At 43.9% G+C, this 115,343-nt stretch carries 106 protein-coding genes, 1 other RNA gene and 1 riboswitch (2 of these 108 running past the window's edge); of the genes, 41 read left to right on the top strand and 66 right to left on the bottom strand.

The genetic code is table 11. The features are described from left to right. The 7 genes in view from hisD to hisIE are tightly spaced (at most 39 nt apart) and all read left to right on the top strand, a layout consistent with a single transcriptional unit that may run on beyond the window. Positions 1–621, top strand: the end of a protein-coding gene (hisD, locus tag L4C35_RS04675; RefSeq protein WP_428461778.1) for a histidinol dehydrogenase. The gene continues 705 nt to the left of window position 1, outside the view; only the last 621 of its 1,326 coding nucleotides appear in the window; its start codon lies off the left edge, out of view; its stop codon occupies positions 619–621. 2 nt (positions 622–623) lie between these two features. Continuing rightward, positions 624–1,673, top strand: a complete 1,050-nt coding sequence (gene hisC / locus L4C35_RS04670; RefSeq protein ID WP_428461955.1) for a histidinol-phosphate transaminase — start codon at positions 624–626, stop codon at positions 1,671–1,673. A gap of 14 nt (positions 1,674–1,687) precedes the next feature. Beyond that, positions 1,688–2,773, top strand: coding sequence for a bifunctional histidinol-phosphatase/imidazoleglycerol-phosphate dehydratase HisB (gene hisB / locus L4C35_RS04665; RefSeq protein ID WP_428461777.1), 1,086 nt, complete (start codon positions 1,688–1,690; stop codon positions 2,771–2,773). Next, complete coding sequence (gene hisH, locus L4C35_RS04660; protein ID WP_428461776.1) at positions 2,773–3,405, top strand: imidazole glycerol phosphate synthase subunit HisH; 633 nt, start codon at positions 2,773–2,775, stop codon at positions 3,403–3,405. The genes hisB and hisH overlap by 1 nt, the downstream gene beginning before the upstream one ends. Positions 3,406–3,444: 39 nt before the next feature. After that, positions 3,445–4,179: a 1-(5-phosphoribosyl)-5-[(5-phosphoribosylamino)methylideneamino]imidazole-4-carboxamide isomerase gene (gene hisA, locus L4C35_RS04655; protein ID WP_428461775.1), complete on the top strand. Its 735-nt coding sequence runs from the start codon at positions 3,445–3,447 to the stop codon at positions 4,177–4,179. Between the two features lie 16 nt (positions 4,180–4,195). Next, positions 4,196–4,969, top strand: a complete 774-nt coding sequence (hisF, locus tag L4C35_RS04650) for an imidazole glycerol phosphate synthase subunit HisF (RefSeq protein WP_428461774.1) — start codon at positions 4,196–4,198, stop codon at positions 4,967–4,969. After that, positions 4,966–5,607 carry a bifunctional phosphoribosyl-AMP cyclohydrolase/phosphoribosyl-ATP diphosphatase HisIE gene (gene hisIE / locus L4C35_RS04645; protein ID WP_428461773.1) on the top strand — a complete coding sequence of 214 codons (642 nt, stop codon included), beginning with the start codon at positions 4,966–4,968 and terminating at the stop codon, positions 5,605–5,607. Before hisF ends, hisIE begins: the two co-directional genes overlap by 4 nt. Positions 5,608–5,725: 118 nt before the next feature. On the opposite strand, the gene L4C35_RS04640 is transcribed toward hisIE, so the two are convergent. Both L4C35_RS04640 and L4C35_RS04635 read right to left on the bottom strand, forming a co-directional pair. Next, positions 5,726–6,304 carry a thymidine kinase gene (locus L4C35_RS04640; protein WP_428461772.1) on the bottom strand — a complete coding sequence of 193 codons (579 nt, stop codon included), beginning with the start codon at positions 6,302–6,304 and terminating at the stop codon, positions 5,726–5,728. A 239-nt stretch (positions 6,305–6,543) separates the two neighbouring features. Next, positions 6,544–8,139 carry a Na+/H+ antiporter NhaC family protein gene (locus L4C35_RS04635; protein WP_428461771.1) on the bottom strand — a complete coding sequence of 532 codons (1,596 nt, stop codon included), beginning with the start codon at positions 8,137–8,139 and terminating at the stop codon, positions 6,544–6,546. A 93-nt stretch (positions 8,140–8,232) separates the two neighbouring features. Further along, positions 8,233–8,415: riboswitch (Lysine riboswitch) on the bottom strand. Between the two features lie 369 nt (positions 8,416–8,784). Between L4C35_RS04635 and L4C35_RS04630 the strand changes: the two genes are divergently transcribed. Beyond that, on the top strand, positions 8,785–9,186 hold the full coding sequence (locus L4C35_RS04630) for an H-NS family histone-like protein (protein ID WP_428461770.1): 402 nt from the start codon (positions 8,785–8,787) through the stop codon (positions 9,184–9,186). 388 nt (positions 9,187–9,574) lie between these two features. Here L4C35_RS04630 and L4C35_RS04625 read toward each other — a convergent pair whose 3' ends face one another. Together L4C35_RS04625 and L4C35_RS04620 are read right to left on the bottom strand one after the other, a co-directional pair. Beyond that, positions 9,575–10,540, bottom strand: coding sequence for a lytic murein transglycosylase (locus L4C35_RS04625; RefSeq protein ID WP_428461769.1), 966 nt, complete (start codon positions 10,538–10,540; stop codon positions 9,575–9,577). Between the two features lie 7 nt (positions 10,541–10,547). Beyond that, complete coding sequence (locus tag L4C35_RS04620; RefSeq protein ID WP_428461768.1) at positions 10,548–10,829, bottom strand: YcgL domain-containing protein; 282 nt, start codon at positions 10,827–10,829, stop codon at positions 10,548–10,550. Between the two features lie 223 nt (positions 10,830–11,052). Here L4C35_RS04620 and minC point away from each other — a divergent pair, with 223 nt between their 5' ends. From minC to minE, 3 genes are read left to right on the top strand one after another with little or no spacing between them, the layout of a single operon-like run. Beyond that, the gene (gene minC / locus L4C35_RS04615; protein ID WP_428461767.1) at positions 11,053–11,715 is read left to right on the top strand and encodes a septum site-determining protein MinC; all 663 of its coding nucleotides are present in this window, start codon (positions 11,053–11,055) and stop codon (positions 11,713–11,715) included. A 21-nt stretch (positions 11,716–11,736) separates the two neighbouring features. Further along, positions 11,737–12,549, top strand: coding sequence for a septum site-determining protein MinD (gene minD / locus L4C35_RS04610; protein ID WP_428461766.1), 813 nt, complete (start codon positions 11,737–11,739; stop codon positions 12,547–12,549). Positions 12,550–12,551: 2 nt separating this feature from the next. Next, on the top strand, positions 12,552–12,812 hold the full coding sequence (minE, locus tag L4C35_RS04605) for a cell division topological specificity factor MinE (protein WP_428461765.1): 261 nt from the start codon (positions 12,552–12,554) through the stop codon (positions 12,810–12,812). 68 nt (positions 12,813–12,880) lie between these two features. Here the strand turns inward: minE and rnd are convergent, their stop codons facing one another. The 7 genes from rnd to yoaA form a co-directional block, all read right to left on the bottom strand. Further along, entirely contained in the window at positions 12,881–14,002 is a 1,122-nt protein-coding gene (gene rnd / locus L4C35_RS04600; RefSeq protein WP_428461764.1) for a ribonuclease D, read from the bottom strand. Positions 14,003–14,284: 282 nt separating this feature from the next. After that, the gene (fadD, locus tag L4C35_RS04595; protein WP_428461763.1) at positions 14,285–15,973 is read right to left on the bottom strand and encodes a long-chain-fatty-acid--CoA ligase FadD; all 1,689 of its coding nucleotides are present in this window, start codon (positions 15,971–15,973) and stop codon (positions 14,285–14,287) included. A 271-nt stretch (positions 15,974–16,244) separates the two neighbouring features. Beyond that, on the bottom strand, positions 16,245–17,117 hold the full coding sequence (locus L4C35_RS04590; RefSeq protein ID WP_428461762.1) for an alpha/beta fold hydrolase: 873 nt from the start codon (positions 17,115–17,117) through the stop codon (positions 16,245–16,247). Between the two features lie 40 nt (positions 17,118–17,157). After that, positions 17,158–17,706, bottom strand: coding sequence for a Slp family lipoprotein (locus tag L4C35_RS04585; protein WP_428461761.1), 549 nt, complete (start codon positions 17,704–17,706; stop codon positions 17,158–17,160). Between the two features lie 95 nt (positions 17,707–17,801). Then, on the bottom strand, positions 17,802–18,104 hold the full coding sequence (locus tag L4C35_RS04580; protein WP_428461760.1) for a hypothetical protein: 303 nt from the start codon (positions 18,102–18,104) through the stop codon (positions 17,802–17,804). Between the two features lie 34 nt (positions 18,105–18,138). Further along, the gene (tsaB, locus tag L4C35_RS04575; protein WP_428461759.1) at positions 18,139–18,840 is read right to left on the bottom strand and encodes a tRNA (adenosine(37)-N6)-threonylcarbamoyltransferase complex dimerization subunit type 1 TsaB; all 702 of its coding nucleotides are present in this window, start codon (positions 18,838–18,840) and stop codon (positions 18,139–18,141) included. Positions 18,841–18,860: 20 nt separating this feature from the next. Next, a complete protein-coding gene (yoaA, locus tag L4C35_RS04570) occupies positions 18,861–20,798 on the bottom strand; it encodes a DNA repair helicase YoaA (protein WP_428461758.1) in 1,938 nt (645 codons plus the stop codon). 182 nt (positions 20,799–20,980) lie between these two features. Here yoaA and purU point away from each other — a divergent pair, with 182 nt between their 5' ends. Next, a complete protein-coding gene (gene purU / locus L4C35_RS04565) occupies positions 20,981–21,814 on the top strand; it encodes a formyltetrahydrofolate deformylase (protein ID WP_428461757.1) in 834 nt (277 codons plus the stop codon). Positions 21,815–21,908: 94 nt separating this feature from the next. On the opposite strand, the gene L4C35_RS04560 is transcribed toward purU, so the two are convergent. Then, complete coding sequence (locus L4C35_RS04560) at positions 21,909–22,493, bottom strand: VOC family protein (protein ID WP_428461756.1); 585 nt, start codon at positions 22,491–22,493, stop codon at positions 21,909–21,911. A gap of 417 nt (positions 22,494–22,910) precedes the next feature. On the opposite strand from L4C35_RS04560, the gene argS reads away from it, so the two are divergent. Next, complete coding sequence (gene argS / locus L4C35_RS04555; RefSeq protein ID WP_428461755.1) at positions 22,911–24,641, top strand: arginine--tRNA ligase; 1,731 nt, start codon at positions 22,911–22,913, stop codon at positions 24,639–24,641. Positions 24,642–24,885: 244 nt separating this feature from the next. After that, positions 24,886–25,905, top strand: coding sequence for a GGDEF domain-containing protein (locus tag L4C35_RS04550; RefSeq protein ID WP_428461754.1), 1,020 nt, complete (start codon positions 24,886–24,888; stop codon positions 25,903–25,905). Positions 25,906–26,021: 116 nt separating this feature from the next. Here the strand turns inward: L4C35_RS04550 and L4C35_RS04545 are convergent, their stop codons facing one another. Then, on the bottom strand, positions 26,022–26,627 hold the full coding sequence (locus L4C35_RS04545; RefSeq protein ID WP_428461753.1) for a DUF924 family protein: 606 nt from the start codon (positions 26,625–26,627) through the stop codon (positions 26,022–26,024). 271 nt (positions 26,628–26,898) lie between these two features. Between L4C35_RS04545 and L4C35_RS04540 the strand changes: the two genes are divergently transcribed. Next, positions 26,899–27,327 carry an HIT domain-containing protein gene (locus L4C35_RS04540; protein WP_428461752.1) on the top strand — a complete coding sequence of 143 codons (429 nt, stop codon included), beginning with the start codon at positions 26,899–26,901 and terminating at the stop codon, positions 27,325–27,327. A gap of 78 nt (positions 27,328–27,405) precedes the next feature. Here the strand turns inward: L4C35_RS04540 and L4C35_RS04535 are convergent, their stop codons facing one another. The 5 genes from L4C35_RS04535 to znuA form a co-directional block, all read right to left on the bottom strand. Further along, positions 27,406–27,648 carry a FeoC-like transcriptional regulator gene (locus L4C35_RS04535; protein WP_428461751.1) on the bottom strand — a complete coding sequence of 81 codons (243 nt, stop codon included), beginning with the start codon at positions 27,646–27,648 and terminating at the stop codon, positions 27,406–27,408. Next, complete coding sequence (feoB, locus tag L4C35_RS04530) at positions 27,645–29,921, bottom strand: Fe(2+) transporter permease subunit FeoB (protein ID WP_428461750.1); 2,277 nt, start codon at positions 29,919–29,921, stop codon at positions 27,645–27,647. Before feoB ends, L4C35_RS04535 begins: the two co-directional genes overlap by 4 nt. Continuing rightward, entirely contained in the window at positions 29,921–30,148 is a 228-nt protein-coding gene (locus L4C35_RS04525; protein ID WP_428461749.1) for a FeoA family protein, read from the bottom strand. Before L4C35_RS04525 ends, feoB begins: the two co-directional genes overlap by 1 nt. Positions 30,149–30,355: 207 nt before the next feature. Beyond that, entirely contained in the window at positions 30,356–31,705 is a 1,350-nt protein-coding gene (gene mepM, locus L4C35_RS04520) for a murein DD-endopeptidase MepM (protein WP_428461748.1), read from the bottom strand. A 2-nt stretch (positions 31,706–31,707) separates the two neighbouring features. Next, complete coding sequence (znuA, locus tag L4C35_RS04515; protein ID WP_428461747.1) at positions 31,708–32,601, bottom strand: zinc ABC transporter substrate-binding protein ZnuA; 894 nt, start codon at positions 32,599–32,601, stop codon at positions 31,708–31,710. A gap of 94 nt (positions 32,602–32,695) precedes the next feature. Here znuA and znuC point away from each other — a divergent pair, with 94 nt between their 5' ends. Both znuC and znuB read left to right on the top strand, forming a co-directional pair. Continuing rightward, a complete protein-coding gene (gene znuC / locus L4C35_RS04510) occupies positions 32,696–33,484 on the top strand; it encodes a zinc ABC transporter ATP-binding protein ZnuC (protein WP_428461746.1) in 789 nt (262 codons plus the stop codon). Next, positions 33,477–34,265: a zinc ABC transporter permease subunit ZnuB gene (gene znuB, locus L4C35_RS04505; RefSeq protein WP_428461745.1), complete on the top strand. Its 789-nt coding sequence runs from the start codon at positions 33,477–33,479 to the stop codon at positions 34,263–34,265. The genes znuC and znuB overlap by 8 nt, the downstream gene beginning before the upstream one ends. A gap of 43 nt (positions 34,266–34,308) precedes the next feature. On the opposite strand, the gene L4C35_RS04500 is transcribed toward znuB, so the two are convergent. The 9 genes from L4C35_RS04500 to sdhC form a co-directional block, all read right to left on the bottom strand. Beyond that, positions 34,309–34,614, bottom strand: a complete 306-nt coding sequence (locus tag L4C35_RS04500; protein ID WP_048898709.1) for a VF_A0006 family four-cysteine protein — start codon at positions 34,612–34,614, stop codon at positions 34,309–34,311. Between the two features lie 122 nt (positions 34,615–34,736). Next, positions 34,737–35,609: a succinate--CoA ligase subunit alpha gene (sucD, locus tag L4C35_RS04495; RefSeq protein ID WP_428461744.1), complete on the bottom strand. Its 873-nt coding sequence runs from the start codon at positions 35,607–35,609 to the stop codon at positions 34,737–34,739. Then, entirely contained in the window at positions 35,609–36,775 is a 1,167-nt protein-coding gene (gene sucC / locus L4C35_RS04490) for an ADP-forming succinate--CoA ligase subunit beta (protein WP_428461743.1), read from the bottom strand. The genes sucD and sucC overlap by 1 nt, the downstream gene beginning before the upstream one ends. A 159-nt stretch (positions 36,776–36,934) precedes the next feature. After that, complete coding sequence (odhB, locus tag L4C35_RS04485; protein WP_428461742.1) at positions 36,935–38,146, bottom strand: 2-oxoglutarate dehydrogenase complex dihydrolipoyllysine-residue succinyltransferase; 1,212 nt, start codon at positions 38,144–38,146, stop codon at positions 36,935–36,937. Positions 38,147–38,198: 52 nt separating this feature from the next. Beyond that, entirely contained in the window at positions 38,199–41,009 is a 2,811-nt protein-coding gene (sucA, locus tag L4C35_RS04480) for a 2-oxoglutarate dehydrogenase E1 component (RefSeq protein ID WP_428461741.1), read from the bottom strand. 106 nt (positions 41,010–41,115) lie between these two features. After that, positions 41,116–41,829 (bottom strand): succinate dehydrogenase iron-sulfur subunit, encoded by a 714-nt coding sequence (locus L4C35_RS04475; RefSeq protein WP_428461954.1) that lies wholly within the window; start codon positions 41,827–41,829, stop codon positions 41,116–41,118. A gap of 14 nt (positions 41,830–41,843) precedes the next feature. Next, the gene (gene sdhA / locus L4C35_RS04470) at positions 41,844–43,610 is read right to left on the bottom strand and encodes a succinate dehydrogenase flavoprotein subunit (RefSeq protein ID WP_428461740.1); all 1,767 of its coding nucleotides are present in this window, start codon (positions 43,608–43,610) and stop codon (positions 41,844–41,846) included. Beyond that, positions 43,611–43,958 carry a succinate dehydrogenase, hydrophobic membrane anchor protein gene (gene sdhD, locus L4C35_RS04465; protein ID WP_371704535.1) on the bottom strand — a complete coding sequence of 116 codons (348 nt, stop codon included), beginning with the start codon at positions 43,956–43,958 and terminating at the stop codon, positions 43,611–43,613. Next, a complete protein-coding gene (gene sdhC / locus L4C35_RS04460) occupies positions 43,952–44,338 on the bottom strand; it encodes a succinate dehydrogenase cytochrome b556 subunit (protein WP_048898704.1) in 387 nt (128 codons plus the stop codon). The genes sdhD and sdhC overlap by 7 nt, the downstream gene beginning before the upstream one ends. Positions 44,339–44,749: 411 nt before the next feature. On the opposite strand from sdhC, the gene L4C35_RS04455 reads away from it, so the two are divergent. After that, positions 44,750–46,039: a citrate synthase gene (locus L4C35_RS04455; protein ID WP_428461739.1), complete on the top strand. Its 1,290-nt coding sequence runs from the start codon at positions 44,750–44,752 to the stop codon at positions 46,037–46,039. A gap of 94 nt (positions 46,040–46,133) precedes the next feature. Here L4C35_RS04455 and L4C35_RS04450 read toward each other — a convergent pair whose 3' ends face one another. Beyond that, entirely contained in the window at positions 46,134–46,892 is a 759-nt protein-coding gene (locus tag L4C35_RS04450; protein WP_428461738.1) for a Nif3-like dinuclear metal center hexameric protein, read from the bottom strand. 182 nt (positions 46,893–47,074) lie between these two features. On the opposite strand from L4C35_RS04450, the gene L4C35_RS04445 reads away from it, so the two are divergent. Continuing rightward, entirely contained in the window at positions 47,075–47,896 is an 822-nt protein-coding gene (locus L4C35_RS04445; RefSeq protein ID WP_428461737.1) for a DUF1853 family protein, read from the top strand. A gap of 119 nt (positions 47,897–48,015) precedes the next feature. Here the strand turns inward: L4C35_RS04445 and pgm are convergent, their stop codons facing one another. Next, positions 48,016–49,662, bottom strand: a complete 1,647-nt coding sequence (gene pgm, locus L4C35_RS04440; RefSeq protein WP_428461736.1) for a phosphoglucomutase (alpha-D-glucose-1,6-bisphosphate-dependent) — start codon at positions 49,660–49,662, stop codon at positions 48,016–48,018. Between the two features lie 39 nt (positions 49,663–49,701). Beyond that, complete coding sequence (gene seqA, locus L4C35_RS04435) at positions 49,702–50,253, bottom strand: replication initiation negative regulator SeqA (RefSeq protein ID WP_428461953.1); 552 nt, start codon at positions 50,251–50,253, stop codon at positions 49,702–49,704. 103 nt (positions 50,254–50,356) lie between these two features. Between seqA and L4C35_RS04430 the strand changes: the two genes are divergently transcribed. The 3 genes from L4C35_RS04430 to fldA all read left to right on the top strand — a co-directional run bounded on the left by L4C35_RS04430 (position 50,357) and on the right by fldA (position 52,216). Continuing rightward, positions 50,357–51,118 carry an alpha/beta fold hydrolase gene (locus tag L4C35_RS04430; RefSeq protein ID WP_428461735.1) on the top strand — a complete coding sequence of 254 codons (762 nt, stop codon included), beginning with the start codon at positions 50,357–50,359 and terminating at the stop codon, positions 51,116–51,118. A 143-nt stretch (positions 51,119–51,261) separates the two neighbouring features. Further along, complete coding sequence (locus tag L4C35_RS04425) at positions 51,262–51,483, top strand: DUF2788 domain-containing protein (protein WP_048898698.1); 222 nt, start codon at positions 51,262–51,264, stop codon at positions 51,481–51,483. Positions 51,484–51,688: 205 nt separating this feature from the next. After that, the gene (gene fldA, locus L4C35_RS04420) at positions 51,689–52,216 is read left to right on the top strand and encodes a flavodoxin FldA (RefSeq protein ID WP_428461734.1); all 528 of its coding nucleotides are present in this window, start codon (positions 51,689–51,691) and stop codon (positions 52,214–52,216) included. Between the two features lie 79 nt (positions 52,217–52,295). On the opposite strand, the gene L4C35_RS04415 is transcribed toward fldA, so the two are convergent. Further along, entirely contained in the window at positions 52,296–52,811 is a 516-nt protein-coding gene (locus L4C35_RS04415) for a DUF4442 domain-containing protein (RefSeq protein ID WP_428461733.1), read from the bottom strand. A 278-nt stretch (positions 52,812–53,089) separates the two neighbouring features. Between L4C35_RS04415 and fur the strand changes: the two genes are divergently transcribed. After that, on the top strand, positions 53,090–53,536 hold the full coding sequence (gene fur, locus L4C35_RS04410; protein ID WP_428461732.1) for a ferric iron uptake transcriptional regulator: 447 nt from the start codon (positions 53,090–53,092) through the stop codon (positions 53,534–53,536). 113 nt (positions 53,537–53,649) lie between these two features. Here fur and glnS read toward each other — a convergent pair whose 3' ends face one another. Together glnS and nagE are read right to left on the bottom strand one after the other, a co-directional pair. Further along, positions 53,650–55,311 (bottom strand): glutamine--tRNA ligase, encoded by a 1,662-nt coding sequence (gene glnS / locus L4C35_RS04405; protein WP_428461731.1) that lies wholly within the window; start codon positions 55,309–55,311, stop codon positions 53,650–53,652. Positions 55,312–55,710: 399 nt separating this feature from the next. Next, positions 55,711–57,201, bottom strand: a complete 1,491-nt coding sequence (gene nagE / locus L4C35_RS04400) for an N-acetylglucosamine-specific PTS transporter subunit IIBC (RefSeq protein WP_428461730.1) — start codon at positions 57,199–57,201, stop codon at positions 55,711–55,713. Between the two features lie 255 nt (positions 57,202–57,456). Between nagE and nagB the strand changes: the two genes are divergently transcribed. The 6 genes from nagB (at position 57,457) to L4C35_RS04370 (ending at position 65,662) form a co-directional block, all read left to right on the top strand. Next, positions 57,457–58,257: a glucosamine-6-phosphate deaminase gene (nagB, locus tag L4C35_RS04395; RefSeq protein ID WP_048898692.1), complete on the top strand. Its 801-nt coding sequence runs from the start codon at positions 57,457–57,459 to the stop codon at positions 58,255–58,257. 12 nt (positions 58,258–58,269) lie between these two features. Further along, positions 58,270–59,406 (top strand): N-acetylglucosamine-6-phosphate deacetylase, encoded by a 1,137-nt coding sequence (gene nagA / locus L4C35_RS04390; RefSeq protein WP_428461729.1) that lies wholly within the window; start codon positions 58,270–58,272, stop codon positions 59,404–59,406. A gap of 3 nt (positions 59,407–59,409) precedes the next feature. Further along, the gene (gene nagC / locus L4C35_RS04385) at positions 59,410–60,624 is read left to right on the top strand and encodes a DNA-binding transcriptional regulator NagC (protein WP_428461728.1); all 1,215 of its coding nucleotides are present in this window, start codon (positions 59,410–59,412) and stop codon (positions 60,622–60,624) included. A gap of 177 nt (positions 60,625–60,801) precedes the next feature. Then, positions 60,802–62,391 (top strand): cation:proton antiporter domain-containing protein, encoded by a 1,590-nt coding sequence (locus L4C35_RS04380; RefSeq protein ID WP_428461727.1) that lies wholly within the window; start codon positions 60,802–60,804, stop codon positions 62,389–62,391. A gap of 304 nt (positions 62,392–62,695) precedes the next feature. Next, positions 62,696–64,366 carry an asparagine synthase B gene (gene asnB, locus L4C35_RS04375; protein WP_428461726.1) on the top strand — a complete coding sequence of 557 codons (1,671 nt, stop codon included), beginning with the start codon at positions 62,696–62,698 and terminating at the stop codon, positions 64,364–64,366. Positions 64,367–64,756: 390 nt separating this feature from the next. Next, a complete protein-coding gene (locus L4C35_RS04370) occupies positions 64,757–65,662 on the top strand; it encodes an aldo/keto reductase (RefSeq protein WP_428461725.1) in 906 nt (301 codons plus the stop codon). Positions 65,663–65,745: 83 nt separating this feature from the next. Here the strand turns inward: L4C35_RS04370 and L4C35_RS04365 are convergent, their stop codons facing one another. The 4 genes from L4C35_RS04365 to htpG form a co-directional block, all read right to left on the bottom strand. After that, positions 65,746–67,050, bottom strand: a complete 1,305-nt coding sequence (locus L4C35_RS04365) for an inosine/guanosine kinase (RefSeq protein ID WP_428461724.1) — start codon at positions 67,048–67,050, stop codon at positions 65,746–65,748. Positions 67,051–67,260: 210 nt separating this feature from the next. Next, positions 67,261–68,232 carry a ferrochelatase gene (gene hemH, locus L4C35_RS04360; protein WP_428461723.1) on the bottom strand — a complete coding sequence of 324 codons (972 nt, stop codon included), beginning with the start codon at positions 68,230–68,232 and terminating at the stop codon, positions 67,261–67,263. 201 nt (positions 68,233–68,433) lie between these two features. Further along, entirely contained in the window at positions 68,434–69,078 is a 645-nt protein-coding gene (adk, locus tag L4C35_RS04355; RefSeq protein ID WP_048898686.1) for an adenylate kinase, read from the bottom strand. A gap of 176 nt (positions 69,079–69,254) precedes the next feature. Beyond that, the gene (gene htpG, locus L4C35_RS04350) at positions 69,255–71,159 is read right to left on the bottom strand and encodes a molecular chaperone HtpG (protein WP_428461722.1); all 1,905 of its coding nucleotides are present in this window, start codon (positions 71,157–71,159) and stop codon (positions 69,255–69,257) included. A gap of 255 nt (positions 71,160–71,414) precedes the next feature. Here htpG and L4C35_RS04345 point away from each other — a divergent pair, with 255 nt between their 5' ends. Both L4C35_RS04345 and L4C35_RS04340 read left to right on the top strand, forming a co-directional pair. Further along, positions 71,415–72,266: a winged helix-turn-helix domain-containing protein gene (locus L4C35_RS04345; RefSeq protein WP_428461721.1), complete on the top strand. Its 852-nt coding sequence runs from the start codon at positions 71,415–71,417 to the stop codon at positions 72,264–72,266. After that, entirely contained in the window at positions 72,257–72,802 is a 546-nt protein-coding gene (locus L4C35_RS04340; protein WP_428461720.1) for a regulatory protein ToxS, read from the top strand. The genes L4C35_RS04345 and L4C35_RS04340 overlap by 10 nt, the downstream gene beginning before the upstream one ends. Positions 72,803–72,866: 64 nt before the next feature. Here L4C35_RS04340 and recR read toward each other — a convergent pair whose 3' ends face one another. The 5 genes from recR to L4C35_RS04315 all read right to left on the bottom strand — a co-directional run bounded on the left by recR (position 72,867) and on the right by L4C35_RS04315 (position 77,219). Beyond that, the gene (gene recR / locus L4C35_RS04335) at positions 72,867–73,469 is read right to left on the bottom strand and encodes a recombination mediator RecR (RefSeq protein ID WP_048898682.1); all 603 of its coding nucleotides are present in this window, start codon (positions 73,467–73,469) and stop codon (positions 72,867–72,869) included. A gap of 3 nt (positions 73,470–73,472) precedes the next feature. Next, entirely contained in the window at positions 73,473–73,802 is a 330-nt protein-coding gene (locus L4C35_RS04330) for a YbaB/EbfC family nucleoid-associated protein (protein WP_048898681.1), read from the bottom strand. A 59-nt stretch (positions 73,803–73,861) separates the two neighbouring features. Further along, positions 73,862–76,042, bottom strand: coding sequence for a DNA polymerase III subunit gamma/tau (gene dnaX / locus L4C35_RS04325; protein WP_428461719.1), 2,181 nt, complete (start codon positions 76,040–76,042; stop codon positions 73,862–73,864). A gap of 147 nt (positions 76,043–76,189) precedes the next feature. Continuing rightward, on the bottom strand, positions 76,190–76,735 hold the full coding sequence (apt, locus tag L4C35_RS04320; RefSeq protein WP_428461718.1) for an adenine phosphoribosyltransferase: 546 nt from the start codon (positions 76,733–76,735) through the stop codon (positions 76,190–76,192). A 94-nt stretch (positions 76,736–76,829) separates the two neighbouring features. Further along, entirely contained in the window at positions 76,830–77,219 is a 390-nt protein-coding gene (locus tag L4C35_RS04315; protein ID WP_428461717.1) for a YbaN family protein, read from the bottom strand. A gap of 290 nt (positions 77,220–77,509) precedes the next feature. Between L4C35_RS04315 and L4C35_RS04310 the strand changes: the two genes are divergently transcribed. Further along, positions 77,510–77,875, top strand: a complete 366-nt coding sequence (locus tag L4C35_RS04310) for a TraR/DksA C4-type zinc finger protein (protein WP_428461716.1) — start codon at positions 77,510–77,512, stop codon at positions 77,873–77,875. Positions 77,876–78,077: 202 nt separating this feature from the next. On the opposite strand, the gene L4C35_RS04305 is transcribed toward L4C35_RS04310, so the two are convergent. Then, positions 78,078–78,725 carry a YccT family protein gene (locus tag L4C35_RS04305; RefSeq protein ID WP_428461715.1) on the bottom strand — a complete coding sequence of 216 codons (648 nt, stop codon included), beginning with the start codon at positions 78,723–78,725 and terminating at the stop codon, positions 78,078–78,080. A gap of 187 nt (positions 78,726–78,912) precedes the next feature. Further along, positions 78,913–79,908: a porin gene (locus L4C35_RS04300; protein ID WP_428461714.1), complete on the bottom strand. Its 996-nt coding sequence runs from the start codon at positions 79,906–79,908 to the stop codon at positions 78,913–78,915. Between the two features lie 535 nt (positions 79,909–80,443). On the opposite strand from L4C35_RS04300, the gene dinG reads away from it, so the two are divergent. From dinG to L4C35_RS04270, 6 genes are all read left to right on the top strand, one after another. Then, on the top strand, positions 80,444–82,522 hold the full coding sequence (gene dinG / locus L4C35_RS04295; protein WP_428461713.1) for an ATP-dependent DNA helicase DinG: 2,079 nt from the start codon (positions 80,444–80,446) through the stop codon (positions 82,520–82,522). A gap of 14 nt (positions 82,523–82,536) precedes the next feature. Next, a complete protein-coding gene (locus L4C35_RS04290) occupies positions 82,537–83,310 on the top strand; it encodes a sulfite exporter TauE/SafE family protein (RefSeq protein WP_428461712.1) in 774 nt (257 codons plus the stop codon). A 19-nt stretch (positions 83,311–83,329) separates the two neighbouring features. Continuing rightward, entirely contained in the window at positions 83,330–83,881 is a 552-nt protein-coding gene (locus L4C35_RS04285) for a primosomal replication protein (protein ID WP_428461711.1), read from the top strand. Positions 83,882–83,959: 78 nt separating this feature from the next. Then, on the top strand, positions 83,960–84,133 hold the full coding sequence (gene rsmS / locus L4C35_RS04280) for a pleiotropic regulatory protein RsmS (protein WP_428461710.1): 174 nt from the start codon (positions 83,960–83,962) through the stop codon (positions 84,131–84,133). 218 nt (positions 84,134–84,351) lie between these two features. After that, complete coding sequence (locus tag L4C35_RS04275) at positions 84,352–85,647, top strand: phosphatase PAP2 family protein (RefSeq protein ID WP_428461709.1); 1,296 nt, start codon at positions 84,352–84,354, stop codon at positions 85,645–85,647. Between the two features lie 124 nt (positions 85,648–85,771). After that, a complete protein-coding gene (locus L4C35_RS04270; RefSeq protein WP_428461708.1) occupies positions 85,772–86,689 on the top strand; it encodes a cation efflux transmembrane domain-containing protein in 918 nt (305 codons plus the stop codon). Between the two features lie 98 nt (positions 86,690–86,787). On the opposite strand, the gene L4C35_RS04265 is transcribed toward L4C35_RS04270, so the two are convergent. The 10 genes from L4C35_RS04265 to L4C35_RS04220 all read right to left on the bottom strand — a co-directional run bounded on the left by L4C35_RS04265 (position 86,788) and on the right by L4C35_RS04220 (position 99,094). Continuing rightward, a complete protein-coding gene (locus L4C35_RS04265) occupies positions 86,788–89,580 on the bottom strand; it encodes a M16 family metallopeptidase (RefSeq protein WP_428461707.1) in 2,793 nt (930 codons plus the stop codon). Between the two features lie 385 nt (positions 89,581–89,965). Then, positions 89,966–90,418: an RNA-binding S4 domain-containing protein gene (locus tag L4C35_RS04260; protein WP_428461706.1), complete on the bottom strand. Its 453-nt coding sequence runs from the start codon at positions 90,416–90,418 to the stop codon at positions 89,966–89,968. 222 nt (positions 90,419–90,640) lie between these two features. Next, positions 90,641–91,036 (bottom strand): type 2 periplasmic-binding domain-containing protein, encoded by a 396-nt coding sequence (locus tag L4C35_RS04255; protein ID WP_048898663.1) that lies wholly within the window; start codon positions 91,034–91,036, stop codon positions 90,641–90,643. Between the two features lie 10 nt (positions 91,037–91,046). Further along, on the bottom strand, positions 91,047–92,324 hold the full coding sequence (locus L4C35_RS04250) for a hypothetical protein (RefSeq protein WP_428461705.1): 1,278 nt from the start codon (positions 92,322–92,324) through the stop codon (positions 91,047–91,049). A 112-nt stretch (positions 92,325–92,436) separates the two neighbouring features. Continuing rightward, a complete protein-coding gene (locus L4C35_RS04245) occupies positions 92,437–94,056 on the bottom strand; it encodes a methyl-accepting chemotaxis protein (protein ID WP_428461704.1) in 1,620 nt (539 codons plus the stop codon). 404 nt (positions 94,057–94,460) lie between these two features. Beyond that, positions 94,461–95,027 carry a TetR/AcrR family transcriptional regulator gene (locus L4C35_RS04240; protein ID WP_428461703.1) on the bottom strand — a complete coding sequence of 189 codons (567 nt, stop codon included), beginning with the start codon at positions 95,025–95,027 and terminating at the stop codon, positions 94,461–94,463. Between the two features lie 299 nt (positions 95,028–95,326). Then, on the bottom strand, positions 95,327–96,469 hold the full coding sequence (locus L4C35_RS04235) for a mandelate racemase/muconate lactonizing enzyme family protein (RefSeq protein WP_428461702.1): 1,143 nt from the start codon (positions 96,467–96,469) through the stop codon (positions 95,327–95,329). Between the two features lie 113 nt (positions 96,470–96,582). Beyond that, on the bottom strand, positions 96,583–97,539 hold the full coding sequence (locus L4C35_RS04230; protein ID WP_428461701.1) for a DMT family transporter: 957 nt from the start codon (positions 97,537–97,539) through the stop codon (positions 96,583–96,585). A 50-nt stretch (positions 97,540–97,589) separates the two neighbouring features. Continuing rightward, on the bottom strand, positions 97,590–98,765 hold the full coding sequence (locus L4C35_RS04225) for a UxaA family hydrolase (protein WP_428461700.1): 1,176 nt from the start codon (positions 98,763–98,765) through the stop codon (positions 97,590–97,592). Then, positions 98,765–99,094 carry a UxaA family hydrolase gene (locus tag L4C35_RS04220; protein ID WP_428461699.1) on the bottom strand — a complete coding sequence of 110 codons (330 nt, stop codon included), beginning with the start codon at positions 99,092–99,094 and terminating at the stop codon, positions 98,765–98,767. The genes L4C35_RS04225 and L4C35_RS04220 overlap by 1 nt, the downstream gene beginning before the upstream one ends. A 147-nt stretch (positions 99,095–99,241) precedes the next feature. Here L4C35_RS04220 and L4C35_RS04215 point away from each other — a divergent pair, with 147 nt between their 5' ends. After that, complete coding sequence (locus L4C35_RS04215; protein ID WP_428461698.1) at positions 99,242–99,904, top strand: GntR family transcriptional regulator; 663 nt, start codon at positions 99,242–99,244, stop codon at positions 99,902–99,904. A gap of 89 nt (positions 99,905–99,993) precedes the next feature. On the opposite strand, the gene L4C35_RS04210 is transcribed toward L4C35_RS04215, so the two are convergent. From L4C35_RS04210 to L4C35_RS04160, 11 genes are all read right to left on the bottom strand, one after another. After that, positions 99,994–100,395, bottom strand: coding sequence for a cytochrome c3 family protein (locus tag L4C35_RS04210; protein WP_428461697.1), 402 nt, complete (start codon positions 100,393–100,395; stop codon positions 99,994–99,996). A 9-nt stretch (positions 100,396–100,404) separates the two neighbouring features. Then, positions 100,405–101,022, bottom strand: a complete 618-nt coding sequence (locus L4C35_RS04205) for a cytochrome C (RefSeq protein WP_428461696.1) — start codon at positions 101,020–101,022, stop codon at positions 100,405–100,407. 17 nt (positions 101,023–101,039) lie between these two features. Then, complete coding sequence (locus L4C35_RS04200) at positions 101,040–102,080, bottom strand: ethylbenzene dehydrogenase-related protein (protein WP_428461695.1); 1,041 nt, start codon at positions 102,078–102,080, stop codon at positions 101,040–101,042. Between the two features lie 296 nt (positions 102,081–102,376). Further along, entirely contained in the window at positions 102,377–104,296 is a 1,920-nt protein-coding gene (locus L4C35_RS04195; RefSeq protein WP_428461694.1) for a DUF262 domain-containing protein, read from the bottom strand. Then, a complete protein-coding gene (locus tag L4C35_RS04190; protein ID WP_428461693.1) occupies positions 104,289–105,635 on the bottom strand; it encodes a DUF262 domain-containing protein in 1,347 nt (448 codons plus the stop codon). Before L4C35_RS04190 ends, L4C35_RS04195 begins: the two co-directional genes overlap by 8 nt. Positions 105,636–105,637: 2 nt before the next feature. Further along, positions 105,638–107,332 (bottom strand): restriction endonuclease subunit S, encoded by a 1,695-nt coding sequence (locus L4C35_RS04185; protein ID WP_428461952.1) that lies wholly within the window; start codon positions 107,330–107,332, stop codon positions 105,638–105,640. Continuing rightward, complete coding sequence (locus tag L4C35_RS04180; RefSeq protein ID WP_428461692.1) at positions 107,332–108,825, bottom strand: N-6 DNA methylase; 1,494 nt, start codon at positions 108,823–108,825, stop codon at positions 107,332–107,334. The genes L4C35_RS04185 and L4C35_RS04180 overlap by 1 nt, the downstream gene beginning before the upstream one ends. 93 nt (positions 108,826–108,918) lie before the next feature. Next, a complete protein-coding gene (locus tag L4C35_RS04175; protein ID WP_428461691.1) occupies positions 108,919–109,908 on the bottom strand; it encodes an Abi family protein in 990 nt (329 codons plus the stop codon). Between the two features lie 280 nt (positions 109,909–110,188). After that, entirely contained in the window at positions 110,189–112,630 is a 2,442-nt protein-coding gene (gene hsdR, locus L4C35_RS04170) for an EcoAI/FtnUII family type I restriction enzme subunit R (RefSeq protein WP_428461690.1), read from the bottom strand. Positions 112,631–113,028: 398 nt separating this feature from the next. Next, an RNA gene (ffs, locus tag L4C35_RS04165) (signal recognition particle sRNA small type) lies at positions 113,029–113,125 on the bottom strand. Positions 113,126–113,271: 146 nt separating this feature from the next. Further along, positions 113,272–114,003 (bottom strand): VP0952 family biofilm-associated protein, encoded by a 732-nt coding sequence (locus L4C35_RS04160; RefSeq protein WP_428461689.1) that lies wholly within the window; start codon positions 114,001–114,003, stop codon positions 113,272–113,274. 73 nt (positions 114,004–114,076) lie between these two features. On the opposite strand from L4C35_RS04160, the gene L4C35_RS04155 reads away from it, so the two are divergent. Next, complete coding sequence (locus L4C35_RS04155) at positions 114,077–114,385, top strand: MGMT family protein (protein ID WP_428461688.1); 309 nt, start codon at positions 114,077–114,079, stop codon at positions 114,383–114,385. Positions 114,386–114,457: 72 nt separating this feature from the next. Here L4C35_RS04155 and L4C35_RS04150 read toward each other — a convergent pair whose 3' ends face one another. Next, positions 114,458–114,877: a YbaY family lipoprotein gene (locus L4C35_RS04150; RefSeq protein ID WP_428461687.1), complete on the bottom strand. Its 420-nt coding sequence runs from the start codon at positions 114,875–114,877 to the stop codon at positions 114,458–114,460. A 233-nt stretch (positions 114,878–115,110) separates the two neighbouring features. On the opposite strand from L4C35_RS04150, the gene tesB reads away from it, so the two are divergent. Next, on the top strand, positions 115,111–115,343 hold the start of the coding sequence (gene tesB / locus L4C35_RS04145) for an acyl-CoA thioesterase II (protein WP_428461686.1). The gene runs 628 nt beyond the window's last position; 233 of the gene's 861 nt are visible here — the first part of the coding sequence; the start codon lies at positions 115,111–115,113; its stop codon lies off the right edge, out of view.

Here is a 115,343-nt window from a genome sequence, read left to right as displayed (position 1 = left end):
GTCTTAGTGATTGCCGATGAAACGGCCGATCCTGATTTCATTGCTGCAGATTTATTAAGCCAAGCCGAGCACGGGCCTGATTCACAAGTCATCTTAGTCACCCCAGACCCAAGCTTGGCTGATCGCACTGCCGATGCGATTCAACAACAATTAGCCAAGCTATCCCGTGCGGATATTGCGCGCCAAGCACTCGGTTCAAGCTTACTCATAGTGGCGGAAACATTAACCCAGTGCATTGCTATCTCAAACCACTACGGACCTGAACACTTAATTGTTCAAACCCGTAACCCACGCGATTTAGTGCCACTGCTTGATAATGCAGGTTCTATTTTCTTAGGGGATTGGTCGCCAGAGTCTGTCGGTGACTATGCTTCTGGTACTAACCACGTCTTACCGACCTACGGCTATACCCGTACCTATTCAAGCTTGGGTTTAGCCGATTTTAGTAAACGTATGACAGTACAAGAACTCAGTGCACAAGGGTTACAGCAATTAGCTCCAACAGTAACGATGATTGCCGAAGCCGAAGGCCTTGATGCCCATAAACGTGCTGTTACTATCCGAATCGACAAGTTAAATGCAGCATTTAAAGCCGCAGAAACAACGAAGGAAGTATCATGACTATCACCAAACTGGCCCGTCAAACGGTGCAAAATCTCACACCTTACCAGTCAGCACGTCGACTGGGAGGAAGCGGTGATATCTGGCTTAATGCTAACGAATCACCCTTCGCTAACGAATACAACATCAGTTGTGATCGCCTTAATCGTTACAGCAGCTGTCAGCCTGAAGCACTAATCCAAGCGTATGCTGATTATGCGGGCGTGAAAAAAGAACAAGTACTGACATCACGCGGCGCTGATGAAGGTATTGAACTTTTGATCCGCACCTTTTGCGAGCCAAACAAAGACAGCATTCTCTACTGCCCACCAACTTATGGCATGTACGGCATCAGCGCTGAAACCTTTGATATAGCGAGTAAAGTCGTACCGCTAACTTCAGAGTGGCAATTAGATCTGCCGACCATAGAAGCGAATTTAGATAGCGTTAAAGTGGTGTTTGTTTGTAGCCCCAATAACCCAACAGGCAACCTGATTGATCGGACTGATATCGAACGCTTACTCGCGATGACAGCCAATCGCGCCATTGTGGTGATGGACGAGGCGTACATCGACTTTTGCCCAGAAGCATCGACGGTTGATCTACTGGCGGATTACCCGAATTTAGTGATTCTACGTACCTTGTCAAAAGCCTTTGCGCTAGCGGGTTTACGTTGTGGCTTTACGCTTGCTAGCCCAGAAATTATCGCGCTACTTCTTAAAGTGATTGCTCCTTATCCTGTGCCTATCCCTGTAGCCGATATCGCAATCCAAGCTCTATCACCCGGTGGTCTTGCTAAAACAAAATTCCAAGTATTAGATCTCAGTGCCAACCGCGCCTACCTTCAAGCAGGCCTAGGTATGCTTGAAGGCGTCAAAGTGTACGACGGCTACGGCAACTACCTCTTAGTGGAGTTTCCAAACGCCGATCAACTCTTTCAAGCCCTGTGGGAGAGCGGCATTATCCTGCGCCGCTCACCAGTGCCAAACTGCATTCGGATCAGTGTCGGTAACCGTGACGAATGCGAAAAAACACTCGCCTTCATTCGTGAACAAGTCGTACAAACTAAATAATTAAGGACAGCATTGTGAGCAAGGAAAAGATTTTATTTATTGACCGTGATGGCACCTTAATTGTTGAGCCACCTGTAGATTTTCAAGTCGATCGCTTAGATAAACTCAAGCTAGAACCCTATGTCATTCCAGCACTATTAAAGCTACAAGATGCAGGTTACACCTTAGTTATGGTTACCAACCAAGACGGCTTAGGCACAGATGCCTACCCACAAGCCGACTTTGATGCGCCACACGATATGATGATGGAAATCTTTGCATCGCAAGGGGTGAAATTTGCCGATGTCCTGATTTGCCCTCACTTTGATGACGCAAATTGTAGCTGCCGCAAGCCGAAATTAGGGTTAGTCAAAGACTATCTGCAGCAAGGTCGCGTTGATTTTGCAACGTCGGCGGTGATCGGTGATCGTCAAACGGATCTTCAACTCGCGGAAAACATGGCAATCCGCGGCATTCAATACAATCCCGCCCCATCTGATAGCAGCACCCTAAATTGGCAACAGATCGTTAAAGATCTCACGACTCGCCCACGGATCGCCGAAGTTGTTCGCACCACCAAAGAAACTGATATTCGCGTGCGCGTTAACCTCGATGAGACTGGCGGTAACAGCATCAATACTGGCTTAGGCTTTTTTGACCACATGCTGGATCAAATCGCCACTCACGGGGGCTTTCAAATGCAACTCAATGTTGAAGGTGATCTACACATTGATGATCACCACAGTGTTGAAGATGCCGCCCTAGCCCTTGGCCAAGCATTAAAAGATGCGCTTGGGGATAAGCGTGGTATTGGCCGCTTTGGTTTTAGTCTGCCGATGGATGAATGTTTAGCGCAATGTGCACTCGATTTGTCTGGTCGTCCTTACCTTAAATTCGACGCAGAATTTAGCCGTGAGCAGGTGGGCGATCTTTCTACTGAAATGGTCCCCCACTTCTTCCGCTCATTAACTGACACCTTGGCATGCACCTTACACTTATCATCAACAGGCGCTAACGATCACCACATTGTCGAGAGCCTATTTAAGGCTTTTGGTCGTACCCTACGCCAAGCTATCGCCGTCAATGGTAGCGAGTTACCAAGTAGTAAAGGAGTGCTGTGATGGCGTATACCAATCAAAAGATCGTCATTATAGATACTGGTTGTGCCAATGTATCTTCAGTACGTTTTGCCATTGAACGACTCGGTTACAGCGTTACCGTGAGTAAAGATCGCGATGTCGTACTTGGGGCAGATAAGTTATTTCTACCCGGCGTGGGTACAGCCAGTGAAGCGATGAAAAACTTACAAGAGCGCGGTTTAATCTCGTTGGTTAAGCAAGTCGATAAACCATTACTTGGCATCTGTTTAGGCATGCAATTGTTGGGCGTCCTCTCAGAAGAACAAGGGCAAAGCGGTACATCGTTAGTTAACTGCCTGGGTTTGTGTGATGCGACCATTAAAAAGTTAAAAACAGGCGACTTACCGTTACCCCACATGGGGTGGAATACGATTACCCCAACAAAGGGACATCCTCTTTTTAAAGGTATCCCAGCAGGCAGCTACTTTTATTTTGTTCATAGCTACGCCATACCTGTTAATGACGATAGTTACACCATAGCACAGTGCGAATATGGCCAAGCTTTCAGTGCCGCGATTCAAAGCGGGAATTACTACGGGGTCCAGTTCCACCCAGAACGTTCGAGTAACGCTGGTGCGCAACTCATAAAGAACTTCTTAGAAATGTCAGCGTAAAAACAAATCGCTGATAATTAAGTAATAAAAGGATTTAGGATGATAATTCCCGCTCTCGATTTAATTAATGGCCAAGTAGTCCGCCTCTTTCAGGGGGATTATGGCCAAGTTACAGAATACAAAGTCGATCCTGTTGAACAATTTGACCTTTACCACCAAGCGGGCGCAAATTGGCTTCACCTGGTTGATTTAACAGGGGCAAAGGACACGTCTGCCCGTCAGTTGGGTTTAATTAGCCGCTTATTAGCCAGTACCCCAGCCAAAGTGCAAATCGGTGGTGGTGTCCGTACCGAGCAAGATGTTGCCGATTTACTTAACGCTGGTGCCGAACGGGTCGTTATTGGTTCTACCGCCGTTAAACAGCCCGAACGGGTTAAAAGCTGGATTGAAAAGTACGGGGCGGAACACATAGTACTCGCACTGGACGTCAACATAGATAAGGCAGGTAACCGTCATGTGGCAGTTTCTGGCTGGCAGGAAGATTCAGGGGTGAGTATCGAAGCGCTGATTGAGGACTTTTTAACGGTCGGCTTACAACATGTACTGTGCACCGATATTTCCCGAGATGGCACGCTTGTAGGCTCGAATGTCGACCTCTATGTCGATTTATGCGCGCAATACCCACAAATCCAATTTCAGTCATCAGGCGGCATTGGCAGCCTGAATGATATTGCGGCTTTAAAAGGCAGTGGCGTGGCAGGTGTCATTGTCGGCCGTGCACTGCTCGATGGTAAATTCACCGCCGATGATGCCTTCCAATGTTGGGCAAACTAAACAAGGAGTAAGCAACATGCTAGCAAAACGTATCGTACCTTGTTTAGATGTACGTGATGGCCAAGTGGTGAAAGGGGTGCAGTTTCGTAATCACGAAATCATTGGCGACATAGTGCCCCTCGCCAAACGCTATGCTGAAGAAGGCGCCGATGAGTTGGTCTTTTATGATATTACCGCATCTAGCGATGGTCGAGTGGTCGATAAAAGCTGGGTGGCACGCGTGGCCGAAGTCATTGATATTCCATTCTGTGTCGCTGGTGGGATCAAATCAGCTGATGATGCCAGCCGTATATTACAATTCGGTGCCGATAAAGTATCGATTAACTCCCCCGCACTCGCTAAACCTGAATTGATCACTGAACTTGCCGATAAATTTGGGGTGCAATGTATCGTGGTCGGGATTGATTCTTACTTTGATGCCGAAACCGATAAATACCAGGTGTACCAATTTACTGGTGATGAAAAACGTACCAAAGCCACCCAGTGGGAAACCCGTGACTGGGTACAAGAGGTGCAACGCCGCGGCGCGGGTGAAATCGTGTTGAACATGATGAACCAAGATGGCGTTCGTAATGGCTATGATCTTACACAACTCAACATGGTGCGTGAGGTTTGTAAAGTGCCATTAATCGCCTCTGGCGGCGCGGGTGAAATGGTGCACTTTGCCGATGCTTTCAAGCAAGCCAACGTAGATGGCGCACTTGCCGCTTCAGTCTTTCACAAACAAATCATCAATATTGGCGAGCTGAAGCAGTACCTTAAAGAACAAGCAGTGGAGATCCGACTATGAATGCAGCCTCGACGTTAGATTTAAATAACGCAATTAATTGGGAAAAAGTCGACGGATTAATTCCGGCTATCGTACAAGATAACACCAGCGGCCAAGTGCTCATGCTGGGGTACATGAATACTGAAGCCCTCGCTAAAACACTAGAAACAAGCCAAGTTACCTTCTGGTCTCGCACTAAATCACGCTTATGGACTAAAGGGGAAACATCAGGCAACGTACTTGAGCTCAAGAGCATCGATCTCGATTGCGACCAAGATACCCTATTGGTAAAAGTGAATCCTGTGGGCCCAACCTGCCACTTAGGAACACAAACGTGCTTTGATAATAAAAATGGCATACCCGCAGAGCAGCCTGCTTTGGTGTTTCTTCATCAACTTGAGCAGGTCTTGGCAAGTCGTAAAGATAGTGATCCCGAGTCGTCTTACACTGCCAGTTTATACGCCCGTGGCACCAAACGTATTTCGCAAAAAGTGGGCGAAGAAGGCGTTGAAGTCGCGCTTGCGGCAACGTCGGGTGACAAAGCGGAGTTAGTCAATGAATCTGCTGATTTGCTTTATCACTTAATTGTATTGTTGCAAGACCAAGGTTTATCACTGGCAGACATTACTAAACGTTTAGAAGAGCGCCACAATAAGTAACAAAAATGAAGATAAACGCACCTTTGAATATTAAATAGCAAAAAGCCCGCAACTAAATGACGTCCAACGATTGGGAGTCTGTTGCGGGCTTTTTATTAAATCATGTCATCTGAAGTGATTAACGGCCTAACGCTTCTTTATAGTGTCTACGGCATACAGATACATAGCGATCATTGCCACCAATAACCACTTGATCGCCATCGGCAATTGCACGACCGGTTTCATCTTGGCGAATCACCATATTGGCTTTACGGCCACAGTGGCAAATTGTTTTTAACTCAACCAATTTATCAGCCCAAGATAATAAGTAGCGACTACCTTCAAATAACTCACCACGAAAATCACTACGCAAACCATAGCATAATACAGGTATATGTAATTTATCGACGACTTCGGTTAATTGATATACTTGTTCTTTACTCAAAAATTGGCATTCATCAATCAATACACAGTCGATACGCTGACCATCATGAATCGTCGCAATGCGATCAAATAAGTTATCATCGCTGGTAAAAAGCTCAGCTTCTTCTTGCAAACCAATACGCGATGTTACTTTTCCTTTACCAAAACGATCATCAATTGCCGCAGTGAAAATAACGGGGGTCATACCACGTTCGCGATAATTAAATGAAGATTGAAGTAACGTGGTCGATTTACCTGCGTTCATCGCAGAGTAATAAAAGTACATCTGGGCCATGAGGCTTCCCTAGTCATCTGGGTAAAGAAAGTGCGGGCGAGATGCTACATAAAATATGATCACAATTAAAGTAACACTCGCCGATAGACATAAGTTTTTGCGACTTTAGGCCAATGCCATTCATTAGCTAAGCAAAATATTGTGCAAAAAAAAACAGCACATCACTGTGCTGGTTTTTAATTAATCAAACTGTTAGCTGTACTTAATGACAACTGACACCTTATCACTGAAATCTAATACTACACATTCACTGGCGATGATAAACGGCGGCGAGATAGCCAACCTAACACTGCACAAACCACAATGAAGGCTAATGTAGCAGCAAGGAAAGAAACCGCTAGAGAATCAGTAAAGCCAAGAACAAGGAAACCAACTGCGGCAACCAGAGCAACTGAAAGTGAATATGGTAACTGAGTTTGTACGTGATCAATGTGGTGACAACGCGCCCCCGTTGAAGACAAGATCGTTGTATCTGAAATTGGAGAACAGTGATCACCAAATACAGACCCCGCTAATACAGCGGCTAACATTGGTAGCATAAGCGCAATATCTGTTGCTCCAGCCAAATCACCTGCAATTGGCAGCATAATGCCAAACGTCCCCCAAGAGGTCCCCGTCGAGAATGCCATCACACCAGCAAGCGCAAATAAGATAACAGGCAGTAGCATTGGGTTTACATTACCTTGAACCAATGTAGAAAGGTATTTACCTGTCTCCATATCGCCGATTACGCTACCAATACTCCAAGCGAATAACAGAATAAGAATTGCACCAAACATAGATTTAGCACCAATCCATAAAGTGCTCGCGACATCTGAGGCTGGAATACGTTGACGGATAACAGGAATTAACGCAAAAATCAGACCGATAGCACCACCGTAGCATAACGATGCGCCCACATCGGTATTTTCAAATGCACCTAATAAGTTAAATGCAATACCGTCTGCTGCAAGTGCTTGGTAGCCTGTAAAGATCAAAAAGAAGAAGGTTGCCACAATCAGTGCAATAATAGGCAGTACCAAATCCGAAACACGGCCATTGGTACTTTCTTCAATTTCTAATTCATCATTAAGGTCTTTCGCTTTCTTATCGTCATCACCCTCATCAAAACCATGACCACGGCTCGCTTCTAATTCATGTTTAAGCATTGGACCCACATCAATTTGGAACCAAGACACAACAAACACCATCAGCAAAGCAAAGACAGCATAAAAATTCATTGGTGCTAATTGCATAAATGCGCTTAATGCTGAATATTCAGTAACACCGTGTGAAACTAAAATACCACCGATAATCGTAATAATGTATGCCCCCCAGCTTGATGCTGGCATAAGAACACACATAGGCGCTGCTGTAGAATCAAGGATATAAGCCAGCTTCGCACGTGAAACATAGTAACGATCAGTGACAGGACGAGCAATTGCCCCCACAGCTAGGCTATTAAAATAGTCGTCTACAAAAATGAATACGCCTAAAAATGCAGCAAGAAGCTTAGAACCACGTTTAGTCTTAATGCGTGTTTGCGCCCATTCGGCAAAAGCACGCGTACCGCCCGACAAGGTTAACAATGCGGTTGTCATTCCTAATAAGATAAGGAAAGCAACAATGCTCATATTCCAGCTATTTATTGCACCATCATCGATGAATAAACCTTTAACCGTTGTTCCAATGTAACTTGCTGAATGTGTGAATGAAAAGTCTGTTAGTAATAGTGCACCTAGGGCAACACCCATACCAAGCGAAAGTAAAACGCGACGCGTTAAAATCGCTAAACCTAATGCCACCAATGGGGGCAATAACGAAATGGAGGAATTTGAAAAATCTACAATATTCATGATCTCTACTACAACCGATCCTGGTTGGAGATCTACTGCTGACACAAGTGTGCCATGATGAGATGCCTATATAGAGAGTAGAAAACTCCCTGACCCCACAGTAGCGCTCCATAGTTAATGTAATTATATACTATGGCAGTGTTGACCCTATTCGATGACAACCCCAGCAAGAAGGTTTGACAGCCCTTTCTCACTTCGGCATTGGCTCCTTTCATTTGCTATCAACGGAATCACCTCCAGCAAATTACTTATAGACAATGCACCTCTACCCTTTAGAAGGTACAAACCATTCTACGGAATCAAACCAAAGATGCAATAAGTTAGCGTGCATTTTTTAACATAAACAGTGAATAATTTTACCATCAAGCTCAAAAAACGAACAACCCCATGGCGTGTTTTGTAAGTAATAGTGCCATGTTTGGAATTTCCTCTATTATTCATTCAATTTTATAGCTGGGTCACATTTACTTTAAAACAACATAAAACTAATTACTAAAAAGCGTAAAAAACCTAAAATTAATAATTATTAATAACTTTAATTAATAATTTGTTTGGCAAATTAGAGATGAAGTATTACTATTGCATTTATTAACACTTGACTGCTATTCTTATTTCAAGCCAGTTTAAATGAACAGGAAATAAAAAATGTCTGACGCATTAAAAGCACTATTAAACCTACGTAGCCTTCGCGCTCTTGCTCGTGAATATACTCTAGAGCAACTTCAAGAAGGTCTTGAGAAACTTCAAACAGTCGTTGCTGAGCGTGAAGAATCTGAAGCTGAAGAAATTGCAAAAGAAAAAGAACGCACAGAGAAACTAAACCAATACCGTGAAATGCTTCTAGCAGACGGTATCGACCCAGAAGAACTATTGGGTTCTCTAGCTGGTGCTAAAGCGCCAAAAGCAAAACGTGCTGCACGTCCTGCTAAATATAAATTCGTTGACGAAAACGGCGAAGAAAAAACATGGACAGGTCAAGGCCGTACACCTTCAGCACTTAAAACTGCACTAGACCAAGGTCGCTCTCTAGAAGAATTCGAAATTTAATTTCTTATTCTTGATAAAAGCCCAGCATTGTCTGGGTTTTTTTATGTCTGAGGATCCAATATGTTCGCTTTCTCTCAAGTCCTCCCCCTCTATCACCTAATTCCCCACCACCGCCAAGCTCAAAAGAATTGCAATTAGCTGCTCGGCTCGTTAAAAATGTAGGGGGAAAGTATTGTTAACTCGATTATTAATGCAATAACCCATCCAAGATGAATGTTCTACCGATACAAGTTTCAATTCGAATTGATGATAATCATCTTAAAAGCTATCCCTAATACGTATTTTTTCGAAATGAACTTCAACTTAGTGAACCCGCTCACGCTATTGATAAACATAACAAAAAAGCCAGAGCAACGGGCTCTGGCTTTCAAGTATATACACAATATTCTTAACGAATGCGGTCAGCTAAATGGCTTACAGCAAGCGCGAAATAATGAGAACGATTCCATTTAAGCAAGGTTTGATAATTACCATAAATGAGATAAGCACGGCCATGTTGATCATCTGGCTGTATCAACCAAGCATCAATATCAACATTTGGTAAAGCACTACCATCTAACTTACGTACACCTAAATCTTGCCACTCAGATAATGTTTTCGCTTTGTCTAATTGCACGCCTTTTAGGCTTTCAGGTACGTTCGGTATGCTAACCTGTCGCCCCCAAGTATAGGCATCATCCCAACCAGACTTACTCAGATAATTAGCGGCAGACGCAAAGACATCGGCTTGGGTATTCCAAATATCTACTCGTCCGTCATTATTGCCATCAACGGCAAAAGTTAAAAAAGACGTCGGCATAAACTGAGGTTGCCCCATAGCACCAGCCCACGAACCTTTCATATCTTTAGCTGTGATATGACCTTCATCTAAAATTTGTAAAGCCGCCATCACTTGTTTGCGGAAAAATGCTTCACGACGTCCTTCATAAGCCAAGGTTGAAAGTGCTTCGACCACATTATAATTACCCATTAAACGGCCGAAATTACTTTCCACCCCCCAAAGTGCAACAATAAAACGCGGCTGAACACCATATTTTGCCCCTATAGCTTCAAGCGTTTTTCTATGCTTTTGGTAAAGCTGATTCGCTTGCTTAACTTTCCAATCTGGCACAGCACGTGGAATATACTCATCCAGGGTGAGTTTTTTCTCTGGCTGATTCTTATCGGCTTTAACAGCGCGTTCGGTAAAAGTGATTCCGTCAAAAGCAGCGGCAATAGTGTTGTCGCTAATCCCCGACTCTTTTGCCTCCGTTTTTAAGCTTTCAACGTATCTATCAAATCCTTCATCTGCAAAAGCTGCGGTGGATGTTCCTATTCCAATGGCCACTAAGACCGAAATCAAACGCTTATACATATAAACCTTAAGACTTTATAGCCGCCTTGGCTGCTTTGTATTCATCTAATAAATTAGTCACTGGAGGTGGTAATTGTAAATAAAAACCGACAGTGGCTAAATCTGATTTCACTTTTTCGATATCCGCGCCCGCTAATTTGCGATCACCCGCTAACTTCACCACCATAACCAGTTGTGGTGTACCAAATGTTGCGAGTAACGTTTCAGGTACCGCTGAGAAGTCGTCCTTCTTAATAACATATAGATACGTATTTTCTTTCTTTGGACTTTTATAGATTGAACAAAACATTTTGCTACCTGTTAGTTACGCTCTTAATAACATCTGACCTTATAAGTTAGATTTCATTCCCCACCAGAAGGAATCTTTTTACTGACCAGATGAGAGCTTTGTCTGAATTTACAACGCTAGAGCAAGGATAGCTTGCCGATAAACAGTTTGGAATATAACATGCATATACCTATGTGATAACGTATCTGAACGGCTAATTTCGCTTCAGTCAGTAAAAAAGACTATGACCAAACAGGCAGAACTAAAAGGGAGCTCATTCACGCTCTCAGCGCTTCATCTGAGTAATGAAGACATCCAGCAGGCAACTGACCACCTCAAAGAAAAAGTTGATCAGGCGCCGAATTTTTTTGCTGCCGCCCCTATTGTGATAGATATTTCAAATGCGGGTACTAATATAGACTTCAAACAGCTGAAAGCAGGCATCACTGAAGCTGGAATGATTCCTGTCGGTATCAGTGGCTGTAAAGACGAAAAAATGCAAAGCCTTGCTAAAGAAGCAGGATTAGCGGTTATGAATGCCGCCAAGCAAGTAAAAACTAACAAGCCTGTTATGGAGCCAACACGGATTGTTCGCACGCCAGTACGCTCTGGCCAACAAATTTACGCAAAAAATTGTGATTTGGTGGTTATGAGTAATGTAAGTGCAGGCGCAGAAATTATTGCTGACGGCTGTATCCATGTGTATGGCGTTTTACGCGGTCGCGCTATTGCTGGTGCTAATGGGCAAAAACAAGCTCGTATTTTCTGTCAAAACCTTCAGCCTGAACTTGTGTCTATCGACGGCAACTTTTGGCTAAGTGACAAAATAAAAGATGAGTTCTGGGGTAAGGGTGTCGTTATCTCACTAGCTGAAAATAATTTAAACATAGAGCCTCTCGCTCTATAACGTTTTATAAGGAATTAATGAATGGCTCGTATTATCGTTGTTACCTCTGGTAAAGGTGGCGTTGGTAAAACAACATCAAGCGCAGCAATTGCATCAGGTTTAGCTGTAAGCGGCAAAAAAACAGCGGTTATCGATTTTGATATTGGCTTACGTAATCTAGACTTGATTATGGGTTGCGAGCGTCGTGTTGTTTATGATTTTGTCAATGTGATCAATGGCGAAGCAAACTTAAACCAAGCACTAATTAAAGATAAGCGTGTAGATAATTTATATGTTCTGCCCGCCTCTCAAACGCGTGATAAAGATGCGCTAAGCCGTGAAGGCGTTGAGCGCGTGTTTAACGACATGGCTGAAATGGGTTTCGAATTTATTATTTGTGACTCGCCTGCTGGCATTGAAACTGGCGCGCTCATGGCATTGTACTTTGCAGATGAAGCCATTGTAACAACCAACCCTGAAGTATCGTCTGTGCGCGATTCAGACCGTATTCTGGGCATTCTAGATTCAAAGTCTCGTCGAGCAGAGAAAGCAGAAGAGCCAGTAAAGACACACTTACTGCTAACGCGTTACAACCCAGCACGCGTTGTTCAAGGTGAAATGCTGAGTGTTGAAGATGTAGAAGAAATTCTACACATCCCACTACTTGGTGTTATCCCTGAGTCACAAGCTGTACTTAACGCATCAAATAAAGGTGAACCTGTCATCTTTGATAAAGAATCTGATGCAGGACAAGCTTACGCTGATACCGTCGCTCGTCTAATGGGCGAGGAACGCCCATTCCGTTTCTTAGAGGAAGAGAAAAAAGGCTTCCTTAAACGTCTATTTGGAGGCTGATAATGGCATTGCTAGAGTTTTTCCGCCCAAAGAAAACTAAAACAGCGAATGTAGCGAAAGAGCGTCTACAAATCATCGTTGCTGAACGTCGCTCTGCCAGCCAATCTACGCCCAGCTACATTCCACAGCTGAAGCAAGATATTCTGGAAGTGATCCGTAAATATGTGCAGATCAGCCCTGAGCAGGTCAGCGTTAATCTAGATCAGAAAGAAGAAGATCTTTCAGTTTTAGAGCTCAACGTGACACTGCCAGAAGACAAATAAGTCTGCGATTAAAAAAGCCACTGCTTAAAAACAGTGGCTTTTTTTGTATCTCGCTAACTATAAGAACGTTAACGATCTAACAAAGGTAATACCCGCGCTTCAAATAAAGGCTGACGCCATGTTTTTAGCATTTCAGGCTTTTTGTCTTGCGGGCGTTCATTTTTCCATGCCCACGAAATAAGCTGATTAATTTGTTTTTTAGATGCTAAGAACTCAGAAGCAAGGCCAGTTTCAGCTTCAACTTTAGTGACTTCATCTTTGATTTTCTTAACTAGCTGTTTATAGCCACTTAAGTCGACCAGACGAACGATTTTTTCTGGGTAGTCGGCTGGGTTCATATCTTCAGCGTCAAACACCATTTTCACTAAACGCCCAGCATGACGCTGTACTTCACGCTCATCAAACTCTTCACGTAGCATCATAGCTTTTGATTTAATGCTATAGCGCGCAACCTTCCAAAGACTCAATTCTTTCACCACAAAATTAAGAGCAAGGTCGCGTTTACGCGCTTCAAGCACCCGCCACTTCGCTAGCTTTTGTAGCACAGCCAGCTGCTGAGGGTTCAGCTGCCACGCATTCTTAATATCAAGATAGGCTTTATCAGGATCTGTCTGCTTAGTACGCTTTAGCATTAGGCTCGCGCACTCATCTTCCAACGCCTCGACTCTTCCCTTCTCTTGCACTTTGGCTAATAGGGTTTCAAACAAGGGTTGTAAGTAGTAAACATCCGCCGCCGCGTAGTCGAGCTGCTTGTCAGTTAATGGGCGGGCCATCCAGTTAGTACGTGCTTCACCTTTTTCAAGATCAACGCCAACGTATTCACTAACTAATGCACCAAAACCCGTTGATATTCCATGCCCCAAGAACGCAGCCATTAACTGAGTATCTAACATAGGCACAGGTAAGCAGCCCGCATAATGTTGAAATACTTCTAAATCTTCGCCACAAGCATGTAGGACTTTCGTTACCGATTGGTCCCGTAACAGTGCCCATAGCGGCTCCATATCTTCGATAGCAATGGGATCGATAAGCGACAGAGTCGTGCCATCAAAAAGCTGTACTAAACCCAATTTAGGATAAAGTGTACGCGTACGGACAAACTCAGTATCTAGCATGACATATTGCTGAGTCGCGGCCTGTTCACATACTGTTGTTAACCGCTCTGTTGTCGTTATGATTTCAAATTTCACAGCAAACCTTTTTGGCACTATTTATGACAAGTGCACTATGTAGTTATGGTTATAAATAAAGAGATGCCGCACGAAAATACCGAATTGAAAAATCATCTCACCGCCTCTTTACCAAGCCACTAAGTGCGACTCAAGCTCGGTGTGAGAGCATTCTTCAATTGGTATTCACCACAGCAGTAAAAAGCAAAAGTGCCAGCCAAAGCCAGCACTTTAATACTTTCAGATATTGTAACCCATTATCCCCCTCGAAGGCGAAGGCCATCGAAGTAGCTGAGGGCTAGTTTACGCTTCTTGCTTCGCCGCTGCATCTTGCTCTTCACGCAGTGCGCGGCGCAAGATTTTACCCACATTGGTCTTTGGCAGCTCATCGCGGAATTCAACAATTTTCGGAATTTTATACCCTGTTAAATGTTCGCGACAGTGTGCCAACAAATCATCACGCGTTAGCGTTGAATCGCGCTTAACTACACAGACTTTTACCACTTCACCTGAGACTTCGTGCGGCATACCAATGGCGGCAACTTCTAATACCTTACCGTGAAGTGCGACAACATCTTCGATCTCATTCGGGTAAACATTAAAACCAGAGACTAAGATCATGTCTTTCTTACGGTCGACAATATGCAAAAAGCCGTCTTCATCGAAACGCACGATATCGCCCGTTGATAGCCAACCGTCTTCAGATAAAATATCACTCGTGTCTTCAGGACGCTGCCAGTAACCTTTCATCACCTGTGGGCCACGCACTTGTAGTTCACCCACTTGATCGTTACCTACAACATTGCCTTCGTCATCAATAAGACGGACTTCTGTTGATGGTACAGGCAGACCAATAGAACCGTTGTAATCAACCAGATCGTATGGATATGCAGCCACCAGTGGAGAACACTCGGTAAGGCCGTAACCTTCAAGTAAGTAATTACCTGTCGTTGCTTTCCACTTCTCTGCAACAGCACGCTGTACAGCCATGCCACCGCCAACCGAAAGACGCAGGTTGCTGAAATCCAGTTTGCTGAAATCAGCATGGTTAAGTAGCGCATTGAAAAGTGTGTTTACACCAGTAATGGCAGTAAATGAATAGCGCTGTAGCTCTTTAACAAAAGTCGGAATATCACGCGGGTTAGTGATCAACAAACTTTGACCGCCCATCTCGATAAACAACAAGCAGTTAACCGTTAAAGCAAACACATGGTACAGCGGTAAAGCCGTAACAATTAGCTCACGTCCTTCGGTTAATACTGGGCCATAGGCAGCTTTTGCCTGCATCACATTCGCAAGCATATTACGGTGCGTTAGCATGGCACCTTTAGCGACACCTGTCGTACCACCCGTGTACTGCAGGAAGGCAATATCATCACCCGCCATAAATGGCTTCACATACTGCATACGACGACCTTTGCTTAACGCAGATCGTAAAGAGATCGCATGTGGTAGATCGTATTTTGGCACCATCTTTTTGATGTATTTAACAACAAAGTTAACCAAAGTGCCTTTAGGGCGTGAAAGCTGATCACCTAGACGGGTTAAAATAACGTGTTTAACACCCGTATTCTTCACGACACTTTCAAGCGTATGAGCGAAGTTAGACACAATAACGATGCTTTTCGCACCTGAGTCATTCAACTGGTGCTCAAGTTCACGTGGAGTATAAAGTGGGTTTACATTCACCACTACACAACCTGCACGTAAAATACCAAACAGAGCAATAGGATATTGCAACAAGTTCGGCATCATCACAGCGACGCGATCGCCTTTTTTAAGTTTTAGCTCATTTTGTAAATATGCGGCAAACGCACGGCTACGTTCTTCCAATTTACGGAAGGTCATCACCTGACCCATGTTGATGAACGCTGTTTGATCAGCATATTTTTGAACCGATTGTTCAAACATCTCAACTAACGATGGGTATTGATCGGGGGTTATTTCTGCCGGTACATCTTCCGGATAGCGGTTAAGCCAAACCTTATCCACTTGCACTCTCCTGTTTCTTGGCGATGATGCCTATTGAATTTGCTGTAAAGAAACTATCTATTCCACAATAATCCGTTCATGGTGTGAGGTAATTGACTCGTCGTTCATCCCTAGATTCTATCTCCAGCACGCTGATGACAAAGTAGGATTTGACTCTGAGCTATTCTTCCAGAATAACATCATGACCATAGAATTACGGGCATAGGTATAATTCAAACAATGCTTTATAAGCACATTACAGCATAACTAACATATGATTAACACTCACTGATTAGACCTGAATGCCAATTTTTGACGTAAACGCCACTATTGCATCACAGACCGCTTGTGGACTTTCGAGATGACAATGATGCCCCCCTTCCACTTGCTGCTGTTGAATATTTTTCACCCAGTCTAATTCCGATGCTCTCTGTTGTAGGCGCGGAAAACCGTGCTCACCCACAATAGACAAAACCGGACACGTTATCGCCGACATGATTGCTTGCGCATGTTCTTGTGCAATACGGTATAAAGAATCGCACCGTAAACGCTCATCGTGTCGCCAATAGTATCCATCTTCTACACGCTCGACCCCACGCTTAACGATCGGCAATAATAACGCTTCACTCAGTTGGTTAACCTGACAACGCAACGTTAACGCCTGATCGAACGAGATCATTTTCCGACGTGCTTTTTTCTGACTTCGCTGACGATATCGCTGACGACTTAATACGCCATTACGTAATCGTTGCACCGTGTTCTCTGGGGCTTCATACAAAGGTGATAAACCTTCAATAAGCACTAAACCTGCCACGTTCTCAGGAAAAGCCGCGCAGTATGCAGAGGCAACTAACGCACCTAACGAATGCCCAACCAAATACACTTGTTGTGTTTTTAGTTGTGATACAACTTGATGCAAGTCATCAACATAATCAAAGAAGTGATAGTAGTTATCGGCATCTCTTCGCTCTGAATAACCGTGTCCCGGCCAATCTAGCGCGTACAGGCGATAGTGGTCTTGCAACTGCGGAAATAGGGGGCTAAAGCTGGCGGCATTATCTTGCCAACCATGAAGCATTAACATTATCGGCTTTTCGGCATAACTGTCATTCGCCGTTATGGCTGCGAGTTGACGCTCAGCAAGCAAAAAAGCCGTTTCTTTCATTACGTATCTCAAGCCAAGGGTTATTCAGCACTCATTCACACTATTTGGTCACGCGATGATAAACCTCACCTCGTGTGGTACCAAAGCCGAAGTAAGAGCAACGCGAACCAAAGCAGCTATGGTACGAATCAAAGTCATCCATGCGGATTTCTTGTTTCACCCGCCAAATTTGATTACCCGTCGCCGCAACGACAGGAAACACATAGTCATGCTCGCCGACTTTACCGTCTTCTTTCCCCGTTAAACGCCCCACGACAGTCACTAAACGATCGGGCGCATATTCTAATGGCTCAAGAAAACCGGGAACATAAGCGACGAAACGTCCAACGGGCTTTGAATCAATCCGTGGGCGACCGTCAGAAGTCAGCGGTAAACTCGCAATTTCCAAACGCGTGCGTTCTTTTTCATTGGTTACCGAGGCAATTATACCGCCTAAACGAACTTCTTGTCCCTGCGCACCCTCGGGATCATCAATAATGCTCACAAGATCCATAATAGGATCTTCAGTTTGCGTTTTTAATGTCTCTGGCAAGCTCGCGCAGCCTACCATAAAGACTAAGACTCCCCCAAGAAATAGCTTTTTAAACATGCGTTTCTCCATAACAATTGTTCATTATACGCTCACCATTACAGCTCATAAAATTAAGCAAACGATTACCTAGCTGTAGCCGTTAGGCCACGTATTTAAGCATAGATATCAACCCCTATCATGGCTGAGAGCTCGTCGCGTTTATTTTGATGCATGACATTCAAATACGATGATACCGCGTCACGGTGTTTACCATCGGGTTGGTCGTATTGAATATGGCTGTGCGCTTCTTGAATCAACGCTGACTGCTCAGCAGAAGGCACCGATGGAGCCACACCTTTGGCGACGGCTTTTGATACGGCCGTTGGTTCAGTTGCTGGCTGTAAGGTAGGTGTTTTTGAAACCCGCGGCTTTTGCTGCGGGTTTATCGATGGTGGTAAACGATGAATAGAAACCATAGCTGTAGAGTTATCCCTCGCTTGCTAGCCGTGATTACTCACGACCAGGCAATTTTTTCCACGTTACTTTATCACGAAGGTACACTGGGCTAGCATGTTCAGCTTCCACAGCTTCACCACGTGCCAAGGCAAAGTTAGCCAGCACAACCATATCTTGAGAATCAGGGTAAAGGATTGTGCCTTGTTCAGTTTCGACATCCAACTGTGCAAGAGGTTCAGCATATTCCGCCCAACCTGTACCAGCCGTTAACCATTTACCTTTCTGCGCTTCAAAGTTAGCTAATAGATCAGCCGGCGCAATCACCAGCTCTTCACCTTGCACTAACCAATCACCATTCGCTTGGCGAGCATATTGACCCCAGTACAATTCACCCATACGCGCATCAATTGCGGTAAGTACACGCTCTGCTTGGTGAGTACGGTAAGTGCCTTGCGCCATCGCGGCCAATGTTGATACACCGATCATAGGTAGATCTGCGCCGAAAGCTAGGCCTTGGGCAATACCAATACCAATACGTACACCCGTAAAGCTACCAGGGCCACGGCCAAATGCGAGTGCATCGAGCTGCTTAAGCGTAACGCCACCTTCGGCTAACACTTCGTCGACCATAGGTAAGATTTTTGTGGTGTGCTCGCGCGGTGCATACTCACAGCGTGAAATCACCTCATCACCCACCATAAGGGCAACAGAACAGTTCTCGGTTGCGGTATCAACCGCTAGGATTTTGGTGCTCATTCAAGCCTCTGAATGCTAAATTACTTAACTTCGGTACAATCAAGATCGTTGATTGCACTCAGGAACTGCCCAACGCCAGCCACATCGCGTGTACGCGGGATTGACGGTAAGCTTCGTAGAAATACCGCGCCATACGGGCGGGTAACTAATCGGTTGTCACAAATCACTAATACGCCTTTATCTTTTTTATCACGGATCAGACGACCCACTCCTTGTTTTAAGGTGATAACAGCATCAGGAATTTGGACCTGCGCAAAAGGATCGCCGCCACGTAAACGACAATCTTCAATACGCGCTTTTAGCAACGGATCATCCGGTGCAGTAAAAGGTAATTTGTCGATAATAACACAGCTAAGGGCTTGCCCTCTAACATCAATTCCTTCCCAGAAGGCGCCTGTGGCAACTAATAGCGCATTACCGCGTTCCAAATATTCCGCTAATAGGCGCTGCTTGGTCGTTTCACCCTGAACGAGAACGGGAATATCTAGTACCGCTCTAAAGCCTTCAGCTAAGTCTCGTACCATTTGATGAGAGGTGCACAAAAAGAAACAACGACCTTGGTTATGCTCGATAATTGGCGCCAACATTTCCACCAGCTTATCAGCAATACCAAAGCTGTTTGGCTCAGGCAGAAAACGAGGTACACAGAGCAGCGCTTGCGATGCGTAATCAAATGGGCTTTCTAATGAAAATTGCTGTTTAGGCTCAAGCCCCAAACGGTGACTAAAGTGACCAAAGTCATCATCAACCGCCAACGTGGCTGAGGTAAAGATCCACGCGCCTTGCTGTTGCTGCATTTGTTCGCGGAATTTATCGGCTACTGATAACGGCGTAATATTTAAACTAAAATGGCGAGGGGTACATTCATACCAGTAGGAGTAGCCAGTAATCGATGTATCAGCCAAGCGTTCTAATCGGGCCTTTAACAGCGTTGCTCGTTCAAAAGCCGCGTCCAGTAATTGGCTACGTCCGAGCGCTAGCTTTAACACTTCATGTGCCAGCTCTAACGCATCACTCAAGCGCACGAGTTCTCGTTGAATCGCAGGGTTACTTGATGCGTCACGCCAGTTACCGCGAAAACCGGGTTCACCCAGCACAATGCGCATTTCCGCGGCCGCCTGTGATAAACGATCCGCCATTTTTTGCAATTGACGCATGTCTTTAGCTTCGGTGCGATAACCAATTTCAATGTCTTTGGCGAGTTCTTGGATCTGACGGCTCGATAAGCTCTGACCAAAATACTGGCTGGCAATATCCGGCATTTGATGGGCTTCATCAAAGATGAACACTTCCGCTTCAGGGATCAGTTCACCAAACCCTGTTTCTTTAATGGCCAAATCGGCAAGGAATAAGTGATGGTTCACCACCACAATATCGGCTTCCATCGCTTTACGACGCGCTTTTACCACGAAGCAATCGTCGTACGAAGGACACTCTCGTCCTAAGCAGTTATCGTTATTGGAAGTGATCATCGGGATCACTGGGCTATCTTCGGCAATGGTTTCACATTCACCTAAGTCGCCAGTTTTGGTGGCTGATGACCAGGTGCGAATCTTCACAAGCTGGGTAAGCAAGCTAGGATCGGCATACTGACCATGGCTTTCGGTGATCTGGCGGCTTAGGCGATCATGGCACAGGTAGTTGCTTCGCCCTTTCAGTAAAGAAACACGCCCAGTAAACCCTAACGCGTCGGCCATAAGCGGCAAATCACGGTGAAAAAGCTGTTCCTGTAAGTTTTTAGAGCCTGTACTTATGATGGTTTTTTTACCACGCACCAAAGCTGGAACTACGTACGCAAATGTCTTACCTGTACCCGTTCCAGCCTCAACGACTAGCTGAGTCTGTTCATTGATAGCACTGTCGACCGCTTTCGCCATATCAATTTGAGGCTGGCGAGCCTGAAACCCAGGGATCGCCTTGTCTAACGCACCGCCTGCAGCAAAAAACTTCTCAATCATAGTATTGGTTATTTATACAGTAGATAACGCGCCATTATGCCAATATTCACCACGAGCGACCATGATTAATTACAGCAAGAAGCCTTCAATCGATAAGATCGTAGACGGAAAGCCTTTGACCACACAAACAATAGCGAGTAATAAAGAGAGAGGATTATTAAAATAAATATTCAAGGAAGACAATGGAAAAGAAAACGTTACTCACCGACAGTCCCGATGCTATCGGTTTAATTTCGAAAATTACCAACATTTGTTACAAACATCAGCTGAATATTATTCACAATAATGAGTTTGTCGATAACCCTAATCGCCAGTTTTTTATGCGAACTGAATTAGAAGGGGTATTCAATGATGAGACCTTCTTGCTCGATCTTGACCAGGCTTTACCGCAAGGCAGCCACCGTCAGTTGATCAGTTCAGCAAGAAAGCGCATCGTGATTATGGTCACCAAAGAAGCACATTGCCTTGGCGATATCTTAGTCAAAGCCTTTGATGGTAGCTTAGATGTTGAAATTACCGCAGTGGTCAGTAACTACGATACGCTACAAGGGCTAACAGAAAAATTTGATATCCCGTTCCACCACATCAGCCACGAAGGCATTAGCCGAGAAGAACACGAAGCGGCGCTATTGACAGTGATTAACCAATATCAACCCGATTATGTGGTGCTCGCTAAATACATGCGTATTTTAACGCCCGATTTTGTCGCGACCCTCCCCCATAAAATCATCAATATCCATCACAGTTTCTTACCTGCTTTTATTGGTGCTAAGCCCTACTTACAGGCCTATGAACGAGGGGTAAAAATCATCGGTGCTACAGCGCACTTTGTAACAAACGATCTCGATGAAGGGCCAATCATTACGCAAAATGTCATCCCAGTTGATCACAATTTCAGCGCCGATGACATGGCACGCTCAGGCCGTGATGTTGAAAAGTCAGTATTAAGTAAAGCGTTAGGATTAGTACTCGACGATCGTGTATTTGTGTTGGGAAATCGTACTGTGATTCTGTAACGGCCACTGCTCAGCAAGCTTCATGACGCTAAATTAGCGACCAATACACAAAAGGCGTACGACTCTGTACGCCTTTCTTGTTTGGGCTAGCGAATTATTCAGATTCACTATCGATAACAGCTTTCAAGCTACACGGGTGAAGTTTGATACAAATATTGTCGTGCTTAAAGGCATAGGTCGGGTTAGCTAAGCGCTCATGCTCACCTGATGGCGAACTCGCCTTCACCTTAATACCTTGCTCCGCTAACGCATCCCAGGCCAATGTTGGTAATTGCTGATCTAATGATGCTTTTAATTCATCCGTGGTCGACACACTTGACGGAATAACAAATTCCACATGCTCCCAGCCCTGCTGCGGGTAAACTTTGTCGCTAGGGTATGGCAACTCCAGAGCTTCAATTGTCCAGCCAGCTACCGCTAATGGCTGAGTAAACCCGATGACGATAATAGGACGACCATTTATCTCATTATTTGACCATTCTTCGCCATAAGCTAGCCATGCCTGGTGTAGTTCTTTTGCCAAGTCGCTGTCATTAACTCGCAACGCAATATGATCGGCTTGATACGGCGAAAGATCGACACCTAGCGCCGTGGCAAAATCTGTAATTTTGGTCATAAACGCTGGTAGCTGTGCCAACATTTGCTCTGGGTGTAACCCCGCATCAAAGAGCTTTTGCATGTTTTTTCTCCCGTTGTTTTTATATTTATTAGCAAGCGCATAATTATCCATGTTTTCACGATAGACGAAAGGATAACCTTTGCCGCTACAGACCTTATTCCATCTTACTTGATGCATAATTTTCACCCTGTACTCAAAGCGAAAAAAAAATCGCAAACAATACACTTTATGGGTTGCCAAAACACCTCAATTTGTGGGTATTATTAGGGTATTAAGACTCTGTGTTCGAAGACTTTCTTTTCTGAAAGCAACACTAGCCCGTCAAAAATACTCACGCAAGCCAATTTCCTAGGGATATTAACCCTTTGCATTCGGTGCCGTGACTATTTTTGACGGTATATGATCTCGAGCACAGTGACGTTCTTGCAACGCTAGATTATCGGTATCTGGCGTCCAAACGATTTGAAGGATAAGCGCGTGAACATTCAAGCACTAATTAATGACAAGGTTTCTCAGGCTCTAGAAGCCGCTGGCGCACCAGCTGGAAGCCCAGCAGCCGTTCGCCAATCAGCGAAAGCACAATTTGGTGACTACCAAGCTAACGGTGTTATGGGTGTAGCGAAAAAACTGGGTACTAACCCACGCGAGTTCGCACAAAAAGTAATTGATGCCCTAGAGCTAGATGGTATCGCAGAGAAAGTTGAAATTGCTGGCCCAGGTTTCATCAACATTTTCCTAAGCAAAACATGGCTTGCTGAGCGTGCTGAAGAAGCACTAAAAGATGATCGCATTGGCGTTGCCGCTGAAGCACAGCAAAACATCGTTGTTGACTACTCTGCACCAAACGTAGCAAAAGAAATGCACGTAGGTCACCTACGTTCAACTATCATCGGTGATGCGGTTGTACGTACACTGGAATTCTTAGGCCACAATGTTACTCGTGCTAACCACATTGGTGACTGGGGTACACAGTTCGGTATGCTTATCGCAAACCTTGAGCGCGTACAAAAAGAATCTGGTGAAGTTTCAATGGAACTTTCAGATCTTGAAGCCTTCTACCGTGAATCTAAGAAACTATACGACGAAGACGAAGAATTTGCAGCACGTGCACGTGGCTACGTAGTGAAACTACAAGGCGGTGACGAATACTGTGCTGAAATGTGGAAAAAACTGGTTGACGTTACTATGGTTCAAAACCAACGTAACTACGACCGCCTAAACGTATCACTGACTCGTGATGACGTAATGGGTGAGTCTATGTACAACCACATGCTTCCAGGTATTGTTGCTGATCTTAAAGAAAAAGGTCTAGCCGTAGAAAGTGACGGTGCACAAGTTGTATTCCTAGATGAATACAAAAACAAAGACGGCGAACCTATGGGTGTGATCATCCAGAAGCGTGATGGCGGTTTCCTATACACCACAACCGATATCGCTTGTGCTAAATACCGTTACGAAGAACTAAACGCCGATCGCGTGCTTTACTTCATCGATTCACGTCAACACCAACACTTAATGCAAGCATGGTCTATCGTACGTAAAGCAGGTTACCTACCTGAAAACGTAACGCTAGAGCACCACGCATTCGGTATGATGCTAGGTAAAGACGGTCGTCCATTCAAAACACGTGCAGGCGGCACAGTTCGTCTAGCCGATCTTCTTGATGAAGCGGAGCTACGTGCAGCGAAACTGATTGAAGAGAAAAACCCAGAGCTAGATGCAGAAGAGAAAGCGACTATCGCTAACACTGTTGCTATGGCTGCAGTTAAGTACGCGGATCTTTCTAAGCACCGCACAACTGACTACATCTTCGATTGGGACAATATGCTAGCGTTTGAAGGCAACACTGCACCATACATGCAGTACGCTTACACACGTGTATCTTCAATCTTCAAACGTGCAAACGTAGAAGTAGCAGACCTAACTCACCCTGTTGTGATCAACGATGAGAAAGAACAAGCACTACTATCTACGCTGCTACAATTTGAAGAAGCAGTGCTAAACGTTGCTCGTGAAGGTCAACCGCACCTAATGTGTACTTACCTATTCGAACTAGCGGGTAAATTCTCAAGCTTCTACGAAGCATGTCCAATTCTGAACGCAGAAGAAGACGTGAAACAAAGCCGTTTGAAACTTGCACTTCTTACCTCGAAAACGATTAAGCAAGGTCTAGACCTACTTGGTATCGAAACGCTAGAGCGTATGTAATCATTTAGTACCACGTTGTACTAAACAAATTAAGCCTTCTGAGTTATCCTTAGAAGGCTTTTTTATTTGCCTCGCAAATAGACCAATAACACTCTAGGCATAATAGTCAACTTTGGTACACAAACGTACCTCGTACTAATGAGGCTTCATAGCCCATTCACGCAATACTATAAATGCAACAGGCGCGAATAATGCCGATAAGTGAGTGTATAACTGACCGCTGCAGATTTATGGAATGTAGGCTATGAACAAAGATAACTTTGTGAAATCAACGGAAATACTGAAACAAACAGTACCTTTGATGATCAAACACAAGGTCCCAACCAACCCGGCCAACTATGCCTTGTGGTACACCTATGTATCTCAGGAGTCACCTCTGCTTAATCAAGCGATTGATGGTGAAATAGCATCGCAAGGCCACTGTACGCCTACAGCCTGCGAAGAGCTATATCATCAGCATATTGCGAGCAAAGCGGTACATGACATTTCACAGCTCAAACAAAGCTTGGCACTGATGATGCATGAGGTTTCTCATTCAATGACAGATACCTTAACCGAAACCGAATCATTTCAGTTACATCTAGATAAAGGCTTCACTCAGCTAGAATCAGCTGAGCGAGAAGGGCTTTCTCTCGAAGAGACCATGGGCTTAGTGCGCAGTTTAATTAAAGAATCACGCAATATTCAGCTCTCTGCCGGCGCATTTAAAAACCAGCTCAATACCGCCCAACAAGAGATTGCTACGCTACGTGAAGCACTCCAAGAAAGCCAAAAAGAAGCCAACCAAGACGCCTTGACCGATATATTTAACCGCCGAGCTTTCGATCGTGATATGGCGAGCCTACAGCAGAAAAATATTCCTTTTGCGCTGATCATGCTCGATATTGATAAATTTAAAACCTTCAATGATACCTATGGCCACCAGCTTGGCGATCAAGTCCTAAAAGCCGTATCACGCCGTTTAAAAGAAAGCTGCCGTGAACAAATGCAAGCGTATCGTTTTGGTGGCGAAGAGTTTGCCATCCTATTAGTCAACAAAAACCACAGCTCTGCCCGTCAACACGCCGAAACACTGCGCCGCAGTATTGAAAGAATTTCGGTACTTGATCGTCGTAACGGAGAGCGAATTAATACCATAACAGCATCGTTTGGTATTGCTGAAAGAAATAGAACAGAAACGGTAGAAGAGGTTATTCGTCGGGCCGATCAATTCTTAAATGATGCGAAGAAACTGGGAAGAAATCGCGTTTTGCCTCTCAATTAACAGCTGCACATTGGCGATAGAAGACAGACCAAAAGGTCAGTAGTACTGACCTTTTCAATTAGCACCAAATAGCTCGACACCAACCATTCTCTATAACTTTTGTACCATCAATTGAGTTATTGCCCAAAACGCTGACCACCGTCATGTAACCAAGCAAGTTCTTCAGTGGTAGATAATCGACCATGTGCCGCATTACGATGCGGAAAACGACCAAATGTTTTTACAACGTCAAAATGCTTGGTCGCATAATCATAGAAACCATCAAACATCGGTCTATTATCTACAGATACAAGCTGACGAAGCTGATCAAAACGAAAAACACACTCTTCTTGATCATCGAGTATCTCAGAATGCTCTAACGGTAAATAAAAGAAAACACGCTCAATCGGAGAGAGTTGCTGATCAATATTCTGGGCTAGCCCCCGCTTACAAATAGCAAGTGCCAATGCGTCATTGCGAAATGCCGCACTCAACCCACGATAAATATTACGGCTAAATTGATCCAATAAAATAATTAAGGCTAATGCCCCCTTGGGTTCTTGAGCCCAATAGCTTAATTCACCCGTGCTTGCTTTACTGACCAAAGGCAAAAAATTGTCAGTAATGTATTGATCAACTTCAACGCCCCCTTGGAACCACAATGCGCCTTTATTGGTTGTCGTTACCTCACCGTCTATGTCCCCGAACCAATAATCGAGTATGGCTTGATATTCTGTAGCCATCTATCTTCTCCATTCTTAATATACCAATCCCTTTAATTAGCAAATCATTCTTACGGGTTAATTAATGGCATTGGTATTACCGTTACGTCGTTGTATAACAAAAATGATGCGATATTATGTGGTTAGCCGTTAGATGCTTAACTACATCATAAAACGTTTCCATTTTTATACTTATTCGTAGCTTCACTGTCAGAATAGCGCAGTGCGAATGTTTGAAAATACTCAATCTAGTAGCCTGTGAGCAGCGCTGTACTCTATAGGAATATTTACAATGAATTTCATGCTTCATCCTCGTTTAGCGACAGATACCACAGTTTTGGGTGACCTCCCCCTTTGCCGCGTTCTGCTATCAAAGGAAGCGCTAGGGCCTTGGCTGATCCTTGTACCACGAAAAAATGATTTACGAGAGATCCACCATCTAGAACAAAGCGAACAATATCAGCTCATTAACGAATCAAGCGCGGTGGCGACTTTACTCGAAAATGATTATAAAGCCGATAAAATCAACGTTGGAGCTTTGGGTAACCTAGTGCCACAGCTTCATGTTCACCACATTGCTCGCTTTGAAAATGATATTGCATGGCCAGGCCCTGTATGGGGAAACACAGATGGTACGCAGCGTAGCGAGGCATTACAGCTTGCGTTAGCTGAGGAGTTACGTGCAGAACTCAGTAGCATAGATGGCTTCGTTGCTGGCTAATACCAAGGCAGCGCAACAGATCAAAAAAGGCAACCTCTCGGTTGCCTTTTTATCGTTAAGATTGCTAAAACACTAAACTTATCGCATAACTGTCACTGATAGTTCGTTGTCTTGCAGCTGTCGATACCATATTTCTTTTGCCCCTTGGCAACAGCCATCGGTATCACACCCAATCAACTCTTTACCCATTTTCCCCTTCTGTACCCAGACAGAAAGCATGGCATCAACACCGTCTTCGCTCATACCAAAATGGTTAGCTAAGTCAGTACGACGAGTACGGCCGTGTTGCTCAATATAGTTTTTCAGCTGCTGTAAAATCATAATGCAAGGATCTCAGCTTGTTGTTTCTTACCTTCTCGCTTGAACAGTACCAGCAAGCCGGCATTGATTGCGACGAAGAACGCAATCCACAACATACTGCTTGTTGGGTGATCAGAGAAGTGTGCCACTTGGTAGAACACAGATGCAAATGTGTAAGCCAACAGCATAGTCCAGCCAGCAATAAACAGTGAGAACTTCTGACCGAACTCACGCACATAAGCCCCCATTGCTGCTGCACATGGCGTGTAAAGCAGGATGAAGATTAAGTAAGCCATTGCCGCGGCAGAACTAACAAAGTGCGCTTGAATATTACCAAATACAGAAGCGTCAACTTCTTGCTCTTCTGCTACTGCATCTAAATCGTTTAGTTCACCAACCGTAATGCCCAATGGATCGCTGTAACTTAAGTCTGATAAGTTCGCACCAATACTGCCAACCGCTTCTTGTAAGCTCGCCACTAAGTCATATTCTTCACCGTCATCATCAGAAGATGGCGCATATAGGCTGTTCAACGTACCGACTACCGCTTCTTTTGCAAAGATACCCGTAATGATGCCGACAGTAGCAGGCCAGTTATCTTCTTTCACACCAATAGGGGCAAGTACCGGTGTTACGATTTGAGCGGCTTTCGAGAGTACAGAAACTTCAGTATCTTCGTTACCGAAAGTGCCATCAGTACCTAATGAGTTGAAGAAGCTTAAGAACGCGACAACCACTACGATTGTTTTACCCGCACCCAGTACGAATTTTTTCAATTTCTGCCACGTTTTAATACCAACGTTACGCATAGTTGGTAATTCATAATCTGGCATTTCCATGATAAAGCTATCGCTTGTACCAGGATAAAGCGTATTACGCAAAATCAAGCCTGTCAGCACAGCAGCAAAGATACCCAGTAGGTACAAAGCAAATACCACGTTCTGACCGCTCTCTGGGAAGAAAGCTGCGGCAAATAACGCATACACAGGTAAACGTGCACCACATGACATAAACGGTGCCATTGCTGCCGCCAGTTTACGTTCACGCTCTTGCTCTAGCGTACGTGTCGCCATAATAGCGGGCACGTTACAACCAAAGCCCAGTACCAGAGGAACAAATGCTTTACCCGGCAAGCCAACTTTCTGCATCACTTTATCGAGTACAAACGCTGCACGCGCCATGTAACCCGAGCTCTCTAATAGCGCGAGGAACAAGTACAGACAAGCAATAACAGGAATAAAGGTTGCAACTGTTTGAATACCACCGCCGATACCATCCGCAATAACAGTTACCAGCCAAACAGGTAAGTGACCATCAAGTAGGTAATGACCGCCATCGACCAGCAAGGCGCCAACGCTGATATCGAAGAAGTCGATAAATGCACTACCAATGTTAATAGAGAACATGAACATTAGGTACATAACAACGAAGAAGAATGGGATACCAAATGCACGATGCAGTAGCACGCTATCAATTTTATCACTGACACTGCGGCTTAATTTGCCTTCTTGGCGACGTACTTGCTGACAAAGTTGGTGCAAGAATGTGTAACGTACGTCAGCCACTTGAATGTCAGGATCAACTTCAACCGCCACTTTATTGCGAATATTACATGCTGTGTTCTTATCAGATTCAGATAAACGATTAATGATCAGCGTATCATTTTCTAAGACGCGAATAGCCTGTGAGCGAGCATTCACCTCAGCACTTGCAAATAATGGGACTAGCTCTTTTATAGCGGCTTCAAACACATCGCCATAATGTAGAGTGATATCTTTAACAGCCACACCTTGGGTCAGCATTTTGTGCAGTTTCATTTTAAACTCTGCAACTTGCTGTTGGTTGTTTGCTGATAACGTAAATACAGGGCAACCTAATGCCTTTTCTAACGCTTTAACATCCAGCACCTGACGTTGGCGTTGTAGGACGTCCATTTTATTAAGGACAACAACCATAGGGCGGCCAAGTTCACGTAGCTGTAGGGTCATATAAAGACTACGTTCAAGGCTTGATGCATCAACGACATTGATGATCACATCGGCAGGCGATGTCAAAATGGCACGCGATGCAATCGCTTCATCGAGGCTATTGGCATCATTCGCACTATCAAGGTTATAAATACCCGGTAAATCGGTTAGCGCAAAATCATCACCAGAACATTGGTAGTTACCGGTTTTCTTTTCAACCGTCACACCCGCCCAGTTACCAACTTGCTGTTTAGCGCCCGTTAAACCGTTAAACAATGTTGTTTTACCACTGTTTGGATTACCGACAGTAAGAATATTGTATTGCATTAGCGTACCTCCACATCAATATTGGCGGCAATTTGCTTACGCAGTGCAATATCAACACCACGAACACGAACCTGCAGTGGATCTCCCATTGGTGCAATACGCACAACAGAAATTTCAGTATTTGGTAGTACACCCATTACCATTAGCTTTTTACGCGTAGCTGCTGGTAGATCGGATAAATTAGTCACTACCGCACCCACACCACATGCCATTTCCGACAGCTTCATGAATCGCTTACCTTAATAATAATAATTAGCATTTAATATTTGTATGTTACATATTGAAACACTATCTGTCTTGATTAAAGTCAATAAAAATTAATTTATTTACACTTCAATCAGTATGCTGTGGCTTGAGGTGCGTCTCTAGCCTATATTGCACCCATAAAAAATGCGCACTAAGTGCGCATTTTAAAAAGCAAAAAAATTATAGAATTAGCCCGGCATAACAGCTAGCAGCTTCTGACGCTCTTCACTTGCTAATCGTAGATAATCTTTACGATTTTTAGATGGAACAGGCTCAGCTTGCGGTAATGGAACTTTCATTGCGTTCACTGGGCGGTTCTTTTTGATCAATTCATAATGCAAGTGTGGCCCTGTTGAACGCCCAGTATTACCACTTTGTGCAATACGCTCACCCATGGTGACCTTATCCCCTACTTTCACTAAACGCTTGTTTAAGTGAAGGTAGCGCGTCATGTATTCACGACCATGCTTAACAACAATGTAGTTGCCCGCTAATGGGTGCTTGCTCGACTTCACGACGACACCATCACCAGCCGCTAGCACTGAAGTACCAATAGGTACAGCGAAATCAGTACCGTTATGCGGTGATATGCGCCCTGTAATAGGGTGTTTACGCGTAGGATTAAATGGTGAACTAATACGATAGCGTTTTTGCAGCGGCAGTCGGCGTAATGCGCGATCTAGGCTCTTACCATCAACATCGTAAAAGCTGTTTTCACCAAAACGCATCGCAAATACCTCACGATTACCGCTTAAGTAATAAATGGCTTTTACTTCGCCTTTATTAACAGCACGGCCATCAATAAATTCACGTTCCACCGATACCGCAAAGCGATCGCCTTTGCGGGCTTCACGACCGAAATCGAAACGCCATTGTAATTTTTGCGCTAAAGTCTGAATTTGGTTAGCGGTTAACCCTGCAGCCAATGCCGAATTATAAAAGCTACCACTGATACGTCCCGTCAATACAACTGGTTTGATCTCGCCATTCTCTTCTACTTTTTGGTAAGAGTAACCATTCTTGGTTAACGAGAAAGCATCAGTAATTTTGGCGCTACGCTTAACCGAAAACTCCGTTACTTGACCATCATCGTCAACTGTCCATTCGATGGTTTGACCAACACGTAAGTTTTGAATCGATTTATTCACATCAATAAGCGAATACATATTAGAAATAGGCAGCGCATATTGTGAAAAAATAGAGCCTAAGGTTTCACCCGAAGCAACCAAATGGCTATGAGAGACATCCACTTCTTCTTGAAGTTGCTGCTCTAGCTCATCCTTTGGCACCAAAAACTCAGGATCTTTCGGATCGACAACTTCACCGATAGGTTCACTGTTCATATCCGACAGTTTCTCTAAATCGGTACTCAACGCAATATCAACACGTTGATCGTTACCAAAAGTGCTGAGCGTCACAGGCTTTGAGGGCTGCCATAGCAAGGCTGCCAATAGCACCAAAGATGTTGATGCCAGCGCAATACGATGTTGGCGTGGAAGCTGCTTAATAGTAGCAACTGCGACCTTATGTAATTTCATTATTATTTAAGACACTTGGTAAAACTTTGACCTAGTTCTTGTAAGAACGCGATGTATCCGCCCTGCTCGTAAGCAACATTTGTAGCCATTGGATCTAATGTACCAATACTGACATCCGTGCCATTTACTACACTACTCACTACCGCTGGAGAAAACTGCGGCTCACTAAATACACAGTAAGCTTGCTTCTCTTGCAGTGCACGACGGATTGAAATAAGAGTTTTTGCTCCAGGTCGACGATCTGGCTTGACAGTAAAGTGTCCCAAATTGTTTAACTTGAAATACTTTTCAAAATAACCGTAACCATCATGGAAAACAAAGTAACCATGCTGCGCGACTGGCTGAAGCTGTTTTTTTAACTCATCGGTAGCAATATTTACCGATTTTTCAAACTGAGCAAGATTAACTTTATATTCATTTTTATGCAACGGATCAAAAGCAATCAATGTATCAGTAATCACTGCTGCAGCTTGTAATGATTGCGTTGGCCCCATCCAAAAATGAGGATCTACCCCTTCATGGCTATGATCATGCCCCGAATGGTCACCTTCGGCATCGTGATCATAATATAAGAAGTCAATGGTTGATTGTTTTGTCAGAGCAATGTTAGTAACGTCATTTGATAGCATTCGCGCCATAAAGGTTTCTAGCTCAGGCCCAACCCAAATCACTAAATCAGCATCATGGATTTTTTTCACATCTGACGGTTTCAATGCATAATCATGCGGTGAAGCGCCTGCAGGTAATAACACTTCAGGTGTCGTTACACCTTGGGTTAACTCCTGTACAATCAGCTGAAGCGGTTTAACGCTAGTTACGACGTTAAACTCTTTTGCCATCAAATGACTAGAAAAGAAAAAAGTGCAAATTAGACCGAATGAGATAAAGCGACTCATATTGGTTTCCATTATAATTGTGATCACTAACAAAAAAATCAGTGTTATATTATAACATCCAAGCTTTCTAACGTCCTTATTAATCTCTTTTTTTATGACCATATTAGTTGAATTACAGTCAGTCACCGTTACCTTCGCGGAACGGCACGTGCTCGATCAAGTGTCACTCAAACTTGAACGAGGCCAAATCACAACCTTAATTGGACCAAATGGCGCAGGAAAGTCCACCTTAGTAAAGGTTATTACGGGATTACGTAAACCTTCAGCGGGTAAAGTTATCCGTAAAAAAGGGCTACGAATTGGATACGTTCCACAAAAGCTACAATTAAATGCTTCATTACCGCTGAGTGTGGATCGCTTCATGCGCCTCGCTGGCCGTTACTCTGAAGCTGAACGCTTGGAAGCATTACACCTCGTAGGCGGAAGTCATTTACACCACAGTGACATGCACGGCTTATCGGGTGGCGAGAATCAACGTGTGTTACTCGCGCGCGCACTCTTACAAAAGCCAGATGTCTTGGTACTCGATGAGCCCGTACAAGGCGTTGATGTAAATGGGCAGTTGGAGCTTTATAGTTTAATCCAATCTCTTAGGGATAAACTTGATTGTGCCATTTTGATGGTATCGCATGATTTGCACCTAGTGATGGCAAAAACCGATCATGTCATTTGTTTACATCACCACATTTGTTGCTCTGGTGCGCCCGATGCAATTACTAATCACCCTTCTTATGTGGCGTTGTTTGGTAAACAACAGAGCGAGCAACTCGCGCTGTATCACCACCAGCACAATCATGACCATGATTTAGCAGGTAGCCCTGTTGGCCCTTGTCAACATAAGCATGATCATTCAACACCTTGTTCGGACAATAAAAATGCTTGAGTTTCTTTTACCTGCCCTTGCTGCTGGCATAGGCATCGCTATGATTGCAGGCCCTTTGGGCTCGTTTGTTGTCTGGCGAAAAATGGCCTACTTTGGCGATACCCTTTCTCATGCATCTTTACTCGGCATCGCGCTAGGCTTTTTGTTTAATATCAACCTCAACCTAGCCCTGATAATTTGCTGCTTAGTGCTAGCGGTCATCTTAGTCACGCTACAAAAGCAAAAATATGTCGCAACCGACACCTTACTTGGCATTTTAGCGCACAGTTCATTGTCGCTAGGTTTAGTGGCAATCAGTTTCCTCGATCATGTTCGTATCGATCTTATGTCGTATCTGTTTGGTGATTTACTTGCGGTGACAACATCGGATTTATTGTGGATTTATGGCGGTGCTGCGGTTGTCTTGGTCTTACTCGTGACTTTATGGCAACCGTTGCTGTCGATGACCATCAGCGAAGAGTTGGCACAGGTAGAAGGCATTAATGTTGATTTAATGCGCTTAGTCCTCATGCTTATGGTGGGTATGGTGATTGCGGTCGCGATGAAGTTTGTCGGCGCTCTAATTATTACCTCACTGCTTATTATTCCAGCAGCAACAGCACGTCGATTTGCCAAAAGTCCTGAATCGATGGCAATGATCGCATCGCTACTGGGCTCAATTGCCGTTGTTATTGGTTTGGCTATGTCGTGGCACTACGACACCCCAGCAGGCCCCTCTGTCGTTGTAGCGGCAGCCGCCTTGTTTATGCTGAGTCAATTTAAGCGTGGTGAAGCGTCTTAATTATTCACGACTAAATCACTAGGCCAGTAAGTATTTTGCTGGCCTAATTAAATAAACTACGGTGTTTTCGATCGCAAGTTTGTTGTACTTGCACTGCTGCAGAACGCTTTTTCACATCAGGCAAATAATCAAGTAAGCACTGAAAGTAATCTTGATCTTTTGAGCTAAGCATAAAATTATCAATATATAAACGGTGACAGGCATTCGTCATGATACTTGCCGCAGCACTATCTTCCGCTTGAGAGGCTGACGACAAAATACAATCTTGGTAAGCCTCTTTATCTTGTTTCGCAACGGCGGTGCTCGCGACCAAACATAATGCAACGCTCAGCCCTTTATTTATTCTCACTATCTAATTCCTCCCCCCTCTAATACAAGACACAATCATACATTGTTTTATATTATCGCGTAGGGTTATTTCCATAAAAAAACCCGCTAACCAGTAGCGGGTTTTTGTTAAATATTAAAAGCTTACCAACCAGTGACTTCACGTAGTGCTGAGCCAATTTCAGCTAGACTTTTCACTGTCTTAACGCCAGCAGCTTCAAGCGCTGCAAACTTATCGTCAGCCGTACCTTTACCACCAGAAATAATCGCGCCAGCATGGCCCATACGCTTCCCTGGAGGTGCAGTCACACCGGCGATGTAAGACACAACAGGTTTAGTGACGTTAGCTTTAATGTAAGCCGCCGCTTCTTCTTCTGCTGTTCCACCGATTTCACCGATCATGACAATCGCTTCGGTCGCAGGATCTTTTTCAAACATCTCTAGAATATCGATAAAGTTTGCCCCCGGAATCGGGTCGCCACCAATACCAACACATGTTGATTGACCAAAACCTTCATCTGTCGTTTGCTTAACAGCTTCGTACGTCAACGTACCAGAGCGAGAAACAATACCCACTTTGCCCGCTTTGTGGATATGACCAGGCATAATGCCAATTTTGCACTCGTCAGGTGTAATGACACCTGGGCAGTTAGGGCCAATCATGCGCACCCCTGCTTCATCAAGGCGTACTTTTACATCAAGCATGTCCAGCGTTGGAATGCCTTCTGTAATGGTTACAATCAGCTTGATGCCTGCATCAATCGCTTCAAGAATCGCATCTTTACAGAAAGGTGCTGGTACATAAATCACAGAAGCGCTAGCCCCTGTTGCTTCAACAGCGTCACGCACGGTATTAAAAACAGGAAGACCTAGGTGCTCGGTGCCGCCTTTACCCGGCGAAACACCACCAACCATTTGTGTACCGTAAGCAATAGCTTGCTCTGAGTGGAACGTACCTTGTCCACCCGTGAAACCCTGACAAATTACTTTAGTCTCTTTATTAATTAGAACTGACATTATTTACCCTCCGCCGCAGCAACTACTTTTTCAGCTGCTTCAGTCAACGAAGTCGCAGCAATAATGTTTAGGCCACTTTCAGCCAATTTAGATGCGCCTAGCTCAGCATTGTTACCTTCAAGGCGAACAACCACTGGCACTTCAACACCTACTTCTTCAACAGCGCCAATGATACCTTCGGCGATTAAATCACAACGAACGATACCACCAAAAATGTTAACCAATACGGCTTTAACATTGCTATCAGAAAGGATAATTTTGAATGCTTCGGTTACGCGCTCTTTGGTTGCACCACCACCAACATCAAGGAAGTTAGCTGGTTGGCCGCCATGTAGGTTAACGATATCCATCGTCCCCATCGCAAGGCCAGCACCATTTACCATGCAACCAATACTACCATCTAGCGCAACGTAGTTTAGCTCCCACTTCGCCGCATGTGCTTCACGCTCATCTTCTTGCGATGGATCGTGCATTTCTCGCAATTTAGGCTGACGGTACATCGCGTTTGAGTCGATGTTAATTTTACCATCTAGGCACACTAGGTTGTTGTCGCCCGTGATAACAAGCGGGTTAATTTCAAGTAGCGCAAGATCGTACTCAGAGAACATGTTACCAAGTCCCATAAAGATCTTGGTAAATTGCTTAATTTGATCGCCTTTTAGGCCAAGTTTGAATGCTAACTCACGGCCTTGGTAAGCCTGAGGGCCAACCAGTGGGTCAATCGCTGCTTTATGGATAAGCTCAGGCGTTTCTTCCGCCACTTTTTCAATTTCCACGCCACCTTCAGTCGATGCCATGAAAACAATACGACGCGTACCGCGGTCAACAACTGCACCTAAATACAGTTCATTTGCAATATTAGATGCTTCTTCAACCAGAATTTTTGTCACTGGTTGCCCATTAGCATCCGTTTGGAAAGTCACTAAGTTTTTACCTAGCCACTTTTGTGCGAATTCTTTAATACCTTCTTTTGTGTCATGCAGCTCTACACCGCCCGCTTTACCACGGCCACCAGCGTGAACCTGACATTTTACTACCCATTTGTCGCCGCCGATTTTACCCGCCGCTTCCGCAGCTTCTTGTGGTGTATCACAAGCATAGCCTTCTGGAACTGGCAGACCATATTCAGCGAACAGCTGTTTTGCCTGATATTCGTGCAGATTCATGATGTTCTATCCGTTTTTATATCCCTTAAGGGATTTGTTATATCCATCTGATGTCACGCTTACTAATGCTTGAGCAATTCGCGCTTCACCACTCATACCTGAATTCAAAACTAGGCCGAACGTGAGCATGTTCGGCCCGCACTATTTATCCGACAGGTATTACACGTCTAGCAGTAAACGTGTTGGGTCTTCTAATAGGTCTTTAATTGTTACCAAGTAACCCACTGATTCACGACCATCAACCAAACGGTGGTCATAAGACAGTGCAAGGTACATCATAGGTAATATTTCAACGTTGCCATCCACAGCCATTGGGCGGTCTTGGATTTTGTGCATACCAAGAATTGCTGATTGTGGTGGGTTAATAATTGGCGTCGACATCAGCGAGCCAAATACGCCACCATTGGTGATCGTGAAGTTACCGCCAGTTAGATCATCAACCGTTAGCTTACCGTCACGACCTTTTAGTGCTAATTCACGAATACCTTTTTCGATTTCAGCCAGGCTTAGCTTGTCGCAATCACGAAGTACAGGCGTTACCAAACCACGCGGAGTCGATACCGCAATACTGACGTCAAAGTAGTTATGGTAAACAATGTCTTCACCATCGAGTGATGCATTCACTTCTGGGTAACGTTTCAGCGCTTCTACTACAGCTTTTACGTAGAAAGACATGAAGCCAAGACGGATGCCATGACGCTCTTCAAAAATATCTTTGTATTGCTTACGAAGATCCATGATTGGCTTCATGTTGACTTCGTTGAACGTTGTTAGCATTGCCGTGCTATTTTTCGCTTCAAGTAGACGCTCAGCAACACGCTTACGCAAACGTGTCATTGGTACACGCTTCTCGCTGCGATGCGCTAGAGGCGCTTCCACTTTCGCTTCAACAGCAGGCGCTACGGGTGCAGCTTTGCTTTGTTTAACGTATGCTTCAACGTCTTCACGGGTAATACGACCGCCAACACCTGTACCTTTCACCTCAGAAGCTTTGATACTGTGCTCGCCAAGTAAACGACGCACAGTCGGGCTCAGTGCTTCATTGCTTTCATCAGAAAGAGAAGCCGTATTGCGTTTATTCGGTGATGATTCCGCTTCTGCTGGCACATCTTGAGTAGGCTCACCAGCCACAGCGCCTGCTTTTAGCTTACCAATCAATTGTTTGGTTAATACGGTTGTACCTTCACCTTCAAAGATTGCCTCTAAAATACCATCTTCAGGTGCTGGCACTTCTAGTACGACTTTATCGGTTTCGATATCAACTAACACTTCGTCACGCGCTACCGCGTCACCAGGTTGTTTATGCCATGTTGCCACTGTCGCATCCGCAACAGATTCAGGTAAATCGGGAACCAAAATTTCGATTGTCATATCGGTTTTTTCCTTTTTGTTCCAGTGCCTAATCGAGGTCACTAGGGCTCAATTAAGCAATAGTCAGTGCGTCTTCAATTAACGCTTTTTGTTGTTTCAAGTGAACCGACATGTAACCTACAGCCGGTGAAGCAGATGCTTGGCGTCCTGCATAATTGAGGTCAGCGCCTTTAGGCAGTGCTGAACGGAAGTTATGCTGACTTGAATACCATGCCCCTTGGTTTTGTGGCTCTTCCTGACACCATACAAAATCCGTCACATGTTGGTAATCAGCCAAGGCCGCTTCAACATCTTCTTTAGGGAATGGATAAAGCTGCTCAATGCGCACAATCGCCACATCAGTTTGTTCATTCTTACGACGCTGATCGAGCAGGTCGAAGTAAACTTTACCTGAACAGAACACCACACGTTTCACTTGCTTCGGATCTAAATCATCAATTTCAGCGATAGCAGGTTGGAATGTACCATTCGCCAGATCATCCATGGTTGAAATACAAAGAGGATGACGTAGCAAAGATTTCGGTGACATTACAATCAGTGGGCGACGCATCGGACGTAGCACCTGACGACGCAGCATGTGGTAAACCTGTGCAGGCGTAGATGGAACGATTACCTGCATGTTTTGTTCAGCACAAAGCTGCAGATAACGCTCTAAACGTGCCGATGAGTGCTCAGGGCCTTGACCTTCATAGCCATGAGGTAGCAGCATAGTTAAACCACACATGCGGCCCCACTTTTGCTCACCCGAACTAATGAACTGATCGATAACCACTTGCGCACCATTGGCGAAATCACCAAACTGAGCTTCCCAAACCGTTAAGCCGCTTGGTTCAGCCGTTGCGTAGCCATATTCAAATGCCAGTACCGCTTCTTCAGATAAAACGGAGTCAAACACTTGGAAAGTGCCTTGCTTATCATGAATATTTGATAACGGAATATAAGTGCTCGCGTCTTCTTGGTTATGCAAGACAGCATGGCGATGGAAGAATGTACCACGACCTGAATCCTGACCTGTAATACGAATACGGCTACCTTCATCGACCAAAGTAGCGTAAGCCAAGGTTTCTGCCATGCCCCAATCAACGGCTTTCTCACCAGCCACCATGGCAATACGGTCGTTATAAAGCTTTTGAACACGGCTTTGTAGTTTATGGCTTTCAGGGAACTGACAAACACGGTTACCTAACTCAGTTAAGCGATCCATCTCTGTTTTGTTCGGCCATTCAACCGTCCAGTCATGGCCTAAGTAAGGTTCCCAGTCGACTGAATGCAGTTTCATCGGACGCCATTCTTTCACCACACATTCACCGCGGTCTAGCGCATCACGGTATTCATTAATCAGTGCAGTGGCCGTTTCTAGTTCAATGGTCGAAACGTCTGTAAGTGCATCCGCATAAATTTTACGCGGTGTTGGGTGTTTCTTGATTTTTTGGTACATCAGCGGCTGTGTCGCATTAGGCTCATCCGCTTCGTTATGGCCGTGACGGCGATAACAGACTAAATCAATCACCACATCACGCTTGAATTCGTTACGATAATCAAACGCTAAACGTGTAACAAATGCGACAGCTTCAGGATCGTCCGCATTTACGTGGAAAATCGGTGCCTGCACCATTTTTGCAATATCGGTACAGTACTGCGTTGAGCGCGTATCGTTGGGATTTGATGTGGTAAAACCGATTTGGTTATTCACCACAATACGAACAGTACCACCCACTCTAAAGCCACGAGACTGAGACATATTGAATGTTTCAGCCACAACACCTTGACCCGCAACCGCGGAGTCACCGTGAATAGTAATAGGTAAGACTTTAGAGCCATCTTGATCATCTAGTCGATCTTGACGAGCACGGACAGAGCCTACAACCACAGGGTTTACGATTTCTAGGTGAGATGGGTTAAATGCCAGTGCTAAATGCACATCGCCACCTGGTGTTGCGAAATCGGCGGAGAAGCCTTGGTGATATTTCACATCACCCGTACCCCATGATTCGCCGTGCTTACCGGCGAATTCATCGAATAAGTCTTGTGGTTTTTTACCTAGTACGTTTACCAACATGTTCAAGCGGCCACGGTGAGCCATGCCCACTACTACCTCACGAACACCCTGTGCACCCGCATGACGAATCAACTCTTTCATCATTGGGATCATTGCATCACCGCCTTCAAGCGAGAAACGTTTAGCACCTGGGAATTTCGCCCCAAGGTAACGCTCTAGCCCTTCAGCTGCAGTGAGTTCTTCTAGGAAAGTAATTTTCTCTTCTTGACTGAAAGTACCTTGACCAACAACGGACTCTAAACGTTGCTGAATCCAACGTTTTTCATCGGTGTTTGTCATGTGCATGTATTCAGCACCGATTGAACCACAGTAGGTTTTTTTCAGTGCGTCATAAATTTCAGACAATTTCATGGTTTCTTTGCCGATAGCAAATGAACCCACATTGAAGCTTTGATCGAAGTCTTCCGCTGTTAATGTATGGAAAGCTGGGTCTAAGTCTTCGACTTTTTCCCGTTGCCATATCCCAAGCGGATCAAGATTTGCGTGTTGATGTCCGCGGAAACGGTACGCATTGATAAGCTGTAGAACTTTAACCTGCTTGGCATCCACATCTGGATCACTGACGCTTGCGCTTAAAAAGGTTGTTTCTTTTGCTAAACGTCGGAAGTAATCACGCACACGCGAATGAGGTTGTTCAACAACGGTCTCTTCCGCTACAGGTAAGCCGTCAAATACGTCTCGCCATACGTCATCAACTAAGTCTGGGTCGCTAAGATACAACTCGTAGAGGTCTTCTACATAAGTCGCATTGGCGCCAGCCAGGTGTGAAGACTCAAGCCATGTCTTCATAACGCCATTCTGCATTGTTTTCCCTTAACCACTAGTTATCGCCAATTGCTCTGGTCTAAGCCGAGCTTATAAAAGCTGGCTTCCAATCTATTGGTCACCAGCATATCGATAATATGAATTTCTATACTGCGCGTTTAAGCAGCATTGTTTTGATATGTCCAATTGCCTTCGTCGGATTTAATCCCTTAGGACAAACATTTACACAGTTCATGATGCCATGGCAACGAAAAACACTAAAAGCGTCGTCAAGATCGGATAATCGCTCATCTGTTGCCGTGTCTCGACTATCAATTAGCCAACGATAGGCGGCAAGCAAGCCTGCAGGGCCTATGAACTTATCTGGGTTCCACCAAAATGATGGGCAAGATGTCGAGCAACACGCACACATGATGCAATCGTACAGGCCATCTAGGTGGGCACGATCTTCTGGTGATTGAAGGTTCTCTCGTGCAGGTGGCAATGTACCGTCGTCAATGAGAAATGGCTTCACTTTGGCATAGTTCGTGTAGAACTGTTCCATATCAATGATTAGATCGCGAATCACAGGAAGGCCAGGTAAGGGGCGTATCACAATCGTACTCTCGCCCGTTAGCGCCGAGAGTGGAGTAATACAAGCCAAACCGTTTTTGCCGTTCATGTTGATACCGTCTGAGCCACACACACCTTCACGGCATGAACGGCGGAACGATAGCGTAGAGTCTTGCTCTTTAAGCAGGATTAACGCATCCAATACCATCATGTCTGAACCTTCAGGCACTTCAAGGGTGTAGCCTTTCATGTGCGGCGCATTATCGACATCAGGGTTATAACGGTAAATTGAAAAATTCAGTTTCATCATTCATTCCTCCCCTAGTATGTACGAGCTTTCGGCGGAAAAGCCTCACGATGAATCGGAGCCATGTTTACATCACGCTTCGACATTTCTTCTGTCTCAGGGTTGTAAATTGAGTGGCATAACCAATTGGCATCATCACGCTCTGGGAAGTCGAAACGCGCATGGGCACCACGGCTTTCGGTACGGTAGTTTGCTGCAACTGCTGTTGCGTATGCTGTTTCCATCAGGTTATCAAGCTCAAGACACTCGATACGCTGGGTATTAAATTCAGAGGAAGTGTCATCTAGGCGAGCTTCTTTCAATCGCTCACGAATCACTTTCAGCTCACTCAAGCCTTTCGCCATCGCATCACCTTCACGGAATACCGAGAAGTTGTTCTGCATACAAGTTTGCAGGTCTTTGCGAATTTCTACTGGGTCTTCCCCTTTTTGGGTGGTATTCCAGCGATTAACACGGCTCAGTGACGCTTCAATATCAGAATCTGTTGCAGGGCGAGCTTCTGACTGTGCTGCCAAGGTTTCACCTAGGTGTAAACCTGTCGCACGACCAAAGACCACCAAATCAAGCAATGAATTACCGCCTAGGCGATTGGCACCGTGTACCGAGACAGAGGCAATCTCACCACAAGCAAACAAGCCTTGAACTTCTTCATCCTGACCAAAAGCAGTTTGCTTCAGTGCTTGACCTGACACTTGCGTTGGTACGCCGCCCATCATGTAGTGACAGGTTGGAATAACAGGAATAGGCTCTTTCACAGGATCAATATGCGCAAAGGTACGAGATAATTCACAAATGCCTGGTAGGCGAGATTCCAGAACATCTTTACCTAAATGATCCAGTTTAAGCTTAATGTGTGGACCCCATGGACCATCACAGCCACGGCCTTCTCGAATTTCAACCATCATCGAACGTGCAACCACATCACGGCCAGCAAGATCTTTTGCGTTCGGCGCGTAACGCTCCATAAAACGCTCACCGTCTTTATTAAGCAGGTAACCACCTTCACCACGACAACCTTCAGTCACCAGCACCCCAGCCCCTGCAATGCCAGTTGGGTGGAATTGCCACATCTCGATGTCTTGCATAGGAACACCAGCACGCAGTGCCATTCCCACGCCATCGCCCGTATTGATGTGTGCATTGGTTGTTGATGCGTAAATACGGCCAGCACCGCCTGTTGCAAGAATGGTGGCTTTTGATTTGAAGTAACAAATCTCACCCGTTTCCATGCAAAGGGCTGTACAGCCTAAAATCGCACCATCTTGGTTTTTCACTAAATCGAGTGCATACCACTCAGAAAAAATGGTTGTTTTATGTTTGATATTTTGTTGGTAAAGCGTATGAAGTAAGGCATGACCTGTGCGGTCAGCCGCGGCGGCGGTACGTGCCGCTTGCTCGCCACCAAACTCTTTAGATTGGCCACCAAAAGGACGTTGATAAATAGTACCGTTATCAAAACGAGAGAATGGAAGCCCCATTTTCTCTAATTCAATAACTGATTTCGGGCCATTCTGGCACATGTATTCTATGGCGTTTTGATCACCGATGTAGTCAGACCCTTTTACGGTATCGTACATATGCCACTGCCAGTTATCTGGGTGAGAATTACCAAGCGCAACGGTAATGCCACCTTGGGCAGATACGGTGTGGGAGCGGGTAGGAAAGACTTTAGATAACAAGGCACATTTTAAGCCTTGCTCAGAAATTTGAAGTGCGGCGCGCATACCTGCACCACCCGCACCAATAACAACAGCATCAAATTCTCGAACTGCAATGCTCACTTACGCACCCCACACAATTAAGAAACCTGAAAACAGGTAAACAAGAAGAACAGCAACTACCCCAAACTGAAGCCCAGCACGTAATGCAGCAGGCTTAATGTAATCGGTGAGCACTTGCCACAGGCCAATCCATGCATGAACTAAGATCGAAAGTAACGCTAGCAATGTAAAGACACGTGTACTTAACTGCCCAAAGAAGGCAGACCAAGTCTCAAACGTTAGTTCCGGACCAAATGCGAAGAATCCGACCATATAGAAGGTGTAAAGTGTAAGGATCAGTGCGGTTGCACGAATTAGAATAAAGTCGTGTATACCATTACGGCCAACAGTTGAAACATTGCCTACCATACTAAGCCTCCTGCAAATACAGAAAGTACCGCTGTAATTGCGAAGCTGACTTTCGCGCTTGCAATCCCCGTTTCCATTTCTTCGAAATATCCCATGTCCATCAGTAAATGGCGGATACCCACAACGATGTGATAAAACAGCGCTGTCAGAATTCCCCATAAAACAAATTTCACAAAGAAGCTATCGACAATGTCAGCTGCACTTGCAAAGCCTTCAGGGGAAGAGAGTGACATGTTGAGCAGCCACAATAGGATGGAAATAGAAACGAACGTAATCACGCCGGATACGCGGTGTACAATCGACGCAATCGCAGTCAAAGGAAAGCGAATCGTCTGTAGGTCGAGGTTGACAGGTCTTGGCTTTTTTACTTTCACGGTCATTGCCCACTCAGCTCCTTGGGAGCACATTATTTTTATGAATGAACTATCCAGTTCATTTTTCCACTTAGCCTCACAAACAGATGTAACATTCCAGCAACTTACGATTATTATTTTGCTCTAGGTTATATTTAAAGCATTTATAACTTTAAGTTACTAATAACAATAACAACTAGAATATTTGTTACCAGCATTGCTATGTAAGAGACATGCCGCGATTATAAGCTCCGTAACAATCAATTACAAACCTCTTAACATGACCTCTAACACGGTTTGGGGAATTTACACGCTTTTATCTAAAGTTATTAACAAGCGCACACATCAAGGCACAAAAATTGACAAGTAGAGCTTCGAGCGGTACAACAAATAAGCATCCGCCTTGGATTAGGATTATAAAAAACAAAGGAGATTGTTATGGCAGATAAGAACGCTACTCTTCATATTGAAGGGAAGGCTCCTATCGAATTGCCGATTATCGGGGGCACTCAGGGGCCAGAGGTAATTGATGTGCGTAAATTAGGCGCTAACGGTTACTTTACATTCGACCCTGGTTTTCTAGCCACTGCTTCGTGTGAATCACAAATCACTTATATTGATGGTGATAAAGGTATTCTTCTGCACCGCGGCTACCCTATTGATCAACTCGCCAACAATGCTGACTACCTTGAAGTTTGTTACGTCCTACTATATGGCGAAGTACCGACTCGCGAAGAGTATGAAAACTTCCGTACAACTGTGACTCGTCACACTATGGTACACGAACAAATTGCGAGCTTTTTCCACGGTTTCCGTCGTGATGCTCACCCAATGGCAGTTATGTGTGGTGTGGTTGGGGCACTGGCGGCGTTTTACCACGACTCGCTAGACATTAATAACGATGAGCACCGTGAAATCACGGCTTTCCGTCTATTATCTAAAATGCCAACGCTTGCATCGATGTGTTACAAGTACTCTATCGGTCAACCGTTTATCTTCCCTCGCAATGATCTTGATTATGCAGAAAACTTCTTGCACATGATGTTCGCAACACCTTGTGAAGAATACGAAGTGAGCCCAGTTGTTGCACGTGCCATGGATAAAATTTTCACACTGCACGCTGATCACGAACAAAATGCATCAACGTCAACCGTACGTCTAGCAGGTTCTTCTGGTGCGAACCCGTTTGCTTGTATTGCAGCAGGTATTGCATCGCTTTGGGGCCCTGCTCATGGTGGTGCGAATGAAGCTTGTCTGAAGATGCTCGAAGAAATTGGTAGTGTTGATCAAATCCCTGAATACATTGATCGCGCTAAAGATAAAGATGACCCATTCCGCCTAATGGGCTTTGGTCACCGTGTATACAAAAACTATGACCCACGTGCGACTGTAATGCGTGAAGCATGTCATGAAGTACTGGAAGAGCTTAACATTCAAGATCCACTACTTGATGTCGCAATGGAACTCGAACGAATTGCGCTTTCTGATCCGTACTTTATTGATAAGAAATTGTACCCGAACGTTGATTTCTACTCAGGTATCATCCTGAAAGCTATCGGTATTCCAATCTCTATGTTCACAGTAATTTTCGCGATGTCGCGTACTGTTGGCTGGATTGCACACTGGAGTGAAATGCACGCTGATCCAACTAACCGTATCGGTCGCCCTCGTCAGCTTTATACCGGTTACACTCAACGTGAATTCCAACCAATTCACGAGCGTGAATAGCCGTTTGAATAGCAAAGCATAGAAACTAAAAAGGGTTGCCAGTGGCAACCCTTTTCTTATCGGCGTTAAGTGAGATTAGGTGTAACCCAAAAAGTTAAACTGGATTATCAATATCAATGAAAGTCACATCAAATTGATGCTCTTGTGCCAGCCATTCACCCAATGCTTTTACACCATAGCGCTCAGTCGCATGATGACCCGCACCGAAATAATGGATGCCTAATTCACGAGCAATATGGGTTGTACGCTCAGATACCTCGCCAGAAATAAACGCATCGAGGCCTTTTTGTGCTGCTAATTCAATAAAGTCCTGTCCACCACCACTGCACCAACCGACAGTTTTAATTTCAGCTGGCGCGTTATCGCCAATATGCAGAGGCTCACGGTGTAGGGTCATTGCAATACGTGCCGCCAACTCTTCACCCGTTAGTGGGTCCTCAAGCTGCCCATGAATTGCTACGGATTTCGGATTATCCGCTTCCAAGCCACCCAGTACATCAAACCCTAACAGTTTAGCGAGTTGTGCATTATTACCGAGCTCTGAATGGACATCTAACGGCAAATGATAAGCATATAAATTAATACCGTTATCCATCAAAGCTTTGATACGGCGATATTTCATGCCTCGAATTTCGGCTGCCTCACCTTTCCAGAAGAAACCATGATGGACCACTAACGCATCGGCTTTTTCTTCAATCGCACGATCAATTAACGCCTGACAAGCCGTCACACCTGTCACAATTTTTTTCACTTCCGACTGACCTTCGACCTGTAAGCCGTTTGGGCAGTAATCTTTGATTAAGTGCGGGCTGAGTAGCTTATTTAATACAGCTTCTAATTGTAAATTATTCATTCAGTCTTCCATTTGACGACAGGTGAAGTTCTACCAATCTGAGTAAGTAACCGTTCTGGTGATTGCGTAGGAACAAGCACTGAAACAAGGCGTAGATAGGTATTAATACCTATAGTGTAGCCATTGTCATCATCCAGATCATCCGCTTACAATGGTAAAAAGCCATTTAGATAATGTATTGAATGAAAACACAACTTTGTTATGACGATAGTGAACAAATCGCAAATGATTTCAATGCGGTATTGACCCTTCCATCACTAACCAAACAGCAACAATTCCAGGTTGATGATGCATGGTTAGCTGCGTTCAGACACAATGCGCAGATCCCAAAAGTTAAGTCTTACCAAGGGAATCGACGTTTAGGGTTTTACTATCAATGGCTTTGGCTACAACTGATCGAGGCGCACCCAAACTATGTACTTATTGCAGAAGAAGTGCAGCTGAATTGGCAACATCAGACACTGGGGGCTATCGATTTTCTGGTGAAAGATACACAAACAAACACACTAGAACACTGGGAAGTCGCCGTTAAGTATTATCTGGCCTATCAAGAGCAGTGGCTGGGGCCAAATGCGAACGATAACCTCGATAAAAAAACAGCACGTATGGTCGAGCACCAGCTCCGTTTAACCGATCACCCAGCCTATCTGGGTGTATTCACTGAGCAATATGGTACAGTCGCGCAAAAGCGACTCATCATGCAAGGGCGCTTGTTTCATCATTATCAAGGGCAAGAATCGGGCTCTTCAATGCTCACTCACCCTGAAGTCACATCTGGGTTATGGTGCTTTAAACACCAAGCAAATACGCTGTTAGAACAAGGCAAGCAATTTAAACCCCTAAGTAAGCCCCAGTGGATATCACCACCCGCTTTTACCAACCTCGCCGACCAACTTGCGCTCGCAGAACTAACAACCCCGACACAAGTTGTCGACCAAACCAATACGGTGTGGTTCATCGTGCCCGATCATTGGCCGCTGCATAATAACGATATCAAGTTCTAAAACTAACGAACAAACGTCAAAAATAATACTAAGGCTCTCAAGAACAGTTCAATTTTACGGATATAAAAAAAGACGCCTCATGGGCGTCTTTTCAAATGAGTTAATACTTTACTACTCGGCTATAAACCTGCGTCAGCAAATACTTTACTCACAATCTCTTGTGCTTCCGTTTCAATCAAGCGAAGGTGCTCTTCGCCTTTGAAGCTTTCGCAGTAGATTTTGTAGATATCTTCAGTGCCTGATGGACGAGCAGCAAACCAACCGTTATCAGTCGTCACTTTTAAGCCACCAATTGCAGCGCCATTACCCGATGCATGGGTTAGACGAGCTGTAATTGGATCGCCAGCTAGCGTTTCAGCCGCTACCATTTCTGGTGACAATTTGCTTAAAACGGCTTTTTGCTCACCGTTGGCAACCGCTTGTAGACGGTTGTACTGCGACTCACCGTGCTTAGCAACTAAGCCTAAGTAATACTCATGTGGATTTTTACCTGTTACCGCTGTAATTTCAGCAGCAAGTAAACAAAGTAAAATGCCGTCTTTATCAGTAGACCACGGCGTACCATCTGTACGTAAGAAAGAGGCTCCGGCACTTTCTTCACCACCAAAGCCAAGCTTGCCTGAGTATAAACCATCAACAAACCACTTAAAGCCAACCGGTACTTCACACAGCTCACGGCCAAGATCAGCAACCACACGGTCGATCAACGCACTTGATACTAATGTTTTACCCACTGCAACTTCAGCGCGCCACTCTGGACGATGACGGTATAAGTAATCAATACATACTGCTAAGAAGTGGTTCGGGTTCATTAGGCCAGCAGGCGTAACAATACCGTGACGGTCGTAATCTGGGTCGTTACCAAACGCTAAGTCGTACTTGTCTTTGTGCGCCAGTAAGCCAGCCATTGCATACGGTGAAGAACAGTCCATACGCACTACGCCATCTTTATCCAATGACATAAAGCGGAACGATGGATCGATTGATTCGTTTACCAAAGTGAGGTCTAAACCATAATGCGCAGCAATCTGACGCCAGTATTCAATGCCAGAACCACCAAGAGGATCAACACCAATGGTTAGGTTTGCTTTTTGAATAGCTGCCATGTCGATAACATTCACAAGGTCATCAACATAAGGTGCCACTAAATCTTGTTCTACAACCAGATCACTTGCAAAAGCATCAACAATTGCCACACGTTTCACATCGACTAAACCATTCGCAATAATCGCATTAGCACGCGCTTCAATCGCTGTGGTTAGCTCTCCCTCAGCAGGGCCACCGTGTACTGGGTTGTACTTAATGCCGCCATCTTGCGGTGGGTTATGTGAAGGCGTGATAACAATACCATCAGCCTTTTCAGTGTTCGCTTTATTATGGCAAAGAATAGAATGCGAAATACCCGGCGTTGGGGTATAGCCTTTACCTTGTTGGATCACCACTTTTACGCCATTCGCCACTAGTACTTCCAGTGTTGACGTAAATGCAGGCTCTGACAATGCGTGAGTATCTTTACCTAAGAAAAGCGGACCTGTTACACCATTTTCAGCACGAACTTCAGCAACAGCTTGAGCAATTGCCCAAATGTGATGCTGGTTGAAAGTGCCTTTATCTGCAGTACCACGGTGACCTGAAGTCCCGAAAGCCACTGCTTGGTGCGGATTATTAGCATTAGGTTCAATTAGGAAGTAATTAGCCACTAACGCTGGAATGTTATGCATATCTTCTTGCTGGGCTTGCTGCCCAGCACGAGGATGAATCGCCATAAAGTTTTCTATCCTTGTAAAAAGAGAGGCTTATCGCCCTTAAATTTCACCGCAAACTTTTTCTGTAATATCGCCACCAAAGCCCATCTTGGCCATCAGTTGCTCTACCATTTGACGTTTACGGTCAGTATTCGTATTTGTAATTACCCAAAATGGGGTCTCTGGAATGGCTTTAGGTTTTGTAGTTTTACCACTCGCGAGTAACGTCTCTTCTTTATCTGCGAAATATACACGTGTACGACCCTTGATTGCCGCAGCTTCTGTGAACCCTTGAGAATCAATGCGATAAAGCGATGATAAGATCATCATAAAGCGACCAATTGCTTTTTCCTGTGCCGCGAACTCATCAGAGATCAGTAGCGATCGCATTTCTTTTACACGATCGATTTGCGGTGCATTACCAGCATCTTTACTTACAACGATACCGCGTGGGCGAACAGGCATAACCACTTCAGGTGCGGCTGCAACCTGTAGGTTTTCCTGAGGCATCATCAGTAAGCGACGCAGAATGTCAGAGGCGCTTTCACCAATATGCTGAGTTTGGCTGGCAATATAGCGGTAGAGCTCGTCGTCGACTTCAATCGTCTTCATCGTAGTGTTCATTATCGTTCCGTTTAAAAATTCACGATGCGATTATACCGTGATATACGGTTATACTCTACGGAAAACCATTAACAACAAGAGAAATTAGTCGGTGAATCTTCATTATCGCGTGGAAGGCGAAGGCGAAACGATCATTTTGATCCATGGCCTTTTTGGCAGTTTAGACAACCTGGGCTTACTCGCCCGAACACTAAAAGAGCATTATCAGGTGATCAGTGTTGATCTACGTAACCATGGACAATCACCGAAAAGTGACCACTTTACCTACCGTGAAATGGCACAAGATGTAGTTGCGGTTGCCGATCAGTTAGCACTCAAACAATTCGCTGTGATTGGTCATTCAATGGGTGGCAAAGTGGCAATGGCATTAAGCGAGATCGCTCAAGATCGCTTAACCCAACTGATCGTCATGGATATCGCCCCTGTCGCTTATCAAGAACACCGCCATGAAAATGTGTTTAAAGGCCTATTGGAAGTGGCTAAACACACGGTTAATAAACGCAGCGAAGCTGAAACATATTTGGCACAGCATGTGGTTGAACCCGGTGTGCGTCAGTTCCTACTAAAATCTTTTGCCAAAGGCGATAACGGGTACGCATGGCGATTCAATGTTGATGCGCTCATTGCCAACTATGCAACGATTATGGGTTGGCAGCCTATTCAACCGTATTCGGGTAAAACGCTGTTTATTAAAGGTCAGAACTCCGAATATATTCAAACTGCGCACCGTGATGAAATCGCGAAGCAATTTCCCAATGCCAAGGCCCATATGGTCGCCAATACGGGTCATTGGCTTCATGCTGAAAAACCCGACGTCGTTAGCCGAATTATTCTAAACTTCTTGAAGTCGTAGCGCGCATTCTTACCAATGCCTCTCGCATGAGTTCTCTTGATAGTATTACTATCAATATTACTGATTACCGTTTGCAGGCGTTAACAGTGAGCACAGGGTTATGATATAGTCTCGCCCTAGCTCAAACGTTGTAAGGAGACAGTGTGTTATACGAGCATATGGATCTGCTTGAATCCATCGGATTGGACTTGTTGTTTGCATCAATATTCTTCTTTATCGGTATGGCGATCAAAGATGTGCTTCAACAGGGTAATGTGCCACCGTTTGGACGTAAAATCGTTTGGCTAGTTTTATTTCTGGGCTGCGCAGGCTTTATAACTAAAGGTCTCATCCAACTCAGTTGGGAAGGCGCAGGCATCGGATGATGTTTTGTTTCTTAGCGTAACATTAAACGCTGAGCAGCGTGTTCACTGAATATATGGTAATCACCGAGATAGTACGACACAAAAGCTGTCGCACTAGTTAATCAAAATGATTACCATTGAAATTATTTCAGGCGTTTCCTGAATTAGTTACTGAAAACCGTTAATATTTTTTCGGTCACAATCTTATATACGGGTAATCTCTACTATGGCGAGCGTTGGACTCTTCTTTGGTAGCGACACAGGTAATACCGAAGCTGTCGCGAAAATGATTCAAAAGCAACTAAGCAAAAACTTAGTTGAAGTTAAAGACATTGCTAAAAGCAGCAAAGAAGACATCGATAATTTTGATCTTCTTCTGCTTGGTATCCCTACTTGGTACTACGGTGAAGCTCAGTGTGATTGGGATGATTTCTTCCCTGAGCTGGAAAGTATCGACTTTTCAACCAAGCTTGTCGCTATCTTCGGTTGTGGTGACCAAGAAGATTACGCAGAGTACTTCTGTGATGCGATGGGTAATGTGCGTGATATCGTTGAAAGTCGTGGCGCAACGATTGTTGGTCACTTCTCAACAGAAGGCTTCGAGTTTGAAGCATCTAAAGCACTTGTTGATGACAACCACTTTGTTGGTCTATGTATTGATGAAGACCGTCAACCTGAGCTAACAGAAGAACGTGTTCAGAAGTGGGTTGCACAAATTTACGACGAAATGTGCTTAGCTGAACTTGCTGACTAATCACTAACCAAAGTGAACGGATAGCCATAAAAACGCGCTTTAGGCGCGTTTTTTTATTGCCCAAATATCACGAAACTTACTACTGATGCACTTCGTCAGAACTGATGTCACCCGCAGAACCAGCCCCATCTTCTCTAAACTGTGGTTTCTTGCGTACGTAAAGTACGCGCTTCACTTTCGCCACAATATCGCCATCAGCATTCATTACATTAACAACAAACTCAGGAAAACACTTATCCCCTGCTGCCGTTTGTTGCTTGATCCAGCGAATACAATCATCTGAAATAACAAATTTTGCATTCAGATCAGAGCTACCAGGCTTTAAGAAGTTAATATCGGCTTGTTTATCCCAAACATAATATTCATGCCCCAGAATTCCTATCAACATCAATGCATAGATAGGATCTGTCAGTGAAAAAATACTCCCACCGTACTGAGTTCGGTTAGCATTTTTATTCCACCAACGTAGCTTTAAATTGACGTCCACAGCACGAAAATCATCACTAATGTAGGTAATCTTAATGCCAGCCCCCCAAAAAGGTGGCCAAAGATTTAATGCTCGTCGAACAATATTAGGCTTATAGTATTTGTACACAGGCCGATTCCTTTCAACTGGTACGATGTGGCGCAGATACAAATACTAACAATTTAATAACAACAAAAAAAGCGAATTTATTTACAGTAAGAATAACCCTAAACCAACCAAGCATTCACACATACGCATATGACGATTTAAAAAACAGGCGAATTATTTAAGGCTGACTAGATTCATCTGCTTTTAAGGTTTATTGTTACCTTATCGTCACTTATAATAAATAAATACGAGAAAGACTACCGCAGACCAACTTTGCGGCTAGCCAATAGGAAACCCAGATGTCAGATAATAACCATGCACTAAAACAAGCAGGTTTGAAGGTTACGCTTCCACGTCTAAAGATTTTAGAAGTGTTACAACAACCAGATTGCCAGCACATTAGTGCTGAAGATTTGTATAAAAAACTAATCGATATTGGTGAAGAGATTGGCCTTGCGACTGTTTACCGCGTCTTAAACCAATTTGATGATGCTGGCATTGTTACTCGCCATCACTTTGAAGGTGGGAAATCTGTTTTTGAGTTAGCGACTCAGCACCACCACGATCACTTAGTTTGCCTAGATTGTGGCAAAGTGATTGAGTTTTCTGATGAAGTAATCGAAGAACGTCAGAAGCAAATAGCTTCAAGCTTCAATGTAAGATTAACTAACCATAGCCTGTACCTATACGGTCACTGCATGGAAGGTAACTGCATCGAAGACGAAAGCCTTCACGACCAAAAATAATTTACTGCAGACACTAAAATTATAAGATTAAGAGCTCAACACTTAACTCTCTGCAATAAATAAAAAAAACCAGCCCGAAGGCTGGTTTTTTGTTTTGGTATTATAACCAGTGATTAATCACCAATTTTAGCCCAAGTATCACGTAGACCAACAGTACGGTTAAAGACCAACTTCTGTGCAGAAGAATCTTTAATATCGGCACAGAAGTAACCAGTACGTTCAAACTGGAATGCTTTCTCTGCTTCTGCCGTTTGTAGCGCAGGCTCAACAAAGCCATTCACTACAGCAAGTGATTCAGGGTTAATTACCGCAACGAAGTCATCCGCAGCACCTGGGTTTGGAACTGTGAATAAACGATCGTACAAACGGAATTCAGCGGGTAGGCCTGCTTCTGCAGATACCCAGTGAATAACACCCTTCACTTTGCGGCCATCAGCTGGGTTTACACCTAGCGTATCCGCATCATAAGTACAGAAGATAGTTGTGATATTGCCTTCCGCATCTTTCTCGATACGCTCAGCTTTAATCACATACGCGCCACGTAAGCGTACTTCCTTGCCTAATACTAGACGTTTGTACTTCTTGTTCGCTTCTTCACGGAAGTCATCACGCTCGATGTAAACTTCACGGCTAAATGGCACCTGACGCTCACCCATATCTGGGTTATTCGGGTGATTAGCAACCGTTAGTACTTCAGTGTCACCAAAGTTTTCGATAACCACTTTGATTGGATCAAGAACAGCCATCGCACGTGGTGCGTTGGTGTTTAGATCGTCACGAATACAAGACTCAAGTGAGCTCATCTCGATGGTGTTATCTTGCTTAGTCACACCAATACGCTTACAGAATTCACGGATAGATGCAGACGTAAAGCCACGACGACGTAAACCAGAAATAGTTGGCATACGTGGGTCATCCCAACCTGATACTAATTTCTCAGTAACCAGCTGGTTTAGCTTACGCTTAGACATAACCGTGTATTCAAGGTTTAGACGGCTGAACTCGTACTGACGAGGTTGGCAATCAATCGTAATGTTATCCAACACCCAATCGTACAGACGACGGTTATCTTGGAATTCCAACGTACAAATTGAGTGCGTAATGCCTTCTAACGCATCCGAAATACAGTGTGTGAAATCGTACATTGGGTAAATGCACCATTTGTCACCGGTTTGATGGTGAGTCGCAAAACGCACACGGTAAATAACCGGATCGCGCATAACCATAAATGGCGATGCCATGTCGATTTTCGCACGAAGGCACATTTTGCCTTCTTCAATCTCACCGTTCTTCATTTGCTCAAACAGTGCGATGTTTTCTTCCACGCTACGATCACGGTACGGGCTATGCTTACCAGGTTCGGTTAGCGTGCCACGGTATTCGCGCATCTGCTCTGGACTTAGCTCATCAACATACGCTAAGCCTTTATTAATTAGTTCAACTGCAAACCCGTGTAGCTTGTCGAAGTAGTTTGATGAATAACAAATCTCACCACTCCACTCGAAGCCTAACCAGTTAACATCGTTCTTAATAGACTCAACGTACTCGATGTCTTCTTTCTCAGGGTTAGTATCATCAAAACGAAGATTACATTGTCCCTGGTAGTCCTGAGCGATACCGAAGTTCAAACAAATAGATTTAGCATGGCCGATATGCAGGTAACCGTTCGGCTCCGGCGGGAATCGGGTATGGACGTTTGAATGTTTGCCACTGGCTAAATCCGCATCAATAATTTGGCGGATAAAGTTTGATGGACGAGCTTCAGATTCACTCATCAATTAGACCTCGTGTGCTTACAGGATTTTTTGAGCCTTCTATGATCCATAAATATGGCTCGCGACTCAACAAATAGTATGCATTGTTTGTTGATATGGATAAAAAAACCCCGCAAAAGCGGGGCTAATACAATACATGATTTTATCACAGTGCCAACTTAGCACCAATAAACAACATTCCACTCAGGAGTCCACATGGGATTGAGGACAACCTGCCCTTGAAAAAACAAGGGGAAGTCACCGAAATAACTTCTGCTATTTATCATTTTGCTCATGACTGGCCACGACACAGTAATGGTAAATACAGAAGTCATCTTTTTGCGTATTCGGTTTTTACTTAAAATATCGGCCTCAAAAGAGGCCGATAGATAACTATTGCTTACTTAGCTGTTGAAGATACTAAGGCAGTTTTACTGCAGATAGGTCTTCAGATGCTGGGATTTTTTTCATTTCGCCCGCAACAATTTCAGCTAGAGGGCCAAGGATAACCTGTAGGTTGTTTGAACCCAGTTTAACCACACCCATTGCACCTAGTGCTTTCAATGTTTTCTCATTCGCTAGGCTACTGTCTTTAAGAGTAAGACGTAGACGAGTGATACATGCATCGATGTTTTCTAGGTTACCGTGACCGCCAAGCGCTTTAAGGTATTGCTTAGCCAGTTCACCTGTTTCTTTAGAACCTGTAATACCAGACTCTTCTACATCGTCATCTTCACGGCCAGGCGTCTTAAGATTGAACTTAATGATAACTGTGCGGAAGATAGTGTAGTAAAGACCGAAGAATACTAGGCCTTGTACGATTAGCATGTACCAGTTAACTGCTAGTGGGTTACGAGTAGATAGAACCATATCTACTAGACCTGCAGAGAAACCGAAGCCTGCAATCCACTGCATAGATGCAGCGATGTATACAGATAGACCCGCAAGCGCTGCGTGAACTACGTATAGCGCAGGTGCTAGGAACATGAATGCGAATTCTAGCGGCTCTGTAACACCAGTGAAGAATGATGCGAAACCTGCAGCAATCATGATAGATGCTACTTTTTCTTTGTTCTTCGCTTTAGCCGTGTGGTACATCGCAAGAGCAGCACCTGGTAGACCAAACATCATGATTGGGAAGAAACCAGCTTGGTACATACCTGTAACACCTACAGTTGCAGTACCTTCAGCGATAGATTTCGCGCCACCAAGGAAGTTAGGGATATCGTTAATACCCGCTACGTCAAACCAGAATACTGAGTTTAGTGCGTGGTGAAGACCAACAGGGATCAGTAGACGGTTGAAGAATGCGTAGATACCAGCACCTAGCTCACCCATACCTTGAATTGTTTCACCGAATGATACTAGACCACCGTAAACAGCAGGCCAGATGTACATAAGTACGAAAGCAATAAAGATACCAGCGAAAGACGTTAGGATAGGAACCAAACGCTTACCAGAGAAGAACGCTAGTGCTTTGTGAAGTTCTACAGCTGAGAAGCGGTTGTAGATTTCAGCAGAAGTAATACCAACAAGGATACCAACAAATTGGTTATTGATTTTACCGAAAGCAGCAGGAACTGCATCAGGTGCAATACCTTGAATCTGTGCAACAGCACCCGGAGAAAGCAGTGTTGTTACTACTAAGAAGCCAACAAAACCAGAAAGTGCAGCTGCACCATCTTTATCTTTAGACATGCCGTACGCAACACCAATTGCGAATAGCACAGACATATTATCGATAATCGCCGCACCAGCTTTAATTAAAAACGCTGCTAGTGCACTGTTACCGCCCCAAGCTACCGGATCAATCCAGTAACCAATACCCATTAAAATAGCTGCGGCAGGCAATGTGGCGACTGGCACCATCAATGCTTTACCTACTTTTTGAAAATATCCAAGAATATTCACCCTTAGTTCCCCCTATGGTTTTCTTAGATGTAATTTAGATAACTTATTTTGCTATCCGATTTAGTCCTTTGCAGTTTAAGAAATTAATTTCGCCCCGCAAATTAAAACGTTATCATTTGTGATCTTTATCACCTGTAGAGACAAGATCTAGGCGATTTTGCTAGCTCGATCATAAAACTTATTTTATCATTCGAAACAAAGGCAAGAAGCCGCTAAGATTTTTACCGTATTATCTATCTTGAATGAGGTGTCACCGTGAGACTAATCCCGCTTAATAATGCTAAAGATGTAGGTTTGTGGTCAGCGCGCCATATCGCTGATTCTATTAACAAATTTCAGCCAACTGCGGAGCGTCCATTTGTTCTTGGTTTACCAACTGGTGGTACACCACTAACAACTTACAAGCGTCTGATCGAACTTTATGAAGCAGGCGAAGTAAGTTTCAAGCATGTTGTTACTTTCAACATGGACGAATACATCGGCATCTCAGCTGATCACCCAGAATCATACCGTAGCTTCATGTACGGCAACTTCTTCAATCATATTGATATTCAAGAAGAAAACATCAATCTTCTGAATGGTAATACAGACGATCACGAAGCAGAATGCCAACGTTACGAAGACAAAATTAAGTCTTACGGCCGCATTAACCTTTTCATGGGTGGTGTAGGCAACGACGGTCACATCGCATTTAACGAGCCAGCATCATCGCTTTCTTCTCGTACGCGTATCAAAACACTAACTCAAGACACTCGTATTGCGAACTCTCGCTTCTTCGACGGTGATATCGAGCAAGTGCCTAAATACGCACTAACAATTGGTGTAGGTACGCTGCTTGATTCTGCAGAAATCATGATCCTAGTCACTGGCCACAATAAAGCACAAGCATTAGAAGCGGCTGTTGAAGGTTCTGTAAACCACCTATGGACTGTATCTGCACTACAACTTCACCCGAAATCACTGATTGTTTGTGATGAGCCAGCAACACAAGAGCTAAAAGTGAAGACAGTAAAATACTTCCAAGAGCTTGAAGCTGAAAACATCAAAAACCTTTAAAAGGAAACGTTCATGTACGCGCTTACCAATTGCCGCATTTTTACCGGTAGCGATGTGCTGAATAACCACGCCGTCATCATTGACGGCGTGAACATTCACGCTGTATGCCCTGTTACCGAACTTCCTCAAGATATCAAAACCCTCGATTTAGATGGCGCAGAACTGACGCCTGGCTTTATCGATCTACAGCTTAATGGCTGTGGTGGGGTAATGCTTAACGATGAAATCAACGCTGATACTATTCACACTATGCATCGTGCTAACCTGAAGTCAGGTTGTACTAGCTTCTTGCCAACCCTGATCACTTCATCAGACGCTGACATGAAAGCAGCCATTGCTGCAGAACGTGAATACCAAAGCAAATACAACAACCATTCGCTAGGCCTACACCTTGAAGGCCCGTACCTTAATGTAATGAAAAAAGGCATTCACAGTGTTGACCATATTCGTCGCTCTGACGATGAGATGATCAAAACCATCTGTGATAACGCTGATGTCGTTACGAAAGTCACGCTAGCACCAGAGCAAAACCCACACGAACATATCGAGCAACTAGTAAAAGCGGGTATTGTTGTTTCCGCAGGTCACACCAACGCCACTTACGTTGAAGCTCGCAAAGGCTTTGCCGCTGGTATTACGTTTGCCACTCACCTATTCAATGCAATGACCCCTATCGCAGGCCGTGAACCTGGTATGGTAGGTGCTATTTATGATACCCCTGAAGTGTACACCGGTATCATTGCAGATGGTTTCCATGTTGATTATGCCAATATTCGTATGGCACATCGCATGAAAGGTGAGAAGTTAGTTCTAGTGACTGATGCAACTGCACCTGCAGGAGCAGACATGGATCACTTTATTTTTGTCGGTAAGAAAGTATATTATCGTGACGGCAAGTGTGTAGATGAAAATGGCACGCTTGGCGGTTCGGCACTGACAATGATTGAAGCAGTTGAAAACAGTGTTGAACATGCAGGTATCGCCCTGGACGAAGCGATTCGAATGGCAACCCTTTATCCAGCACGTGCGATTGGTGTTGATAATAAACTGGGTGCTATCAAAAAAGGCATGGTGGCTAACCTGACTATTTTTGATCGTCAATTCAATGTTCGGGCGACTGTTGTTAACGGTGAATACGAGCAGAACTAAACTATGACAGGCGGACAAATTGGTAATGTAGATCTAGTAAAGCAGCTAAACAGTGCTGCTGTATATAGACTGATCGACTTACAAGGCCCTATTTCACGGATTCAGGTTGCAGACGTAAGTCAACTTGCTCCCGCAAGTGTTACTAAAATTACCCGCCAGTTACTTGAGCGTGGCCTTATTAAAGAGGTCGCGCAACAAGCATCGACAGGTGGTCGACGAGCGATATCGCTGACAACTGAGTCAGCCGCTTTCCACTCCATTGCGATCCGCTTGGGTCGTGACTCTATTGAAATGACGCTATACGATCTCAGCGGTAAATATATCGCAGGTATGGCAACCCAATTTCACTACGATGACCAAGAAGCACTCCTTTCTGGCTTAATGAAACACATTCATCAGTTTATTGCTGATAATGAAAACGTTATGAAAGAGTTAGTCGCCTTTGGCATTACACTTCCGGGCCTTATCGACCCTGAAAAAGGCATTATTGAATACATGCCTCACATTGAAGTCGATAAATTCCCACTCGCAGGTATCATCACTGAAACCTTTGGTGTTTCTTGTTTTGTCGGTAATGATATTCGCGGACTCGCACTGGCTGAGCACTATTTTGGTGCAAGCCGTGACTGCAAAGACTCAATATTAGTCAGTGTGCACCATGGTACTGGTGCGGGTATTATTGTTAATGGTCAAGTATTCCTTGGCTTTAACCGTAATGTCGGCGAGATCGGCCACATCCAAATCGATCCACTTGGCGACAAATGCCAATGTGGTAACTTTGGCTGCCTAGAAACTGTCGCGTCTGATCCTGCTGTTATTGCACACGTGCAAAAACTGCTAGATCAAGGCTATTCAAGCAGCCTACAAGAGCTTGAAGAAGTCACCATGCTGGCTATTTGTGAAGCCGCAAACAAAGGTGATGAACTGGCAAGCCAAGCATTAATTAAAGTGGGTAATCAATTGGGTAAAGCCCTTGCGATGACCATCAACTTATTTAATCCACAGAAAATTGTTTTGGCGGGTAATATTACACAAGCCAAAGACATCGTGCTGCCAGCGATTCGTCGCTGCATTGAAACGCAATCGCTCTCGACCTTCCACAAGGACTTGCCGATCGTACCTTCTGAGCTTATCTCGCACCCTACCATTGGCGCATTTTCTATGATTAAACGCGCAATGTTGAACGGTGTACTGCTACAGCGCTTACTGGAAGACTAAGAGACCACACGCATTACATGGATAATATCCATTAAAGCACTGTTAACTGTATGACTACAGTTACACTCTTAATTTGTAACAGTTATTTAAGGGCCATACGTCAACAGACGTATGGCCCTTGTGTTATATTCTCGTGCAATATTTTGCGTTCAAAAGAGAAGGAGCATCCCCCCCACCATGGAACTTGTTTTTATTATCACCGCCTTCATTGCTGGTTTTATTGCAATGCAATGCAAGTTACCCCCGCTCGTCGGTTTTCTTGTCGCTGGCTTTGGGCTAAGCAGCATGGGGGTGCAAAGCACAGAAACCCTATCTACGCTCGCTGATCTAGGTGTTACCCTACTTCTCTTCTCTATCGGCTTAAAATTAGATGTTAAGACCCTATTAACCAAAGAAATTTGGGGCGGAGCAACGCTACACAACCTACTCTCGACGGGTTTATTTACCCTCGCCCTACTCGGCCTGAAGCAACTTGGCTTGGGTATGTTGTCTGATTTAAGTCTTGCTCACTTAGCACTGCTTGGTTTTTCGCTTTCTTTTTCAAGTACCGTTTTCGCGATTAAAGCCCTGCAAGATAAAGGCGAATTAAATGCCACCTACGGCACACTCGCTATCGGCATTCTGGTTATGCAGGATATCTTTGCGGTGCTGTTCTTAACAATTTCAACCGGTAAGATCCCTGAGATTACCGCATTAGGGCTATTTGCACTGCCTTTCTTACGCCCGCTGATGTTCCGTATTTTAGACAAAGCAGGACACGGCGAAATGCTGGTACTGTATTCAATATTCTTAGCACTAGTAGCTGGCGCAGGTCTGTTTGAGCTGGTTGGCCTAAAAGCCGATCTAGGGGCACTAATCCTAGGTATGATGCTTGCCGCACACCCCAAAGCCTCTGAGATGTCCAAATCACTCTTTAACCTTAAAGAGCTGCTACTGGTGTGTTTCTTCCTCAACATTGGCTTATCAGAAGCACCAACCTTAGATGGCGCCATTATGGCGGTAATTCTATTGTTACTATTGCCAATTAAAGGGATTCTGTACTATCTCATCTTTCACCTGTTTCGCTACCGTGTCCGCACCTCGTTACTGGGAACACTCACCTTATTCAACTACAGTGAGTTCGGCTTAATCGTCAGCGGATTAGCTTACAAGCTCGGCTGGCTACCCGGCAGTTTCTTGGTAGCGATAGCCATGACGGTTTCTATTTCCTTCTTAATCGCCGCACCACTCAACAGTATTGGCCACAGGCTCTATAACGACACCTCTAAGTGGTTAAAAGAGTACGATGCCGATCTGCTTAACCCGAGCGATAAGCTGATCGATTTTGGTCAAGCACGGGTACTAATATTAGGTATGGGCCGTATTGGTAGTGGTGCTTACGATGAGCTTGTCGAACGCTACGGCAATCAAATTATCGGTATTGAAACACGCGAAGAGTCAGTTGATGACCATATCCAAGTTGGCCGTAATGTGTTGCATGGCGATGCGACGGACCCCGATTTCTGGACCCGTGTTATTAGTAGCCATCAAATCAAACTGGTGCTACTTGCGATGCCAAATAGCCATGCCAATAGCTTTGCTATGGAACAAATCAATACCCTGAATTACACAGGCAAAGTAGCTGCAATCGCGAAATATGCCGATGAGATGGAAGAGTTAGAAAATTTAGGGATTGATGCCGCCTTCAATATTTACCATGAAGCAGGCCGTGGTTTTGCCCGTCATGTTTGCGAAGAGCTGGATATGGACTTAAAACAGCGCAACTAAACCCTATTCGTTAAGAGTGAATATTTTAAGACGGTTGCTTCGGCAGCCGTTTTTTTTGGTCAAAAAATCACTCGATATGGATAAAATTCGGAATAAATGGATTTTATTAAACAATATTCACCTAAGGTGTTTTTCTTCGATCGATCTAAAGTTTTTCGTTGCAATTAATTACTGAATACGCAATTTTAAAAAACAAGTAAGGGAAAAGTGACGTATCCGTTAAATTTGGTACTGAAACATTCGCCAAGTAAGGCAACCCGAGAAAATTATCAAGAATTGCAATAGTTTAGGTTGGAGTGGAAATATGTGTTCAGTATTTGGGATCTTAGACATTAAAGGCGATGCAGCCGCACTACGTACAACGGCATTAGAAATGTCTAAAAAAATGCGCCACCGCGGACCAGACTGGTCTGGTATTTATGCATCAGACAATGCGATTCTGGTTCATGAACGCTTAGCGATTGTCGACTTAAATAGTGGTGAGCAACCGCTTTACAACCAAGATAAAACGCATGCACTTGCGGTGAACGGTGAAATCTACAACCACAAAGAGCTGCGTGCTGAATTTGCACCCGACTACCCGTTCCAAACTGAATCTGATTGTGAAATTATTCTGGCCCTCTACAAAGAAAAAGGCCCAGAGCTACTTGATTACCTAAACGGTATTTTTGGCTTTATCCTTTACGATGAGCAAGAAGATGCTTACCTGATCGGCCGTGACCACATTGGTATTATTCCGCTCTACCACGGTCATGATGAACATGGTAACTACTATGTCGCCTCTGAAATGAAAGCGCTTGTGCCTGTTTGTAAGACCATTAGTGAGTTCCCTCCAGGTCACTTCTTATGGAGCAAGCAAGGCGAACCAGTTCGTTACTACAAACGTGATTGGATGGAATTTGATGCCGTTGTTGATGCAAAAACGGATAAAACTGCACTAAAAGATGCGTTAGAGAGCGCCGTTAAACGCCAGCTAATGACAGATGTTCCTTACGGCGTATTGCTATCGGGCGGTCTTGATTCATCAGTTATCTCGGCCATTACTAAGAAGTTTGCGGCAAAACGCATTGAAGATGACGAACAATCGCAAGCTTGGTGGCCAACCCTACACTCCTTTGCGATTGGTCTTGAAAACGCGCCAGATTTAAAAGCAGCCAAGATTGTTGCAGATAGCATAGGCACAGTTCACCATGAACTCACTTATACCGTTCAAGAAGGTCTCGATGCGATTCGTGATGTGATTTACCACATTGAAACCTACGATGTAACGACCATTCGAGCATCAACACCTATGTATTTAATGTCGCGTAAAATCCGCGCGATGGGCATCAAGATGGTGTTATCAGGTGAAGGTGCCGACGAAGTCTTTGGCGGTTACTTATACTTCCACAAAGCGCCTAGCGCACAAGAATTCCATGAAGAGACAGTACGAAAACTGCTTGCACTCAACATGTTTGACTGTGCGCGCGCCAACAAATCAATGGCAGCATGGGGCATTGAAGCCCGCGTTCCTTTCCTTGATAAGGAATTCTTAGAAGTGGCAATGCGCGTTAACCCAGAAGATAAAATGTGTGGTAACGGCAAGATGGAAAAACACATTATTCGAGAGTGCTTTGAAGATTACTTACCTGAATCTGTAGCATGGCGTCAAAAAGAACAATTCTCTGATGGTGTGGGTTATAGCTGGATTGATTCACTGCGTGATGTTGCTGAAGCTAAAGTATCAGATCAACAACTTGAAACAGCAAAATTCCGTTTCCCATACAACACACCAACAACCAAAGAAGCGTACGTTTACCGTGAGATCTTTGAAGAGCTATTCCCGCTAGAGAGCGCAGCGAAATGTGTACCTGGTGGTCCATCAATTGCGTGCTCAAGCGCCAAAGCAATTGAATGGGATGAAAGCTTCAAAAACAGTGCCGATCCATCTGGTCGTGCTGTTGCCGCTATTCACAACGAAGCCTACAAAAAGTAACGCATCAGGCTTCTCTTCAACCGAATGATAAAACGCAGCCTTTGGGTTGCGTTTTTTATTACAACAGCCGTTGAGTGAAAACAGGTTGCACAATAGCCGCCCTGATCACATTATTTTTACTTGTTAAAATCATCGGAAGACTGACTTACCCAGATGGGTATAGCGAATGAATAGCATGGCTATCAATGAAAATTAATGTCGTAAACTTACCTAAATATTTATAAAAACACTAACCAGCCCACAGATTAAGTTCTGATTATCCCCTAGTCTGACTAGCATTAACACAGCGATCCCTACGATACGCTTGGTCATTTTATGCCTTAAATACTGATGCAAGCGGGTAGCAATGTTGAAAAATTTCATCAATTCCAACAAATAGACAGACACAACATGAAAAGAATAAAGACAGAAGTAAACGGCCCTGAGTTCTCTCAATTCATTGCTGGCTATTGGCGTTTAATGGAATGGAACATGACGCCACAGCAGCGGCTCACTTTCCTAAAACAACATATAGAACTCGGGATCACAACCTGTGACCACGCAGATATTTATGGCAACTACCAATGTGAAGCCGCTTTTGGTGAAGCATTAACATTAGAACCAAGCCTACGTGACAGTATCGAACTGGTGAGTAAATGTGGCATTCGCCTACCAAGTGCCCCTACGGGTGATATCGTGCTACCGCATTACAACACCACCACTGACTACATAGTGTCGCAAGCTGAGCAGTCACTCACAAACCTGCGCACAGATCATCTTGATTTACTACTGGTACACCGCCCTGACCCACTGATGAATGTCGATGATATAGCAGAGGCATTTAACCGCCTGAAACAAGACGGTAAAGTGAAACATGTTGGCGTATCGAACTTCACCCCTAGCCAATTCGATTTATTACAATCGCGTCTAGATTATCCGTTGGCAACCAACCAACTAGAAGTTTCGCCAGTCAATATGACAGCACTACACGATGGTTGTTTAGACCAAATGCAGCAACACCGCATTGCTCCTATGGCGTGGTCATGCTTGGGTGGTGGTAGCTTGTTCTGCGGCCAAGATGAAAAATCTAAGCGTCTACGTACTGAGCTTGAAACGATCGCAGCTGAAGTCGGTGCGGAAGGTATCGATCAAATTGTTTATGCTTGGGTACTCGCCCTACCCGCTAACCCACTTCCAATTATTGGTAGCGGCAAAATAGAACGCGTACGCCAAGCCATTCGCAGTACCGATGTTACGTTAACGCGTCAACAATGGTTCCGTATTTGGGTAGCATCAAACGGTCACAACGTGCCTTAGTCACTGCTAATTAAAACCTAGATGTAAAAAAACCCAGCATTCGCTGGGTTTCTTATTGGGTTCAGTTATCACTAAGTCAGCGATTAACGTTCCCAGTATGCTTCTTCAAGGCTATCTTCACGCTCAGGCAAACCACGAGATAAACGTGGTGAATGCTGTGCCAGTACCTCGTAACTTACACGGTTTGAGTACAGACAGATTTGAGAGAACGAAGAATACGTCAAGAAACTATGCTGGTGCTTGCTTGAGTTCGGTACGTTCTCTTTGTGGTAGCGGTTTGCTGACATGTCATGCAGTAATGCCGACAAAGCACCATCACCCGCACCATTGGTGTTCTTGATACGCTCAGGGCCACCCATGTAAGGTGAAATATGTGAGTAAGCCTTAATTGGCGCTTCACATGCATCTTTCAGCATCGGGCGGCTAAATTCATAGCGGTTGAACTCTGCGATTTCACCAGGCAATAATGGCAAGCTCGTTGTACGCTTAGCGCTATCTTCCGTGTAACCTGCAGTATATAGACCAATCGGGCCAGCAGTACATAGCACCAGATCAACCCACTCAAGCGTTTGATCAGCAGCAACTAATGGATCTGACTCACCCGTTAGGGCTTCAGCTTCATCTTCATTCATTGCTACAACTGTCACATGATCGCGTAAGAAATCACGCCACCACTGGGGATCATCTTGAATAACGAACTTAGTACCAAGTGTTAGAACAACAGGTACATCGTATTTTTTCGCGTAATCAATTGCTCGCATTGTTGCCGCTGGCATTGGGTCGCCATCTTTACAGCGAACAAGATAAGCGGTTAGCACCAGCGCCGATGCATTTTTGAATACAGATTCAGGAATGCTATCTGGGCTTAATTGGTTCATATGCCCTTCGTTAATCGCAAAGGTACGCTCACCTTCAGCAGAGATTAACGCAAAACAACGACCAATAGGGCCATGCACTGGTTGCAAGTAGTTCATATCCATACGGCTTGATGTATTACACAAGTAACGATATGCGTAGCTGCCTACTTCAATATCTTTACTCATTACACCCAGCAGTACCGACTTATCATCAGCCAATACGGAGTAGTTGTGTAGCGTGTTACCTATGGTACCGCCAGCAAACTCATGGCTAATTAAGTTATTTTCTTTTAGTTCCTGATATAAAGCTTCTGCTTTTTCATCAGAGATCACTAAAGAATGACCTTTGCTTAGCTCATAACGTTCAAGAAATGCGTCATCTACACAGGCTTCAATATCAACCAAAGTTTGGTCGATACCAACAACATGGGTACGAGTTAGACGTTTTTCTTGCTTAGTTTGACTCAGAAGTGGATCACGAGCATGTACAGGAAAGTAATGCTTCGATTTACGTTGGCCTGGAAATTTCATCTGAATGAGCTATCTGTCTAGTGAACTTTTTGCGAATTCTATCACATTATCGTGAACATAAAAGAAAGCCGCTCATTCTTTTTGAGAGGCAAGTGCTTTTTTGTAACACAATTCCGAGTCAATAATACGCCTAAATAGAGTAAAAACTACTATTTACTCTCGTGGAAGCAAAGCGAAAACTTGGATGATCAATAAGTTAACGCTTCATCGCTATTCACACCAACCCTGTGTATTTTGCTTTACAAGGTTTGTCATCATAGTGATGTGTGCCGAGTTATCATTCAAGCATGGAATAAGATTGAATGTTTCGCCACCAGCCTCAAGAAATACTGCTTTACACTCTTCAGCAATCTCTTCTAACGTTTCTAAACAATCGACAGAAAAAGCGGGGCACATCACATCTAAACGCTTTACGCCTTTTTTCGCTAACGCTTCAATCGTTTTATCGGTATACGGTTGCAACCACTCTTCACGCCCAAAAATCGATTGGTAGCTCATACTCATTTTTTCACGTGGTAACGCCAAGCTTTCAGCAAGTAATGCGGTTGTTTGGTTGCAGTGAACAGGATACGGATCGCCATTATTGGCATAGCGTTTAGGAATGCCATGGTACGAACACAACAAATAATCGGGCTGACCATGTTCTGCCCAAAAATCAGAGACTGACTGAGCAAGAGCTGAAATGTAGTCTGGGTGTTCAAAATAATGGTTAATAAAGCGTAACTCTGGCAATTCAGGCCATGTTTTAACCGATTTTGCCAGCTTATCAAATACCGCGGCTGTGGTTGTTTGTGAGTATTGCGGATAAAGCGGTAGCACTAAGACCTTATCACAACCTTGTGCTTTTAATGCCGTCAACCCCTCTTCTATAGTTGGTGAACCATAGGTCATACCCAGCTCAACCGGCACATTCAGTTCGGCTTGTAATAGTTGTTGTTGACGCTTTGAATACACCATTAATGGCGAACCATCATCCATCCAAACAGATTGGTATAGCTTTGCGACTTTAGGCGCACGAATCGGTAAAATAACACCGTGTAAAATTGGGCACCAAAGCCAACGTGTCATATCAACCACGCGTTTGTCGTGCAAAAACTCAGCCAAAAAACGTTTTATACCGGCCGATGTGGGCTCATCTGGCGTACCTAAATTCACTAACAATACGCCGTGCTTGTTACTCATTTTTTATCCGCCGCTTTATCTTAGTTAAACCGTATTATAGCCAATACTATCACTAACTTGTACGGCTCAATATCGTAAACGATCACCCTACTGACCAATTTTTTTATTCAGGATCAGGGGACTTTTCATCAATGGCTGGAGAGAACGAAAAAAGGGCATACCTAAGTATGCCCTTTTTTATTAATCACAATGAATACGTGATTAAGATAATGCTTTTTCTAGTTCAGCACTTACAGCAGCAACTTCTTTAGTACCATCAAATTTAAGGTACTTCGTGTTACCAGCAGCGGCTTCTTTACCGTAGTATTCGATAAGAGGAGCAGTTTGCTTGTGGTATACACCTAGACGCGCTAGCACTGTTTCTTCTTTGTCATCTTCACGGATAACAAGATCTTCACCAGTTTCGTCATCTTTACCTTCCACTTTTGGCGGATTGTAAACAACGTGGTAAGTACGACCAGAAGCTAGGTGAGCACGACGACCCGCCATACGCTCAACGATCACTTCATCAGCCACGTCGAATTCGATAACGTAGTCGATCTCAACACCGTTTTCTTTCAAGCCATCAGCTTGAGGAATAGTGCGTGGGAAACCGTCTAGTAGGAAGCCTTTTGCACAATCGTCTTGGGCAATACGCTCTTTAACCAGACCAAGAATGATGTCATCAGACACAAGTTGACCTGCATCGATTACAGATTTCGCTTGTTTGCCTAGCTCTGTACCTGCTTTGATTGCTGCACGTAGCATGTCACCCGTAGAGATTTGAGGAATACCAAATTTCTCCATGATGAATTGTGCCTGAGTACCTTTACCTGCACCTGGAGCGCCCAGAAGAATGATGCGCATCGTGATCCCCTTTAATAAATAAGCTTGGTGTTTCTCAAAAAAAGTGAAAATACACTGATTAGACGTCAGTCGCAAGCCCAGTACTATGCCTGGGCTTGGTTTACATTCTTGATCAGCATACTATCCGATAGTTGCAAGAGGGTCGATTCGACCTTCGTCAGAATCCCCTTTTGCTACTATTTCGCAAGTAGTTGATTAACTGCAGTTAAGAACTGAGATGGATCTTCCATCGCACCACGTTCCGCTAACATCGCTTGACCCATTAGCATTTCAACCCAACGGCCAAAGACGACTTCGTCGGCTTCGTCAGCCATTTGTTTAACCAAAGCATGCTCTGGGTTAATTTCGAAGATGTATTTCACTTCAGGCGCTTCTTGACCAACAGCTGCCATCAGTTTCGCCATCTGCGTACCCATCTCGTTTTCATCCGTTACCACAACGGCTGGCGTATCATGCAGTTTAAAGGTAGTACGTACTTCCTTAACACGGTCGCCCAAGTAAGCTTGTGTGCGTTCAACCACAGATTTGAAAGCTTCTTGTGTTTCTTTTTGCTTTTCTTTGTCTTCTTCATTCTCGAATTTAGACAAATCAAGATCCGCTTTAGTGATCGACTGGAACTGCTTACCATCAAATTCAGGCAAGTAATTCATTAACCACTCATCAATGCGATCATGCATTAAGATAACTTCGATACCTTTTGCACGGAATTGCTCAAGGTGAGGACTATTTTGCGCTGCTTTAAAGCTGTCTGCTGTGATGAAGTAGATCTTCTCTTGATCTTCTTTCATGCGTGCGACGTAATCGGCCAATGAAACCACTTGCTCAGCCGCATTGTTCTCGGTAGAACTAAAGCGTAATAGGTTTGCGATCTTATCACGGTTCGCAAAATCTTCTGCTGGGCCTTCTTTAAGCACTTGACCAAATTCGTTCCAGAACGTTTGGTACTTCTCAGCATCGTTTTTCGCCATACGCTCAAGCATAGTCAGTGAGCGCTTAGTACACGCTTTGCGAAGTGCTTGGGTAACTTTGTTATCTTGTAAGATTTCACGCGATACGTTTAGCGGTAAATCGTTAGAGTCGATCAAACCACGCATAAAGCGCAGGTAGCTTGGCATGAACTGTTCTGCATCATCCATAATGAAAACGCGTTGAACATACAACTTCAAGCCATGCTTGCTATCACGGTTATATAAGTCAAACGGCGCTTTAGAAGGCACATACAATAAGCTGGTGTAATCTTGCTTACCTTCAACGCGGTTATGGCTCCAATGAAGCGGTTCAGCAAAATCATGCGAAACATGCTTATAGAATTCTTTGTATTCTTCTTCAGAAATATCTGACTTGTTGCGGGTCCACAAAGCTTGAGCCTTGTTGATTTGCTCCCACTTTTTATTGCCTGTCTCTTTACCTTCTTCGTCTATTTCTGCCGTTTGAAGGTGAACAGGGATACCAATGTGATCAGAGTATTTACCAATCACGTCACGTAGACGGTATTCGCTTAAAAATTCTTTCTCTTCTTCACGAAGGTGAAGAATGATGTCAGTACCGCGTGTCGACTTAGTGATGTCTTCAACGCTGTAGTCACCTTCGCCGCTTGATTGCCAGCTAACACCCTGCTCGGCAGGAGCACCTGCTGCACGCGTATGTACAGTTACAGAATCCGCCACAATAAAGGCTGAGTAGAAACCCACACCAAATTGACCAATAAGCTGTGAGTCTTTGCTTTCTTCATTGCTCAGGTTGCTGAAGAAGTCTTTTGTACCTGATTTTGCAATTGTGCCTAAGTGCTCAATCGCATCTTCACGGCTCATACCAATGCCGTTATCACTGATGGTTAACGTGCCAGCATCTGCATTGAATGATAATTTAACCCCAAGGTCTGAATCATTTTCATATAAGTCTGGCTCAGACAGTGCGCGAAAACGTAATTTATCCGATGCATCAGACGCATTAGAAATTAGCTCACGTAAAAAAATCTCTTTATTTGAATACAGAGAGTGAATCATCAGATGAAGAAGTTGTTTCACTTCTGACTGAAAACCACGGGTTTCCTTATTGGTAGAGGTATGTTGTTCGCTCATCGAAACTCCAAAAACAATAGTTTTACGTAAAATTACCACTGTATTCAGACGGTTAACTAGCCGTTTGCCCACTCGTGATAAAAATCCCCAATTAGATACTAATTAGATGTGGTCAAATAGTACGTTTTCAACCTAAAATAGCCTTTTTTATTCTTTTTAGAATTTCTGCGCTGCGATTTTTCCTTTTTTTACATTCAGATTATATTCAGGGAATTATGATATATAAGTGCCTAAACAGTTTCATCGGGGCTAAAAATGCATAACACCTCCACTAAGTTCTTAATTGGTAAGCGTTTCCTTTTTGACCCTTACGACAACAGCTTAATTGATCAACTCGAAAATGATGAGCTCACTCGCTTAGGCAGTAATGAAAGCCGTGCCCTCAGCCTTTTGATAGAAACGCCTGGCGCCATCATCACTCGTACTCAATTACATGATTTTGTTTGGAGAGAACAAGGCTTTGAGGTGGATGACTCCAGCCTAACTCAAGCCATTTCGACGCTACGAAAAGCGCTTAAAGATTCAACGAAATCACCTGAATTTATCAAAACAGTGCCTAAACGCGGTTATCAAATGATAGCGCCTGTTTCTGATCATCTCACACAGCCAGTAAAACCTGAAAAAACCTTTGCTGAAGATCTCGTTAGCCAAATTCCTACGACGGCAAACGATACGGTGGAACATGAAGCCGCTCCCGTTGAAAAATCGACACACCACTCAACGGTTACGCCAACAGAAAAAAACCACCGTGTAAATCTATATGGCTGGCTCGCACTTCTGATAGCCCTAATGTTACCTTTGATGGTCAACACCAGCTATCCGCCTAAATCAGCCGCTTTCGATAAGTTTATTGAAGTTGAAGGCATTCCCGTTCTGACGCCGAATAATCACCCAGGCATGAGCCAATGGGAACCGATGATCCGTACTTGTGTCACGCGTTACATTGCGTTTCACCCACAAGAGAAGCGACCAATAGAAGTGATCGCAACAGGTGGTCAACAGAGCCAAATTTGGATTAATTACGTACATAACATTGATTCGCCAAACGAAAATGTCACGCTACGTTTGTTATCAAGCCAAGAGGATAACGACCAGTTATGCCAATAAAACAAAGTTCAATCTCAACTATTTTTAAGCGTTTTTGGCCATACCTGATCCTCGCGGTATCAATGGTATTTAGCTTCTGGCTCTACTTCTCTAGTGACTATAAGCAAGAGCAGCTGATCATGTCACGTGAGTGGCAATCTAACACGGTAAGTCGTATTGAAGAGAAGCTATTGGATGATGAGTTATTAGTGCTTCGCCGCGTAGAGCAAACCAGCCACATGGTGTATTTACCCAATAAAAATTACTCACGTATCACCTTAATGAAGCTATACAGTGATAATGAAGAGCCGCTCACACTGCATATTTCAGAGTCTGGCACCTGGGATATTAGTGGTGGCTATCTGTTAACTGAGCCGGCTGAATTCAAAGATATTACGTCAGGCGTGAATAAAGATTTCCAGAAAAAACAGCTTACTGCGATCCGTAAAATATTCCGCATGGATGCTAGTCAAAGTCGACGAATTGATATCCTAAACGAAAAGAGCTTACTGCTCACTAGCCTAACTTACGGCTCTACCGTTTATTACTCACTGTAAGACTGATTTCAATGTATAAAAAAACCGCACCTAGAGTGCGGTTTTTTATGGCTAACAAACGGCTCTAATACAGCTTTTGACGGCCAGCAATTGAGTGCGATAGCGTTGTGCCATCCACCAATTCTAGCTCCCCACCAACAGGGACACCATGCGCGATTCGACTCGCAGGTACATCATACTCACTACAAAGTTCAGCAATGTAGTGGGCTGTTGCCTCGCCTTCCACCGTTGGGTTGGTTGCTAAAATCAGCTCACTGATCGGCTCTTTCTGTAATCGAAATTCCAGAAGATCCAACCCAATGTCTGACGGACCAATACCATCTAAGGGAGAAAGGTGTCCCATGAGCACGAAGTAACGCCCTGAAAATTGCCCGGTAGATTCAACCGCAACAATATCAGCAGGGCTTTCAACCACGCAGATTTGCCCTGATTCCTGACGACGAGGGTTTGCACAAATGGCACATACCTCTTCTTCAGTAAATGTGCGGCATTGCTGGCAATGGCCAATTTCGGTCATGGCTTGGCTTAGAGCATCAGCAAGTTGAAGACCACCTTGCCGATTGCGCTGTAACAAACTGAAGGCCATTCGCTGCGCTGACTTGGGACCAACCCCAGGCAGGCAACGAAGGGCCTCCATTAATTGTTCCAGTAATTGACTGGTACGCATTGATTAGAAAGGTAGCTTAAAGCCAGCTGGTAAGTTCATACCACCTGTAACACCAGCCATTTTCTCTTTTTGCGCTTCTTCAACACGACGTGCAGCATCGTTGAATGCAGCAGCGATCAGATCTTCAAGCATGTCTTTGTCGTCTTCCATTAGGCTATCATCTAGCTCAACGCGACGTACACTGTGGCTACCAGTGATGGTAACTTTAACAAGACCAGCACCTGACTCACCTGTTACTTCCATGTTTGCAATTTCTTCTTGCATCTTCTGCATGCGCTCTTGCATTTGCTGCGCTTGCTTCATCATGTTGCCCATACCGCCTTTACCAAACATACTATCTCTCTCTATTGGTCTGGTTAATATTCACGCTATACCGCAGTCTAATACTGCAGTTAAATCGGTCGAATGCTTTCTTCATCAACCACCGCAGCAAAGCGCTGGCAGATAAAATTAACATGCGGATCTTGCTGTAAGCTGTGCTTAGCTTGACCCAGTTTTTCCTGATAAATCGCTTCGCGCCATTCAAGCGGCGTTTGCCCTTCATCACTTAATTCAATGTTCAGTTCAATCGGCTGCTCTAATAAGCCCCCAATTGCTTCTTGTAACTGTTCTCGCGCCTTAGGGCTATCGAGGTGTGCTTGCGCTTGGCGCAATTGCAAAGTGACTTTGTGCTCACTTTGTATAAATGCAGAGTTTAATGCTAGTTGTTGTACTAAACGTCCAACATTAAGCTTAGTCACTAAATCAGACCAACTATCCTGATTTGCCGCTTCGATGACAAGTTGTTTTGTCATTTCAGGTGTCTTTTCATGCTCTAACGCTTGCTTTATTTGGCGTGGCGCAACCTTGACCTTAGATTCTGCTTCTTCAACTACCTGAGTTGATTTCCACTGATACTCTTCGGGTTCTGCAGGTGGCTGTTGCGCCGCTAAATGCGAAGGCATGGATGAATTCGACACCGGCATCGCAGTTTGGCCGTGGCCATTTCGCGCTTTAGTCGCGATGCGATCTAAAACATTGGTTGCGACTTTCTTGGCAGGTGTCGATTCAGGCTTTTTTCCCGTAGGCTTCGGCTGTTCACCACGGTTTTTCTGGCTACGTAAGCCATTACGCGCAGCCAATAATCCAGAGACACCAGATTGTGGCTGTACTGGCGCGGTTTGAGGCTCCGTCACCGTATTATTTGACGGTGGTGGTGCCATATTTTGCGATGATACTGGCGGTACTGCTTGCGATTGCTGAGTCGGCTGTTGGTAATGCGCCGCAGGTTGCGAATAAGCAGGCATGGATTCAGGGGCTTGCATTGCAGTAGGTGCAGGCACTTGGCTACCAGCAGCAGGTTGCATTCTCGCTTTCAATGCCTGTACTCGCTCCATACCAGCTTGCGTTGGCGCAGGGTGCGAGGCAGGTGCAGATTGTTGTCCCTGTGATACAGGTGCAGGCTCAGTAGCTGGCACATTAATAGATTGCGGAGTGATCCCCTGGCCAGACATAGGTCTAAACGCCAGCATACGCAGCAAGACCATCTCTAAGCCCGTGCGCCCTTCTGGTGCATAAGCTAAGTCTTGGCGACCTTGTAAGGCAATCTGGTAGCTAAGCTGCACGTCTTGCGGTGACATCGCATTACTTAATGCTGCAATACGCTCGGCATCTGGTGCCGATTCGTCTAACGACGCAGGTAAAGCTTGATGAAGTGCAACACGATGAAGCTGCGCGGCAAGTTCACGCAATAAGCTATCCCACTCCACGCCAATCGCCGCCAATGAAGCAACACTAGCCATCGCAGCTTGTGCCTCGCCTTGCGCGACAGACTCAAGCAACTGCAAAGCTTGATCGGTATCGAGCGTGCCTAGCATCATAGAGACAGGTTCAGTGCCAACGCTACCATTACCAAGTGCAATTGCTTGGTCGGTAAGACTGAGCGCATCACGCATCGAACCATCAGCAGCCCGTGCAATGAGGTTCAGCGCACGCGGCTCAAAATCTACCTGCTCTTGCGTCAAGACATGAGCAAGTTGATCGTGAATTTGGGTGGTATCTAGATGCTTTAAATGGAACTGCAAACAACGCGATAAAATCGTAACCGGTAACTTCTGCGGATCTGTGGTCGCTAAAATAAATTTAACGTATTCCGGCGGCTCTTCTAGTGTTTTCAATAACGCATTGAAACTGTGACGAGATAACATGTGCACCTCATCAATCAGGTACACTTTAAAACGGCCACGCGCAGGCTTGTACTGCACGTTATCGAGCAGTTCACGAGTATCTTCTACTTTGGTTCGCGATGCCGCATCGATTTCCAATAAATCAACAAAGCGACCTTCTTCTATTTCTCGACACGTCGAACATTGCCCACAAGGCGATGCAGTGATCCCTTGTTCACAATTTAACCCTTTAGCAAAAATACGTGCGATGGTCGTTTTACCAACACCGCGAGTGCCGCTAAAAAGATAGGCGTGGTGAAGTCGGTCATGGGCAAGTGCATTGGCCAGAGCCGTTAAGACATGGGATTGACCTACCACATCGTCAAATTGATGTGGTCGCCATTTGCGAGCCAAAACCTGATAACTCATGAATTATTTAACCTTACTGAATCAAGATTTCAATGCTAGCACAGGGAGGATTTTGGCGCGAGAGGACTCTAGCTTGAGCGTCCAATACTTCACCACCGATGCGTATTACACAACAGTGGCGAAGAAATTAAGCATGGTGCTTAACGATTAGTGACCACTAAAATCACAAATGGTGAACACATTAAGGCCAAGGCCTTTCAAACGTGCTTCACCGCCAATATCTGGCAGGTTAATAACAAATGCAGCATCTTCTACTTTCCCGCCTAAACGGCGAACAAGTTTAGTTGTCGCTTCAATGGTGCCGCCCGTTGCTAGCAAGTCATCAACCAGCAAAACTTTATCGTCTTCATTAATAGCATCAACATGAATTTCTAGCGTATCTTGGCCGTATTCTAGCTCGTAGCTCTCACCGATCACTTCACGAGGTAATTTACCCGGCTTACGAACAGGAACAAAACCTACACCCAGCTCCAGTGCCAATGGCGCACCAAACAGGAAGCCACGTGCTTCTGTACCAATCACTTTCGTGATGCCTTGGCCTTGGTATTTTTCAATTAATACAGCCATGGTTGCACGGTAAGCGGCAGGGTCTTCCATTAGGCTAGTAACATCACGGAAAAGGATACCTGGCTTAGGGTAATCTTGGATAGATTTAATGCTGTTTTTGATTAAAGCGAGCTTGTCTTGAGTCATAATTGTATTCCATACCCTAATAAAGAGGTCAGGGTGTTACGCAAACAATACGTCGACTGCAATAACAAGCAGCGGACGCAATCAGCCCGCAATATTAGTAATTTTCGCGGCGAGGAGCAACCGACTCAACAACGGGCAAACGATTAAACCAGACCAACAAAGTTACGCCGATCACAATCAGCATCATTTTATGCCAAGTAAGCGGTACGACAACAATCGAAAAAGCAAAACTCACCACTATCATTAGGTTTGCGCGTCGCTTTATCTTGCGTGTTATTGCCCCATGTTGATGCCAGTTATACAAAATAGGGCCAAAGCTAGGATGGTTAGTTAACCAGGTATTTAACCGCGGCGAACCTCGCATAAAACAGGCACTAGCAAGCAACAAAAAAGGCGTTGTCGGTAGAAGAGGCAAAAAGATCCCTAACACGCCAAGGGCAACGCAGCACCATCCAACCGTTAATAAAATGAATCGTTTTATCATTACACTTCTAGCCTTCATAAACACCAGTCATACAGTGCCACAAAACACCCACTATTTGGGCTGTCTAATTCTACCGTATTTTTAGTATAACAAGCGTTAAAAAGCTCACTATGGCATACCCCGTCATAATGAATACGATTATAAGCAGATACCATCGACAAAAAATGAAGGAAAATAAGGATATCACTGATCTTCACTGTAAATATTTATAATGGTTTGATTCAAATCAGGATCATGAATCTGGAGAGATTTAGACTGAAAAAACGTTAACACAAAAAGAATAATAGATTATGGCTACCCCAGAGAGAATAGATAACGTGCTTCAGCATAATTTAGAAGCGCAGTACGAAAAGTTAACCGCACTACTTCGACATGAAATCGTAACACATTCATTATTATCAAATATTACTGCAATGAAACAGCTTGAGCTAAATGAGCTGATCAAAGTGGCTAAATCATCTTATATTCCGGACTTACTCGCATTAGCAACCAAAGTAGAAAAAGTGGATGCGGCCGTATGTACGCTAACATTAGGCATGTATGGACTTTGTGCAGATTGTGAAGAAGAAATTGAAGCCGAAGATTTAATCAAAGATCCAGCTCAAGCACGTTGCCGAGCGTGTCGGAAACATAGCCGTTACCACCACGATGAATAAGCAGTCGCTGATCATAAAGATCACGCCAGATCCGCATTGAAAGCTGCGGCTCTAGCTATGGTCAAATATTGCGACTAGCATACTAATCAGTCTGCTCGTGGCTGTATCGTTAAGCTGCACTTTACGCGAATAAATGCAGCTTGCTCATCATGCTTAATTAACGCTATCAATGCCCTGCAATTCTAGCGTTAAATTATCTCAACTACTTAAATTCTTGCTCAGCCATCCAGATCTTAAAGGCTTTCTTTTCTTTTGCTGAGGCTTTGGTATACCACAGTTTAAGCTGTGCTAAAGAATCACCAGTAATCGTTACTTCACCCGCATCGTTAACCACCACTGCGGCTTTAGTCATATTCGTTGGTTTACCTTGCTCTAAAGCAATGCCTTTGTCTTGATTATAGCTAGCCACTAGCTCTTCAATATCAGAGTAAGGAATAAAACCGCCACCACCTGGTAGTACTTCCGCTTGATACGGCAATGCAGTACCACCAACAGTTACACTCCACTTGGGTGCATCACCACGGAACTCCGTTTCTGCCGCGCGGTAATTGCTCGCAGCGTCAGGAAAACGGATCACGACATCATCTGTGCTGTCGAAGCTCATAATAAAAGGTCGTGTACTGAAGAGTTCCGTTTTGGTACCGCGACGTAACATTTTTTCACCACGGATAACCACTTGGTTTTTTCCCTCAACAATATCATAGGTGTTATCAGCGATAGCATTATCACTGTTCACAGCAACACCGTTAATCGCCAGTACTGATAAACCATATTCTGTTTCTAATGTATTCGCTTGGGCGGAAGCGGCAAATACCAAGCTAAGGGCGAACCCAACCACTGTTTTATTCATTACTCTTTACTCCTTCAAAGCACCTAAATAGCGATCTAAATAGTATCAATACCGCTAACACCAATCCATCTAAGTCACTGATCGTTTCATCTCAGGACAGGACACCGTGATAAACGAAAAAAGCCGCCCGAAGGCGGCTTTTAAATATAGGGGGAATAATTAGTTCCTAATTCGCTAAACAGCGTGATTAGAATTTAACTTCCATACCTACTACGTAACCGAAATCGTTATCAGTTTCTAGATCTTCATAACCTAGTTCAACGTAAGCACGAGTGTTCGCAGTTAGTTGGTGAGCAACGTTCGCGTAGAAGTTAGTTGCGTCATCAGCTTTAGCATCGCCAGAGTTTTGCGCGTAACCAAGACCGAATGTGTTCTTACCTAGTGTGTAAGAACCAGCAAGTTCCCAAGTTTTAACATCAGCATTGTCACCACGATCAGATTGACCGTATAAAGCACCAACGTAAATAGGGCCAGCTGCGTAAACGAACTCTAGATCCCACGCTTTTTGCTCTTTGTTAGCAGCCTCGTGCTCGAAATCACCGTAGTAACCACGCACTTCGAAATCACCAAACGGTACACCTGCAGCGATTTCTAGCAGCTCTTCACCTTTCTTACCAGTAGTGCTATCAGACTGAGCGATGTTGTAACCAGCACCTGCCCAGAATTTCTCGCCAGAGAAACGGTATTTGATGTACTGATCCATGCTTACGTCGTCGTAGCTAACACCCGCTGTATCTTTCAGCTCGATATCAACACCAACACCCGCATCATCGATGATCGCAGTTTGACGACCAAACGTCATTTCACCAAAGTTACCGCCTAAACCAACGAATAAAACATCGTTAGTTACTGAACCAAGACCGTTACGATTACGAACTACTTTATCACCAGAAGCATCAAATTCCATCTCATCGGTTTCACCAACATTCAGTTCCATCGCACCTACTGCGTATAAATCTGCGCTTACTTGGTGTTGGATACGTAGTGCTAAGTCACCGTCATCGATGCGAAGTTGTGCATCGTCATTTGCCATGTTTTCTACCGCTGTTAAACGGTACTGAACTTCAGCCGCACCAGACATAGTAACTTGAGTACCGTCTTGGTCGTATAGAGAGATACCAGCTGACGCAGAACCTGCTACTAGAAGTGCTGGAACTGTAAGTGCTAAAAGAGTCTTTTTCATGAGATCCACTGCCTTTTCTTATTTGGAATGGAATTCCTATTTCCAGAATTCCTTTTCTATTATGTTTTTTTAGAGGACTACCCGGTTAATACCAAAAGAATAATCATCTAAAGCAATTTGATTGCGGAGCTATCCTGACAGAGTTTTCGCCTAGGTGTCAAATAGTTCAAAAAATAAATCAAAAAACATTTATCCTTTACAATTCAACTAGATAGCACAAACATCAAAACAACCGAAAGACAAAAAAGTCCTATTTAGCACGGTGCATCGTTTTTTAAAATGACAAAATAACAACATAAAAAACCAAAAAGACATAACCACAACCAATAGATTCAGCTATATATATTATAAAACACTGGTTTTTTAGTTAAGTTAGTGTTTTATCGACAACTGCCTTGCGTGTTCATGTTGAGTTCAATTTATTTTCGTGACCAAAATCTCATTTAGAATCAAAGTTGTTCAATTTATTAGCCCCCGCTCACATTCAGATGTTCGTGTTATAATCACCTTCCTTGCCATTTAATACGTTACTTATATGTTACACAGCCAAATAAAACGCGATATCAAGCAATGCTATGAAAACCTAGGAAACCAACTTGATAACTTCCGACCAAGGCGTGCACAGAACTACCTAGTTGCAGAAATAGCCAAAACCTTGGCTGGTGAATACCATAAAAAGAACAGAATGTTGGTGGCAGAAGCAGGAACAGGGATCGGAAAGTCCCTCTCTTACTTGATTGCGGGTATCCCCTTTGTGCTGTTTAACAATAAAAAGTTGCTTATTTCAACAGCAACCGTGGCGTTGCAAGAACAGCTGATAGATAAAGATTTACCCTTGTTTAATCGTATTTTCCCTAAAGAGTTCAGCTTCATCTTAGCCAAAGGGCGCCAACGCTATTGTTGTGGGCATAAGTTAGCAGCATCGTGTGACGGAAATAGCGAAGATCAGATGAGTTTTTGGCAAGAAAAACCTAAAAAATCTGATTTAGAACTTTTGACACGCATGAAAAACGCTTATGACTCAGGTAAGTGGGATGGTGACCGTGATGGATGGCCAAAACAGGTCCCAGATCGTGTATGGCAGCAAATTGTGGCAGATAAACACAGCTGTCATGCTGGTTTGCCTAAACATCGCCAGTGCCCTTTTGCTAAAGCGCGTGAACATTTAGACAAAGCCGATGTCATTATCGCCAACCATGCACTGCTAATGGCAGATATTGAGCTTGGCGGTGGCGTAATTTTGCCAGAGCCCGAACAAACGATTTATGTGATAGATGAAGCCCATCACCTACCACAAGTGGCACGTGACTTCTCATCTGCTGCAGCCAGCCTAAAAGGTGCCACCAATTGGTTAGAAAAGCTCAATCAATCTGTTGGTAAACTTGCTGAACTTGCGGATTACAGTAAAGCAGGCCGCTTTCAATCTTCGCTGCAAGAAAACATCCAGCACCTGATACCAACCCTGCGCCAAATCGCAGCCAATATTGATCCAAGCCATTTTAGCAAAGATGGTATTTATCGCTTTGAGCATGGAGAGCTTCCCGCTTGGCTGCAAGAAGAAGCCAAAGGTTGTAAAGATGCCAGTAAGAAAGCGCTACAAGCACTCGGTAAACTACACGACTTAATTTCAGAGCGATTAAAAGATAATGAAATTGGCGCGCGCCAAGGTGAACCCGCATTAGCAGAGTCTGGTTTTTACCTACAACGTTTAGAGAACCTAGAAAAAGTCTGGGCGCTCATGGCACAACCTTGTAATAAGAAAGGGGCACCTCTCGCACGCTGGATTGAAAAGAGCGGTGAGCGCGAAGATGATTACATCATCGAAGTTTCGCCACTTGAAGTCGGCTATCGCTTAGACCAACTACTGTGGAGCCGAGCTGCTGGTGCCGTATTGGTGTCTGCGACATTGCGTGCCCTGAATCAATTCACCTATTTTTGTCGCCAAGTCGGTATTTCTGAATCCGATGGGGGACGATTTTTAGCGCTAGCATCGCCATTTGATTATCAGAACAACGCACGCTTAGTGATTCCAGCCTTACCGCTAGAGCCACAAGCAGATAAATTTACCGAGCTATTGATTGAAACCTTGCCTGAATACCTAGAAGGGGAAACGGCAAGCTTGGTCTTATTCTCATCTTACTGGCAAATGAACAAAGTCGCGGAAAGTTTGCAGCCTCTGGCGAAGAAAAATAAATGGCAACTACTGGTTCAAGGCGATGACGCTCGTCACACCATTCTAAAAAAACATAAAGAAAACTGTAAAAACAACATACCCAGCATCTTATTTGGCACAGGCAGCTTTTCTGAAGGGCTTGATTTACCAGGTGATTTACTCAAGAACCTCATCATCACCAAAATCCCCTTTGCCGTTCCTACCTCACCAGTAGAAGAAGCACATGCTGAATACATCGAAAGCCGAGGTGGCAATCCGTTTTTGCAGATTTCTGTACCAGAAGCGAGTAAAAAGCTAATTCAATCTGCTGGTCGTTTACTGCGTAAAGAAGAAGATTCTGGTAGAGTGGTCTTGCTCGACCGACGCGTGATTTCACGCCGTTATGGCAAAGCATTATTAGATTCATTACCGCCGTTTAAACGGATTATCGAACACAAATAAACAGAATTGCCATAATGATAGAAATGATAGAACCAACCACGCTAATAATTCTGGCCCTTGTGGCCTTTTTAGCGGGGTTTATTGATGCTGTGGCAGGCGGTGGCGGCATGCTTACCGTTCCTGCGTTATTGTCTTTAGGGCTTCCGCCGCATATCGCTCTTGGTACTAATAAGTTAGCAGCTACATTTGCTTCTTCTACTGCCGCGTGGACTTACTACCGCAAACAACTATTTTCTCCTCGTTTCTGGCGATTGTCATTTATTGCCACACTAGCTGGAGCAATCGGTGGCACCCTGATTGTCGATATTATTAGCACCGAATGGCTAGAAAAAGCCCTGCCTCTGATCATTTTGGCAGCTGCGGCATACACCCTTTGGCACCCTCAGCCAAAAGGAGAAGAACGCCAACTGCCTAAAGATGATCCTAAACTAAAGAAAAAACAGTGGTTACAAGGCAGCATTCTCGGTTTCTACGATGGTGTAGCAGGCCCTGGCACTGGCGCATTTTGGACAGTTTCCAGTATGGCCTTATACCGACTGGATATTCTGCTGGCTTCTGGTCTTGCTAAAGCCATGAACTTTACCAGTAACATTACATCGCTAATTACCTTTGCCATTTTAGGCCATATTAACGTCGCGCTTGGCTTAACCATGGGGGTGTGTTTAATGATTGGCGCTTATATCGGGGCCCATTCCGCGATACGTTTTGGCGCTAAATTTATTCGCCCAGTGTTTGTCACCGTTGTTGTTATTCTCGCAGGCAAACTGGCTTGGCAAGCTTGGTTCTAATAGAAAAGGTTCTGTCATTATGTTTGATGTTTCAAGGCTAAAAGCCCATGTTGATCAATTACAAAAAGAGGCCGCCGCTGTCGATCGCCAACGTGGTGAAGCCCCTCGCCCTTTATTTGATGAGCAACTCTTCCAAAGTCGTAGCAAATTAATCACCCCCTGCGTGGAAGAAATCAGCCATGAAATAAAGTCACTACAACGTGAACAAGCGTCTGGTCGCTTGCTTGCCTCTCGCACTGCGCATATCTGCGATAAAATCGTGGCTCAAATACAAGCGGTGCAGCGTGAACTCGCCACGCAAACCATTAGAAAAAACGAACCAGCAAAAAATAACACCCGACAAGTCCCTATTCATGAACTGTATCAAGACTTGGCAAAACACCAAGAGTGGGAGCGTCGCTTAGTCGGCATGCAACGCGACAAAACAATGATGCTGAATAACTGCCGTACACTCGCAGAGCAACAGGTAATTCAAAAAGAGATACTGGCGTTAGAAGGCCGAGTGCAGCGCTGCCAAGCTGCCGTAACGAGAATTGAAAAACACATTTCAATCAGAGAGCGCCAAGGTTAATCATGCCACCACTACGTTATCATCTTAGTTATATCGATAACTTAGTGAACAGTACCCAACGTGAATATCGAGAAAAACATGACAGAAAAAACATCACCATTAGATAATGCACCCGAGGATATTAAATTAGCAGTCGATCTTATTTACTTGTTAGAAAGTAATGAAATTGCACCAGAAGTCGCGCTATCGGCGTTAGCCATAGTCAAAAAAGATTTGGAAGACAAAATTAAAAAAAATGGCTCACTTTCTTAGCTCGCAGCAAAGCAATTAACCCAATTTATACTTTTATATAGTTCCATTCACAACAGCAATTGAATTATACTTTCTTGTAGTTTTTTAGCATTAAAGACTTTTTATTCGTCAGAAATAGACGTGTAAGTCGATACAATAAGCACAGCTACTCACCTTTGTTGAAGTTGTTCATTTATCGTATCTACCCACTGATATACTGTGAGCAACAAGGATGTAAAATGAAATATAAAGCGCTCTCTTTATTACTAAGCTCAGCAATGCTGTTGCCAAGCCATACAATGGCGAGTGACAATGAAATCACTCGCACTAACAATGACGAATTTGTAGAAGCTGGCGACATGCTACAAATATTACTGCCAGCAACAGGCCTTTTTGCCGCTTGGATGTACGATGATGCTGAAGGGGCCAAACAACTTGTTTATGCTACGGCATCAACACAGGCAATTGTTCAAGGTATGAAATATACCATTGGTCGTAACCGCCCCAATGAAAGTAACTGGCACTCATTCCCATCAGGTCATACCTCTGCTGCTTTCTCTGGCGCCGCTTTTTTGCAATCACGTTACGGTGCCGCTTGGGGGATCCCAGCTTATACCGGTGCAACATTGGTTGCAGTGAGTCGTCTTCATGGTAACCACCACTATGCAGGTGATGTGGTTGCAGGTGCTGGTATCGCATTTTTGGTCAATCAATATTTTGTTTCGCCATACCGCACAGAAGGTGTTTATTTTAATGCACAGCCAACAGAAGATGGCATCGCATTAGGCGTGACGCTAACAGATGCCGCTTTTTCTGATAATAAGCGAGACCGTGCGAGCTACCAAATCAGCTCGACCGATCGTAAACACCGCATTGAGCTCGGTGTCGGTGTAAACCTCGCGGACAGTTCAGGACAATTTGGTGCTACTGAGTTTTTAGCCGATTCTGAACTTATTGACGAATACCAACCTTTCTCATACATCAACTATCAGCTTGAACTCGCCAATAACAACAGCTTTGAGCTAGAGTTTCTTCCTAGTGAAACCCGTCGCCGAGGTAAAGCAAGTAAACCCTTTACCGTCGATGGTACAGAGTACACCTCGAGTGATGGTCAGCTATTTACCGCCTTTCGCCATTGGATGCTTGGCTCTTCGGTATACAAAGGCTATCAAGTTAACGATAAATTCAGCGTTGATCTTGGCTTAGGTTTATACGCCCACTGGATCAAAGTGTCTGTCGACCAAGATCAAGGGGGCAAATTCGCCAGCGATGAAACTTGGCGAGCAATGCCAAACTTGGCTGCAAAAACTCAGTATAAATTTACCGACCAGCTCTCTGTTTTAGCTAAAGCACAATACCAATTTTGGGATGGCGATAGCTATGCCGCGGCTGAAGCAGGATTGCAATATCAGATAAATCCGGCGTGGGAAGCGGGCATTAAGTATATTTACAGCGATACTCAGTTAGATAATACAAAATTTAAAGCGAACTATGATGGTCAATCCATTGCGATAACTGTCGCTAACCGCTTTTAAAACACGGCTCCAAACGTCGTGACCATAATGATAAACAACGCTCTACTTGTAGGGCGTTTTTTATATACCCGATGCGATTAACACAGGCTTATGCTGCCATACCTGCCGTTTTAGAGAGTAATAGATGAAAGATAAAATAGTAAAAATTGAGCGTCAATCATTAACCGTAGGGCTCTGCGCCAACCTATTTATGGCTTTCTCTGGTTGGGCGACTTTTTACTTATCAGGATCTGAGGCTTTATTGTTAGATGGTAATTTCTCGTTTATTTTATTTCTCTCTTCCATTGCAGCATTAAAAATTTCAGCAATAAAAGCTAACCGTTCCAACACCTTTCCGTTTGGTTTATATGTGTCAGAAGCCCTTTACGCTTTACTCAAAGGCTTATTAATTGGCGGCGTTTTGCTGACTGCGTTAACAGGGAATGTGACCAAAATAGTTAAGTATATTCAAGGGGAAGAATTGTCGATGCTAAAGACAGGCCCAATCTTGATTTATTCCATAGCTATGGTTGTGATCTGTTTTAGCCTGTCACTCTTTTATCATCAACAAAATAAACGCACAGGCAACAGCAGCAGTATGCTTGAAACCGATAAAGCATCCTCTTTAGTCGATGGCTTTATGTCTGCAGGCACAGGTGCCGCACTGGTACTTATTGGTTACATTAACCCAGCCAGTAGCTTTAACTTCTTACTGTATATTGGCGATGCCATTATGGTACTTTTGTTAGCGGCAATCATGGCCAAACAGCCGATAAATATCGTGAGAGAAGCCTTCATTGAACTGGCGGGGGGGCGACTACAAAATGTCGATGCCTATCAAGCCATTGAAGGTGCGATTACTCAGACTTTATCCCAAAAAGAAACGACAGCAAGCAATGTCTTCATCAGCAAAACAGGCAGTAGTTATTTGGTTATTTTAAGCTTTACCGCTGCAGAAGTGGATAGCAAAGGTATCGCTGTTTTAGCGCAAATTAAACAATCGCTAACCAACAAATTAACGCAAGATTACCCGCATATTGATATTGAATTCGTACTCGGCTAGCTTTGTTAACCAATAAATCATCGCTAATGATACACATCATCCAAATAAAAAAGTCGCCAACTCGGCGACTTTTTATATCTGCCTTTCTTATAGCTCAGCTACCCTTTCGGCAATACCGTCGCTTCAATGGTATAACTTTGTTTTCCCATCAAGCTATTAGCCTGTTGATTTAGCAATTCGACCGTCACTTGATCAATATAAAGCTGCGGATTTTCTACAGCCTTCACACCATAGCCATGTAACAAATAACGCCCCATAAAACGCACGGTTTCTGCACCATTTTTTGCCATGGGTTTTAACGCAACCGCCAATTGCTTCGCGGCGGTATCTCGCTCCTGCTGTGAAATACCCTCTTGCTGAATACCTTTCAATAACTCAGCCACTGCTTGTTTTGATTTCACTAAATCTTTTTTATCTATGTTCAAGCTGACGATAACACTGCTGTATGCACCACTATCAGGGATCTCACCAGTCACATGTGGCGCATAACTGAGGCCATACTTACCACGAAGCAATTGGAATGCACGCTGATTAACAATACGAAACAGCATGTCTTGCGCCATCACTTCGGTTGCAGTCATTCTTGCTTCAGGGGATACAGGATTGGTGAGTATCATCAAGTAGCCCACTGATTTCTCATTGGATATTGGTAATTCCAAAACTTGATGTGTTGTATTTAGCTCAACCACTGGCGATATTTCTTTCTTGCTTGCTGAAAGAGGAATATTCGCGACATACTGGCGTAATAGTGGCGTGATGTCCTCTGGGGTAAAGTCCCCTGCGATCACCAAGCGATTGTGGTGTTGCTGCTGAAATAAGCCTTGATAAACCTGCTGTATTTCATCATCTGTTACTTTGCTAAAGGTTTCACTTGGCCAAATATTGTAAAGTGTACCTCGCACAATCAGGCGATCATTCACCGCCTTCAGTAACTGCCCTATTGGTGACGTTTCAAATTCAGCCCGACCTTCTACATATTGCTTTTTCACCTGTTTTAACTGCGTAGGGTCAACTTTGCCCTCCGTTAGCACATGATGCAATGCAGACATTGCGAACGGTAAGTTATCGTACTGAGTCGCAATCGATAATCCATTGTCATAGTCATTTAAGTAAGGCGTAAGCAAAGTATTATTCGCCGTAAATACCTTTTCAATTGCAGCAACATCGAGTCCAGCAAAGCCGCTGCGATATAAGGTCTCAAAGGCCAGTTCACTGGCAGGGTACAGCATGGGATCCAGCTGTGCTCGTCCCCCCTTCACCGCCCAATTCATGTACGCATTTTGTTTGATTTCTGGCATTTGCTTAAGCCAAACTTCCACTCCATTGCCCAACTGCCATTGCCACGTGGTGTCATCCACTTGTTGCTCGGAAATGATCGTCCCTTTCTGCATAGGAGCTGGAAAAACAGACACTGTCTTGGCCAACATTAAGGCTTGCCCTGGCTCGGCAAATAACTGTGTAAATTGGTGAACATTTTGCGCTAATTGCGATGTTTGCTCCGTTTTAGCATAAGCCATGAAGTAATAGGTTGTTTGCTGATCTACCAACTGCCCTAACTGTCGCTTCAAACTTTGATTCACGCGATCCTGATCCATTTCAGCCACAAAGCGTTCGAGAACCGCTTTATGCTCAGCTTCAGACATCAGGGTACGAGGCTCAAATAAGCTGGTAAACATGGCGTCGGTGATCACCCATGAGTTATCGGCTTTCCAATTTTCAGCATGGTTCTTTAAGTTTGTTTGATAGCTAGCCATCGCTGCTGCTAACTCAGCCTGCCCGATACCGTGATCACGTAAATTCGCCAACTCTTTAGCCACAAAAGCTTGCACTTGAGCACGGTGTTTTTCATTAAAGCCGACCGCAAGGGCGCTAAATTGCTGCCCCTCAAACGTATCAGCATAAGCTTCTACGTAACTCACATTGCTTGCTAGTGCGATACTTCGATCCAGTAAACGCGCTTGTATTAATTGGTTTAGCAAATCAACTTCTAAATGACGAAATTGATCACCATAAGTTAAGCGCTGTGCTTCTCCAAGAGCTTTCAATAAAATCAATGCCGATTCAGCCCCTTCCGGCGCAACTAATGCATGTGTTTTCTGCGCAGGTAAGGCTATCGGATCAACGTGAGCCACTTGCTGTGCTTCACCTTGCCACGAAGCAAAATGCTGAGCGATTTTCTGCTCGATAGTGGTTGCATCAAAGTCACCCACCACCACTAATTCAGCATTTGCAGGGAAATACCAGCGCTGATAATACTCACGCAAGCCAGCTGGCGTTACCGATTGAATACTTTCCTTGGTACCGAGTATTTCATGATAAGCAGGAGAATCTGTACGTAAACGCTCATCCAACTGACTATAAATATTGCGCTCTTGCGGTAGACGTAGACGATACTCCCCTAGTACCGCACCTATTTCAGACTCCACCATATCTGGCTTGAGTAACATGCCATCAGCGACATCCCGAAACCAGCTAAATGCCATTGTAAGTTCTGTAGGATCAGGCAGAGTCAGTTGATACCACGTTTTGTTGTAGCTGGTATAAGCATTAATATCGGCACCAGCACTCAATCCTAATCGCTCGAAGAATTGCCAAACATCTTGTTGTTCAAAATGGTGGGTGCCTTTGAATGCCATGTGCTCAAGAAAGTGCGCATAACCGTGCTGTTGTTGATTTTCTTGTGCGCTGCCAGCATGAACAACAAACCTAAGTTCGACAGGTTCATCAGCCTTTTGATAAAGGTGATATTTCATACCATTATCAAGCTGTCCATGTTGCCAGTCGGGATCGGATACGATTTCTGTCGCACTCCACTGGCTATCTGGCTGACAGCCGGCTAAGAAAACCATGCCAACTAGCAAAATACTATATAACCTAAGCCACTGTTTCATATGCACTCCTTTATCTATTCATCAGACAATACAACACCCGTCATATAATTAAGATCAATAGAACAAACAGAAGCATCAATTTGCGACATGGCAAGCAAATATTTACTGCTAAACGATGAAGAATAAGGCCATACATGCTTATTAGGGATTATATAAATACAAGAAAAAATAAGAGGATATAGCAACATCTTCCCTACTACGCCGCTTAGGTTTAAACAGCTAATACTGCTCGGGATACGACAGTGTTCGGAGATTGCGTAGGAAAAGCACGAGAACAAAGCGTTGGTTGCAGCTAGTTGTTCAGGTAGAAAAAAAGACTCCGGAGAGTCTTTTTTATAAAACGATACTTCATACTTAAAAGCTTAGCATGAGGTTTTGTTTTCAGTTAAAAGCTGAGCGATTTACGGCCTGTTGTTTTATCAAACGACGGCTTTTCAGCTGCTGGCTTTTTCGCTGCTTTTTTAGATGGCGCTTTATTTGCCGATGCTTTACTAGGTTTAGCATTACGCTTATTCGCGGCCGAGTTTTTTGCTGATGGCTGTTTCTTATCTGCTGATGCTTTTTTCGGTGCTCTTTCCGTTGGATCTGTCACTGGCTGATCGCAGATAACTACATAATATTCTTGGTTAAACTCAATCACGTCTCCATCGTATAGTTTACGACGCTTACGTTGTTCTAGTTCACCATTAACACCAACATAGCCTTCTGAAATGGCAAACTTAGCTTCACCACCGCCACCCACTAAGTTGGCAATTTTAAGTACTTTGTACAATTCAATCGGCTGAGCAGAAACTTCAATTTCTAATGCTTCTACTTCATATTCTTCATGTTCAGACATAAATTCGCTCTGGATTATCAATCTGGTGCTAGTACTTAACATCGCAGAGATAGATTATCTCACCATCAAATACTAGGCTTAATTCCCAGCAGTTTACCCGAGAAGGCTATGTAGCGGTAGCGCGAATGCTAATCTCTATTTTAGCCCATATAAAAAAGCCATCAAAAATGATGGCTTTAATCGTTTTAATGATCCGCCCTATATCAGGCTAACCCAAAGTTATTATGGACGTAAAATTACTTTTACACTGCCATCAACTTCGCTTTCGTCAATGTAGCCAATCGCGTTCGCTGTATTCGCAACGGTATTTTTGACAATCGCACTGGAGCTCAATGCTTTAGGTGGCTGCCCTTTACCTGTGAATACTTTTTTCGCCCAGTATGCTTGTAGCTGTGCTTCTGTTTTACCCGTCACTTTAGCGTGGAATTCACTTTTAAGCGGCTGCCCATCGGCTAGGTCAATCGCTTCAACATTCAGCGATTTCGCTTTACCTAAGTACACTTTCTTAATGGTTTGAGCGTCAAGATCGGCCGCAGCAGGGTTTGCAATAACCACCACACCTGCTTGAGCAAAGCTTGATGCTGCAAGGCAAAGTGCTAGAACTGTTTTTTTCAACATGACTTTCTCCTTAGAAAACAACATCAAGTTTGACTGTGTACACCATGGTGTCATCAATGCTTTGACCATTCATTTTGGCATTCACAGCGCCTGGCAAACCACCATTGGTATCACCAAAATTCGTCACATAAGTCACATCGGCTTTTAGCGCCATGTTGGTGTAAACATCCCAACGCGCACCAACACTGTAGCTCGTGCGTTGCATATCAAGCAGTGCTTGCTGTAGCTGCGTCGAACCTGCCAAAAACGCATTAGGTTTAGTCTGATTCTGCATAAAGTTTGCCGCCGCTTGGGCTGAGGCTTTCTTACGATCATCGTTGTCTTTGGTTTTCAGATGCGAAACTGTGAAGTAAGGAGTCACCGACTCAATACGGTAACCCGCAGTCACGTATGCAGCATCTGCATCAGGGTAGAAACCTTGGGTTTCCGTGCGTGTTACTTCTGACATAACGAACAGGTTTTCACCATCAAAGCGGGCACCAATGCCGTAAAACTTCGCTTCATCATTGTCGAACGTCGTTGCACCTACAGGGCTGCCACTCAGCGTCCAGTTATCTTGAGATGTCACTTTCGCCTGCGCATAGCTTGAACGCAGTGTCACTGTGTCGTTAGTCCACGACACCACACCACCGTAAATTTGGTCAAATTTAGTCTGTGCACGGAATTTAGTTTTATCTGAGCTTAGGTTATGAGAACCCGCAAAACCTTGTAGTTGAATGCTGCTATCATCCAGCTCGATATCGTAGAGCATATCAGCACCCGTGAACGACGTAGCGACCACGTTGCCATACACTTCATTAGGAACGCGCACACCTAGCTGGGCATAACCCACTTCTAAGTAATCCGATAGCATGAATAACGGTAGACGCAACTTACCCGCACGACCTTTTAGGTTATGGGTAAATTCATGGCTAATGAAAGCCCATTCAATTTGTGGTTTCCAGTTTTCAAGCTCAGTACCACGGCTAACCAGTTGCACTGTCGCTTGGGTTGAATCATTAATCGTGAATACCGTTTGTAAACCAAACAGTGAGCCTTCATCTAGATTCAATTTATCTGTCGCTGCAGCATAACCAGCTTTATTATTCGCCACTTGAAGGTTTAGTGATGCAAAGCCATCAAATTGGAAACGATCTGCGATGCTAGACTGCTGCTGCTCAACTAAAACTGACACTTGGTTTTCTAGCTCACTAATACGAGCATCTGTTGCGCTCGCAGCGTTAACTTGGCCAGAAAGCGCGCATAAGGCTGCTAGTGGCAATAGGCGGAAAGCCTTTATTGTCATCATGAAACTCCGATTTATTTTTATATTATGTAACTGCTTTTATCGCGATGTTTATCGCAGAGCCCCAAAACATAGGGCTCTGTAATCAACGTTTATTGTTATTAGGTAGATGTCGCTAAACTTTGAACTGAGCCGTAGACTGGCTTAATTGGTCAACAACGCCCACTAACTGATCACTCGCTATGCCGAGTCGATCCGAAGAGGAAGAAACTTGTTCTGCGCTGCGATTAAATTCTTGAAGTTGCTGCTGGATAATTAAAGAGGTCTGATGCTGCTCCTCTGTAGCAGAAGCTATTTGATCATTAACGACGGTAATACCCGCCACTTTTTCAGTAATCGAACGCAAGCTTTCCCCTGCCATTGCAGCACTCGTTACCCCATCTTCTGTTTGGCGTAATCCTTGGTGCATAGCGTCAACAGCGGATTTAGAAGCAACTTGCAGTTCTCCCAGCACCACTTGAATTTCTTCTGTCGATTGCTGTGTTCGAGCAGCAAGTGTGCGAACTTCGTCAGCAACAACAGCAAAACCACGCCCTTGTTCGCCAGCACGAGCCGCTTCAATCGCCGCATTCAATGCAAGTAAATTGGTTTGATCAGCAATACCTTTGATCGTTGATAAAATAGCATCAACGTTTGCGGTATCTTGCTCTAGTTTATCAATCACGGTGGCTATTTTGCGGACGTCATCGGAAAGAACATTAATAACATTAACGGTCTGTTGCACAACCGTGAAGCCATCGTCAGCTTTGGTATTTGCATCATTAGCTTGTTCCGATGCCTGACTTGCATAGTCCGCTACATGGCTCACAGTTTGTAGCATTTCACCAACGGATAGTGTCACCTGCTGAATGTTAGATTGTTGCTCAGCGGTAAAACGAGAGGTGTCTTGACGGCTTTCTGATAACTGACCAGTAATGGCTTCTAACTGATGAATGCTTGAAATGGTATCTGAAATAGTGACATGTAATTTACTAATAAACTGGTTCACGTTATTAACTAGCTCGGCGACTTCGTCCTTGCCGTCATAATGAATACGAACCGTGAGATCACCTTCACCATTCGCAATCTCATTCATTCTGGCAGTGACAATCGCAATGGACTGGCTAATTGAACGTAAAATCGCGAAACCAAAACTCAGTAAAAAAGCCACAACAATAAGCCCAGATATCACTGAGTTAATCCCAGCTTGATCGGCACTTTCGCGAGCATTACTAATCAAGCTTACAACTTCTTCACGCACGTAGTTTTGTAACGTTTGTAGCTCAGCTTCTAGCTTTTCTTGTGTCTGACGATTCTGATCCGCTTTTTGAGAAATAACAGCGACAGGCTCATTCATATTAATAAAGTCGAGAGCCAGCTGATTACCAGCATTAAAGTAACTCGCCATCAAGGTCTCAACATGTGAGAGTTCGTTATTTTTTTGTGGTAACAGTTTTTTTATTTCAACTAAATCTTTGTTTAGTAAATGATAAATAGATTCAGCTTCGCTAAGTGCATCCTCTTCCCCTGTAACAACCGCAGTTTCAAACTGCTGGGTCAGGCGCGGCAACGTGCCATCTAAACGAACCACGACTTCCATCGCAGGATAATATTGCTGATCCAACGACACTAGGTGGAGATTATTTGTACGATGAACATTAGCATTCATTAAAATAATGACGGCGATACCCGTCGAAACAAATGCCATTAACAACCAAAATTGATGACGAATAGTGAGATAACGAGATAAATTCATAATATCTTCTTGTGCTTAACGGTTTGCTTAATATGAGCTTCACAGCGAATAAGGGAAAAGGAGATAAGAAAGATGAGTTCGTTTTCTTATACTCAATACTTTGTCTGTTTCATTGTTCAAAGAGGATCCCTAATGCATATCTTCTACAATCGATACGCAACTTATCGTAGAAGTAAGCCTTAGTGATAATAATCAATCCTATATCCTGTGATTATATTGGAACATAAAAGCAGAATTAACCTTAACCATTAAACAAACGAGTCACTTTGTTCAGCGAAATAAATTAAAGTTATCACCGCTTATAAATCAAGCACTTATCGTGTTAAATCTATTTTTTGATCAAAAACGCCTTACATAAGTAAGGCGTGATTTATTATTCGGAAATTTCGTCTAGGATCGACAACTTAACAAACAGATTGAGGCAAAACGCTGTCATAGACACTTTGTAGAAAAGAAAAATCTATATTTTCCTCATCATTCACATGTTCAGATATAAATGGATATGTAGAAAGTGACATAACTAACATATAATAATAACCCTCATTATACGGGCTACATTTTGTTATCCCACCCAGCAGAGAAGTTAATTTTTTCTTATGCAGTATCAACAATTTATCTACCAGTCGCTTTTTTGCTTCGGTATGACCTAATGACAACAATTCACGATGAATAATGACAGGGATCAGTGCATTAGTTCGCCAAACTTCAATATAACTATTCACTATCATTGATAATGTAAGCTCAGGTTCTTTCTTTAATCGCTTAATCATATTATCAAGCTCAGGGAAAAACTCTTCAAAGATCTGGCAGTATAAATTTTCTTTCGAGATGAAATAGTAAATAATTAAACTAGGGCTAACATTAGCACTTTGTGCAATCTTTCTAATTGTCACCTTCCCATATGAATTATGAGCAAAGAGATCTGTTGCATTTAAAAGTATTGTTTTTCTTGTTTTAGCTTCAGACAACATTCTTTACAGACCTATTTTTCAAACTATCACCCAAGAGTAAATATCATCGCATGGTAAATTTTCGCCACCATAATATACAATCCGTCAAAAAAACAGTATTCATAAGGTAATTTTGACGTTTAAAATGCGATTTTTCAGAGGTGGGACTAAAAGGATGATGTTGCAGGTATAAAAGTAAACAAAACAATACGCTTTTTATTTATTATCACACAAATAAAAAGCCTAAATGCTTTCGCATTCAGGCTCATGTATATCAGCATTAATCGCTTTAACGATCTTTTTTATGCCGTAAATATTTATTAATTAACGCGGTACTTAGCGATGATTTCTTCATCAAGCTCTACGCCTAAACCAATCGTATTTGGCACTGCAACATAGCCATCTTCGAAAGCAATTTGGTTCTTAACAAGTGACGTAAACAGTGGGCTTGTGCTCTGAGAATATTCAATTAGGTCGCCATGCTCACGAGAGGCAAGGAAATGCACCGTTGCAGCAATCAATATGCCAGTGGAGAAACCGTGAGGAACTAACTTCATACCCGCCATGTGCGCCATGTCGTAGATCTTAACCATCTCACTAATACCCCCACAACGCGTCACGTCAGGTTGTACAAAGTCAGCACCCGACTTTTCGATGAAGTTCGCAAACTCGTAACGCGTTGTCAGCGTCTCACCACCCGCCAATTTTTGTGAGGTCGATTGAGAAACCTTACGGTAACCCGCAAGCACGTCATCCGTAATCGGCTCCTCAATCCATAGCAGATTGAATTCTTCTAACTTTTTAGCCATTTCAATGGTGTGGCCAGCTGTACGCCATGCGCTTGCTAGGTCAATTGCAATTTCAACATCTTTGTTGATACCGCGAGCGGTTTCACAAACTGTTTTAATGATTTCGTAATCTGTCTCCGCGTTTTTACCTAGCGGACCGCCACCGAACTTCAAAGAGGTAAAGCCTTGATCAAGCAATTCAGTGGTGCGAGCAATGTTTTCTTCTTTGATTGCAGATGGGATAAATGTGCCATATGCGCGGATCTTTTCACGGAATTTACCGCCAAGAAGCTGCCATACAGGAACTTGGTAGAATTTACCCGCAATGTCCCATAGCGCCATATCAATAGCAGAAATAGCGTGAATCATAGTTGAACGACGGCCTGCATAATGAGTGCCGTTGTACATTTTTGTGTATAAGCGTTCGATTTCTAGTGGGTTTTCACCAATAAGAAGACGTTCAAGACCTTGAGAAGAACCATGACTTTGCGTTGCTTTAATACAAGCTTCAATCATCATAGGCGAGCTATCCGATTCACCTACTCCTGTAATGCCAGCATTTGTGTGCACGCGAATAAGCACACCATCTTCACCCCATTCACAAGCCTCATCAAGAGCCGGCACACGCAGGTGAATAACTTCTATATCCGTGATTTTCAATTCATTAAATAGCATTATTTTGTCTCTATAATTAGGTTATTACTTTCGCGCTTAACCAAACCATTATTCTATTCAATTAAGAGGGAAAGAAGCTGCCAGTCCCGTCACTGACAGCTCACTATGGGGTATTAAACAGTCGCTTCTTGAAGCGGTGCTTTTTTCTTGAATTTGTCGCCCGCCGTGTAGATACACAGTGCGATAACTACTGTCACAACACCTGCTAGTTTTTGTAGGGTGATGGTTTCACCTAACAAGAAGTAAGCAACGATCATCGCGAACAGTGGCAGAACATTCAGTGCCATGGTGGTAACAACTGCATCTTGTGTTTTCAAGGTAGCCACTTCCCAAACCGCATAGGCGATACCTGAACACAACAAGCCAAGAGAAAGAATCGTCGCAATGTGCTTACCGTTTTCAACCAAGACAGTTGCCGTGCTGAAATCTGCCCCTGTTGCCACACCTACCACTAAGAGCGCGACTGTCGCAGCACCAAATTGGTAGAAACAGCTAGAGAAGGTATCGTAACGTGAGTTTAGATCAGAGCCGAATTTGCCTAGAATGTAGTTATAAGTAACAAAGCCAAGTACACCGCAAAGGGCAAACAAGTGGCCAAAGTTAAGACCTTGGATCTTGTTCGATGGATCGTAAGCAATCACACCAGCACCAACCAATGACAGTACAACTGCAAATACTTTCACCGCCGACGGCTTCACTTTATCAATAATAAATACCGCCGCCATTGTAAGGAATGGAGCCATACCATTGATCACACCAATTTCGCCCGATGAAGTGTATTCATAAGCAAGAATTGTGAAGTAGAAGAACACAGCCTGCGCTGAAATACCGGCGCTCATTAGCAAAATAGCGTCTTTCTTACTTTGGATTTTTTTCAACGTATGCTTCTTAGAAAAAGCAAACAGAACAACAAAACCCAATGTTGCAATTGCGTAGCGGGCGATAGCGAGAACAACAGGATCCAGTTTGCCAGCAAGAACGCCACCAAGTGGGAACGATGCGCCCCATAGCGCAGCACAAATTAGAGCGAGAGTTAGACCCAGTGATTTATTAGGAGCAATTTTACTCATTTTTTCCATCTCACATGAAGGAGGTTACACCCCCTTTTAATAGTTATTTATTATTGAGGGCAAATACCGATAACATGTTCTAAGCGCTGATCTTTTTGGTACAGAGATGCGTAAGCAAAACCAATACCTTCAAGATTTGTAGGTGCACCGCTTGCGACATCAAACACCTTTTCTAAAATCTTATTCGATACATTATCGATAGTGTCTGTTGCATCCATGATTCCGCACGCGTTAATGTCCATGTCAGACGTGATCAGCGAACTATTACCTGAAACACGAATCACAGGAACAATGGAGTTATTAAAGCCAGCAGCCCCAGCGGTCCAAAGGATTAACTGGCAACCAAGCGATGCAAAGTGCATTGCCGCTCCACCGCACAACATAGTGGTTTCCGTTAAGTAGAAGCCAGGTACAGTCGGCTTTTCACGGTGAACATGGCTAATTCGCAGACAGTCTTGAATCGGGCGCGTACCCGTTTTATGCATCGCACCTTGTGATTTTTCATCTATGGTTGTTAAGCCACCCACACTGTTACCGATAGACATAGTTTCAGTGCCTTCGATCACGTGCCAGCGTTTTAAATCTTCGGCAATGAGACGCTCAATTTTATCACCAACTTCAGGCGTAACTGAACGCGCTTTAAGGATATCTTCACAGCCAAGCAGCTCTAACAGCTCACCCGCCATTGTGGTAGCACCCATATCGACCAGTTTGTCAGAAGCAGCCCCGACCGAAGGGTTAGAAGCAAGACCACTGGATGTATCTGAACCACCACACTTAATACCGATACGTAGCGCTGAAACAGGTGCATCAACACGCTCTACACTATCAGCGTAGGCTTTCAACTCTTTCGCAAGTTCGATACCGTCTTTAATGGTTTCAACCGTGCCTTTGTTTTTAATTACCGTCAGGCTATGAACAGGCAATCCTTCTTTACGCACAGGCTCAGCAACCATTTCAGGGTCAATCGAGCCACAGCCCATCGCGATAACCAGCACCCCTGCAATATTAGGGTTAGTTGCCGTATGAATGATGGTATCGATCATTTCTTCATTGCCACCATACATACAGGTGTAATGGTTAGTCACAACAACCGAGTCATCAATTTCTTTGCTGATATTGCGTGCAATACCTTCACAGCATTCATCAATCGCAACGATCATTACATTGTTGCGAATACCAAATGTACCGTTTGGACGAGGGTAACCTTTAAATGTCGCGCTCATTATTGCTCGATCCCCATTTGTTTGATGATTTCTTCGATAATTGCTTCTGGAATGTCTAAACGCTCACTACGAACATTTTGAACATGAACAAGTTGGCCTAGCGGGATTTCAACAATCGATTTACCAATTGAATGGCCACATTTAAAAATGTGCTCACCCAGCGGGATATCGCCAAGTGCAATCTTGTTGCCGAATGTGATTTTTTGTAGGGCATTAACTTCTGCGATCACGTCATTATCAGCGGAAATAATTTCAACTAATTCATGCTTTTCCACACTACCTAATAGCGTGGCTACGTTGTCCGTAGAAGAAAGTTTTATTGCTTTCATTATTATATTCTCTGTCTATCGTTAACAGTTAATTGTCTATTGTCCGACAATCGGCAGTATACAGATCTACAGCTGACAAAATATGACAAACGTCACAAGTTCGTGTTATATTTTTCAATAACTTAAAGCATGCACTAAGAACAAATCATGAAAATGAAGATCAACAAACAGAGCCTAGAAGAGCAAGCCACTGAATTTATTAGAGATATGATAGTTTCAGGTCAGCTGGTGATGGGTGATAAAATTGTTGAGAGTTCGCTATCGAAAGAACTAGAGCTTTCGCGAAGTACTGTTCGCATGGCACTGAACTCACTTTCACATGAAGGTTTAGTGATACAAAAGCCTTATGTAGGCTGGCATGTATTCACATTATCTGACGATGATTTGTGGGAACTGTACAATTTACGTGTTGCCATTGAGTCACAAGCAGCGGTAATGGCAGCAGAAAAAGCCACCCAAGAAGATAAAGATGAATTACGCCGTATTCACAAAGAATTCTGTGAATTATGTGCAACAGGCACATTGGATCTCATCGACGTTTGCCAAAAAGACTTTGAACTGCATAGAAAAGTGGTTGAAATCAGCAAAAGTAGTAAGTTCATAAAGATATATGAACAAATTTCTAATCAACTAAAAAGTTACATTAAGCTAACCCATCATGATTATGACCTTTCACAGAGTGGTATCAGCCATACCGGTATGGTGGAAGCGATCATCGCAGGCGATACAGATCGTGCTTGGTTAGAGTCAAAACAAAACATTACGACATTTACCGATCTTTCTCTACATAGTAAGAAAACGACTAAATAGAGTTTGGCGATAGTTAGCAAACCGACGAACGATTGCACACCAACTGACTGACGCCTCTTTATTGAAGAAGCGTCAATCCGATAAAGCTATCAGTAATGGTTCCATCGTATTCGTATACCCACCCGATAATCACTATGTCTTGCCTCAAATTGCTTCCAGTTTTCATCATGGCAATCAGTACAAATTTCTCTGGGATCAAACTGTTCATGTGGAAAATGACATTCCACACACGCCATCGCCTCACTCTCTTGATGTTTAATGTTGTGCTGAGGCCCATCTAAGTTGGATAAACTATCGTGACACTCGGCACAGCTTTTATACTCAAATTCAAGATCCTCTGATACCTTTTCTTCTTGATGGCATTGACCTGCGCAGGTCTCATCTAACAGGTGATAATTAGCAAGATTATCTTCTTCAGGATTAGGTAGCTCTTGGGCATCGACAAGACAACAAAAGCAAACTGCAATGAGTAAAGCCGTACTCTTAATCATGTGAGTCACCTAATTATTTAGCCTCTGCCTCAACGTGCGCTGGATCGCTTCATGGCAAGTTCGACACAATCCAATTCGAATTTTATTGTCTATCCCTATGATTGCGTCAGAGTCACGATGCAAACTATGGCAGGTTGAGCAAAGAAGTTTGGTGGCATGAACATCATGTGTCCATTCAATACGTCGTAGATCCTCTGGCGAATGGCAAGTAATACATTGTTTATTTTGAGTAAAAACAGACATCTTGCTCTGCATATCAAATGAAATAATCGCATCCGTTCTTTTAGGGTGCTCGCCCTTATTGCCATGACAAGCGGTGCAATTATTATAAAATTCAGCGCTCGCATGGGCGCCAAAAGATGTCACCGCTTCAATACCTGTAATCAACCGTTTCTTTTGATGGCAGCGAATACAACGTTTATTTTCTTTTATCAAAATCACCAGATCAGCATCTTCATTTATTTGAGATGCAAATGCCTTCGGCGTTAAATCCACCGTTTCAGCGCAATACGCCATCACGCCAAAAAGTGATATCGCCGTACATAACAAAGGCTGAAATAGAAAACGTACGGCTGCTTGAACCCTCTGCAGACGCATAAGCAAAAACAAGGCAGATTCAATATACATTGCACCTGCCCCTCGCTTTATTTGAACTCAAAATTCAATACACCACGATGGTATATATGGTTAATTTGCGAGTTATCAAATACGGCAATCCCAAACGGATAGACCTTGGTTAGATCGTTAAATTGGACATCTTGGGTCTCGGCATTTTCACCCTTCGTCACCAACTTACGCTTCATTTCAAGTACCCATACACCTTCATTCCAGCGAGCAGCGACTTCAACATCACCACGAGAACCAACAAATGGTTTGCCTGTTAGCCCTGGAATGCGATCGGTCTTATTGTATTCAACCGTAAATGGCTTCTTCTCGGAATCTAGGATAAGCAAAGTTTCATCGGTTAAATTATCTGAGACAAATGCGGGCTGACCATCTTTAATGTTATTAACATATCCACCACTGATTTTACTGTCCCCTTTACGCCCCCAGCCTTTGTTCTCTTTAGGGTCGGTATTACTATCAACGTATTGATCATCCAACTGATTATGCGGGGCGGTTCTCACCCCTTTCCAATGCCACATATCAATGAACTCACCCTCTTTGGTGTATTTACGTGCAGGGTTATTATCTTTACGACCAGCATTCATCCCCCCCTCTGCTCTGTGACAGGCGGCATTACAACCTTTTTGGGCAAAATCTTGCGTATTTATATCCCAATAAACCGCAAACTTATCTTCATAATAAGTATTGTCATGCCCTGTGCTGTCTTTATTTGATAACTGCTTCCAACTGCCATCGTCTTGCTTGATCCAGGGAAACCTATCAATACTCATTGTGGGGTCAGCATAAGTAACCAGAAAATAAACGTATTCATCGTCGTAGAGCGATTTCATTTCAACGCTTGTTCTTTTGATCCCGCTATAACCGTTGTTAGGCTTGTAAGGCAGTTTGGTCAGCTTCTGAGATATCGGTTTAGCATCGCTCCAAGCGGCATCAATTTTCCCATCAATGACGAGCTTAGTTGAAAGCTTACTGCTTTCTAAAGTGGTCTCTTTCGCCTGAGCGGCATTAAAGGGGATGAATACAGTGACAACAAAAACAGCGATGGTCGAAAGCTTCATTGTTATTTTCCTTACATTCATTTCTATTTAGCTTGTACAGCGGAAAGTATCAGTACCTTTAAGCGTAGCCATGAACGAAAATACCACAATTGATCAACATCAAGTCACATTTGATAACATGCATGCGGAAAACAAACCATTTAAAATTCAATTTATTAAGTGAATTACAAAAGAAGAAATAGTGGTATTAATGTGAACAGAGGGCGTGATTTAATAGCAACTAATTCGCAATTTCCGTTATTCTTGATGCTTGAATATCACTACATACTGACAATGCATCAGATAGGGCTACCTTGCTACAGGTAATTTAGAAGTATATTAATCATATACGACTCATGACTCTGGATATTTTTGTATCCTTCACCATCGGGGCCCCAATCGTCATAACTCATCATAATCGCCTGCTTTAAGCTTTCCGCACGATTATTCTCCTGATAGAACTTCTTCTTATCCTGAGGTGAGTAGTTGCTCAGCCTTGAGTTGCTACTTGGCGAAATAAGGCAAAGGTTACCGAAGCGATCCACATCGTCCATCTTACGAGCACCAGATGGGTCGGTTTGTGGGAAGTAGTGCTCAACTGAGGTTCTGAAGGCAAATTGAAAGCTTGTAAAGTGAGCCCCTAGAGTCTCTTTAGTTATGTGACCAACTGGCTTTCCATCTGATAGATTGCGCCAAAGTAGGTAATCCAATCGGTTAAATACGAAGTTCTGGACACCAGTCCCTTGATGTAATACACCGACATTATTCTCTGCAAACTCAAGTAGAGAACCATCACAGATCTCACTAAAATACTTGTCACTCTGCTTTTCAAGTGCAGCTAAATACGAACTACCATCAACTTCCAATCGGTCTTCTGTAGCGAGATCGTTCAATACCCGTAAAGCATCATTTAACCACCGCTTATATACCAATGCTGGATTCGACACATGGAACATTGCCAAGATCATGCGTATCTTTTCGTTCTGATCACTACTAAACGCATTTGAATATTCAGGACTTAGACTGTTGCCGTATTTGTACGCATTAAGTCTTAACAAACTCCACTTACGCTTTTCATCGTGTTGGTCAGGCTTAATTACATAGCTATCAAATAGAACTCGGCACTTAAGTAGTTCATACACAAAAGCTTTAGCGCCAACCCTCAAGCCATCGTCTTTAGAAATAAATGCATCGATCAGCTTCTTATCATCAAGTGAAACGTTCTCTTCCGTCTTCATCAGTTTTAATACATGAAGTAAGAAGTTTGAGAAGTCGATAACCGAACCAAAGCGTTCTTCCTTCTCACGCTCGTCATCGTCAGTATTTAAGCGAGATGCCTTGTTACTGATGATTTCTCGCAGCGTCATTGCATCTTCTTTTTGCTGCTTGCTTGTGTGCTTTTGTTGAATTGCTTCAAAGCATGTTGGCATTGTCTGCCAGTCTGAGCCGAATACGTCTTTTCGTAAGTCCGATTGGAAGCCCATTTGGGTATAGCGCGTCATATTCGCACAAGCATCCCAAACAGTGGAAAAGCAGCCTCTTTCCTCATCATCACCAAGCGTTGCCATGAATTTTGCTTTCAATACTTCATGCTTTTCTAGCTGCTCACCACGGTTATTCATGATCTCAAAGTAGTGGTTAAGATCGGTTTGTGGTGGAACAACGACTCTAAGAATGGTGACGCTTTCTAATAGATAATCAAAGAACTGTTTAGTTTTCGCCTGTGCATCTAAGCCTTTGGTTTTGAAGTAACGCTTGATGATATTGTAAGCAGCATGGATGTTAGGCTCTTCTGACTCGCCACTGGTTCTGCCTGTAAAGATGTCATCTAATGCTCTGGAGGATTTTGGACGACTATCAAAGGTGAGATTAATGTCTAGCCCTTCTAGCTCATTCTCTTCGAGCACATTACGATGTTTGAGGTACGCCAACAAGATAGAGAGCGTGGTATGCCTTTGCTGTCCATCAATGGTTTCGTACACCACATTAGATTGGTGTGAATGCGTTGTGCGCTGATAAACCACAAGGCTACCCAGATAATACTTTGCTTGTTTGGCAGTAGCGGTTTCAGCAGATTGAGTAATCAATCCTGCGGCGTCACTGATATCTTGGATAAGCTGCTCAATCTCTGTCGCGCCCCAAGCATAGTTACGCTGATAGATAGGAATCACATATTGGGTTTTGCTGTCGAAAAGTGCTCTAACGGATAGCTGCTCTACTTGGTTCGAATCACTCATTTACACTTCCCGATTTCATTGCTTCAATAGATGCCTGCACGTGTTCCGCGTTGTTAAACTTAGGCTCTTTGATATAAGGGGGCTGAAAGTTCAACACCTGCTGAGGGTGAACGGCTTTGCTGATTGCTCTGAACAGCCCACTACGATCCTTAGCATGGTTATCTACCGACTCCATGCCGATACGTTGCAGCTCAAGACGAAGGAAATAACTCCAGCGATAACAAACCTGTGCGGCTTTCTCTAACTCCACATCACCGAACTTGTCGTAGTAGTACATTACTGCACACAAAAATAGGTTTCGTACATAGCTATCCCCTTTACGGCTACTGCCTTTGTACTTAGCGTGCTTATCGACGAATGAAGATAGCCTTGCATCATCACCAACAAACAAGGTCGAGTGAATTGCCATATAGTGCTGAATGTATTCAAAGAAGCGCTTGCCGTTGATCATCACTTGATCAACTTGGAATGGATACCCTTTCGTTTGCTTGTCCCATTTACGTGCGGGATCAGCATTAAAAGTTTCAATCGCATAATCAAGCGCAAGCATCGAGTCCACATAAGCGTATTGAGTGCTGTCTAGGTTAATGCCTTTGAATACATCAATGTTATGGCGACTGAACTGTATGCCGTAGTCACCGTCAACCCAACGGCGCATACGGAACAAGAATTCACCCATGATGGTGTGCAAATTCGCAGAGTCGTCATCTGGGTTTACGCCCTGCTCCCACAAGCTTACATGGTGTAAACGCTCGGTTTGCTCTGTTGAGTCCATCATTTCACGCAGATGATAAGCTTTGAGCAGATCGTGAGGCGCAAGCGCTTTACCACGAGCGTTTTGTGAGTCGAAAAATTGAAAGGCTTCACTGAGATCATCTAGCGTAACTTGAATAAGCTCGCACTTGTTAAGGACGAAATCGAGTAGCTCCTGCTTTTCTGTAGATGAAAGACTTGCTACTCGCTCAGAGATGACTTGTGCATTATTTTTGAGATTTTCGATACTGACCGAGGATTCAAATTTATGCTCAAGAAGGCTAGATGAGATAGCTTTCTCTTCCCCATCTAAAATGGTACAGAGCAGCGTTAAAGTAAGGAGACGCTGCTGACCATCAACGATGTTGAGAGCACCATTTTCTTCCTGATTTCCTGAATCTTTGTCTTGATGCAGTACCACTGTGCCAAGCCGATAACATGGTTTAGTGCGGTGGTTAAAGATGTCATCAATCAGCTGATTAACGTGCTTGGGCTGCCACTTGTATGGGCGCTGGTACTTAGGAATTGTGAGTTTTTGTTCCAACAACTGCGCAATAGTTTGGGGCTGATTGAAGACAATTGGCATGGTTACACCGCCTGCTCGACAATGGCATCAGTAAGGTGTAGTTGTGTTGTTTGAGACTCTTTTAAGCTACCTTTAAGTTGTTCGCAAATACCCAATAGTTCATTAGCTTTTTTAACTATTTGTCTTTGTTGACTTAAAGGAGGGACTGCAAGCACTACACTCCACAACTTGTCAGACACCAATTTGCAAGTACCATGTGAAGAACGGTCTACCAAGTCGACCATCTCATTCTTTATTCCTTTCATTACAACGAGCAGAAACTCTGGCTCAATATAATTGTAAATAAGAGCTTTCATATCTTGATTAATTACTACTGGCTTTTTAGTGAGAGCTACAGGGAAAGAATGTGCGAGTATCATCCCCCTAACTACCATCAGTAGACTGTTTTCTGGAATAAGTTTAATTGTCGTTTCCAATACAGCTTTCTCTGTAACGCTATCGATCGCCGATTCGATATAATCTCTTTTCATATCTTTCGGAGATACCCACGGAATACTACCTCCCCAATATTCAGAGTTACCTTTTGATGGAGTCCCACCACCTAAGTCATATCCAAGCTCACCAAAACGACACCACTCCCACCCATTCGGCAATTCAAACGGCTTTTCATCATCAGCAATCGGAGGCAGTGCTTTCTGCTTTTTGATTTTCTTCTCTTTGATTAAATGCGCTTTTTCTTCTGCAATACGCTCAAGCAGCTTAGCAGCAGGCTCATCGGTTGGGTCTTGTGGGACAAGCTTACCCATTACCGCCAGTTGCAGGATGGTTTGTTTTAGCTGGTCGATACTCGCTTCGGTGGTGAACAAGGTATCGAAGTGCTCGCTGATTCGTGCCCAGTTTTGCATTAGCTCGTCGGCATCAGCAGAATTGGTTAGCGTGTCTAACAGCGTTGTCACCAATACCTGATGCGCTTCAATGCTGGCTTCGGTTTGTTGCTCTAGCTGGTCGCAGAGTGTCATTAGTTCATCGACTTTGGCGACGATGCGGTGTTGTTCAGCAGTCGGTGGTATACAAGCTACTAATACATTTGCTTCATTCCGATTCAAGCCAGGCTTGATGCCTTTGCCCAAAGAATCTAAACCAAATGTGTTTAAATGTAAGAAGCAATAATCAAGTTCTATTCCTGTTGGGGGAATGACGCTGTAAGCGACATCAGTAACCCAACACGGGGTAGCACTCATATTTAATGCACCAGCGGAACCTTTCCGACCTATAACGACACAAGCCTCATCAACAGAAAAGATATTGTGGGTTCCCACGATACCGTTAGAACCATATACTGGATATTCACCAGAGCCAGAGCGTTTTACCTTTGGTAAATTATCTCCGTACTCTAAATGATAAAGGTCTCCAAAACGGCATAAAGCCCACCCGTTTGGTAAGTCGATTGATTTTTCTTCTTCTGTCAGTGACGGAAGTTTTTTTGTCTTGGATATCTTTTTATCTTTCACCAACTGCGCTTTTTCTTCCGCAATTCGCTCAAGCAGTACCGATGCAGGCTCATCCGTTGGATCTTGAGGCACTAACTTACCTCGCACAGCCAATTCTAAAATCAGCTCACGCAGTTTCTTAACGCCATACAGCTCTAGCTTTTTGCTACTGCCACGCCCTGTTGTCGCTTTGGTTTTTACTGTTGATGTCCAAGTATCGATATTGTCTGCAATCAACTGATTGATAGGTGTTTGGTCAAGGCTCATCATTCACCCTCACCTACAGATGATTTCAGCGCATCACCAAGAATGCCTTTTAGCTGATTACGAAGTTCGCTGATCTCTTGCTGCTGTTGCTCGTAGCTTGCTAGCAGCTCGTCTGGGTCATGGCTAACCACTTCTTCTTGATATGGGTTTTTAATATCAAGGTTGAAGTTACGCTCGATGATCTCATCAATCGAGACCTTCCATGCGTGTTTGTTCTCTTCACGAGTCGCAAAACCGTCTTGCTCGTTGCCCCACCAATCCATCTCTTGTTGGAACTCTTCAAACTTCATTGGTTTGGTTTTGCTGTAGTTCTTCACACCTTCTGGGTATGGGTGCTCGTAGAACCATACGTCTTTGGTTGGCTTGCCTTTAGTGAAAAACAGAATGTTGGTTTTGATGCCTGTATATGGGTTAAACACGCCATTAGGTAATCGAACGATAGTGTGCAGGTTACATTCTTCGGTCAGCATCTTTTTGATTTTGGTTTTAACGCCTTCACCAAACAAGGTGCCGTCTGGCAGTACTACCCCTGCGCGGCCGCCATTTTGAGTTTCTGAGCCTTCGTCTAACACTTCAATAATAAGCTGTAAGAACAAGTCCGCCGTTTCACGCGTCTGCATTTCGGCTGGGAAGTTCTTTTCAATACCGTCCTCTTCGGTGCCGCCGAACGGAGGGTTGGTCGCAATCACATTGATGTTGCTGTCCCAGCTTGAAAGCGGCTTGTTGAGCGTATTGCCATGTTTGATTTGTACCGGTACTTCAATGCCGTGCAGCATCATGTTAGTGATACACAATAGATGCGGCAGTTGTTTCTTCTCGACACCGTGGATCTGCTTTTGCAGTGTTTGTTGGTCAGCTGCCGTTTTCACGTAGTTGTCTTTCACGTGGTCAAACGCACACGCTAGGAAGCCGCCCGTACCCGTTGCTGGGTCCATAATCGCTTCGCCCAGTTTTGGGTCTAAGCGGTTTACGATGAAGCGTGTAACGGCACGAGGGGTGTAGAACTCACCTGCGTTACCCGCGCTTTGTAGATCTTTTAAGATTTGTTCGTAGATATCACCGAAAAGGTGGCGCTCTGAAGAGTCAGTAAAATCAATTTCGTTAAGCTTGTTGATCACTTGGCGCAGTAACGTACCGTTTTTCATGTAGTTAAACGCATCGCTAAATGCTTCTTTAACAACAAAACCACGCGGGTTTAGGTCAACTGGTGCGGTTAGGTTTTTCAGCTTGTAGAATAAGTCGTCGTTGACGAACTCAAGCAGTGCTTCACCGGTAATCCCTTCAGCATCTTGAGCCCAATTACGCCATAGGTATTGTTCTGGGATGGGTGATTTGTAGTCGTCCAGTTCTAGTTCTAACTCTTCTTCTTGAGCATCAAATACTTTAAGAAAAAGTAACCAAGACATTTGGCCAAGGCGCTGTGCGTCACCGTCGACACCGGCATCTTTACGCATGATGTCTTGAATGGATTTGATTGCTGAACTGATAGACATGTTTTCTACTTTTAAACAACTGAAATTTGTGGCGAATTATAACGTAAATCCGCCGTGATATTCAGGGTTATCATGTCTATTTAATGGAATGGATTAAGAAGGCAGTCCAATTGAAGATTGATGGCAGCCAGGTACTGTAGGTAAGGCATTAATTAGGGATTCAACTTCTTTCATCCAACATGAACTTGGGCCTATCTGCTCAATTAGAAACCACATGGCACGAACAACCCCATATAAGCGAGTCAGTGTATTGTGATTGCCTCGAATATCATCAAATTTATCATGTGAAGGTAAAGCGAGCACTTTTGACGATTGCTGATTCCAAATTCGAGTATGGTGGGCGCATCGATTACGAAGAATATTCATTTCCATTAACCATGCTTGTAATACACCCGTTTCTCTTTTATCGGAGATCCCTAAACGAGCGCAGATTCTTTGGCGGTATTTATCATTGAGCATACCGTAATATTTGGACATGGTTCCAAAATCCCATGCTTCAATCACCACCCAAAATGGCATTTCTTTATTATTACGCTTGTGCCATACAATACAATCTTCACGGCTTCGTTCTATTAATTTACTGTGTTTACTTTGCCACTCTTCCCACAAACTTGGTTTATGACCACGCTTTTTTAAGAACTTACCATTGATATATTCAGGGTCTTTCCACGCTAATGGTTCTGGAATGTCGAGTCCAGTCCCTGCCTCTTTGCGCTTGCCACGGCCAAGCTCATGTGCAATCACACTACGTACAAAAACTTCAATGCGCTCTAATCCATCGAGCATAGCGATACGGAGTTTTTTATCTAGCAGATAGAGGCTAAATACATCATCAAAACTCGTCTCTGGTAAAAACTCATTAAGTCGTTTGGGGCGTTTTAGATGAGGACATTCAATCACAGTACCTTGCTCATCTCGCTCTATCTCTCTTGCTGGATACCAAAAACCACTCAAACGGTAGTAACCAACTTGAGCTAACTTACGCTTAGCTCGCTCATCATCACCGATAATCATTCCTCGTTGGGATAATGTATCAACGAGTTCTTCATAATGTTTAAATTCTTTCGGTGGGATGAGAGCCATTACAATCCTTAGTTCCTTGGACTTTAATTTCTTAGCTTCCAAAAACGAGAACGCCCAGCCTTGATTTCAAAGTTATCTCTTAAGATAACTTCAAAAACAGGGGACTGGGCACTATTGCGATGAAGTATTATTGATAATCGCGACCTAGTCAACAAAAGTGATGACAGGAAAACAAAATCAAAATAGAAATACACCCCATAAAACACCACATATCAGCATAGATGAAAACTCAGGCGCTACATATTGTGTATTTTGGGTATTTAAATAATTGTGACGTATATTACGCTGATTGGTAAATAGCCATTTCTAAATCGTGTACCGCCTCAAGGTATTGAGGTTTGCCACCAAAACCTTTCTTAATGATTTCTAACGGTCTGCCCATTTCATCGAAAGGTTTCACTTTAAGAACATGAATGTTTTCGATCTCTTGCACACCTTCATCGGCATACTTATCAAGGAGGTTGTTCAGTACCTGCTGCGCTGTATCACCATATTTAGTAAAGTAATTGCGCTTCTTCACGTTATCTGCACGTTCTTTACGCGTAAGAGCAGGCTGGTCATAAACCACATGGCAAATCATATCGAACGGGTCTAACTCTTTGCCAACCTCTTCAGCCAAGACTTCCCAGATAATGCCTTCTTCCGCTAGCTCATCAATGATGGCTTGTTTCTTATCAGCATCTTGCCAACGCTTGATAAACTCATCCATAGATGAAAACTGCTTCGCCATGGTTTTACGAGTGTAGTCTTTGAATGACTCAGTTACGAGCTTACCATCAGCATCGTAATACTGAATACGTTCTGCAACAGCTTTAACATCGACACCTTTAACATGGAACTTACGGACTTTTTCTTCAATAGGGTCATCTGTTGCACCAGAAGTTGATGAACTGTTACCTTCTTCACTATAAGGAGGCGTTGGTTCTTGAATTGAACCCGGTTCAATATCTTCTCCAGCAAATGGGTTTTCTGGATCATTTTGATCCGTGCCATTGATGATATCTTCTGGCTCACCATCATCGTCCAAATCCTCGGGCTTCACATTTTTCACACGCTCAGGAATACCGTCAAATCGCTCATCTGCAAACAGTTCTGTCGCTTTTTTGAAGTCAAGAATGGTAAACCATAGCTTGCCATAGCGATCATCAATACGGGTACCACGACCAATGATTTGCTTGAACTTGGTCATTGACTTGATTGTCTGATCCAACACGATGTACTTACAGGTCTTGGAGTCTACCCCTGTGGTCATAAGCTCGGAGGTTGTTGCTATCACAGGGTAATCTTTTTTAGGGTTCGTGAAGTTCTCTAGCTGTGCTTTGCCTATTTCATCATCACCCGTGATCTTCATTACGTACTTATCGTTTTTGGCAACTTGTTCAGGGTTCAAGTTGACCAAGGCACGGCGCATACGTTCCGCATGATCAATGTCATTACAGAAGACGATGGTCTTCGCCATTGGGTCGGTACGTTTGAGGTAATTGGTAAGCGTCTGGGCGACAAGTTGTGTGCGATCATCAATGACCATAGTACGGTCAAAATCTTTTTGGTTGTAGATTCGGTCATCAATTAGCTCACCGTGCTTATCTTTCTGCCCCTTGGTTGGTCGCCAACCTTGTAAATCAACATCAATATCTACTCGTACAACTTTATAGGGAGCCAAAAATCCATCTTCGATTCCTTGCTTCAATGAATACGTGTAGATTGGTTCTCCGAAATATTCAGCGTTTGAGACAACGTCGGTTTCTTTTGGTGTTGCAGTAAGACCTATTTGAGTTGCAGATGAAAAGTACTCTAAAATTTCTCGCCAAGCACTTTCTTTTGAAGCACTTCCTCGGTGACACTCATCAATGATAATCAAGTCAAAGAAATCTGGCGATACCTGCTTAAAAACTTTCTGATGCTCCTCTTTTCCAGTTGAGGACTGGTAAAGTGCTAAGTGTAACTGATATGCAGGATCAATCTTCCTACCAGAAATTTTGGTCATGATGTCTTTGAAATGGACAAAGTCTTTGTTCATAGGGTCATCAACTAAAAAGTTGCGATCGGCTAGAAATAGGATTCTTTTTTTGGCCTTTGCTTTCCACAAGCGCCAGATGATTTGAGCCGCGGTATATGTTTTTCCTGTCCCCGTTGCCATAACCAATAAAATACGGTCTTGTCCACTGACAATCGCTTCTATAGTCTTGCTAATTGCTTGGATCTGATAGTACCTAGGCGCTTTGTTACTTTCATCTTCATGGTAACTTTGCGTTATAACAGGCAAGTCTTCTGTCTTGTAACCTTTCCAGACACAGTACTTATCCCACAGTTGCTGTGGCGTAGGGAAATCGTCTAAACGAATTTCAGTCTCTATTTGAGCCGAGTTAGTAAGGTCGCGGAAAATAAACCCATCACCATTTGAAGCAAAAACAAATGGTACTTCAAGCAGGCTTGCGTAATCCATGCCTTGTTGCATGCCTTTACCAACTTCATGTTTGTTGGCTTTGGCTTCAACAACAGCTAAGGGCATACTTGGCTTGTGGTACAGCACAATATCGGCTGATTTTACTTTTTTACGAGCAGCCGCTTGGCCACGAACAATCACTTTGCCATCTCGCAATTTCACTTCTTGGCGAATTTGCGTCATATCATCCCAGCCTGCTTCTTTGATCGCAGGCAGAATAAATTTAGTGATAATGTCTGTTTCAGATAGCTTTGCTTTATTAATGCTCGTAACCATACTAACGACTCTAGAGGCTGTTTGACGTCTTAGTATATATTAAAAGCGCGGTTAAAATGAACAACTTACTATAACTATCATTACGTTACTGGCCTTCAGGGTCATATTCAAAGTGGTCGCAACAATCTTTCTCAAGGCTGCCTTCACACATAACCGTCTTTTTATTCTTGCTACTAGCAAACTTATAGATGTTTTTGTTCGGAGAAGGTTTGCGAAGATTACGAATGTACATGCGCGTCCCTTGATATTGTCAGAAAACAACTAAGATAAGGTTAGGGCACTTTTTGACTTTTAAAAGGACAGCTTATGCTTTTTTGGGACAGGATATGATTTTAGCGACAGTTGGGTGTTGAAGTGAGAGTTCTATGGAGATTACCAAACGGCAGATGGGTGGAAGCCCCCTCCAGCCACATCCCGGCACACACGTCGCTTGTTGTGGCTGCTCCCTTCCGGGCCTGACCAGGTTCACAAGTTAGTGTTGCGGGAGGACCAAAGGGGGCCTCCATAGATTCTTTGTCTCTCTGCGAGAACGGGATGGATTATGTCTCAAGCCAGTGGCTATTGCAACACCCAGTCACCCAACTCTCGGTTAAGTGTTGATTTATTACCCAAAACAGCGAATTAAACGATGTTAAAAGGTGTTATACCTCTTCTGGGTCTTCCAGCAAGTATTCCCCTAATAAAGCGCCACCGAGCACCAGCAGCCAAGCAACCAGTATTGGGTTAGGTACATCAAAGTGCGGCACAACCACTAAGGTGGCAAACCCCACAGCTGGGAGTACCCAAGACAAGCGAGGCACCCAATCTCCGAACTTTACTTTATCCATACCCTGCATCGCCGCTATCAACCCCGTGATACATAATGCGACTAGCGCTGCGTGCTGCATTCCGCCAACCCATAACGGTACAACGAGAAAAAGTGGCCACCATGTATTACCTTCGACAGGTCGCCAACTGCGGCATGCAAACCATATAACCCCCACTGCGAGTATTTGCACCACAGTGTATAAACTGCTTCCCGGTAACTTGCCTTCACTTTGTAGCGCCATCAACCCGACATCCATGGCGAGAATAATGGAGATTAACAATGCTCCCAGCTGCCAGCTACTCTTGTGAGAGATACAAATATTAAAGACAGGCAGCATCATAAAAATACTGATAGAAAGTGCAAGAGGTTGCTCAGGCAAGACCATGCCGTACGCACCAAGGCCAATAAGCAGCAACCATGCCGCCATGCCGCCTTGCGGCAAAAGCCATAATGCGGGAATAGCTAAAGCGAGCGCAGGTAATTGGCCATCACTGTATCCAAGTGCTGTTACACCTAATACGGTTAATGCAACACTGACCAGAACGAGTAACGCGGCATACAACATGGCAGCACCTCCTTGCGTTGTTCGGTAGTACATAGAAAAATAGTCATCTATTTCTCACGGTCTTACTCTTAATATGGACGATTTTACAGGGCAAATCTATAGTGTGGTCTATCAAATTCCGATGGGAACGGTAGCAACCTACGGCGATATCGCGCGATTAGCAGGCTTTCCGGGCTATGCACGGCAAGTGGGTAAACTCATGTCACGTTTGCCTGAAGGATCAACACTACCTTGGCACAGGGTGATTAATGCCAAAGGGATGATTTCATTAACGGGTGACGATCTTATACGACAACGCGATAAACTGCGCAATGAGGGGATCACCGTAAGTGATGAGGGCAAACTATCGTTACGTGTTTATCAGTGGGATATCTGCCGTTAAATGAGAAACAAAGCACTGGGGGGGAGCCAATGCTTTGCTCTCAAGCACTGCGATATAGCAACCTGTGATGACTTAACGCGTTTTCACTAACATCAAGTCAATCTTTTCCGTTTTATTCGGATCGGTGATCACGCGGTTTGCGGTGTCGGTAATGAATAATAGTTTGCCGTCAATTTCAATGCGCGCACTAACTGCGTAGGTATGGTTGGCAATAATTTCATCGGTTTCATAATCAAGTAAGAAGTTAAACGGGACTTGCTTGCCGTCCGTTAAGAATGTTTGCTGGCTAATCACTTCTGCCGCCACATCCATTAATGACACATCTGATAATGTTACCGTTACTTTTGCATTAGCAGGTAATGCGATACGCTCGCGGTAGCTTACTGTTCCTTCTACCGAGCTCATGCCTTTATCTTTCTGAATGATTGTCGAACATGCCGTTATCGCTAATGCAGCCGCTAAACCCAGTAATACCGTAATAACCTTTTTCATTGTTAACCTCAAGTACATGTACGATTGACTAAAATAGGCTTATCTACACTCCCTTTAAATCGTTTGATATAAACCCCATATATATCAGTAAGATTGAGTATCGTGGTGCGATTTAACTTGAAATTGTAGCTAAGTCCTCGTAAAACTCTTAATAAAAGATAAGTAATTATCTCGACTATCAGCAAGATAGTGCTTATCTTTCTTAATTCAACATTGTTAATAATGGATGCCAGATGAGCAAAGAACTAACTGAACTTCTCACGTTGTTACACTTAGAACCTTTAGAACAAGGCTTGTTCCGTGGGCAAAGCGAACACCTAGGGTTACCCCAAGTTTATGGTGGTCAAGTAATTGGCCAATCGCTCTCTGCAGCGAAGAAAACGGTGGAAGCTGAACGTCATGTGCATTCATTCCACAGTTACTTTCTTCGTCCTGGCGATCCACAAAAACCCATTATCTACGATGT

It is taken from the genome of Photobacterium kagoshimensis (assembly GCF_050337045.1).
GTDB classification, from domain to species: domain Bacteria; phylum Pseudomonadota; class Gammaproteobacteria; order Enterobacterales; family Vibrionaceae; genus Photobacterium; species Photobacterium kagoshimensis.
This window is presented reverse-complemented; position numbering and strand designations above follow the sequence as displayed.

Excerpts from the sequence above, each read along its gene's own strand:
- hisH (WP_428461776.1), top strand. The coding sequence starts at position 2,773 with ATGGCGTATACCAATCAAAAGATCGTCATTATAGATACTGGTTGTGCC.
- hisA (WP_428461775.1), top strand. The coding sequence starts at position 3,445 with ATGATAATTCCCGCTCTCGATTTAATTAATGGCCAAGTAGTCCGCCTC.
- hisF (WP_428461774.1), top strand. The coding sequence starts at position 4,196 with ATGCTAGCAAAACGTATCGTACCTTGTTTAGATGTACGTGATGGCCAA.
- hisIE (WP_428461773.1), top strand. The coding sequence starts at position 4,966 with ATGAATGCAGCCTCGACGTTAGATTTAAATAACGCAATTAATTGGGAA.
- L4C35_RS04640 (WP_428461772.1), bottom strand. The coding sequence starts at position 6,304 with ATGGCCCAGATGTACTTTTATTACTCTGCGATGAACGCAGGTAAATCG.
- L4C35_RS04635 (WP_428461771.1), bottom strand. The coding sequence starts at position 8,139 with ATGAATATTGTAGATTTTTCAAATTCCTCCATTTCGTTATTGCCCCCA.
- L4C35_RS04630 (WP_428461770.1), top strand. The coding sequence starts at position 8,785 with ATGTCTGACGCATTAAAAGCACTATTAAACCTACGTAGCCTTCGCGCT.
- L4C35_RS04625 (WP_428461769.1), bottom strand. The coding sequence starts at position 10,540 with ATGTATAAGCGTTTGATTTCGGTCTTAGTGGCCATTGGAATAGGAACA.
- L4C35_RS04620 (WP_428461768.1), bottom strand. The coding sequence starts at position 10,829 with ATGTTTTGTTCAATCTATAAAAGTCCAAAGAAAGAAAATACGTATCTA.
- minC (WP_428461767.1), top strand. The coding sequence starts at position 11,053 with ATGACCAAACAGGCAGAACTAAAAGGGAGCTCATTCACGCTCTCAGCG.
- minD (WP_428461766.1), top strand. The coding sequence starts at position 11,737 with ATGGCTCGTATTATCGTTGTTACCTCTGGTAAAGGTGGCGTTGGTAAA.
- minE (WP_428461765.1), top strand. The coding sequence starts at position 12,552 with ATGGCATTGCTAGAGTTTTTCCGCCCAAAGAAAACTAAAACAGCGAAT.
- L4C35_RS04590 (WP_428461762.1), bottom strand. The coding sequence starts at position 17,117 with ATGAAAGAAACGGCTTTTTTGCTTGCTGAGCGTCAACTCGCAGCCATA.
- L4C35_RS04585 (WP_428461761.1), bottom strand. The coding sequence starts at position 17,706 with ATGTTTAAAAAGCTATTTCTTGGGGGAGTCTTAGTCTTTATGGTAGGC.
- L4C35_RS04580 (WP_428461760.1), bottom strand. The coding sequence starts at position 18,104 with ATGGTTTCTATTCATCGTTTACCACCATCGATAAACCCGCAGCAAAAG.
- tsaB (WP_428461759.1), bottom strand. The coding sequence starts at position 18,840 with ATGAGCACCAAAATCCTAGCGGTTGATACCGCAACCGAGAACTGTTCT.
- yoaA (WP_428461758.1), bottom strand. The coding sequence starts at position 20,798 with ATGATTGAGAAGTTTTTTGCTGCAGGCGGTGCGTTAGACAAGGCGATC.
- purU (WP_428461757.1), top strand. The coding sequence starts at position 20,981 with ATGGAAAAGAAAACGTTACTCACCGACAGTCCCGATGCTATCGGTTTA.
- L4C35_RS04560 (WP_428461756.1), bottom strand. The coding sequence starts at position 22,493 with ATGCAAAAGCTCTTTGATGCGGGGTTACACCCAGAGCAAATGTTGGCA.
- L4C35_RS04550 (WP_428461754.1), top strand. The coding sequence starts at position 24,886 with ATGAACAAAGATAACTTTGTGAAATCAACGGAAATACTGAAACAAACA.
- L4C35_RS04545 (WP_428461753.1), bottom strand. The coding sequence starts at position 26,627 with ATGGCTACAGAATATCAAGCCATACTCGATTATTGGTTCGGGGACATA.
- L4C35_RS04540 (WP_428461752.1), top strand. The coding sequence starts at position 26,899 with ATGAATTTCATGCTTCATCCTCGTTTAGCGACAGATACCACAGTTTTG.
- L4C35_RS04535 (WP_428461751.1), bottom strand. The coding sequence starts at position 27,648 with ATGATTTTACAGCAGCTGAAAAACTATATTGAGCAACACGGCCGTACT.
- feoB (WP_428461750.1), bottom strand. The coding sequence starts at position 29,921 with ATGCAATACAATATTCTTACTGTCGGTAATCCAAACAGTGGTAAAACA.
- L4C35_RS04525 (WP_428461749.1), bottom strand. The coding sequence starts at position 30,148 with ATGAAGCTGTCGGAAATGGCATGTGGTGTGGGTGCGGTAGTGACTAAT.
- mepM (WP_428461748.1), bottom strand. The coding sequence starts at position 31,705 with ATGAAATTACATAAGGTCGCAGTTGCTACTATTAAGCAGCTTCCACGC.
- znuA (WP_428461747.1), bottom strand. The coding sequence starts at position 32,601 with ATGAGTCGCTTTATCTCATTCGGTCTAATTTGCACTTTTTTCTTTTCT.
- znuC (WP_428461746.1), top strand. The coding sequence starts at position 32,696 with ATGACCATATTAGTTGAATTACAGTCAGTCACCGTTACCTTCGCGGAA.
- znuB (WP_428461745.1), top strand. The coding sequence starts at position 33,477 with ATGCTTGAGTTTCTTTTACCTGCCCTTGCTGCTGGCATAGGCATCGCT.
- sucD (WP_428461744.1), bottom strand. The coding sequence starts at position 35,609 with ATGTCAGTTCTAATTAATAAAGAGACTAAAGTAATTTGTCAGGGTTTC.
- sucC (WP_428461743.1), bottom strand. The coding sequence starts at position 36,775 with ATGAATCTGCACGAATATCAGGCAAAACAGCTGTTCGCTGAATATGGT.
- odhB (WP_428461742.1), bottom strand. The coding sequence starts at position 38,146 with ATGACAATCGAAATTTTGGTTCCCGATTTACCTGAATCTGTTGCGGAT.
- sucA (WP_428461741.1), bottom strand. The coding sequence starts at position 41,009 with ATGCAGAATGGCGTTATGAAGACATGGCTTGAGTCTTCACACCTGGCT.
- L4C35_RS04475 (WP_428461954.1), bottom strand. The coding sequence starts at position 41,829 with ATGAAACTGAATTTTTCAATTTACCGTTATAACCCTGATGTCGATAAT.
- sdhD (WP_371704535.1), bottom strand. The coding sequence starts at position 43,958 with ATGGTAGGCAATGTTTCAACTGTTGGCCGTAATGGTATACACGACTTT.
- sdhC (WP_048898704.1), bottom strand. The coding sequence starts at position 44,338 with ATGACCGTGAAAGTAAAAAAGCCAAGACCTGTCAACCTCGACCTACAG.
- L4C35_RS04455 (WP_428461739.1), top strand. The coding sequence starts at position 44,750 with ATGGCAGATAAGAACGCTACTCTTCATATTGAAGGGAAGGCTCCTATC.
- L4C35_RS04450 (WP_428461738.1), bottom strand. The coding sequence starts at position 46,892 with ATGAATAATTTACAATTAGAAGCTGTATTAAATAAGCTACTCAGCCCG.
- L4C35_RS04445 (WP_428461737.1), top strand. The coding sequence starts at position 47,075 with ATGAAAACACAACTTTGTTATGACGATAGTGAACAAATCGCAAATGAT.
- pgm (WP_428461736.1), bottom strand. The coding sequence starts at position 49,662 with ATGGCGATTCATCCTCGTGCTGGGCAGCAAGCCCAGCAAGAAGATATG.
- seqA (WP_428461953.1), bottom strand. The coding sequence starts at position 50,253 with ATGAAGACGATTGAAGTCGACGACGAGCTCTACCGCTATATTGCCAGC.
- fldA (WP_428461734.1), top strand. The coding sequence starts at position 51,689 with ATGGCGAGCGTTGGACTCTTCTTTGGTAGCGACACAGGTAATACCGAA.
- fur (WP_428461732.1), top strand. The coding sequence starts at position 53,090 with ATGTCAGATAATAACCATGCACTAAAACAAGCAGGTTTGAAGGTTACG.
- glnS (WP_428461731.1), bottom strand. The coding sequence starts at position 55,311 with ATGAGTGAATCTGAAGCTCGTCCATCAAACTTTATCCGCCAAATTATT.
- nagA (WP_428461729.1), top strand. The coding sequence starts at position 58,270 with ATGTACGCGCTTACCAATTGCCGCATTTTTACCGGTAGCGATGTGCTG.
- nagC (WP_428461728.1), top strand. The coding sequence starts at position 59,410 with ATGACAGGCGGACAAATTGGTAATGTAGATCTAGTAAAGCAGCTAAAC.
- L4C35_RS04380 (WP_428461727.1), top strand. The coding sequence starts at position 60,802 with ATGGAACTTGTTTTTATTATCACCGCCTTCATTGCTGGTTTTATTGCA.
- asnB (WP_428461726.1), top strand. The coding sequence starts at position 62,696 with ATGTGTTCAGTATTTGGGATCTTAGACATTAAAGGCGATGCAGCCGCA.
- L4C35_RS04370 (WP_428461725.1), top strand. The coding sequence starts at position 64,757 with ATGAAAAGAATAAAGACAGAAGTAAACGGCCCTGAGTTCTCTCAATTC.
- L4C35_RS04365 (WP_428461724.1), bottom strand. The coding sequence starts at position 67,050 with ATGAAATTTCCAGGCCAACGTAAATCGAAGCATTACTTTCCTGTACAT.
- hemH (WP_428461723.1), bottom strand. The coding sequence starts at position 68,232 with ATGAGTAACAAGCACGGCGTATTGTTAGTGAATTTAGGTACGCCAGAT.
- adk (WP_048898686.1), bottom strand. The coding sequence starts at position 69,078 with ATGCGCATCATTCTTCTGGGCGCTCCAGGTGCAGGTAAAGGTACTCAG.
- htpG (WP_428461722.1), bottom strand. The coding sequence starts at position 71,159 with ATGAGCGAACAACATACCTCTACCAATAAGGAAACCCGTGGTTTTCAG.
- L4C35_RS04345 (WP_428461721.1), top strand. The coding sequence starts at position 71,415 with ATGCATAACACCTCCACTAAGTTCTTAATTGGTAAGCGTTTCCTTTTT.
- L4C35_RS04340 (WP_428461720.1), top strand. The coding sequence starts at position 72,257 with ATGCCAATAAAACAAAGTTCAATCTCAACTATTTTTAAGCGTTTTTGG.
- recR (WP_048898682.1), bottom strand. The coding sequence starts at position 73,469 with ATGCGTACCAGTCAATTACTGGAACAATTAATGGAGGCCCTTCGTTGC.
- L4C35_RS04330 (WP_048898681.1), bottom strand. The coding sequence starts at position 73,802 with ATGTTTGGTAAAGGCGGTATGGGCAACATGATGAAGCAAGCGCAGCAA.
- dnaX (WP_428461719.1), bottom strand. The coding sequence starts at position 76,042 with ATGAGTTATCAGGTTTTGGCTCGCAAATGGCGACCACATCAATTTGAC.
- apt (WP_428461718.1), bottom strand. The coding sequence starts at position 76,735 with ATGACTCAAGACAAGCTCGCTTTAATCAAAAACAGCATTAAATCTATC.
- L4C35_RS04315 (WP_428461717.1), bottom strand. The coding sequence starts at position 77,219 with ATGATAAAACGATTCATTTTATTAACGGTTGGATGGTGCTGCGTTGCC.
- L4C35_RS04310 (WP_428461716.1), top strand. The coding sequence starts at position 77,510 with ATGGCTACCCCAGAGAGAATAGATAACGTGCTTCAGCATAATTTAGAA.
- L4C35_RS04305 (WP_428461715.1), bottom strand. The coding sequence starts at position 78,725 with ATGAATAAAACAGTGGTTGGGTTCGCCCTTAGCTTGGTATTTGCCGCT.
- L4C35_RS04300 (WP_428461714.1), bottom strand. The coding sequence starts at position 79,908 with ATGAAAAAGACTCTTTTAGCACTTACAGTTCCAGCACTTCTAGTAGCA.
- dinG (WP_428461713.1), top strand. The coding sequence starts at position 80,444 with ATGTTACACAGCCAAATAAAACGCGATATCAAGCAATGCTATGAAAAC.
- L4C35_RS04290 (WP_428461712.1), top strand. The coding sequence starts at position 82,537 with ATGATAGAAATGATAGAACCAACCACGCTAATAATTCTGGCCCTTGTG.
- L4C35_RS04285 (WP_428461711.1), top strand. The coding sequence starts at position 83,330 with ATGTTTGATGTTTCAAGGCTAAAAGCCCATGTTGATCAATTACAAAAA.
- rsmS (WP_428461710.1), top strand. The coding sequence starts at position 83,960 with ATGACAGAAAAAACATCACCATTAGATAATGCACCCGAGGATATTAAA.
- L4C35_RS04275 (WP_428461709.1), top strand. The coding sequence starts at position 84,352 with ATGAAATATAAAGCGCTCTCTTTATTACTAAGCTCAGCAATGCTGTTG.
- L4C35_RS04270 (WP_428461708.1), top strand. The coding sequence starts at position 85,772 with ATGAAAGATAAAATAGTAAAAATTGAGCGTCAATCATTAACCGTAGGG.
- L4C35_RS04265 (WP_428461707.1), bottom strand. The coding sequence starts at position 89,580 with ATGAAACAGTGGCTTAGGTTATATAGTATTTTGCTAGTTGGCATGGTT.
- L4C35_RS04260 (WP_428461706.1), bottom strand. The coding sequence starts at position 90,418 with ATGTCTGAACATGAAGAATATGAAGTAGAAGCATTAGAAATTGAAGTT.
- L4C35_RS04255 (WP_048898663.1), bottom strand. The coding sequence starts at position 91,036 with ATGTTGAAAAAAACAGTTCTAGCACTTTGCCTTGCAGCATCAAGCTTT.
- L4C35_RS04250 (WP_428461705.1), bottom strand. The coding sequence starts at position 92,324 with ATGATGACAATAAAGGCTTTCCGCCTATTGCCACTAGCAGCCTTATGC.
- L4C35_RS04245 (WP_428461704.1), bottom strand. The coding sequence starts at position 94,056 with ATGAATTTATCTCGTTATCTCACTATTCGTCATCAATTTTGGTTGTTA.
- L4C35_RS04240 (WP_428461703.1), bottom strand. The coding sequence starts at position 95,027 with ATGTTGTCTGAAGCTAAAACAAGAAAAACAATACTTTTAAATGCAACA.
- L4C35_RS04235 (WP_428461702.1), bottom strand. The coding sequence starts at position 96,469 with ATGCTATTTAATGAATTGAAAATCACGGATATAGAAGTTATTCACCTG.
- L4C35_RS04230 (WP_428461701.1), bottom strand. The coding sequence starts at position 97,539 with ATGAGTAAAATTGCTCCTAATAAATCACTGGGTCTAACTCTCGCTCTA.
- L4C35_RS04225 (WP_428461700.1), bottom strand. The coding sequence starts at position 98,765 with ATGAGCGCGACATTTAAAGGTTACCCTCGTCCAAACGGTACATTTGGT.
- L4C35_RS04220 (WP_428461699.1), bottom strand. The coding sequence starts at position 99,094 with ATGAAAGCAATAAAACTTTCTTCTACGGACAACGTAGCCACGCTATTA.
- L4C35_RS04215 (WP_428461698.1), top strand. The coding sequence starts at position 99,242 with ATGAAAATGAAGATCAACAAACAGAGCCTAGAAGAGCAAGCCACTGAA.
- L4C35_RS04210 (WP_428461697.1), bottom strand. The coding sequence starts at position 100,395 with ATGATTAAGAGTACGGCTTTACTCATTGCAGTTTGCTTTTGTTGTCTT.
- L4C35_RS04205 (WP_428461696.1), bottom strand. The coding sequence starts at position 101,022 with ATGTATATTGAATCTGCCTTGTTTTTGCTTATGCGTCTGCAGAGGGTT.
- L4C35_RS04200 (WP_428461695.1), bottom strand. The coding sequence starts at position 102,080 with ATGAAGCTTTCGACCATCGCTGTTTTTGTTGTCACTGTATTCATCCCC.
- L4C35_RS04195 (WP_428461694.1), bottom strand. The coding sequence starts at position 104,296 with ATGAGTGATTCGAACCAAGTAGAGCAGCTATCCGTTAGAGCACTTTTC.
- L4C35_RS04190 (WP_428461693.1), bottom strand. The coding sequence starts at position 105,635 with ATGCCAATTGTCTTCAATCAGCCCCAAACTATTGCGCAGTTGTTGGAA.
- L4C35_RS04185 (WP_428461952.1), bottom strand. The coding sequence starts at position 107,332 with ATGAGCCTTGACCAAACACCTATCAATCAGTTGATTGCAGACAATATC.
- L4C35_RS04180 (WP_428461692.1), bottom strand. The coding sequence starts at position 108,825 with ATGTCTATCAGTTCAGCAATCAAATCCATTCAAGACATCATGCGTAAA.
- L4C35_RS04175 (WP_428461691.1), bottom strand. The coding sequence starts at position 109,908 with ATGGCTCTCATCCCACCGAAAGAATTTAAACATTATGAAGAACTCGTT.
- hsdR (WP_428461690.1), bottom strand. The coding sequence starts at position 112,630 with ATGGTTACGAGCATTAATAAAGCAAAGCTATCTGAAACAGACATTATC.
- L4C35_RS04160 (WP_428461689.1), bottom strand. The coding sequence starts at position 114,003 with ATGTTGTATGCCGCGTTACTCGTTCTGGTCAGTGTTGCATTAACCGTA.
- L4C35_RS04155 (WP_428461688.1), top strand. The coding sequence starts at position 114,077 with ATGGACGATTTTACAGGGCAAATCTATAGTGTGGTCTATCAAATTCCG.
- L4C35_RS04150 (WP_428461687.1), bottom strand. The coding sequence starts at position 114,877 with ATGAAAAAGGTTATTACGGTATTACTGGGTTTAGCGGCTGCATTAGCG.